The following is a 113,786-nucleotide window of genomic DNA, read 5'->3' as shown; positions in this document are numbered from 1 at the left end:
ACTTCCAGCGCTCGCGAAATTGCTCATATTGCCCCTCAGGCATCTGCACCAACACCGGAGACTCACGCGGATCCAGCCACTCGAACAACCGCGAAATATCCCCCTGATCCATCGCCGTACACCCCAACGTAGGCGAGTCAGGCCCCCGCCAGATATGGAAAAAAATGCACGAACCTGAACCCGAGGTCGCCGGCGTGTTGTGTTCGATGAAGATGCCTTTGCGATAACCATCCTCTTTGCGCATCTGCTCTGAACTGTTCCAGTCCTTGGCCATCGCTGCGCCCTCGACGAGCTCGTTGTAGTGCTCGGACTTGCTGTCATCCACGCATTCGGTGGTCGATGTCAGCGCGAGATAAGGCAGTTTTGTATCTCCCGTTGTGTCGTAACCAAACGCAGTCCCGAGTTTGAAGAGACCGGCAGGCGCTTTCCCGTCTCCTTCACGTTTGACCGGTCCTTCACCAGGTTCAACGTTGCCCAAACCCTTGCCCCAGGCCATCCCGTGCTTGCCGACGACCACTGCAAACCCGTCACCGACTTTTCGAAAGCTTCCCCCAACTCGCTCATAACGCTGGGCAGTGCCCTGAATGTCATCCCAGTTTTTTGTAGTGACCACAATCAGCTGGCGACTGGTGTCCAGCACTTCGCTCGCACTCAGCGGGGTGATGGGAAAATCCATAACGTTCTTCGGCGCTCCCTCACCACCAAAAGTGAAGTGCCACCACTCCTTCGAATACCCGGAAAATCCCTCTTTTTCCATGGCGCTGCTGAGTCGCTGACGGTTTTCCTTTGCGGTCGCGTTGATGGTCGGGTTGGCGGTATGCGCGCGCTCATCGAAGCAGTCGTAGCCGGTGCCCATATCGAGTGCGCCGTCGTGCCAGCGCTGGGCATAAGACGCGGTGCAATCGGCTTGTGGGGCCGAGGGTGTCCAGGTGTCGGCGGGCAGTGCCTTGGGGCCGGTCAGTGTCAAATCGACGGTTGAGCCTCTGGAGTGATTCGATACCCGCGCCACATAGCCCAGTCGCCAGAAGTCCTGCTTGTCCACGCGCGGGTAGAACTCGGCCTTGCGCGGGTCTCCCGGCTCAGTCGCGAAACGGCCCATATCGGCCACCGCACGGCTGGGTCGATAGCAGTCGAACACCTTCAGGCCGTAGCCTTGCTTTTGAAGTGCCTGTTGCACCCGGGCGAGGGCCTGGGCGGTGTCCAGCGACAGCAGGCACTCGGCAGCGGCGTAACCGTCGAGCGAATGTCCGGTGAAGTTGTGGGCGCTGGCGTAGCGGATGTCTTGCTCGATGGTGGGGTCAATCGTGCGCAGGTAGACCATGTGTTCTGGCCTTGGCTCGGCACTGGCGATGCCAGGAACAATCAGGCTCAGCAACAGCAGTGATCGCAGCCACGGGCGGCGGCGCGATTGAACCGGGAATGGCAGCGAGGAGGGCATACGAACCTTCAGGTTTAAGCGCATGAAGTTGTTGTCCGGAGAACACTTCAAACGGATCTTAAACCATGACTGCCAATTTCTGGCTGATTCATGTCTGGCATCAGGCATTACGCTGCAAAAACGAAGGCGCCCTCGATGCTATCGCGGGCGCCAGGTTAAGGTGGGGTCTTCAGGCCACCGGAATCATCGGGTCAGCCGCGGCCAGGGCGGTGGCGCGATCAGCTGCCGGCGGGTAGATCCACTGGGTGTTGATCTGCGTCTTGAGCTCCTTGGCTTCGTTCTTGACCAGTTTGAGCTGGCGATCCCAGCCTTCGGTGAACACCGCGCCCCAGGCACCCAGGTCAAGGCAGGTCACGTACTTCGGCTGACGGTAAGGGGTTGGCGCGACGCCCAGCAGATCCGCGGCAACGTTATTCCCGGCGTGACGGCCAAGGGCGATCGCATGCTGGCACGACATCGCGGCGAAGTTGCCAAGGTTGTCGGTCGCAGCATAGGCGACGTCGCCGGCGGCATAGACATGCTTCTGGCCCAACACTTTCAGGTTTTCGTCGACGTGCAGGCGCCCTTGTGGATCGCGATCGCTGGTCAGATGTTCGGTCAGCGGGCTGGCGCGGAAACCGACGGTCCAGATCACCGTTTGGGCCTCGATGTGACGGCCATCGGCGAGGGTAACGCCGTTGGCGTCCACCGCCGCAACACTGGCGTTGACGACCCATTCGACGCCCAGGTGTTCGGACGCTTCGATGATGGATGGACGAATCCCGTCACCCATCGTCGCGCCGATCTGCGGCGCACGGTCGACAATAATCACGCGCACGTCCTGATCGTCACCGAGTACGGCCCGCAGGCGTGCCGGCATCTCTGTGCCCGTCTCGATCCCGGTAAAGCCGCCACCGGCGACCACCACCGTGTTGCGGGCAACGCTGTACGGCCGGTCCTTCAGGGATTTGATGTGGTTTTCCAAACGCACGGCGGCTTCGATCTGGTCCACGTCGAAGGAGTGCTCGGCAAGGCCAGGTACTGCTTTCGGACGGGCCAACTGGCTGCCGGCCGCCAGCACCAGACGGTCGTAGCTCAACGCCCCCTCGCGACCCGCTTCATCGCGGTAGCTGACGGTCTTTGTCTGCTCGTCGATGCCCTCGGCCATGCCTTTGACGAAACGTATGCCCACCGAGTCGAACAGTGCGTCCAGCGGTGCGAACATCTTGTGCACGTCGACTTCGTAGAAGCGGGGGCGGATGCGCAATTCCGCCTGAGGGGCCAACAGGGTGATGTCCACGTCGTTACGGTCATGCATGTCCAGCAGACGCGCGGCGCTCAATGCACTCCATACACCACCGAACCCCGCGCCGATAACCAGAATTTGCTGTTTCATGATTTGTTCCTGAAAAGAAGTGGTCAATAGTCTTGAAGGTGTTCTTCAAGTTGGCGGGACGGCAGTCGTCCGCTGTGAGTGCATGGTATGGACGGATTCTGCCGGGCGCACTTCTACATCGGTTCAGCAAAGTCATACTTCAGTAGGCGAAAGATATACCAACGTATACCCCGCTAAAACTTAAGTGTTGAAGTCTCAGGGCAACTACGGGCATACCCACGTACAAGGGGCGTAACTATCAAGCACCCACCGGCCCGATCCATTTCGTCACCGTCGGCGCTTGCCACTGCTCAAGTGCATCGATCAGCGCCGCAGGGTCGGTGTTGAAGATCAGCATTTCGCTGTGTTCGGTCTTCATGAAACCTTCGCTCACCGCATGGTTGAGCAGGCTGCGTACGGGGTTGAAAAAGTCGCCGATGTTCAGGCAGGCAACGCCTTTGTGATGTTCACCCAACTGGGTTAGTGTCGCCGCTTCAAATAACTCCTCAAATGTCCCCAGGCCTCCCGGCAGTGCAATGAATGCATCTGCCGACTCGCTCATGCGCGTTTTGCGGGTGCGCATGTCTGGTGTTATTTCATGGCGAGTCAGTCCCGGATGAAGATGCCCGAGGTCGTACAGCAGGCGAGTGATGATGCCGACGACTTCACCGCCCTCGGCGAGCACGGTGTCAGCCATGACACCCATCAAACCCTTGTCGGTACCGCCATAGACCAGTTGCAGGCCGCGTTTGGCGATTTCCCGGCCCAAGGCTTGAGCGCCTTGAAGATAGTCGGGGTTGAAGCCGTAGTTGGAGCCAGAGAACACCGCAATGCTGCGAAGTGGGGAAGGTGTGGGCATTTTGATCGTCCCGCAGAGATAAATGTCGCCGAATCCTGCGTGCACTTGGACCGGTGAAAAAGAGCCAAGAACAGGCTATTTGAATGGGCCATCCGACCCGTTTACAGCAACTCGAGAATGCGTTTGCCCAGTTGTTCGGCACTGTCCTGCGACTGAATGTTGGCGAACCCAAGCAGCAGCCCGGAGCTCGCCGGGCCGCTGAAGCTCCAGTCCGACAAGGCTTCTGCGTAAATCCCCGCCTGTTGCAGGCGCTCGACCAGCCAACGATCGGATTGGGGTTCCGTCAGTCGCAGAACCAGGTGCATGCCGCCCGGCTGGGCATCTATGCGGATGTGTTCGCCCAAGGCTTTCTTGAGCCCGCGCACGGTGGCCTCCCGGCGTTCGCCGTAGAGCTTGCGCATGCGCTGAATATGCCGGGCGAAATGGCCCTCGGTCACAAACGTGGCGACGATGGCCTGGGTGAGCTCCGGACAACCGCCGAGGAACGTCTCGCTGACGTGTTCGAAGCGCTCGACCTGGGCTTCAGGAACCACCACGTAAGCCAGGCGGATGCCAGGAAACAACACCTTGCTGAACGTGCCGCAATAGAGCACCCGACCCTCGCGGTCCAGGCTTTTGAGTGCTGGCAGCGGGCGACTGATGTAACGGTACTCGCCGTCGTAATCGTCTTCGACGATCCAGGCGTGTTGCCGGCTCGCCCACTCCAGCAGCGCCAGGCGCCGTGGCAACGACAGCGACACGCACAGCGGACTTTGATGGGCCGGGGTGACGACGGCGGCACGCGCGCCTTTGTCCAGACCTTGCGCGACCTGCATGCCGTCCTGGTCGACCGGGACGGGGGCCACTTCGATTTGCAGATGCGCCAGCAATTGCCGGGTGGGCAGGTAGCCAGGGTCTTCAACCAGCACACGGTCCCCCGGTTTGAGGAGCGCGTGGGTGATCAGCGACAGAGAGTTGCGGTACCCCGAGGTAATGAACACCTGGGCGGGCGAGCAGGTAATGCCCCGGGCGACTTGCAGGTAGGTGGCGATCGCGATGCGCAACGATTCCAGGCCATAGACCGACGGATTGGCCATGTCCTGGATCTGCGTGGCGCGCACGCAGCGGGCGCCGATTTGCGCCCAGATTTTCCGGGGAAAGGCGTCAAGCGCGGGCAGGGCCATTTGAAAGGGCAGCACCTGCGCCTTGTGCCTGATTGCGCTGCTGCCGGCTGAGCTGAAGGTTCGCTCCGTGGGGGAAGAGGGCGCACTTGCCTTGATGCCTGGCGCCACGACCGTGCCCGCCTGGCCGCGGGCCTGAATATAGCCTTCGGCGGTCAGGAGTGAATACGCGGTGTCGACGGTGCCCCTGGCCAGTCCGAGTTCCTTGGCCAATGCCCGGGCCGCGGGAATCCGCTCTCCGGGGGCGAGCAAACCGTCAGCAATCGCACCGCGGAACCGCCAGTAGATCTGCCGATAGATCGGCTCGCTGGAGCTGGGGTCGAGCGGTGAAAAGCTGTTGATCTGATGGGCCATGGCCTCGCCGATATCCTGGTTATTTTGGATTCAGGAGATTCAGCCTGATGACAAGTCATCACTGCAAGGAAAAATGCGCGTGCAGTGCTTGATCTGCCTTGCTCCTGGCCTCGGCCACGACCTCCGGACCCAAGGCTGTGCCTTCAACAGAGAAGAACGTTAGTGCATGCAGTCCGATCATGCCCAGAACGGCTTTCAGATACGGCGTCAGAAAGTCCGGTTGGCGCGGGTTGACCCCGGTAAATCTGCCGCCCGAGGACACCGCGATAAAGACCGGACGATCGCGCAGCAGGCTGGTTTTACCTTGCGCGCCGACATTGAAGGTGCGGCGAACGCGAGCGATGTGATCGATCCAGACTTTCAGGGCCGCCGGTACGGTGAAGTTGTGCATGGGCGTTGCAATGACCACGACATCGGCACTGTCCAGTTCTTCAATCAGCTCGTCCGAGAGGGCGATGGAACCTTCCCGAGTGACATCTTCCGACGACTGTTGGGACTGTGCGTATTGCTCATCGACCTGCGCGATGGCATTACCCGCCACAACCCGGTTGATGACCGTTGCCGTTGCATCGTTCTTCAGCAGAAAACCAAGAATGTTGTTGGAAAGTCTGTAGCTCTCGGAAGCCTGGCCGCGAGGGCTGCAAGTGACGTGGAGGATTTTCATGATTCACCCGTTTATTAAATGGCGTGGTTGAGGGGAATCATTTTAGGAAGCCCATGACCCATACCAAAGATCCATGAACAGGCTTTTAAGCTGGGCCATGTTTGCTCGTGTGAGCCGTGCGCATGGCCCAGTACACAACACTATTCTTGGACCTTATCAAATAGACCAAGAGACAGCACGATGGCGTCCTCATCCAGCAAACAACAGGACTCATCATGAACACTCGTATCGACTACGCCAAAGCTTCTCCTGAAGGTTACAAGGCATTTGGCGGCGTGTACGTCTGCCTGCAAAACAGTGGTCTGTCACATGAACTGATCGACCTTGTTTACCTACGGGTATCGCAAATTAACGGCTGCGCCTTTTGCATCGACATGCATTCCCGCGACCTGCTCAAACTCGGCGTTGCCGTCGACAAACTGGTCCTCGTACCGGTATGGCACGACGCGGGTGATGTGTTCAGCCACCGCGAGCGCATCGCGTTGAGTTGGGCAGAAACAGTCACTCGCGTCGCTGAAACCGGCGTGCCCGATGCCGACTATGACGCCGCGGCTGCCGAGTTCGGCGACAAGGAACTGGCGGACCTGACGTATGCCATCGGTTTGATGAACGCCTTCAACCGATTCGGCGTGACGTTCCGTTCGAAACCGGCGGCTGCCAACAAGGCTTGAATCCCATCCTTCAACCGATCTCGCCGGGCCCTGGTGCCTGGCGGGTTCACCCTCGGAGCTATCACCATGGCATGGGCATTACTGGGTATCGCCGGCATTCTCGAAATCGCATTTGCCTTCTACATGAAAGGGTCTGAAGGTTTCACGCGATTAATTCCCGGGTTGATTGCCGCGGGGACCGGTTTATCGAGTGTCTTTCTGCTTTCACTTTCACTGAAATCACTGCCTGTAGGCACGGCCTACGCGGTCTGGACCGGCATCGGCGCGGCGGGCACCGCGATTCTGGGCATGGCGGTGCTGGGCGACGCCACGACGGCGCTGAGAATCGGCTGCATCGTGCTGATTCTGGCCGGCGTGATCGGGCTCAGACTGGTCTCGGGTAGCTGAGGCCGATGGCGGGTGTGAAGGGATCAACCACTAACGTGCAAAAGAGGCATTTTGCTGGCCCCGAAGCTTCAAAGTTGTCGCCAAAATCACTTCACTTTCAGGTGGTTAGGCGGAATGCAATTGCGAAGTGTATTTGTCACGATGATCTCGTTTGCCTTGGCCAGCGTTGCAGCCTCTGCCCAGGCCAGGGAATTGGTCTCAAATGATCGGTATATGTGCAGCTGGGGGGCGGGGACGGCGGCCAGGGCCCAGGAACTGAAGCTGGCCGGGGTCTCGCTGTATGCCGCCCGGCAGAAGTTACAGGCTTACAAATTCAGCAAGCCGTGGATGCGCATGATGGCGATGGGCATCACCGAGCAAACCTACGACAGCAAGTCGCGATTCAAGCCGGCGGATGTGCGGCAGAGTTTTTATGAGGAATGCGAGCGGTACAAGTTGGCGCGTAAGTGAAAACCTGATGCCAGTCAGTTAAGCGGAACCTATTGTGGGAGCGGGCTTGCTCGCGAAGGCGGCAGCACATCAACATTGATGTCCCCTGACACACCGCTTTCGCGAGCAAGCCCGCTCCCACAGGTTCTGCGGCGTAAATTAGATTTACATTTCACTTCAGGCACTGCGCGCCAGCCTTGGCCACTTGCGCATCCTGTTCGGCTTTAACGCCCGACACACCTACCGCGCCAATGATCTGTCCATCGACAATAATCGGCACTCCCCCCTCAAGCGAGGTCAGCAACGGCGCCGACAAAAACGCGGACCGTCCACCGTTGACCATCTCTTCATAACCCTTCGATTCACGCCGGCCAAGGGCCGAAGTGCGAGCCTTTTCTGTGGCGATGTAGGCGCCGATCGGTGCGCAACCGTCGAGGCGTTCCAGGGCCAGGGGATGGCCGCCGTCATCGACAACCACGATGGTCACGGCCCATTGATTGTTCTGCGCTTCACTGCGGGCGGCGTTGAGAATCCGGCTGACTTCGGTCTGGCTCAGTACGGCTTTGCTTTTCATGGGAATACTCCAGGGCTCGATGAGGGCAACGCGGCTTCGACCAGTTCGATCCAGTGCCGGACCGGGGTTCGGCCGGCACCGTCGAGGTGCGACTGACAGCCGATATTGGCCGTGACAATGACTTCGGGATGACCGCTTTCCAGCGCATTGAGTTTGTTGTCGCGCAGTTGTCGGGACAGCTCCGGCTGGGTCAGCGAATAAGTGCCCGCCGAGCCGCAACACAGATGACCGTCCGGAACGAACGTCAGGTTGAAACCCAGCCTCGTCAGCAGCGCTTCAACCGTACCGCCGAGTTTCTGTGCGTGCTGCAAGGTGCAGGGGCAATGGAACGCCAGGCGCTGATCGCTGTGGATGCCGAGGTTTTCCAGCGGCTCGTCGCGCAGCACTTCAACCAGGTCCCTGGCCAGTGCACTGACCTTTCGAGCCTTCTCGGCATACGCCGGATCGGTGCTGAGCAAGTGGCCGTAGTCTTTGATAAAGGCACCACAACCGCTGGCGGTTTGCACAATCGCCTCGGCGCCTTGTTCAATGCTCGGCCACCACGCATCGATATTGCGCCGCGCGCGATCGAGGCCGGCCGCCTGGGCGTCCAGGTGATAATCGACCGCGCCGCAACATCCGGCCTCGCGAGCCGGTTTAACGCTGATCCCCAATCGATCCAGGACCCGCGCAGTGGCCGCATTGGTATTCGGCGACAAACTCGGTTGCACGCAACCTTCGAGCATCAACACCTGCCGCGCGTGGTGGTCGGTCGGGCGTTTTTTGGCCGGATACACATGGCGCGGCAACTTGGCTCGCAGCGTATTGGGCAGCAGCGCACGGAACACCTGACCGCTACTGACCAGCGCCTTGAACAGCCCCGGATTGGGCACGACGCTGCGCAAGCCTTCACGCAGCAAGCGCTGGTCGAGCGAGCGCGGCACGGCTGCATCGACCACCGCGCGGCCGATGTCGAGCAGGTTGTGATAGTCGACGCCGGAGGGGCAGGTGGTTTCGCAATTACGGCAAGACAGGCAGCGATCCAGATGCTGTTGGGTCTTCTGGGTGACCTCGTTGCCTTCCAGCACTTGCTTGATCAGGTAGATGCGCCCGCGAGGCCCGTCCAGTTCATCGCCGAGCAATTGATAGGTCGGGCAGGTGGCATTGCAGAAACCGCAGTGCACGCAGGTGCGCAGGATGCTTTCGGCTTCTTCGGCGCGGGGCAGTTGGCGGGCCTGTTCGCTCAAGGTGGTCTGCATGGGTCAAAGCTCCGCGTACAGGCGACCGGGGTTGAAGATGCCCCGTGGATCGAGTTGGTCCTTCAAATTGCGGTGGTAGCGCATCAAGGCCTCGGGCAGCGGTTGGAACGGGCTGTCGATCAGGCCGTGGCTGTAGCAGGTCACATGCCCGCCGACTTCATCGACGACTTTTCGAATGAACGGCGCTTGCGCATCTGATTTGAGCCAGCGCTGGGCGCCGCCCCAGTCGATCATTTGCAGGCCGGGCAGGGAAAGCCTGGGGGTGTTGTGCGGGACGGACAGGCGCCAAAGTGGCTGGTCTTCATCAAAGAAACTCAACCGATGCTCATTGAGATCCGCCCAATACGAACCCTCCAGCAACTCGCCACCCAAGCGGTCATGCGCCGCTTTCACCGAGCCTTCGCCTCCTTCAAGGCGCAGGTGCAGGCGCTGACCGTCGTGGCACGCGGCGCTGATCGGCAGTGGTTGCTGGCCCCATTCGGCGAGGCGCAGCAAGGCGTGGTTGCTGTCCATTTCCAGGCTGATGCTCAAGCATTGCCGGGGTTTGGGCAGGACCTTGAGCGAGGCTTCGGTGATCACACCCAGCGAGCCATAACTGCCGGCCATCAAGCGCGACAGGTCGTAGCCGGCGACGTTTTTCATGACTTCGCCGCCGAAGCGCAGATGCTTGCCGTGGCCGGTGATGACCCGTGTCCCGAGGACGAAGTCCCTGACCGATCCTGACCAGGGGCGCCGTGGTCCCGACAGCCCGCTGGCAATCATGCCACCCACGGTGGCGCCGTCACCGAAGGAGGGCGGTTCGCACGGCAGCATCTGCTGCGCCGCGTTCAACACCTCGGCCAGTTCTGCCAACGGCGTGCCGCAGCGTGCGGTGATCACCAGTTCAGTCGGGTCGTAGCTGACGATGCCGCGATGGCTGCGCGTGTCGAGCACTTCACCCGCCACGATGCGGCCCAGGAACGCTTTGCTGTTGGAGCCCTGGATGCGCAATGGAGTGGCGTTTTGAAGGGCGAGGTTGACCTGTTCCAGCAGGCTGGCGCTGTCATCGATAGCGTGTTCGCTGCGCATCAGAAACGCTCCAGGTCCGGGAAGGGCAACTGACCCATGTGAACGTGCATCGCGCCGAACTCGGCGCAGCGGTGCAGCGTTGGAATGTTCTTGCCGGGGTTGAGCAAGCCGCCCGGATCGAACGCGGCTTTGACGGCATGGAACAGCGTCAGCTCATCGCTGTTGAACTGCGCGCACATCTGATTGATTTTCTCGCGACCGACGCCGTGTTCTCCGGTGATGCTGCCGCCGACTTTTACGCACAATTCGAGGATCTTGCCGCCCAGGGCTTCGGCGCGATCGAGTTCGCCGGGCTGGTTGGCATCGAACAGAATCAGCGGGTGCATGTTGCCGTCGCCAGCGTGGAAAACGTTGGCCACGCGCAGGTCGTATTCGGCCGACAGCGCGGCAATCGCCTGCAGCACGCCGGGCAGTTCGCGGCGCGGAATCGTCCCGTCCATGCAGTAATAGTCCGGTGAGAGTCGACCCACCGCCGGGAACGCGTTTTTGCGACCGGCCCAGAAGCGCACGCGTTCGGCCTCATCGCGGGCCTGGCGCACTTCGGTGGCGCCGGCCTGTTCCAGCACCTGGCGCACGCGGTCGCAGTCATCGTGAACGTCGGCTTCAACGCCATCGAGTTCGCACAGCAGAATGGCTTCGGCGTCGACCGGATACCCCGCGTGGATAAAGTCTTCGGCGGCGCGAATGGCCAGGTTGTCCATCATCTCCAGGCCACCGGGAATGATGCCGGCAGCAATAATATCGCCCACGGCGCGACCGGCTTTTTCCACGGAGTCGAACGCCGCCAGCAGCACCTTGGCGGTCTGCGGTTTGGGCAGCAGTTTGACCGTGACTTCGGTGATCACCCCCAGCATGCCTTCGGAACCGGTGAACAACGCCAGCAGATCAAAGCCCGGCGAGTCGAGCGCTTCGGAACCCAGGCTCAGGTGTTCGCCATCGACGGTGAGGATGTCGACCTTGAGCAGGTTGTGCACCGTCAGACCGTATTTCAGGCAATGCACGCCACCGGCGTTCTCGGCAACGTTGCCGCCGATGGAACAGGCGATCTGCGAGGAGGGGTCCGGCGCGTAGTACAAGCCAAAGGGTGCGGCCGCCTGGGAAATCGCCAGATTGCGCACGCCCGGCTGAACCCGTGCGGTACGGGCGGCAGGGTCGATGTGCAGAATGTTGTTGAAGCGCGCCATCACCAGCAGCACGCCTTTCTCCAGTGGTAACGCACCGCCGGACAATCCGGTGCCGGCGCCGCGAGCGACCACCGGGACGTGAAACTCATGACAGAGTTTAAGCAGGCCCTGGACTTCGTCGAGATGGCGCGGCAGCACCACCAGCATCGGCGTGGTGCGGTAAGCGGAAAGTCCGTCGCATTCGTACGGCTTGAGTTCTTCCTGTTGATGCAGGACTTCCAGGCCTGGCAAGCGAGCGTGCAGTGCCTGGAGCAGGGCCGCTCGGTCGACATCAGGCAGAACGCCGTCGACGCGTTCGTCGTAGAGGATGTTCATAGGCGGTTGACGACCCTCAGTTGTTTTTATTTGAGGTCTGTTTCCGGTCACAGCTAACTTGCATCATTGGCCCGGCGCGTCCTACTGTCCATGTGTTGTTTGACTGGTCGAACCAGTTCTTCTGGGGTTATTTCTTCGTTTCTGGAAAAAATAACCGGTTAAACAGGCAGTTAAGGTTGTATTCGAGCGTGAAGGGTTTTGCCGGCGAGGCTGGTCATACCAGTTGGAGGTTCGATGGACAGTGCGCAAGTGAGCCGTAATCCCCAAGTCGCAGACGTGGTCTGTGAGCGCATAGAACGGCTGATCGTGGACGGTGTACTCAAGACCGGGCAGTTGTTGCCTTCGGAGCGTCGCCTGACCGAAAAACTCGGCGTCTCGCGCACAGCGCTTCGCGAGGGGCTGAAGGTGTTGCGCGCCCGGGGGATCATCAAGACGGAGCAGGGCAAGGGATCGTTTGTCGCGGAGCTGTCGGGCCACGGTGCCACGTCGCCGCTGATGCACCTGTTCAGTTCACAACCGCGCACGCTTTACGATTTGTTCGAAGTCCGCAGCCTGCTGGAGGGCGAGTCCGCTCGCCTGGCTGCACTGCGCGGGACCGAAGCGGATTTTGTCCTCATCACCCGCAGCTATAAAGCCTTGCTCGATGCTCACACGCGATCGATGGAAGCGAGCGAGCATGCGCGACTCGATCATGCCTTTCACCTGGCGATCTGCGAGGCTTCGCACAACCCGGTGCTGGTGCAGACCTTGCGCTCGCTGACGGACTTGCTGCTCAACACCGTCTTCGCCTCGGTCAACAACCTCTACCACCGCGCACCGCAAAAACGTCAGATCGACCGACAGCACGCCCGACTTTACAACGCCGTCACCGGCCGCATGCCGGAGCAGGCGCGCAAGGCCGCCATTGCGCACATTCAGAGCATCTGCGAGAACCTGCGGGAAATTGAAAGCGAGGAGCAGCGCCTGGTCCGAGCCACGTTGCGCCTGGAAGGATGGGTGTGAGGCTGCCTGCCTTCGCCTGCTCCTCTATCTCCAACGGTTGAACACTCAGGGAACGACTTTGCCAAGCAGATTCTTCGGCCCGACGATCGCGGGCTTCTGGTCATAACCCAGCTCGGCCAGGAGCTTGCCTGTCGCGCGAACCAGGGCGTTGAACGTCGGACGCTGTTTCGATGAGCGCAGGATCTGGGCGAGCGCGTAGGTGAATGCGCCGTACGAAATAACACCGTGACGGTACTCGTAAGACAGCTGGGATTCGCCGCAGGCGTACATGAGGATCGGCAGGAAAGGGCCCTTGTGCTTATAAGCGGTGCGTCGTTTATCGTAGAGCTTATCGTCATAACCACGCACTGCGATGGCCTGGCCGACCCGCCGGATTCCGTCGCGATTGCTCACGGTGTTGGCCGCCTCAGCCTTCTGGGCACTATTGCGAGCCCGTTTCACCCAATCACGTTCCACCCACATTTGCAGCCCGGGCTCCCAACGTAGCGCACGATGGCGGATGTCATCCGGCGGCGTCAGTCCACGAGCGCGGTGTGCGCCGTCACGCGTCATGCCGCCTGAATGGCAGCAATCGAAAATCGTAATGAATTGCGTGTCGTACGGTAGCTGGATGTAGAGATCGCGGAAGTCGTTGTCGACGATGGCGCGTGCCGGCGTCCAGTCGAAGTCCCACGGGCACAGGCATTCATCGATGCGGTCGGCTTCGCCTGTGGCATTGGTATTGGGAATCTGCGCACCGTGTCCGGAATAGAAGAGCACCCGGCGATCACCGGCCTGGGCGTCGTCGAGTAGCCAATGCAGGCGATCGCGAATGCCTGCCGCAGTAGCGCGGTCATCGAGTACCACGCGGATATCGTCCGGCGAAAATTTCGACTCTTGCAACAATGAACTCATCAGGAAAACGTCATTGACGCAGCCTTCGAGCCGGTCTGAAGGGTTGGGGTAATTATTGATGCCGATCAGCAACGCCTTGTCCCGCGAGCGACGCACAGTGCGTGCCTTGGGGACCGCAATGCCCAGTGACTTGTCGACGGCGGCGAGCCGTTTGTCGAAGCTTTTCGTTTTGCCGGACTGCAACAGGGGGCCCCAGACATTGGTCACGGTCTCGGCATGACTGAGGTAGTAAGTCGCGTCATGATTGAGGACGTCGCCGGGCTTATCGAACGGCGTCATGACCTGGGTGAAGTTGGTATCACGCAAAAATAACGGTGCCGTAAAAACCTGATCGTGCTCGTTGTAGAGGTGGTACCACTTGCGCGCATCGTCGATGCCTTCGATGCGTCCGCCAAATGTCTCACGGACCGCCGGGTTGGCAATCTGCGAACCGAACGTGATCAGCACCCGATTCTGCATCAGGGAAGGATCCCGACGGAAAGCGTCGTAAGCGACCAGCGTACCCAGGCTGTGCGCACAGACGATGTCCGGTTGCGAATCGCTGATGACGCTGGCGAGGTCCTTGCGCAGGGTGGCCCGTAGCGCCTCGTCCGCCGACCACTGGGCCACCATGCCGGCCGTCCAGCGCAGGCGGTCGGGAAACTGCCCGATGCCGCGATTGCGGCGGAACACGTCACCCACTGAATGGATGACCGCGCTGGTCAGAAGGCGCAGCGTAGCCTCGGCGATGTCGGACGCCCCCAGACCACTGGAGGAAAAGCGCTCGTCGTATTGAAAATAATCCAGCTCGACGTTGGTACTCGGTGTAACGCGCGCGATGGCCGTGGTAATCGCCCGATGCCAGGACTCCTGAAAACTCTCGTCTGCCTCTTCGTGACCGATGCCATGTATACACAGAATTTTCATTTTCATTCCCTTGCAGTGAGGGCTGACTTGCCGGCGATGTTCAAGTGAATTTCTGAGTAAGGGACTATTAACGCCTGGCGTTTGGAGGGGGATATGTTGTTGGAATAAGTGCTGTCGCGTTGAGCATATTAGAGGAGTTAAATGAGTTCGAATTTTCCTTATGATGAATTGGAATGAAGGCGCCATTTTTAAGTTGGGCCAGTTGTTGCTGTTTTTTTTGTGTTAATAAGTTGTTGATTACTATCATTTAATATTGAGTAAAAAGGCGTTGGTTTCTGCAATTAAAGTGATTTATGGGAGGTGTATTTTCAGATTCAGAGTGGGTGTTATTAAACGCTGTTACGTCTGGTTTTTAAGTGTATTACTTGCGTTACAAATAAGTGTGCCACACATGAAACAGAAGAATCATTTTTGAAACAGTCAGATGCGAAGTGCCCGTGTAAAAATAAAAATCATGGATTGCAGGGATTCTCGAACGCTGCAGTTGCAACTTCCTGTGAAGAACCAAAGCAGTCCCCTCACGACAATAATGTGCAGCTAACGAGGTTCCTCGAGCTCACCGCCGATCCAGGACCTGGAAACGGCACGACTGTCGTAAAAACGACCTGTTTACGCTGAACGCGAACCCTGGTCACTTTTCTGTTGAACGAGTGTTCAGCTTCGACTATGTTCGTTCCACCTCCCCGGCTGGTAGCGCGGGCTTGCGTTTCTTCTTTTCGAACGAGGCACTGGCATGCGGTTTTCACCCTTTGTTGAGCGGATTTCAGGCGACGGCGTCGCCGCCTGGGATATTCACAATGCGGCCTTTGAAGCCCAGCGCCGTGGTGAGGATGTGATCATTCTCAGCGTCGGCGACCCGGATTTCCCCACCCCCGACTTCATCACCGATGCCGCGATTCATGCGCTGCGCGAAGGGGATACCCACTACACCGAAATTGCCGGCCGCCAGGCCTTGCGCGAAGCCATCGCCGCCCGATACAGCTTGCTGTTCGACCGCAAGGTGACGGCACCCAACGTGATCATCGCGGCGGGGGCACAGAACGCGCTGTTCATCACCTCGATGTGCCTGCTCAATAGCGGCGACGAAGTGATTGCCCTGGACCCGATGTACGTGACCTACGAGGCGACGCTCAAGGCGTCCGGCGCCACGCTGGTTCGGGTGCCGTGCTCCGCGGATTCAGGTTTCCGCCTCGATGCCGCCGTGTTGGCCAAGGCCATCACCCCGCGCACCCGGGCGCTGTTCTTCTCCAACCCGAATAACCCCACCGGCGTGGTGCTCAATCGCGAAGAGCTGCAAGCCATCGCCGACCTCGCCATCCAGCATGACTTGTGGGTCGTGGTGGACGAGGTCTATGAGAGCCTGACGTTCGAACGCGAGCACCTCAGCCTGGCGGCGTTGCCGGGCATGGCCGAGCGGTGTGTGGTGGTCGGCAGTCTGTCGAAATCCCACGCCATGACCGGCTGGCGCACCGGCTGGATCGTCGCCAATGAAGCCCTCGTGGCGCACGCCGAAACCCTGGTGTTGAGCATGCTTTACGGCTTGCCGGGGTTTGTCATGGAGGCCGCGCTCAAGGCGGTTCAGGCCCATGAGGACGTGACCCACGGCATGCGCGACATCTATCGCCGTCGTCGCGATCTGGTGGTGACCAGCCTGTCGGATTGCCCGGGGATTTCAGTGCTCAACCCCGATGCCGGCATGTTCGTACTGGTTGACGTGCGCGACACCGGCCTGACCTCTCTGGAATTCGCCTGGCGGCTGTTGCGCGAGGCACGCGTCTCGGTGCTGGACGCGGCGGCGTTCGGTGAGCCGGCCCAAGGTTTTGTGCGGCTTTCATTCACCCTGGGTGAAGAACGACTGGCCCAGGCCTGCCAGCGCATTCGCGATTTTGTCCTGGTGTTGAAAGGCGAAGCGCCACGCCCGGTGATCAGCCGTGTCACGTGCGAAGCGGCGGTTGAACCGGTCAAGGCCAAGACCATGATCGAGGTCGATGGCCTGCACAAACGCTTCGGCAATATCGAGGTGCTCAAAGGCGTTTCCCTGACGGCCCGCGAAGGCGATGTGATCTCGCTGATCGGTGCCAGCGGCTCGGGTAAAAGCACCTTGCTGCGCTGCATCAACATGCTCGAAGTGCCGGATCAGGGACGCATTCTGGTGGACGGCGAAAGCATTCACCTGAACTTCGACCGTCCCGGCGCACCGCTGGTCAAGGACGCCAAGCAACTGGTGCGTATCCGTTCGAGCCTGGGCATGGTGTTCCAGAACTTCAACCTCTGGCCCCATCGCACGGTGCTGGAAAACCTCATCGAGGCGCCGACCCAGGTCCTGCGTGAAAGCCGTGCGGAGGCCACTGAACGGGCCGAAGCCTTGCTCGAACGCGTGGGGCTGGCGGCCAAGCGCAACGAGTACCCGGCGTTTCTCTCCGGGGGACAACAGCAACGGGTGGCCATCGCCCGGGCCCTGGCCATGCGGCCCAAGGTCATGCTGTTCGATGAACCCACTTCGGCACTCGACCCGGAACTGGTCGGCGAAGTGCTTCGGGTGATCCGCTCCCTCGCGGAAGAAGGCCGGACCATGATCCTGGTGACTCATGAAATGGCGTTCGCCCGCGATGTCTCTTCCAAAGTCGCCTATCTGCACCAAGGGTTGATCGAGGAAGCCGGTACGCCGGACGAAGTGTTCGTACACCCACGCAGCGAGCGTTGCCGACAGTTCGTCAACGCTCATCAGACTCGCTAATAACATCATAAAAAGACGGGGCAAAATCATGGGAAATCGACGTTTGGCAAACTGGATGACGGGCGTGGCTTGCGTGTTGCTGGCTGGTATGAGCGCCGCGCAAGCCCAGCCGATCAGGTTCGCGGTCGCAGCGGAACCCTATCCGCCGTACACCGAGAAGCAGGCCAACGGTGAGTGGAAAGGCTTTGAGGTCGACCTGATCCACAAGCTGTGCAGCGAAATGAAAGCCGAGTGCGAGATCAAGGAAGTGGCGTGGGACGGGATCATCCCGTCGTTGCTGGCGAAAAAGATCGACGTGATTTTCTCTTCGATGTCGGTGACTGAAGAACGCGAAAAACAGATCGCCTTCAGCAAGGCGTATTACGACTCCGTGATTGCGATTGTCGGGCCGAAAGGCACGTCGGTGAAAAAGTACCCGGATGACCTCAAGGGCAAGATCATCGGTGTGCAGAACTCGACCGTGAGCGCCAGCTACCTCAAGCAGTACTACGAAAAAATCGCTGACGTGAAGTATTACGACACCCAGGACTCGGCCAACGCCGACCTGATTGCCGGGCGCATCGACCTGATGATGGCGGACGGCACGGCCATGGCGGCTTTCGTGCAGACGCCGGATGCCCGCAACAGCAACCTCGATTATCTGGGCGCCGTGCCGTATGACCCGATCTTCGGCAAAGGCGTGGGCGCTGGTCTGCGCAAGGACGATGCGGAACTCAAGGCCAGGCTCGACAAGGCCATCACCTCGTTACTGGCCAGCAAAGACTATGACGACCTGTCCCAACACTACTTCGGTACCAGCGTGAAACCTGCCTTCTGACCTGAACACAAAACCTGTGGGAGCGGGCTTGCTCGCGAAGGCGTCTTGTCAGTCAACATTGATGCTGAATGTTAGACCGCTTTCGCGAGCAAGCCCGCTCCCACAGGGATGTTGTGGTGTTTTCAAGGATCACGATTGGAGACTGAAATGCCAGCCATGTTCGAATTGATCAACTTCAGCGAAACAGGATGGGGCAGCGCGCTGTTGAAGGGTCTTTGGATGACCCTGCAAATATCGGCCGGAGCCTTCGTGGTCGGGCTGCTCATCGGTCTGGTGGTGGCCTGCCTGAAGCTTGGCGCGCCAAAGCCTATCGCGGCACTGATGCGCGGTTACACCACCTTGTTCCGCGCGATTCCGGAATTGTTGCTGATCCTGTTGCTGTACTACGTCGGCTCCATGCTCCTCAATTCGCTGATGGCCCAGATGGGTTACGGTGTCATGAATGTCAGCGGTCCGCTGGCCGCCATCGTGGTGCTGGGCCTGGTGCAGGGCGCCTACGCCTCGGAGATTTTCCGGGCGGCGATCCAGGCGATTCCCTTCGGCCAGATCGAAGCGGCGAGGGCATTCGGCCTGAGCGGTTTCGGCCTGTTCCGACGCGTCACGCTGCCGATCATGGCGCCGTACGCGATGGCCGGGATGGCCAACCTGTGGATCAACCTGATCAAGGACAGCGCCTTGATCAGTGTGGTCGGCACCAACGAGTTGTTGTACACCGCCAAGCAAGGGGCGGGTTCGACGCGTCATTACTTGTTGTTCTACCTCACGGCCGCGGCGATGTATTACGCGGTGACGTTGGTGTCCAACTACCTGTCTGGACGGCTCGAGCGACGTATTCGTCGCTGGATGCCTTTGGCTGAGTGACTGAAATGATTCCAGCGTGGATAGTTGAATACGCGGCGCTGTTGGGCCGGGGGCTGCAAACGACCATCACCATCCTGTTGATTTCCAGTGTGTTCGGTTTTGCGTTGGCGGTGCTGGTGGCGCTGGCGCGGATCTCGAAAAACAAGGTGATCGCCAGGGCCAGCCTGTTCTACACCAGCGTGTTGCGCGGTACGCCGTTGCTGATCCAGATCTACATTTTCTACTACGGGCTCGGCAGCCTGTTCGCGCAATTCCCGCTGATACGCGGCAGTTTTCTCTGGCCGTATTTGCGCGACGGATACTGGTACATCGTGTTCGCCCTGGTGTTGTCGGTAGGCGCATATGTCGGCGAAGTGATTCGCGGCGGTCTGTTGGCGGTGCCCAAAGGCGAGATGGAAGCGGCCTCGGCGTTTGGCATGACGCCGCGCCAGTCGCTGCTGCGGGTGCGCTTGCCTCGGGCGCTACGGTTGCTGTTGCCGACACTGGCCGGGGAGACCGTGATGTTGCTTAAATCCACAGCACTGGCCTCGACGATTGCTATTGTCGATCTGCTGGGCGCGGCCAACGTGGTGCGGGCGCAAACCCTGCAGGTCTATGAGCCGCTGTTGCTGGTGGCCGGGGTCTATGTGTGCCTGACGTTCCTGATCGAGGCGCTATTTGCCTTTGCCGAACGGCGCGGGACGCCCGTGCGCAGGTCGGTGTAATGAGCACGTCAGGGGTTGTCGACCGCTCGCTGCAGGGCATTGGCCTGTGCACGTTGGGGTACGCGTTCCTGGCGTTGCAGGACGCGGTCATCAAGTGGCTGGTGGCCGATTACTCGGTGGTCACCATTCTGTTCTGGCGCAGCCTGGTGGTGGTCGTTGCGTGTCTGTTGGCGGGGCGCCTGCGCGTGGTCCAGCGGGCCTGGCGTTCGCCGAGCCGACGCTTGCTGGTGGTGCGCGGTTTGTTGTCGATTGTCGCCTGGCTGCTGTATTACACGGCCGCCCGGGACCTGACGCTGGCGGAAATGACCACCCTGTATTTTTCAGCGCCGATCATGGTCACGGTGCTGGCGGCGGTGATTCTCAAAGAGCGCTCCAGCGGTTGGCAGTGGTTTTCCCTGATCATCGGTTTTGTCGGGGTCATCATCGCCTGTCGCCCCAGCAACATCGCCGATCCGTGGCCGATCGTGCTGACACTGCTGGCGGCGATGTGCTGGGCGTTCACTTACATCCAGTTGCGCCAGGTGGATGAACAGACGTCAGTGCTGGAGCAGATGCTGATCACCAACGTGGTGTTTGTGCTGTGCATGACGGTCGCGTTGCCCTGGACGCACACCCCGTCACCGACCCCGGCCTGGATGGGGATGCTGGCTGCCGGTCTGGTGGGCGGTATCGGCCAGTTCCTGCTGTTCGCCAGTTTTCGCCGAGCCACCGCCACCTTGCTGGCGCCGTTTGAATACACCGGGCTGATCTGGGCGTTCCTGCTGTCGAGTCTGATCTGGGGCACGCTGATGGACGTGTCGCTGATGATCGGTGCCGGGCTGATCGCGGTCAGCGGCACCCTGGCGATGATCTTCGGTCGTCATCCATCACAAGACGTCGTCGGCGCTGAATGCTCCGTGACGCAGCCCCTTTATCCAGCAACGACAGATGTGGAGGCCGTTGGCGGGGCTGAAGGTTTCGGGGTTCAGGCACCACTCGATCCAGAGTCCGTCGAGCATCGCCGATAAACCGATGGCGGCCAGACGCGTGTCGTGAATCACGAACCCTTCGCTGGCGGCCATGTCATCCAGCAACTGGCGCAGTAGATCGAGGTAGGCGCTGTAGCTTCTTTCGTGGGACTGGCTGACGTGTTCCGAGTGACGAATCAGGCTCCAGAACACCACCCAGGCGCCCAGCAACTGCGGGTCCATGACCCGAGGCGAAAAAGAGCCGCTGAGGAACGCGTCCATCTTTTCCGCGGGTGTGCCGGCCTGCTGGATTTCCTGGAGCAGGGCGGTGGTCAGTTCGCTGGCGATCTTCTGGTAGGTGTCGGCGATCAACGCGTCGATGCTGCCGAAATGGTGATTGAGCAGGCCGACAGAGACGCCCGCTTCGGTGGCAATGCGGCGCACGGAAATGCCGGCATGTCCGTCACGGACCAGGCAACGCAAGGTGGCGGCCACCAGCATTTCGCGGCGCTCATCGGGCTCTGCGCGACGGTTTTTCGGAGGGGGGGTGGTCACAAGGGAATCCTTGGGTGCAGTGCCAGGCTGGCGAGCTTAGTTGAACGTGCGTTCAATCTCCAGTGTCGGCAGCGATGCATCGGTTTTTAACGGTCATGACGGGGGAGGACAAGCAGATGGCGCGGGATATTTCGTTCGGTGTTCGCAACAACAATGGCGACGCGGTGCAAGTCGGCGCCTGGTACTTCGAGGGCGACGGCAGCGGGCCGACGGTGCATTTGCAGGCGGGGGTGCATGCCGACGAAATCGCCGGGATGCTGGTGCTGCATCTGTTGATGCAACGGCTTCAGGTCGCCGAGGCGGAGGGCCGGCTCAAGGGCCGTGTGACCGTGGTGCCGCAAGCCAATCCCCTGGGCATCGGGCAGTTTCGCCAAGGGCGGATTCTCGGTCGCTTTCACGACGCGACCGGGCATAACTTCAACCGCGCATTCGACCTTTCAGCCGCGATGGAACAACCCTCGACCAACGTCCAGGAATGGCAGAAAAAACTGGTGCAACTGGCGGCCACGGCGGATGTGATGCTCGACCTGCACACCGATGACGAAGCCTTGCCGTACCTCTACGTGCACCGCAGCTTCTGGCCCCGTGGCCGCGAGCTGGCAGCGGCGATGAAAATGGACGTGGCGATCATCTGGGAGGACGGCGGCGACGGCTCCTTCGAAGAAACCATCATTGCGCCCTGGTTGCGCGATGGCGTCACCGACCAGCGCATGGCCGCGACCCTGGAGTTGCGCGGGCAGGGCGATGTCAGCGATCGATTGGCCGAGCAGGATGCCGCAGGGCTGTACGCCTGGCTATGCAGTTACGGGGTCATCGACGAGGCGCTGTCACCCGGCGACTGGCCCGTCGAGGCGATGGAAATGGGCCAGATGGAAACCATCCTCGCACCGCAACCCGGGGTGCTGATCTTTGAAAAGGAACTGGGCGATTTCGTCGAGGAAGGGCAGCGCTTTGCACGGATTCTGCGCCGGCCCGGTGATCCGTCTTCCGAAGTGGTGCTGGTGGCCGAGCAAGCGGGGCGGATGGTCACACGTTACCGGGATCGATTGGTGTCGCAGGGCATGGTCGTGGCGAAATTCACCGGGAGCCGAGTGTCGCGTAACTGGAGTGGCGGGTTACTGGACCCGAACTAGGCGCAGAGCCATAGGCCATCCCCGCTGAACACACGCGGGGATGGCCTCCCCGCTAGTTTCCATCTGCCACTTTGCGTTCTATCTCGTCTATTTTTCGTTGGAGCGCGTCGGCTTCTTCCTCTTCGGGAAGCGTTGCTGGATCGACTTCTTCAGCTTCCCTGTCTTTCCGATCCCGTTCGATGTTACGGACACTGTCATCGTTGTTCATCGTGCGTACCTCCGTTGACCTACACATTGGATGCAGCACCTGGGAGGGAGTTCGAGATTTTTTCTTGCGGGTCAGCCGCGCACGCATTCCAGGCTGCGGGCTGTAAACTGTCTGAGCAAAAGGCATCGACCGCCTCTTTACCCCTTTAAGCAAGAGATCCTCCATGGCAAACCAAGACATCGCGTTTACTCCTGATCCTGACGTGGATTCCATCTCCTCCGACGTTACCGGCTTCGGCGGCATTCTCGTCTCCACCCAGATTCCCACCCGCGCCGACGGCAGCCTGGAACTGGGCGACATCACCCTGCAAAGCGAATGCACGTTGCAGGCGCTGAAGATCGCGCTAGAAGGCGCCGGCAGTTCCATGGACCGGGTTCTGCACCTGACCATCTACCTCACCGACATGGCCGACCGTGCCGCGTTCAACGAAGTGTACAAGCGCTTTTTCGCCAAGCCGTGGCCGGTTCGTGCCGCCGTCGGCGTGGCCGCTCTGGCAGTCGAAGGCATGCGCGTGGAAGTCACCGCGATGGCCGCCAAAGCCTGACGTTTCGGGTCAGGTGTGATGAAAATCCGCCTGACCCAATTTCAAAAACACCGACGCTTCATGCCTCTGCGCGACAACCCTTATCCCTCTACGAAAATTAGTTTCGCCTCGTTTGAAAATCACGCCTCGAAATGTTTTATGAGTTTCACAACCCATTCGACGTGACCCTTTCGAGGAGTACCGCATGACCCTGTCCTTCGGCTATTGGCTGCTGGTGTATGCCGCCATCGCCATCATTGCCCTGATCGTTCTGATCGCCCGTTACCGGCTTAATCCGTTCATTGTCATCACCCTGGTCTCCATCGGCCTCGCGCTGCTGGCCGGCATGCCGCCGTCCGGCGTGGTCGGCGCGTACGAGGCCGGAGTTGGCAAAACCCTGGGGCACATCGCGCTGGTGGTGGCGCTGGGCACGATGCTCGGCAAGATGATGGCCGAGTCCGGCGGCGCGGAGCAGGTGGCGCGCACCCTGATCGACCGGTTCGGCGAGAAGAACGCGCATTGGGCCATGGTGTGCATCGCCTTTCTGGTCGGGCTGCCGTTGTTCTTCGAGGTCGGTTTTGTATTGCTGGTGCCGATTGCCTTTACCGTGGCGCGGCGCGTGGGCGTGTCGATCCTGATGGTCGGCTTGCCGATGGTCGCCGGCCTCTCGGTGGTGCATGCGCTGGTGCCGCCGCACCCGGCGGCGATGCTGGCGGTGCAGGTGTATCAGGCGTCGGTGGGGCAGACCTTGCTCTATGCAATTCTGATTGGCATTCCGACCGCGATCATCGCCGGTCCCTTGTACGCCAAGTTCATCGTGCCGCGCATTCAACTGCCGGCGGAGAACCCGCTGGAGCGCCAGTTCCTCGACCGCGAACCGCGGGACAGTCTGCCGGGTTTCGGCATCACCATGGCGACCATCCTGTTGCCGGTGGTGCTGATGCTGATCGGCGGTTGGGCCAACCTGATCTCCACGCCGGGCAGCGGTTTCAACCAGTTCCTGTTGTTCATCGGCAACTCGGTGATCGCGCTGCTGCTGGCAACCCTGCTGAGCTTCTGGACCCTCGGCATCGCCCAGGGCTTCAGCCGCGAATCGATCCTCAAGTTCACCAACGAATGCCTGGCACCGACCGCCAGCATCACCTTGCTGGTCGGTGCCGGTGGCGGTTTGAACCGGATTCTGGTGGACGCTGGGGTGACCAACCAGATCGTCAGCCTCGCCGACGAATTTCACCTGTCACCGCTGATCATGGGTTGGCTGTTTGCTGCACTGATGAGGATCGCGACCGGTTCGGCCACCGTGGCGATGACCACCGCCTCGGGCATCGTGGCGCCGGTGGCCATTGGTCTGGGGTATCCGCATCCGGAACTGCTGGTGCTGGCGACGGGCGCGGGGTCAGTGATTTTTTCTCACGTCAACGACGGCGGCTTCTGGTTGATCAAGGAATACTTCAACATGACCGTTGCCCAGACTTTCAAGACCTGGACCGTGCTCGAGACCATTATTTCGGTGGTGGCTTTCGCGCTGACCGTGGGTCTTTCTTACCTGATCTGACCCGAATACCCGATCGCTGTCCTCAAGGCTCATGGTCACCCATGGAGCGCGTCATCGTGCGCGCCGCTGTTGGGTGCCAGCGGTGGATCGCGGTCGCATAAGAAATCAAAAAAACAAAAAATCACCCTGGAGCACCGTATGTTCAAGCGAGCAATCCCCACCGCACTCTTGTTGGCCACCGGTTCGATGTGCGCACAGGCCGCCGACTCTAAGGGTCACGGTTTTCTCGAAGACAGCAAAGCCAGCCTGTCGATGCGCACCTTGTATTTCAACAGCGACAATCGCGACGGCGCGGCCGAGCCTTCGAAAACCGAGGAGGCGGCGCAGGGTTTTGTGTTGCGCTACGAGTCCGGGTTTACCCAAGGCAAGGTCGGGTTCGGGGTCGATGCCCAGGCGTTGCTCGGCGTTACGCTGGACAGCGGCACCGGCCGACACAACGGCAGCGGGATGATCCCGACCGATGGCGACGGCGCGGCGGATACCTGGAGCAGCTTCGGCGCGACCGCGAAGATGCGCATTTCCAAAACCGAATTTCGCTACGGCACGCTGCTGCCGAAATTGCCGATCCTGATCTCGAACGATGCCCGGGTATTACCGCAATCGTTCACCGGTGCGCAGGTCACTTCGACCGACATCGATGGCTTGATGCTGACCAGCGGTGTGCTTGAACACGCGGTGGGTCGTGCCTCGACTGACCGTACTGGGCTGTCGGTGGCGGGCAGCACTCAGGACAGCAACAAGTTCTATTTCGCCGGGGGCGACTACAACGTCACCAAGGACTTGAAGGCGCAGTATTACTTTGCGCAGATGGAAGATTTCTACAACCAGAACTTCTTCGGTCTGACGCACGTTTTGCCAATTGACGGCAAAAGCTCCTTCACCACTGACTTGCGCTACTTCCGCACGACGTCGACGGGTGCCAACAGTTCGGCTGCAGGCAGGGCGCAAGGTTATCGGGTGTCGGGTTATACCGAGGACAACAACGGTGAGATCGACAACAACACCTGGGTGGCGATGGTGACCTATGCCAACAGTGGTCATGCGGTGTCGCTGGGGCACCAGCGGGTGGGGGATGGCAGCAACTTTGTCCAGCCAAACCAGGGCAGCCTGATCGATAAGGGGGCGGGTGGTGGTAGCGTTTATCTGCCTACGGACCGCATGATCCAGAGCTTTGCCCGGGCGGGGGAGGAGACGAATTTTGGGCAGTACAGCTATGACTTTGCGCCGTTGGGGGTGCCGGGGTTGAAGGCTACGATCGCGTATCTGAAGGGGACGGGGATCAAGGCGCAAAACGCGGGGGATCAGTCGGAGTGGGAGCGGGATATGACTCTCGATTATGTGTTGCAGTCGGGGTCGCTCAAGGGGCTTGGGTTTAGCTTGCGTAATGGCAAGTCGAATACGGATGCTGGGCGGAATGTGGATCAGAATCGGTTCATCATTAATTACACGCTTTCGTTGCTGTAACCATGGTTTGGTAGTTGACGAGGTCGGGGGCATATCCGTTTTTGTGGTAATGGCGGCTATGGGTTCCGCCCTTACGGCGGGTCACTTGGAAGAGCCTGCGCGGCCCGACGCCAAGTAACCAAACGCTTTCGCCCCTGACGTCCGGTGCCTCGCCCAGGCTCGCCATGCCCTCGCTCCGGTCCTGCTCCATGGGCCCGCCGCCATCGGCCATCCATGGCCGGGGGCGGCTACCGCGGCATCCTTGCCGCGGTGCCCACTGCGCAGAACCTCCACTCGGCCTCCCGACGGGGCAGATCAAGATCAAAAGCAAGATCAAAAGCCAAAGCCAAAGCCAAAGCCAAAGCGAGGCGGCCTGACGGCCGACCTGATGTGCGTCAAGGTCATCGGCAGTGAACACTCATGTCATGCCCGCCAAAAAATCCCTGTGGGAGCTAGCCTGCTAGCGATGGACGTCCAGACACCGCGTTCATTCAGACCGCACGCATAATCGTTAACGTCCATCGCTAGCCGGCCAGCTCCCACAGGGGGAATGCATACATCCGAGGAGCGAGGGCATGCCGAGCCACAGCGAGGCACCGAACGTCAGGGGCAAAAGCGCTTTGGTTACTTTCGCGCTTTTCGAAAGTGACCCGCCGTAAGGGCGGAACCAATACCCGCCGTGACCGAAATAACGGATATGCCCCCCACTCGGGATCACATCAAAACCGGTAGCCGACGAACTGAACACATCACTCATCATTCCATTGGAACTCCCAATCACCCCTCTTCGTCATCTGCAGTGAGGGAGCCTGGCACTCACTGCGAACTCCCGGAACGCTTGTTTAAAAAACAGAAGGCGAGGGACGACATGAATACTTCAGACAACACCACCGGGAGTCAGCCAGACCAGCCCAATTCCCCAGGGCCAGAGCCAGGCTATCAACACTTGAAGGAGGACGTAACGGAGGCACTTGAGGGCGCACGACAACAGGCAGACGCACAATTCGGCCAATACCGCGACACCGCAGCCGATCAAATCGAGGCATTGGCCAAGGGCGCGAAATCAGCCGTCTCCGAACTCGAAAGCAAAGACACCCTCGGCATGTCCGATTACCTGGCCGACATGGCGGACTCCATGAGTGGCCTGGCCGGAAACCTGCGCGGCAAAAGTGCCGAACAACTCCTACACGACGGCGCCGAACTGGCCCGCAGCAATCCTGGGCTGTTCATCGCCGGCAGCATTGCGCTGGGCTTCGGCCTGTCGCGATTCCTGAAGGCCGGCAGTTCCCCGGCGACAACATTCACCGATGCCGACAACCCCGCAGCCGGCCAGTCGATGCCTCCCTCAGGCGGCTTTGGTGCACAACGCCCCTATGAAACCTCCGTGACGCCACGCGCCGATCAAAGCCCGGGCATCACACCGGCGACATCGAGCGAACAAGACCAACCTTCGAACTTCGCAACGACCTCGACACCGGGCTCGACAACCTTCAATGGAGCACTGTGATGAACAGAGAAGAACCAGATTTTCCAGGCTCAAGACCGCTGCACGCGCCAGACCATGACGCTTCGGTCGTCGGGCTGTTACGCCAGTTATCCCGTGAAGTCCCCGCGCTGTTCACCAAGGAACTGGCGCTGGCCAAAGCCGAACTTCAAGCCAGTCTCACGACACTAAAAGCCGGTATTGCCGGGGTTGCGGGAGGTGCAATTGTCCTGTTGGCGGGGTTCATCGTTCTGTTGATGTCCGCGGTCTATGGCCTCAGCACCGTGATGGCGCCGTGGCTGGCGGCGCTGATTGTCGGCGTGGTGGTGATGATCGTCGGGTTCGCCATGCTGCAGTCCGGGAAAAAACAATTCGAGCCGTCCCACTTCAAGCCTGATCGCACGCTGGATGCCTTGAACAAAGACCAGGAAGCGCTGCGGAGGAAAGTCTCATGAACAGTGAATTCGACACCGAAGCGGCAAAAAGCCCTGAAGCCATCGAGCGTGAAATCGACGCGCAGCGGGCAAGTATCGGCAACATTGTCGATGCGCTGGAAAGCAAGTTCACCCCCGGCCAAATGTTCGATCAGGCGCTGACGTTGATGCAGAGCAACGGCACGACCTTCCTGAGCAATCTGGGGACCAGCGTTCGCAATAACCCGGTTCCCGCCGTGCTGACATCCGTTGGACTGCTGTGGTTGATGATGAGCCAGAATCGCCCGCCGTCACCCCGTCCAGGCTATCGCGTGGGCCCGGATCAGAACACCGTCGGAGAATGGGCCGATGGCCTGGCTGACGGCATCGACAGTGCGCGCGGCCATTTGCACCAGACGGCGGACGCGCTCAAGGACGGTTATCAAAGCGTCAAAGGCAAGGCCGCGCACCTGGGCGATAACCTGGGAGCTGCCACCGACAACATCAGCCATGTCGTGCATGACGCCAGTGACCGATTGGTGCGCAGCACTCAGGTGCTGGGCAATCAATTCAGTCAACTGCTGAAGGAACAACCGCTGATGGTCGCGGCGGCGGGCATTGCCTTGGGCGCCATGCTGGGCGCGGCATTGCCTTCGACAGCGACCGAGCAACGCTACCTGGGTAAGACCAGCGCCGGGCTGGCCGACAAGGTAAAGCGACAGGCAAGGGAAGGGTTCGAAGCCGTGCGCGATACCGTGACCAAAACTACCGATCACTCGGACGTAGAGACGAAACCTCAAGGGGAGTATCGCGCAGCTCCCGACACGCCAGCCGATCTGTCCCGAGGTTTGGGCACTTCGTAATCAGGCACTTTATAACGTGCAGCATAAACAGCGGGAGGTCTGACACAGGCCTCCCGTTTTTTCCGACTCTCAAGGACCGTCGAACGACGAAAACGCTCGTGCCTGCGGTGGAGATCTACAGGCAGACAAAAGTTTGAATCGATTGATTGAGCGCCGACGACTGGTGATAAAACCGCGCAAAAACACCTTTCAGGTGCCGCCTGTCGCGAGCGGCTAATCTTTTTAAAATTTTCTCAGGCACAACACCTTCAGATAACTGTGGGCGGCGCATTGGGGCATTCACCGAGTGAGTGTCCCTGTTGGCGTGGGTTTTGTGTGGCGTAGCGCTCCAACGGAAAACAGGTGTCCTTATGTCGGAACATTCTTCGCCCGCAAGAGCCCCATGGCGTGCCTGGTTTGACCCAGGAAAAAGCGGCCGTTGGCTAAGCATTCTGTTCTGGTCGACCCTGGTGGGGGTTACCGCTCTGCTGCTGGTCAGCGGCTACAGCGCCTTGACCGGGGCGGACAGGGTCAACCTGAAGTATGCATTTCTGGGCGGTGTCTCGGGTTTCGCCGCGACCGCGCTCGGCGCGGTGCTGGCCGTGGTCTTGCGCGACATTGCCGCACGGACCCAGGACATCATGCTGGGTTTCGCCGCCGGCATGATGCTCGCGGCCAGTTCTTTCTCACTCATCCTGCCGGGCATCGCGGCGGCGCAGGCTATTTGTTGCAACAAGCTGCTGGCGGCGTGTGTCGTGGTTCTGGGGTTGGGCCTGGGCGTGGCGCTGATGATCGGGCTGGACCGCTTTGTCCCCCATGAGCACCAGAAGATTGGCCGCAAAGGCCCGGAATCGCAGCGCATCAATCGGGTCTGGTTGTTCGTGTTGGCCATCACGCTGCATAACTTGCCGGAAGGCATGGCCATCGGCGTCAGTTTTGCCAATGGCGACATGAAGGTGGGTTTGCCATTAACCACGGCGATTGCCATCCAGGACATCCCCGAGGGATTGGCCGTTGCACTGGCGCTGCGAGTGACGGGGATTTCGACGTTGCGGGCGGCGATGATCGCGGTCGGTTCAGGGCTGATGGAGCCGTTGGGGGCGGTCGTGGGCCTCGGCATTTCCACGGGCTTCGCTTTGGGTTACCCGATTGCCCTGGGTCTGGCGGCGGGCGCGATGATCTTCGTCGTCTCCCATGAAGTGATTCCCGAGACACACCGTAACGGCCACGAAACCCCGGCGACACTGGGCCTGATGCTAGGGTTCGGGCTCATGATGTTTCTCGATACGGCGTTAGGCTAGGCTGGAATTCAAGGGCGTAAGGTGAGGGATGAAGCGATGAACAGACACCTGAAGTTCGGCATTGAAGAGGAATACTTCATCACCGACCTCGACACCCGGTGTATGGCCGAAAACCCTCCCGACGCTTCGATTGCGGCGTGCCAGACAGTGTTGGGCGAGTGTTTTGCCCATGAGATGTTCAAGGGACAAATCGAAGTCGCGTCCCCGATTTTCACCAGCGTCGCACAGGCAACCGAGTACTTGTTTTCAGCGCGTACAAGGCTGCGGCGAACGCTCGAAATGGACGGTCTGGGACTGCTCAGCGCCGGCAGCCACCCTTTGGCTGATTGGCGTCTGCAGCAGGCCACGGACCACCCGCACTTTCTTCAACTGTTTGAAGACTACCAGTGTGTGGCAAGGCGCAGCCTGCTGTCCGGCCTGCACGTGCATGTTGAAGTGCCCGGGCACGTGGATCGTATTCAGGTGATGAACGAAGTCTTGCCGTGGATGCCATTGTTGTTGGCGCTGAGCACGTCTTCACCGTTCTGGGACGGCGCCGACAGCGGCTTCATGAGCTACCGGCAGACCGCGTGTGATGAGTGGCCGCGCATGGGCATTCCGGAGTTCTTCGAAGATCAAGGCGCCTATGACGCCTACGTCGCGTTGCTGATCCGCACTGGCACGATCAAGCAGGCGGGCGATTGCTGGTGGGGGCTGCGGCCTGCCGCGAAATACCCGACGCTGGAGATGCGCATGACGGACGCCTGTCCGCGCCTGGATGACGTCTTGTGCATTGCCTCGTTGTTTCGATTGCTGGTGGCCCACGCTATCGATCAATCTCGACCGGGATCGAGTTATTCGCAAGCGTCGCAATGGATTCTCAAGGAAAACCGCTGGCGGGCGAAACGGTCCGGTATCCATGCCTCCTTCATCATGGAAGGTTACGACCGGCCGTTCTCTGCCGGGCAATGGCTGTTCAGGGCGCAACAGATTCTTGGCGACACGGCGCAGAAGATGGGTGTGGAGGAGGTGTTCGCCCAAGTCCGCCGGATTCTGCGGGACGGCACCAGTGCAGACCGGCAGCGGGACGTCTATGCGCGAGCCCTGCGTGGGGGAGAGGATGTGCACAGTGCTCTGTCGGACGTAGTGGGTCAGTTGCTGATGGAAACGTCGCAGGCACCGTGCACAAGTGAAATGGTGCTTACCTAAGACAATCTTCAGTCGAGCAAGCCCCTCTCCACAGGGGGCTTGCTTGGCTGAAGTCCAGCTCGCGGCTTTTTCAGCCCTGCAACGGCGGGGTCCGAGGCGGAACCAATCGCTTGGAACCAACCGACTCAAACGCCGCAGCAAACCGCAGCAACGCTGAATCGTCATAGGCGCGACCGGCAAAGGTCAGCCCGATTGGCATGCCGATATCGGGCATGACGCCCATCGGCACCGTCACCGTCGGAACCCCCAGATGCCGGATGGCAAGGTTGCCATTGGCGACCCACACACCATTGCTCCACGCGATGTCCGCCGACTGCAGATCGACATCGGCATTCGCCGGCCCGACGTCAGCCACGGTCGGGAACAGCACCGCATCAAGGTTCAGCCGATCCATCCAGTCTTCCAGGTCGATTCGACGTGTTTCTTCCAGTCCACGCAAACCGTTCGGCACCGTTGTAATCTGGTCCCACGGCGTGATGCCGCGCTCGGCCATCTTCACGTACTCGTCCATGCCAGCGGCAAGGTCGTCTTCGCGATTGGGCAGGGTGCCCGGGTCGTGGGGAAAAATCAGCGGCCCGTCGACGTCAGCCAGACGGTTCAGTTTCGGATCACCGTTGGCCCGCAGGAAATCATCGAACGCCCAGGCCGACAGGTCCCACAACTCATGGTGCAAAAACTCTTTGGACACCAGGCCACGGGTGAACACGGTCGGCGCGCCCGGACGATCACCTTCGCAATTGGAGACCAGCGGGAAATCGACCTCGATTACCTCGGCGCCAGCTGCTTCGAGCGCCTTGCGAGCCTCTTCCCACAGACCGATCACGCTAGGGCGAGTGTTGATTTTCTGCCCGGTCGGGCCACCGATGCCCGGTGCCTCGCTGGTGCCCGCTTCGGGGTCGGCGTTGATGTACATGCGTGGAACGCCAAAGCGTTTTCCGGCAAGCGCATCAGCCTTTACGGCCAGTTCGGCGTAGGACGCGGGGCGCACCGAAGCGACGCTCGGAATCGGCACCCACGGTTGCATCCGCCACAGATCGCCCCGAGTGTCGGGATCCTCCGCCACCACCACGTCGAGCACTTCGAGCAGGTCGGCCATGGTTCGGGCGTACGGCACGACCACGTCCATCGTCGGCGTCAGCGGCCAGTTGCCGCGCACCGAGATCACCCCGCGCGAAGGCGTGTAGGCGCACAAGCCATTGTTCGAGGCCGGACCGCGTCCGCTCGACCAGGTTTCTTCAGCGAGGCCGAATGCCGAGAAACTGGCGGCAGTGGCGGTCCCGGCGCCGTTCGAGGAGCCCGAGGCAAAAGGAGCCGTCAGGTAATCAGCGTTGTATGGGCTTTCGGCACGGCCATAGACCCCGCGCTGCATGCCGCCATTGGCCATCGGCGGCATATTGGTCTTGCCCAGGCAGATCGCCCCGGCGGCACGCAGTCGTTCGATGGTAAAGGCGTCGCGATAGGCAATCAGGTCCTTGAAGGCCGGACTTCCGGAAGCCGCAGTCAGGCCCTTCACCAGATAACTGTCCTTGGCCGTGTAGGGAATGCCATCCAGCGGACCGAGCGTCTGGCCCTTGGCCCGACGGGCATCGGACGCCTGCGCTTCCGTGAATGCCTCGGGATTGCGCACCACCACCGCGTTGAGCGCGGTCGGCGTGTCGGGGCCGTCGTAGGCGTCGATCCGGGCAAGATAGGCCTGGACCAGCTCAACCGCAGTGGTCTGGCCAGACTCCAGCGCCGCACGCAGTTGGGCGATGGAAACTTCGGTGACTTCGATCATGCTGTTGTCTCAAAATGGGTGTTCATATCGGTTTCTCGTTGCACGGCAATACGCGACAGGGTCTGGACTTGTAGCCTGGGCGTTCTATTTAGCACCAAGGCGGGCGCAGAAGGAAACGGTGAAACGGTTTAGGCGCTGTTTCGGGTCTGGCCGGGCACTGCCTGTTCCAGCCAGTCGAGGAACTCGCAAAAACCGCTTGAGCGCTTCACCCGCTTTGGATAGACCAGCGTGTAACGTCCGCCCGTGATGATGCGGCCCGCATGCACGCGGGTCAGTTGCCCGGTGAGCAATTCATCGCGGGTGAGCACGGCGTCGACAAGCGCGATGCCTTGACCACATTTCACGGCGACAATCGCCGACTCCAGCGTATCGAACGTCAAATGCGCGTTATCGGCCCCGGTTGAGCCCGGGTAATACTCTTCCCAGCGGCGCCAGTCCAGTCGATCCATGCTCGCGTCCACAAGGCGTCCGGTCCTGAGCACCTCTTCCGGGGTCGTCCCGGCCAGCAAGGCTGGCGAGCACACCGGAATCAGCTCCTCTTCCCACAACTCCAGCGCTTCGAAGTCGGGCCAGGTGGCGGTGCCGTAAGCGATCATGGCGTCGATCGATTCGAACGCGAAGTCGGGAAAGCGGTGATACACCGTGTCGACACTGACGGTCACTTCCGGGTGCAAGGCATAAAACGCCGTCAGCCGTGGAATCAGCCATCGCGCGGCCATGGTCGGGTGTGCGCGCAGGCTGACACTTCGTCCCACGGTGGCGAGCATGTGCGAGGCATCCGACAACAGGCCGATGACCTGCTCCGCCACCGGCACCAGCGACCGGCCTTCGGCGGTGAGCACGATTTTGCGCGTGTGCCGCTCGAACAGCCGGTTATCCAGACGTGTCTCCAGCTGCGCAATCTGCCGGCTCACCGCGCTCTGGCTCAGGTTGAGCTGCTCACCTGCCTTGCCAAAGTTGCCCGTCTTCGCAACCGTCAGGAAGGCCTGCAAAAGCTCGATGGATGGCAGTTGGCGGCTCATGTGTCTATGCGCTCCTCGCATGGGATTAATGCAGATACATCACTGTAACTTCGGATGTTCGAGGCACATTCTTAGCCGAAACAACAACACGGCGCTACGCGTCATTTTCAATCTGGCGGTCCTCCTGATGAACATTCCAGAAGCAGCATTTGCCACTGCGTCGACACCCCGGGACCTCCTGCCTCGTGAAGTCGACGTGGTCATCATCGGCGCCGGCCTGATGGGGTGTGCATGCGCGTACTACCTCAGCAAAGCGGGGGCCAAGGTTCTGGTCCTGGACAAAAGCACCATTGCCGGTCAGCAATCGTCGCGCGCCTGGGGCTTTGTGCGCCAGCAATCGCGAGACGAAGCCGAAGTGCCGATGATGCAAGCCAGCATCGAGATCTGGCGTTCGCTGGAACACGAACTCCAGACCGACCTGGGGTGGCGCAACGACGGCTGTCTGTTCGTCGCAGGCAATGAGGTCGAACGTGAGGGATACGAATCGTGGCTATCGGTCGCGCGCAGTTTTTCGCTCGACACCGTGATGCTGTCGCCGCGTGAGGTGGCCAAGAAACTGCCGGGTTACGCGGTCCCGCAACTGGGTGGTTTGTTCACCGCCAGCGACGGTCAGGCGGAGCCCACGCTGGTAGCTCGTGCGTTCGCAATGCGCGCCCGTGAACTGGGCGCACATATCGTCGAACAGTGCGGCGCCAAAGGCATCGATGTCGCTGCCGGCCAGGTCGTCGGCGTTGAAACTGAACGTGGCTACGTGAAGGCGAAAACGGTGGTGTGCGCCGCCGGGGTCACGACCTTCCGCCTGCTTAAGATGCTTGGCATCTCCCTGCCGCAGCAGCTGGTCAGGGGAACGGTGGCGCGGACCACGGCCGGCCCGACGCTGAGCGGCATTTCCACGATCGCCAACGGCGTGGGCTTCCGGCAAAGGCTGGATGGCAGCTTCAACATCGCCGACGACGCTCATGTCGACGTCGACATGACGCTCGGCCATCTGCGCGCGCTCCATTGGTATGCGCCATCGCTGTGGGCTCAGCGTAAATCGTTTCGCTTCAATCTGAACGGTGCGTGCCTGACCGATCTGCACCAGCGCCTGCCGTGGTCGCAAGCGTCGCGGCTCGGCGCGGGTATTCACCAACGCAATCCGCTTATCCACCCCAATGAAAAGGGGCTGGAAACCGCCATGCACGCGCTCAAAGCCGCATTCCCCGGGCAGGTGAATACACAGATCGCCGACCGATGGGCGGGCGCTATCGATGTCTTGCCGGACGGCATTCCTGTCATCGATGCGCAAACGTCGCCGCGCGGTTTGGCGGTGGCCACCGGATTCTGCGGCCACGGCTTTGCCATGGGCCCCATTGTGGGCAAGACCCTGGCTGACTGGATTCACTCTGGCAACCCGGGACTCGACATGCGCCAGCTGCGTCTGTCGCGCTTCGCCGAGGGCGACGTCAAGCCGCCGTCTTCGCTGTTCTAGTCCCTACCCACGCGCCTGACTTCGGGGGAAACACCGTGAAACGACCTCTCGCACCCAACCTCTACTACGATCCCGCCTCGGTGGCCGGCAAGGCACCGCCGATCAGCGACGAGACCGATATCCTCATCGTCGGTGCGGGCCCGGCGGGCCTCGCTGCCGCATTGACCGCCGCTGGCCATGGCCTGCGTGTGACCCTGGTGGACGAAAATCCGGTGCCCCTCGAAACCATGGGCGAGGAGGTGCCACTGCATTTCGGTGGCCGAATGGGCGCCGGGGTCGCTAACCGCAACAGCGTGCTGCAGTCACTGCTCGATGCCCGCCCGGAGATCGTCGAGGCGCTCGACGCCGGGGTCGACGTGCGGCTCGGCACGGCGGTCTGGGGCCTGTTTCCCCAGCAACGCACCACGGCGTGGATCGAGGGCGCCGTCGCCGGCCTCGCTGATGACCAAAACGCTTGGCTGCTGCGTTTCAAACAGGTGATCGTCGCCGCCGGAAGGCGGGACATGGGCCTGGCCTTCGACGGCTGGCATCGCCCCGGCGTGATGGGCGTAAGCGCTGCACATCGGTTGGCGACGGTTTACGAGGCGCTGGACTGCAAGCGCGCCGTGCTGGTCGGCAGCGATACGCAAGCGCTGGTGTCGGCCCACGCGCTGATCAGCAAAGGCGTGCAGATTGCCGCCATCATTGAACAGGCCGGGCGGGTGAGTGGCGATTCCACGCTACTTGGCCAGATGCTCGAGCAGGGCGCTCAGGTGTTGACGGGGCATGTGGTTCGCGAGGCGGCCGGAGATGCCTTTGGCGTCAAGCGGATTACCGCGGTGACTGTCGACGCTGCGGGTAGCCCCGTTGGCGGAGCGCTGACCGAGATCGAATGCGACACGGTGCTGTTAGGAGTGGCGGCCATCCCTGCGATCGAACTGATCGAGGCAGCAGGGTGCAGCACGTTATTTCAGGCTGACCGAGGCGGCCACGTCCCCGACACGGACTCGGCACAGCGCACGTCGTTGCCGTTTGTTCTGGTGGCGGGCGACTGCGCCGGCGTCTGGGCCTCGAAAAGCCTCGACGACACGATTTCCCGGCGCGAAGGCCGGATCGCCGCGCACACCGTGCTGGCTGCGTTGGGTGTGGACGTTGCGCAGAACGACAAAGCGTCGATGCCCGACGAGCCGGTCTGCGACGTTGCCGCCAATCGCGAAGCCTGGGTGCGCGCGTCCACCGTCCATGCACAGAACGAACCCTTCGTTTGCCTGTGCGAAGAGGTCACGGCCAGCGAAATCCTCGGCCAGCAACCGCCGCGCTATCTCGACTGGACACCTGCCGACGCGGCCTTGCAAAACACCATGGCAAACGACTCCCCCCACCCGGATGTGACCAAGCGTCTCACCCGCGCCTGCATGGGTCCCTGCCAGGGACGTCGTTGCCGCGAACAGGTGGCGGCCTTGCTCGGCATCGGCGCCGGTTTGAGCGTTGGCGAGATTGCGCTGGCCTCGTTTCGCCCGCCGGTCCGTCCGCTGTCACTGCACCAGATTGGCCAGATCGAGGAAGCGCCGTCGATGCATAACCGCTGGGATGCCTGGTTTGACATGCCGTCACAGTGGACGCCGTTCTGGCTGTGCACCGGACAGCAAACCGTGGCCAAGCGCCCGCAGGATGCCGTCGATCACATAAACCCTTCGCAGAACGAGGGCTGACACCATGCAGGCAGTCAAGAAATCATCCAACCGTGCATCTGTCGTCATCGTCGGTGGCGGTGTGACCGGACTGAGCGCCGCTTGGTGGCTGGCGCGCGATGGCGTCGATGTGCTGGTCCTCGACGCCCACCTGATTGGCTGGGGCGCCTCGGGCCGTAACGGCGGCGGGTGTTCGCATCACCACAGTCCGCTGTTTCTCGAAGAACAGCGACTGTGGCCGATGATGGACGAATTGCTGGGTTACCCCACCGAGTATCGCCCGGACCGCATCAGCATCGATCTCACCGAACACCAGTTGTCACTCGACAAAAAAGTCGTGGACGAAGCCAAGTATTATGGATTGCGCGCTGACCTCCTGGACCCTCAGGAGGTTCGGGAACTCGTGCCTTTCGCGGGCGATAACGTGTTGGCGGGCTACTACTACCATTTCGGCGGCCACGCCAATCCGCACCGCACCCTGCAGGCCTACGCATGGGCGCTGCAAAATCTCGGCGGCCGCGTTCTCGAACACACGCCCGTCATCGCCATCGAACGCCAAGGCGATCGTGTGACGGGCGTGCGCACGGCACAAGGCTTGATCGCCTGCGACCACCTGGTGATTGCCGCCGGCCCGCATACCGGTGAATTGGCGGCGCAACTGGGCGTAGACATTCCGCTGGTCACCGCCCGCGCCGAGATGATCGTGACCGAACCGTTGCCGTTACTGGCGGTGGGGGGTGTCGATGGCAATGGTTTGTATGGCCGGCAAACCCTGCGCGGCAACCTCGCGTATGGCGGCGGCCCGCATGAATGGGTCGAACTCGCCGATCTGCGCGGCACGCGTCCGCAGTCGACACCCCTGCAATGCAATATCGCCAAACGACTGGCCGAACTGTTCCCCAAAATCGCGCACAAACGGGTGATTCGCAGCTGGGCAGGATTCATTGAAAACACGCCGGATGGTCGCCCCGTCATCGATCGTCCGGCGGCGCTGGATAACGTCGCGGTCGCGACGATGTCCGGTGTCGGTTTCGGGCTCTCGCCGGCGAGCGGTCATGCCATTCGCGATCTGGTAATCGACGGTGAGTGCAGCTTCGCCGACCTGTCGACGTTCTCGCTCTCTCGTTTTGCCGCCCTCGAGCCGGATTGGCAAGCGATCCAGGGATGGCTGCCGTTGCCGGTACCCAGGGTTTAGAAAGGTTTTTTTGTACTGATGTTGAATCGTTTTGTTCGCAACCATCCTCCTGAAAAAAAGGATCGACCATGAAACGAATACTCCGCAATCTGGCTTTACTGGCCTCAATCGGCATGACGTTGAGTGCCTTAACGGCTCCGGCCAGCGCAGCAGACGACAAGCTGCGTTTCGGTGTGGCCGCCGAGCCGTATCCGCCGTTTCTGGTCAAGACACCCACCGGGCAATACACCGGTTTCGAGCCCGACCTGATCCGCGCGCTCTGCGAACAGATGAAAGCCGAGTGCGAGATCAAGGAAGTGGCCTGGGACGGCATCATCCCGGCCCTGCTCGCCAACAAGTTCGACGTGCTCTTCAACTCAATGGGCATCAGCCCTGAGCGGCAGAAAGTCATCGCCTTCTCGCGCCCTTACTACGAGACGACCGGGATTTTCGTTGCTGCGAAGGACGTCAACCTGACGCTGACACCGGAAGGCCTGGCCGGCAAATCCATCGGGGTGCAGGGCTCGACCACCAACGCCGAGTTCATCCGCACCGCTTACGGCAAAGCCTCGACCATCCGTATCTACACCACGCAGGAAGACTGCAACGCCGATCTGCTGGCAGGCCGTATCGATGTGATGTTCCTCGACAAGCTCGGCGACATCGATTTCCTGAAGTCCCAGGACGGGTTGGCGTATGAGGAGAAGGGCGTAGGCAGCGTCAAGATGGACCCTTTGCTCTATGGCCTGGGTATCGGCGCGGGCTTGCGCAAAAGTGACACTGCTCTCAAGGCGCGAATCGATCAGGCGCTCACTCAGCTGCATGCTTCGGGCAAGTACACGCAGATTTCGCAGAAGTACTTTCCGGTCGATCTCTGGCCACAATGAAGTCCGATTCGGGCCAAGCAGTGGGGGAGATTTGATCTAGCGTCCGGCCGCTGCATCGGCCAGTGCAGCGACCACCTGTTTTTCGATGTCCTTCTCATTCATGCCGCGACCGAAATGCTTGAGGTAGCGGCCCTGGCTGTCGAGCAGAAACAGGATCGTCGAGTGATCCATCATGTACTGGTCCGGTTTGTCCCCGGATGGCACTTTCTTGTAATACACGTGATAAGCGTCGGTGATGCGGACAATGTCTTGTGCCGAGCCGGTCAAGCCGACGAAGTCGCTGGCGAAGTAGCTCACGTACTCCTTGAGTTTTTTCGGCGTGTCACGCTCCGGGTCGATGGTCACGAAGATCGGCCGCACCGTGATGCCTTCCTGTTGTTGCAGTTGCCGACTGATACGGGCCATTTTCGCCAGATCAGTAGGGCAGATGGCCGGGCAGGTCATGAACCCGAAGTACAGCAATGCCGGCTGGCCAAAGCTGCGTTCGGTAACCCGCTGGCCATTCTGGTTGGTCAGTTGGAACGGCCCACCGATGTCGGTTCGGGTTGCCGCCATGACGCCGCTGGCCAACCCCATCAGCAACAGAAGGCCTGCCACGCGCAGCCTGTTCATCACTCAATACCCTCCCGAATAGGTCAGCGCCAGCCCGACCAGTTCGGACATCTGGCCATCCTGCTTTTGCGTGCCGGCTGACAACCCAAGCTTGAGCTGGCCGGTGATGTTGTAGGTCAGGCTCAGCTCGTTGAGGTAATCCTGCCGATCCGCACCCCCGGTGGATTCACGATGCTTGTCGGTGCGTGTCGCGCCCAGTGCCCAGTCACCGAAATCAAAGGTCAACGACGTGGTCAGGTAACGGGTGTCATTGCCTTTGATGCCCTCTTCATTGTCGACATCGGCGAATTCGATGAAGGGCACGATATCGAAGTAATGCCCCGCCAGCGTCGGCTCCAGGTCGGTGCTCGGCGAGTAGGCCCAGATATAGCGGGCGGAGGCGATCTTGATGGTTTCATCGTCTTCGCCAGGTGGATTGGCTTGCGTCTCGTCCTCGGCCTTTTTGTTGAACATGTAGCCGGCCTGCATTTCCAGATAGGGCACCGCCGGAATCGCCAGCCAGTTCACCGTCAGCGCATAGGAGTCGAGTTTGCCGGTGTTCGACGGGCCGCCATCGGAGCGCTGGAGCTTCTCACCATGGCGCAGGTAAGGCCTTCCGAGAAACGAATTGTCGGCGGTGTAGACACTGATGTTGGGTTCGATCATGCCCAGGCGCTGATCGAAAAACCGGTACGCCACCGTGCCGCCGAGCATGCCGTCCAGATCGTAAGTGGCGACGAAATCTTCGGTGTAGAGCCCGGGCGCCTGGTCCTGCGCACGACCGAACGGCACGTGGTACTTGCCAACCATGAACGCCGAGTTGGCGTTGTTCTGGTAATAGTTGAGGTCGTTGATCACCAGGCCCACGTCTTCGAAAAAGCGTTTCTGCCCGGGTTCCGGCCCCTGCACAGGATTGATCTCGGTGGAAAACTGGATCTGCTGATCGTGGCTGAAACGGAAGTAAAACGTGCTGTTGATGTCCGGGTAGGCATCCGAGCTGTTGCGATTGCCGCCCTGGGGCGAATCGGCATGCACATGGTCAAACTGAAAGGTCGCGTCGTAATCCATGCCGACGTTGGGGTATTGCCCGTCGTCGGCCAGCGTCGATTCAACGGCATACACCGATCCCACAAGTAAAACAGCCAAGCGATAGTTGCACATGGCATTGCCCCTTTACTTGATCAGCGGGCTGGACGCTTTCGGGTCCTGTCCGGTGTTGCGCAGGTAGGAGCACAACTGGTTGTTTTCACCGTACAGCCCGCCCAAGGGTTCGAGCTTGACCGCCTGCTCATAGTCCTCGGGCTTGACCACCTGGATCGCCTGCATCATGCCGCCGTCCTCGTGTTCGAGGATGTGGCAGTGGTAGACGAACTTGCCGAGGATCACCGGATCGCGAAACGGAATCCGCACGGTGATCGAACCCGTGGCGGGGATGAACACATTGTCCCGGTAGCCGCTGAACTGCACCGGTTTGCCGTTGAGTTCGGTGACCTGGAAATCCACCTGGTGAATATGGAATTGATGCAATTCCTGGGACGGATTGAACAGGCGCCACTCTTCCACATCGCCGAGCTTGACCGTGGTGTTGACCCGGTCCAGTTCGAAGCGGGTGCCGTTGATCAAGAACGCGTTGGAGTCGGTGTCCGAGTCCTGAAAAGCGAACTGACGCGTCTTGTTCACCGCGATCTTGCTGAAGTCCTCTGCCGGCGGATACGCACTGGTGATCTGCCGGGTCGCGACCCGCTCACCGCTGGAACGCAATACCGCCAGTTTGGCTTGCGGGTAATCATCGCCGGCCGGGCCGGTATTGCCGGAGCCCGTTTCAACTTCGTAGGAGCCTGCCGGTGGCCCGACCACCAACACACTGAACCGCGCCGACGGCCCGATCAGCACCTGATCCGCGTCGACCCGGCGCGTAACGGTATTGCCATCGCGGGACAACACCTGCACCGACTGACCGTTGATGCGAATCCGGAAATACTGGTTCGCCGCAATATTGATGAAGTGCCAGAGCTGGGTTTCACCGGGCTTGATGTCGATGATCGGCACTTCCTGGCCGTTGACCGTGCGGATCGACGGCGCGCTGGTGATGATCTCGCTGGCGACTTTGCCGGTCAGGGTTTTCTGGAAATTACGCAGCACCAGGACCTGTTCCTTGATGCCCTTGAGTTCGGGAAAAGGATCGAGCATGCCGTCGACGAGAATCGGTCCGGCAATCCCGGCGGATACCTGACGCTGGGAGCCACCATGGAAATGGCTGTGATACCAGTAGGCGCCCGGGCTGTGCTGGAGGGGCAGCTTGACGTTGTATTCGCCGACCTGATGAGGCTGGGTCACGCGAAAAATATTGTCACCCTCGTCCAGGGGGGATACCTGCATGCCGTGGAAATGCAGGTTGGTGATTTCGTCCATGCGGTTATCCAGGCGGATCGCCATGGTCCCGCCCGGTCGGGTCCGAATCAGCGGCGAATCGTAGTCGCCGTTGAACACCAGGGACACGTAACGCTCATTACCGACGTTGACCTGCTGTTCGGCCGCCGTCAGCGTGGCGTGGGTCACACCGCTGGCATCGTAGGTAAATTCGGGATTCTGGCGTAGCGGTGGGGACGCAGGCTCAGCGGAGTGCTGGGTCGCACAACCGGTCAATGCCAGCGCAACGACGCTTACGCAGCATGCAAAGGGGCGGACGCTGAAAGCTCTGGGCATGATCGCGACCTTCGATGGCTTGGCAAGGAACTGCGTGCGCAGTCCGCCTATGCGTTGCCGAAGGGTGATCAGAAGACACCACGCAAATGCGCAAGGCCATGTCCTGCGTGGCTTTGAGGGGGGTTGCGCGCAACTTTTAGCAGTTTAGAACAATTCTCGTTACGCGCAAGTTTTGGGATCCAAGGGGCAGCGTCCAGGCGATGAGCAGCACTTTTTGATAAGCATCAAAGGTGCTTTTTCTCTTCTTTATCTAGATGGCGATCATCTTTATGTCGCTCTTTATCCAACTCCTTGGCTTCTTTATCGATGTCTTTTCCGTCACGGTCGACATCTTTGTCGACATCACGAACGTCCTCTCTGACGTCTTTCGCAATGTCCCCTTCGGCACTCGCGATGCCCGTATGAACAATCAGACCGGCACCGAGCAGTGATGTAACGAGAATTGCTTTGAGGGATCGCATTTGATGGCTCCTTTTCGTCAACTCTGTCGTGTCAATCGGAGCTGAAAAAATAGGTGTTATCACCAGGTATTGCCAACCCGCTGGTCGCTTGTTCGACAGACTCGGTCAGCGCGCCGACTATCCGATTTTCCGGGTCGCAGAATGCTGATTTTTACTTCTGGGTTACGCTGAACCTGACCCACTGCGTGCCGCAGTAATCAGCACCTGCAATGATGAGGTGGCTCGATGATTTCCGAACGAAACACCACGCTGGATGACGACATCTGTGTCCATATATTCGCTTCATCCGGCGCGATGGTGGGCGTCTGTCTCACCGTTGTCGGGATTCTTCGGGTGGTGATCAACGTCCGCCAGGAGGACCTTATCGGGCAGAACCTGCTGGCGATCAACGCGATCGTCTATTTGACGACGTGCCTGATTGCCTATTGGGCGCTTCGGACGCGCAAGGCCAAGCGCAATTATCAATTGGAGCGAATTGCCGACGGCCTGTTTTTGCTCGGACTGACCTTGACCACTATCACGACGGGGTTCATTACGTTCGCCATGTCGACGGCTTGATGCAGACGGCACGGGCCTTCAAGCGTGGATTCAGAGGAGACGCAGCATGGACCGATTCACCGGAGGCTGCCTGTGCGGCAATGTCCGAGTCGAGGCGACAGGACGGCCCTACCGGGTCGGTCTCTGTCACTGTCTCGACTGCCGCAAGCATCACGGGGCCCTTTTTAATGCCTGCGCGATATTCCCCCAGGAGGCAGTGAAGATCGTGGGTGAAACCCGCGACTACGCCGGACGGCATTTTTGTCCTCGCTGCGGCTCTTCCGTTTTCGCACGTACCGCCGACGAAATCGAAGTGAACCTGGGATCCCTCGATGAGCCTGATCAACTGATGCCCACTTACGAGAGCTGGATCGTGCGGCGCGAATCCTGGTTGCCGGCGTTTGCGCTCATCAGACACTACCCGCACGATCGCGAGGGCACGGGGCGTTCTGAGGAGTAGCCATCAAGCCTTGACCCAGCGTTGACGGCTCCAGCTGCTCAATGAGTCGACGGCGAACACCAGCAGCAACATGGCCAGGATCACCGTACTGGCTTGAGCTTCCTGGAACAAACTGAGGCTGACATAGAGCATTTGCCCCAAGCCACCGGCCCCGACGAAGCCGAGCACACTGGCCATGCGGATGTTGTTTTCCCAGCGGTACAGGATGTACGCCAGCAGCTGCGGCAACAGGTTGGGGAGTGTGCCGTAACAGAATGCCCAAACGGCATTACCGCCTTGCAGGCGGATGGCTTCGGCGGGCTCTGGTGGGGTGTTTTCCAGTGCTTCGGCAAACAGCCGGCCGAGTACGCCAGTGGTGTGCAGGGCCAATGCCAGGGTGCCGGCGTTGGGGCCGAGTCCGGCGGCCAGGACCATCAACGCGGCCCATACCAGTTCCGGAACCGCGCGCAAGGCATTGAGTACCAGACGCGACGCACTCTGAAAAGGCCAGCCGAAACGCCCGGCCGCAGGCAATGCCAATAGCAGGCCGAATACCGCCGCGAGCAGGGTGCCAAGGGCGGACATGGCAATGGTTTCCAGGGCGCCGTGTCCGATGGCTTGCAGATGACCCGCGCTCAGGTCCGGGCTGAGAAAACGCTGCGCATAGGCCCCCATCTGTTTCAGGTTGCCGGCGGCACCGAGCTCGCCAAGGTCGATGTTCAAGTAGCTGAAAGAAGCGACGACCGCGATGCCTATTGCGAGGATCAGGGCCAGGTTGATCAGGCGATTCATGCCAGCCTCCAGCGCAGCAGGCGGCTGAGTTGATCGGCGAGCAGCACCAGTAAGAGAAACATCAGCAACAGACTGGCCACTTCACCACCGGCGAACATGCGCAACGACAGGTCCATTTGCTGACCCAGACCGCCAGCACCGACAAAGCCCATCACCACCGAGGCGCGGATCGCGCACTCCCAGCGGTACACCGTGTACGACATCAGCTCCGCCGCGACATTGGGCAAGATCCCGTAGCAAAACGCCGCAAGCCGACCGCTGCCTGAGCGCAGTAACGCGTGGGCTGGGCGCTGGTCCACCGATTCGAAAATTTCCGCATAGACCTTCCCCAGCATGCCGCTGTAGGTAATGGCAATGGCCAGCACCCCAGCGGTCGGGCCAAGGCCGACGGCGCGCACGAACAGCAAGGCCCAGACGATTTCCGGGACGCTGCGCAGGAAAATCAGCAAACCGCGTACCGGCCAACGCAGCAGTTGGCCGCCGAAGCTCGGGCGGCCGGCACGGGAGGCGGCCGACAGCGACAGGGCGCGACTGGCCAGCAGGCTGGCGGGGACGGCCAGCAGCAACGCCAGGGCCATGCCGGCCGTGGCGATGGCCAGGGTCTGCAGGGTGGCTTGCAACAGCAGATCGATGAACTCCGCATCATGAGCCGGCGGCCAGAAAGCCGAGACAAACCGGCCCATCTCACTCTGACTGTCACTCGCCACCAGGACGCTGAGGTCCAGTTCGCTGAAGTGGATGCCCGGCCACAACAGGGCGATTGCCAGAAGGCTGAGCAGCAAACGGGGCAGGGCGGCAGGATCGCGGGAAGCAGACGTCAGCATCGGGGGATCTGCACACTCAAGGACACTGGAGGCACCGGCGAGGATTGCAGTTGCTCGTTGGCGTAGAGCTTGTCGAGCAACTCGCGGTCGATGTCGCTGGCGGCAAGGTCGAACAGGATCTGCCCGTCACGCAGGCCGATGATCCGCGAAAAGTGCGCCAGGGCCAGCTCCACCGCGTGCAGGCTGGCGACCAGGGTGACGTTGTGTTCCCGGGCATGGCGGCACAGTACTGAAAGCGTGTGCTCGGCCAACACCGGGTCCATCGCCGATACCGGCTCATCGGCCAGCAACACCTCGGGCGCTTGATACAAGACGCGGGCAATGCCCACGCGCTGAAGTTGTCCGCCGGACAGTTGCTGGCATTGCGCGAACAACTTGTCGCCCAGGTCGAGCCTGGCCAACGCCGCGCGTGCGCCCGGAATGTCCAGCGGATGCAGCAGGTTCAGCAGGCTCTTGCCCAGGCCCCATTGCCCCAGTTTGCCGGCCAGCACCGCAGTGACTACACGTTGGCGCGGCGGCAGGGGCGGCGATTGATGGATCAGACCGATGCGCGCGCGCAAACGCTGTCGCTGTCGGGCAGACAGCTGCCACGCTTGCTCGCCGAGCACCTGCAGCTCGCCGTTGTCCGGTCGAAATGCGGTAGCCAGCAAGTTAAGCAGGCTCGACTTGCCGGCGCCGGACGGGCCGATGATGGCGACCTGTTCGCCTGCACCGATGTGCAAGCCCACGTCACGCAGCGCTTGGACGCCGTTGGCGTGGGTCAGGCTGGCCTGGGTCAGACGCAATGTCATTTCAGCAGTTCGGCGGCGCGTGCGGCTTCCTCGATGCCTTTGTAATTGTCAGGACTGGTTTCGATGAACCGGCTGGCGGCCTGCAAATCGAGAATTTCCTTGTCCTTCGGGTTCGCCGGATCGAGTGCGAGGAAGGCCGCCTTGATCTTCGCCGCCAGCGCCGGGTCGAGGGTACCGCGCACCGTCCAGTTGTAATCGAAGTAGGCCGGTGTAGTCGCAAACACTTTGACCTTGTTGGTGTCGACCTTGCCGGCGGCGACCAGTTTTTCCCACACGCTGGCGTTCAGCACCCCGGCGTCGACCTTGCCGGCCTGAACCCAGGCGACGGTGGCGTCATGGGCGCCGGAGTAGCCCACGCGGCTGAAGTAGGTTTCCGGCTTGATGCCGTCCTTCAACATGAAATAACGCGGCATGAGACTGCCCGACGTCGAGGATACCGAGCCGAAGGCAAAGGTCTTGCCCTTGAGATCGGCGAGGGATTTGACGTTCGGGTCGGCGGTGATGAATTTACTGGTGAACTGGGCATCCTGTTCGCGCTGTACCAGCGGAATCGCATTGCCGGTTTTCAGCCGCGCCTGCACGAATGTGAAACCGCCTAGCCAGGCCATGTCGATGCGGTCAGTGGCCAACGCCTCGACCACGGCCGGGTAGTCGCTCACCGGCACGAACTCAACCTTCATGCCCAGTTTTTGCTCCAGATAAGCACCAAGCGGCTTGAACTTGCGCAACAGTTCGGTCGGGGCTTCATCGGGAATCGCGCTGACTTTCAAGGTGTCGGCGGCTTGCGCCAACAAGCTGCCAAAAGACAGGGTAAAGCCGACGGCCAGGGCCAGGGTACGCTTGAGCATGGAAGCTCTCCGGTGAAATGAACGGAAGAATATCGATGTGCCCGGCACATGCTGATTGCTACGGGGCGCTTTGAGAGGGTAGACGAAGCGCAGCGATATTAACCGCTTTTGAGCTGATCAATATGTGTCGTGAGGGGGGCAATCGACCCGTAGCGCACGTTGACTGATGTTGTGATTGAGGGGGGAAGCTAGCAAGCCCAGCCTCCAGCCAGCCCCATTCGAAGCGTTTGTCAGGCAGGCAAGCAGTTTATATGCAACTGAATTGTACTTCCGCACCTGCATACGAAGAGTAGGGGTCATAAGGTTTTGCAGAGGAGCTTTGTACAGAAAGCTGCTTACCTTGTTTATTACAAAACGCAGCAGCCTCTTTTAGTATCTCTACCTTCACCGAGCTACCGTTATAGGCCATCGCGTCCTCCTTTTCATAAACGTAATTGCCTCCGCCAAGGTCAACGATGCCAGAGTTCGTCGCACAGCCAAACAATGCGAGCACAGCAACCGCAGGGATAACAATTCGCATATTTCTTCCTCAAAAAATTGAATGACCTAACTAAAAGTAGACGATAGATCTCGAGTGTTGTGTGCGGTATCGCTTTTTTTCCTCGCGTTATGTCGCGTGTCTGGCGTGATACTCAAACCGAACCAGGGGTTACGCATGGCAAGGCGCGGTTTTAGACAATCGACCGAAAACATTACGCATTAGCAGCGAGTCCAGGTTCTGCTTCTGGCCGATTTCTGCCTGTCAGCAGCTGGCAGGTGAACTCCATTGATCGGAAGTCAGAGAGCATCCGTCATCAAGCTATTTTCAATATTCCTCACCTTCATCGCCTTCAACACTGGCTGCGAGTGCTTTCGCAATTTCCTTGGCCTTTATGATTGCCGCATCGCTGTAGACGAAGGAAATCATCTCCCTGCGATAATCAAAGAGATACTGTTGTTGTGTTAGTAGAGACGTCCAAGTTGCTGAATTTTTCCCGCTGGAGACAATGGTTTCACCGGTGACGGGATTTCTGCGAGCCAACTCGTTTTCTAGCTTCATTGATGGATCACTTGCGCAAAGTGATTGCCATTCTTCAAGAGCTATTTCCATTGGTCTGACAATATGAAGTTCGTAGGTCGGTCGCAGATGGAGGTTCCAAGGGGAGGACTTAAGTCTGCTTGCGAGCAATGGCTCTGGGCCGTCGAGCTGGATTGTGCGAGGACTTGTTGCCTTGGCCCCGGACGGACGCAACACCCACATTCACAGTTGCGCCCATCAGCCTGTCCACCTCATGTCAGTCTGGCAATGGACCCGACAGGTAATGTCCGATCTATCTCCAGCGCACTGAGTTGTTCAATGATCCGGTCACACTCACTTTTCGGTGTTTCTCGGTCGGTGATGGAGTAGGGCTGGGCGTCGACCCACACCCTTATCTGCTCAAGCGAAGATGGCTCACAAGGGCCGCGGTGAAGCTGATGAAGAAGAAACCCTGCCTGGGTCCATTTGGGCATCAGTTCGAGGAGCGCCTGGCGTCGAGAGGGGGACAACGTTACCCAAAGTGTTTCGAGTTGATGGGTAAATGCCGATTCGATGATGCTCCAAGGTTGAGGGCGCAAGCCTTGGACGCCGGCTTCAAAGACGGGCCGGGACGGATCTGCGATCGCTGCGATAAGCAACGCAGGCCGGTCTTCCCCCTCGAGGATCAATACGAGCGAACGAACTGCGCCACTGTTTTGGCTTAGGGCTGCTCTCATCCAGCCTTCAGGGATACGCATGTTGAGGAATTGCGCCAACCCGAGTACACCGAGCCACCGAGCTTTTGTACTGGGTATCGCGCCAGCCAGATGCGCCTGAAGTACTGACAATGGGTCAACGTCATACTTTTTGGCTGCCCATAGCGCTGTCGACCTCGCCGCCGGCGATGGGTCCGTCAAAAAGTCTTTGATCAGTTGTGCACGGTCCTTTTGCAATCGGATCGCTTCCAGAAACGACAGTCTCCTGAGAATGCTGCTGTTGCTGCCGAGCCCGAAGGCGATGGCTCTTTGAGCCAATGTGTGCGGAAGCTCGATTGCCTTGCCAAGCGCTAACCGACGTACGCTGAAATCCGCGTGGTGAAGGCTCGTTATAAGAAACGCCTCCAGTTCATCTTCAACCTTTGTCTTGGTGATCACCCTGAAAAGCAACCGTGCGCAGCAGCCACGGCTCGCTTTGAAGGCTGTCATGCTTTGAACCAGGCATTCAGGTGTTGCCAGCAGCGCTTCAAGCTTATTGATCGTCACGCTGTGATCTTCGCGTCGGCGATGTTCAAGTGCAAGAATGGCGGGAGTTTGAGCGATCAACGACGCGGAATATGCTGGCGTTAAGTAGTCTTCGAAAGCACACCTGGCAGCCTCGCGAACCTGAGGTACCCAGTCGTTGAGCCGCACGATAATAGCCGCCAGACGTTCGGCCGACTGCGAAGACCTGACTGCCCGCAAGCCAGCCTCCCGGTCGAATCCATTCCATGACGTGACAAGCAACTTCCAATCACATGTGGTTGTAGTTTCTGGTGGATCGGGTGGGAGTAGGGTAACTGCGGTAAGAGATGTTTTTCCGGTGAGTTTTTGCAACCAACTTTTCCACATGAAGCTGACTATCCCTTAAGTCCGAACATTGGCATGAGCGTCAGTGTAACTGGCCGGCTGAATCCAGAGTTGCCAATCATCAAAATGCACAACACCGGCGCAAGGCCGGTGTTGTGCTTTCTTCGTATTGTAGATCTCGGGTAGCAGCGCCACCCGACCGGGTGCCTTAGAAACGGTACTTCGCCGAAGCGGTAATGCTGCGCGGTGCACCGTACGTCAGGGCGCCGTAGGCGTCGAAGATGTCGAAGTACTTCTCGTCGGTGACGTTATTGGCATTCAGCTGGCCCGAGAGGTTGTCGGTGAATTCGTAGCGAGCCATCAGGTTGACCAGGGCATAGGCATCCTGCTGGATCTTCTCGGAATTGCCGGCCGGGTTGACGGCATAGGTGTAGATCGAATCCTGCCAGTTAACCCCGCCGCCAATGGTCAGCTTGTTAAAAGCACCTGGCAGACGGTAGGTGGTAAAGGTGCGCAGCAACTTGGTCGGGTACAGCGTGTTGACGTCGTCGCCCTTGGCATCTTCGGCCGTGAACTGGGTGTAACCGGCCGATGCATTCCAGTCCGTTGCGAGTTCGCCGGAAACTTCCAGCTCGAAACCCTTGCTGGTCGCGCCTTCACTCGCCTCGTAGGCGAAGCCGCCAACCGGGTTTGAAGGATCGATCAGCGCGCCGGTGTTCTGGCCCAGATTGTCCTGCTTGATCTGGAAAATCGCAGCGGAAGCGTTCAAGCGGCCACCGAAGTATTCACCCTTGAGGCCCAACTCAGTGCTCTCGCCAACGATCGGTTCCAATGCCTGGCCACTGCGGTCGCGTACCGATTGCGGCAGGAAGATCTCCGTGTAGCTGGCATAAGCCGAGAGGTTGTCGGTGAGGTCGTAGACAATACCCGCATAAGGCGTCAGCTCATGATCGACATCGGTCTTGCTGACTTCCGAGAAAATGTCATCACTGGTCTTCTCGTACCAGCTTTCACGCGCGCCAAGGATCACTTTCAAATCGTCGGTCACGTTCAGGCGGGTTGCGGCGTACAGCCCTTTTTGGCGTGTCTCGCTGTAGCCGTAATCGGTCCTCGGGCCCCATACCGGCTCTGCGAAATTGCCGTTGTAGGCATCGAAATCGGCAACGCCGTCAAAGCCTGTCTGCGCGTCGAGCGAGTCGGCGTCGAACTTCTGCTTGCTGTCGACATAACCGAAGGCCAATTCGTGTTCACGACCGAGGAACGAGAACGGGCCATTGAAACGGATGCCGTAGTCGTCCTGGGTGGTCTCGGTCTTGTAGGTCGCCGGGAACGAAGACATGCCGGCGCTACCGTTCCTGCCTGGATTACCGGACAGGTACAGCAGGGAAGAGTCGCCGGTGCGCTCGCCACGGTTGTAGCTGAGGTTGACTTGCCAGTCGTTGGCAAAGGTGTGATCAAGATTGACGAAGTAGGTCTCGTAGGTCGTGTCCCACTTGCTCCATTTGGCGGAGGTTGACTTCGAGCGGCTCCAGTTGGTGCGGCTGCCGTCTGCGTACCAGACGGGCAGGCCGCCCCACATCGGCGAGTCGGCGTTGCTTTCTTGCCGGCTCAAGCCGAACCAGAGCGTGGTGTCGGGCGTCAGGTCGATATCCATCGTGCCGTAGAGGGTCTGGCGCTTGTTCGAGTTCATGTCGATCCACGTGTCGCCCTCGTTGGTTTCCCCGACCAGCCGCGCGCGAACAGTGCCTTCCTCATTCAGCGCCGTGGAGACGTCGGCCTCGACGCCATAGGTGTCCCATGTGCCGGCGCTCAGTTCTACAGACCCCTTCAGGTCTTTACTGTTGGCGCGCTTGCGCACCATGTTGATGGACGCGGACGGGTCGCCGGCACCGGTCATCAAGCCGTTGGCGCCGCGTACGACTTCAACGCGGTCATACATGGCCAGGCTGCTGAAAATTTCCCCCGAACTCCATGGCTGCTCATAAATGGTGGGCACGCCATCAATCATCAGCGAGTTGAGTTCAAAACCACGGGCGTTGAACTGCGCCCGGCTGGTCTCGTAGCGGTTGACCGACACACCGGTCGCATTGTTGACCACGTCGAGGATCGTATGCAGATCCTGGTCCTGAATGCGTTGCTGGGTGATGACGCTGACCGACTGCGGCGTCTCGCGCAGCGACATGCTTAACGGCGTGGCCGTGCGTGTAGCGTCAGTGGTGTATGAGTGGGTATCTTCGGTGATGGCGCTGCGTTCGCGAGTGGCAGTCTCCGTAATCGCGATAGGCGCCAGGGTCACAGCACTTCCAGTCTCGGTCTGCTCAGTCTGTTCCGCCGCCTGCACGGAGGGCGCAGTGATGGCGATACCGGCTGCCAGCATGTGCACTGCGAGAGCCAGGGGGCGCAGGGTCGAAGGCGAGCGCGGCGTCACGGAGTTTTGAATACGCAGAGAGAGGGGGGCGGTCATGCGAGCTCACATTTGATTTTGCTGTTATTGAGAATCCGTATCATACGCAAACACAATACGTTCTGGAATACGGTTTACTCTCATTTGAGATTATTTATCAAATGCGATATCCCACCTACTCTCGGACAGGGCTGCCGGATCCGTCAGTGGCTGGAAATGCTGGACGATGTGCGCAGGGATGTGACGGAGCGTGTGTTTCTGCTATCCCGTTGCGACGGATTCACCCTGCGCGAGAATCGCCACGCAACTGAACCCTGAACGGGCAGACTTGCCGCCTCTATCTGAATGCTTTGCGTAAATCATCAATGATCTGGTCGATTGACGGCCCTTGGGCTGCCGGCGGCTCCGGGCTCTCTCCAAACTCTCGCCAGATAAACAGCGTCAGTTCCGCTCCGTCAGTCAGTGACTGGGCGTTTTCGATGTTGGCGAATGTCTGCAAAAGCCTGTACCTGGCATCTTTCCAGAAAAGCTCCTCGACCCAGGCGTACACCGGGATGAAGTGAAAGTGGATGGGGTAGCCAGGGTCATGACCGAATCGACTGATGTAGAGCCACTTCGGCTTCAGCTGCATTTCAAGGGTTTTCTGGATGTTGGCCATCAGCCCACCCAACTCAGCCAGCGCACCGTCGGGGAGTTCAGCCAGCGAGTTGACATGAGTTTTCGACCCTAGCATCAGATAGCCGGGAAGCGCCGATGACAGGTGATGATTGAGAAGCCAATGTTCGGTTTCAAGAATGACGAATTGTGATGCTACTTCCATGTGCTGATGTCCATGATCATGGGGCACACAGAGTATCAAGGCGTCGGCTGTTGTGAAGGCCGAGGCTGTGTCCATGCGCTCTTCGCATCGGATTAATACCGATTCATCACTGTTCTTTCAAATGACCGGGGCACATTCTTTGCCGAACCCCGACGCCGTACTGCGCGTCTTTCTCAACCTGACGAAGAGCTATAAAAATGAGCGTATTCACTCACGTTACAGTCGGCACCAATGACTTGAGCAAGGCCCGCGGTTTCTACGACAACGTACTGGGCGAACTTGGCCAGAAACGTATTGCAGACCTCGGCGACAACGGTTCTATCTGGGGCGAGAACGCACCGGCTTTCTTCGTTCTGAAACCGGCGAACGGTGCACCTGCCAGCGTTGGCAATGGCGTGACCGTGAGTTTCGAGGCGCCGACCCGTGCGGCCATCGACGCGTTTCATGCCGCCGCATTGGCCGCTGGCGGCACCTGTGAAGGCCTCCCGGGACCGCGTGGCTGGGCGCCGAACGCCTACGCTGCGTATGCGCGTGATCTGGATGGCAACAAACTGGCTGCTTATTGTTTTAACCCTGTTTAAGCCTGTTTAACCCTGTCATGTTGTTCACCTAAGACAATCTTCAGTCGAGTAAAAACTGTGGCGAGGGGGCTCCTGTGGCGAGGGAGCTTGCTCCCGCTGGGATGCGCAGCAGCCCCAACAAGGCACCGCTGCCCAACCCAACATCAGCTACCCACTCACCACAGCCGACCGCAACTACTTGGGCAGATCAATTCTATCCAGCACCCGATTCGCCGTAATCTCCGCGACCATGATGCTGTTGGAAATACCCAGCAGGGCATAACGCGACTCACCCTCCAGATGATCCACCAACTGGTGCACCATCACGTCGACCGAGGCCAGCGTCTCGACCAGATAAACCGCCAATGTTTCGGCCGTGGCCTCCGGGTCCACGGAAAACAGGGTGCTGCGTGTTCGTGGAGTGGCTTTGATGTCGGCATTCGACGGGAAGTGAAAGTCGAGGGCGCGCTCGGCGGCCTCGTTGAGCTTCTTTGAATCGGGTTCATACGGGGAGACCGGATCAGTGTCCGGTGGGTTTGGCGTAACTTTGAACATGGCAAGACTCCTAGAGAAATGGAGCTGCCACCCTTCGCTGCGAAACGAAAATAGGTGGCAACTGTACGCGGGTTCGCAGACCAGGACTCTAGGAACCCGGCAGACCCTAAGGTCTCCCACGCACAGCCGCCATGACATGAATGACAGACCTGATGAAGCGTCTGCTCATGAGACGTAGACGTTGTGCGTCTAGAGATTACCCGGGCTGCGAAACCCGATCACTGATGGGCAGTGACGGGTATCAAGTTACCGAGGGGGCTCTAGGCGCACAAGCCGGCGGATTCTGGCGCAGCCGTAGGCAACGGCGCAAGGTTTTGTAGCTTTCAGGACGTAAACTCGAGGGTGTTTAAACAAGCACTCTCCAGCCTGTTTAATCAGTGAGCGCGCACGCCCTGAGGCGAGCTAATCAAGGTTCAATTCCGGCCAACGAAGCGACCCGCCGAACCTCTCATTGGTCAGGCAAAAGCCACGTATCCACCACCCGTCGATCCAGCTCCTCCCAATCCGCCATACCCAACACCCGCGTGGTGTTCAACCCGCGCAAATAACCGCGCAGCTGATTGGCGGTGGCACGCGCAAGCTCTGGGGCGGGTGCGATTTCGCTTAGCAGTACGGTTTCGTACTCGATCAAATAATCGGCCACCCGGTCACGGAAATCGGGCAGGACGGCGTCGCGGATCAGGTCAAACGTTCTCAAGGAAAGGCCTCATCAATCTTTTTTAAGTTGTTATTGAGTGTGTACCAGTCTGCGGGGCACGCAACTATTGCTGGAAGTAATAGTGACAATCAAGAAACGCAAGTTCTGCTTTGTCAGCAATCACCGGACAATCGCCCCCATCGAACACCGCCCGCGACGCAGACCCGTCGCGTGATGAACCGGAATTTTTTATTTTCAGGATGACATCCATGCGCCCTTTGTTTGTACCTGTCATGGCGTTTGCCTCTTTGTTGCTGGCCGGTTGCGCCTCTGCACCGAACGACCCGACGCTGACCTTGCAGACCCGCAAGACACCGGCCCAATACGCCGACTGCGTCGTGCCGAAATTGCAGGGCAGTGCGTTGAACCCGACCGTCACGCAGACCCAGCGCAGCTACCGGATCGTGGTGCCGAGCAAAGTCTCCGCCGACAACGTGCTGGAAGCCTACAAGACCGGCAGTGGCGGCAAAGTGTTTATCTACGAGCGGCAATTGCTGGCCTCGAATTTCCTGCCGTCGAGTTTTGGACGCGCCGCACAGGATTGCATCTGACCCGGCTTTAAACGTTTTTCAAGCGCTCCTTTGGTTGGCCGCAACCAACCAATTTTTTGCCCCGCACCGCGTTTCGGTTGCGGGGCTTTTTTTTGGTTCATCACGGATCGCCGGATTGATATCGCGCTGATAAAGGAAGGTTCCAGCACCACGAAAAAAGCCTGTTCTCAGGACGGAAAGCATCGTAGCTTACGCGCCATAAATATAAGGATGTCTGGAGAGCAGGGTGGGAGCTTATCGTCTGTTGTTGGCCGTTCTGGTGGCCGTGTCTCATATGGGCAAGACGTTCGCGGGGCTTAACCCTGGCGTGGTTGCCGTGATTTCCTTTCTGATCATCAGCGGCTTCGTAATGACCTCGCTCATCGAGCGCAACTACAAGGCGCCGGAGAAAATCGGCCTGTTCTACATGGACCGGGCCCTGAGGCTTTACCCTCAGTTCCTGTTCTACTTCCTGGCATCCTGCACCGTGATCTATTTCCTGCTGCCCGGCACACCCCAAGCCGCCGAGCTGACACTCAGGAACATCGCGCAGAGCCTCACCATGGTGCCCCTGGGTTTCTATATGTTCGGGTTCGCTGGATCGCTGGTCTTGCCGCCGGCCTGGTCGCTGGGGCTTGAGATGTGTTTTTACCTGGTGATTCCTTTCCTGATTATCTACAAGGCGAGGGGCGTCGCGTTTGCTTTGTCTGTCGCGGTTTTCATGACCGCCTGTCTTGGTTTCATCAACACCGATGTTTACGGCTATCGCCTGTTGCCGGGCGTCTTGTTCATGTTCCTGTGCGGCAGCTACCTGTACAAACCGCAGGCGAAGGGTCTGGCGATCGCTGCCGGCACCGCCGTGTTGGCTGCCTTGATGTTTGCGGCAATCGAAGCGGGACTGATTGAGCGTCGGCCGTTTAACGCGGAGGTGACGGCGGGCATCGCGTTAGGCATCCCGGCGGTGTACGTGCTGACGAAACTCAAGTTTCATCGGGTCGACGAGTTCCTCGGGGACATCAGCTACGGCGTGTTTTTGAATCACTTTGTGGTGATGTACGTCCTGCGCGCTTTCTGGCCCGTGGCCTACGACGCGCACATTGTTGCCGCCGTTCTGATCCTGTCGTTCGGGTTGAGCTGTGTGTCGTACTACTGCATCGAACGGCCGGCCCTGAATCTGCGTCACGCGCTTCGGGCGGGCGTGAGGTATGGCGTGGGTAAACCGCAAGGCGGCGAAACGGCGGCTTAGTGCGGGTGACTTCGTAGAGACCTGCTCCACCCTTTTGCATGAAATGATCACGCCAAGGTGCAAGCGCACCATACCCAGGTATGGTAGCTGGCGCGGTGCGTCGCGATGCAGACTCGGTTCCTGGGCGATCCGCTCCTCTCACGTCGAGAGAGCGGCTTTCGCTCAAGATTCCTTGAGCCAGGCAATCGGAGAACGACCATGACGACGCATCTGAACTTCCCCGCCGCAAAGGATGGAGCCCATCAGGAAAGCAGCGGTCTGCAGGAGTCAAACATAAGCTGGCACAGCACCTCACACCCCGGTGGATCGGGAGTCGAGGAGCTGGTTTCTTCGCGCTATGCACTGCGGGTCGGCGAGATTGACGTGCTGGTGATCAGCGATGGGGTGCTGCCTCTGCCAACGTCGACGATGTCCACCAATGTCGACCCGGCCGATCGCGCGGCCTGGTTCAAGGGTCAGTATCTGCCGCCGGACTCGCTCGATTGGCCACTGAACGTGCTGGTGTTGCGCAGCGGCGACCAGACCATACTCGTCGACGCTGGACTGGGAGGGCAGTTCCCCGGTTTTCCGCGGGCCGGAATGTTCCCCAAGCGGCTGGAAGCCGCCGGCATCGATCTGGCGTCCGTGACCGACGTGGTGATTACCCACATGCACATGGACCATATCGGCGGGTTGCTCGTCGACGCGGTGAAGAGCCGGCTGCGTGCGGACGTGCGGATCCACGTTTCAGCGACCGAGGTCGCGTTCTGGGCGTCACCCGACTTCTCCCTCACCACCATGCCGACGCCGGTGCCGGACGTCCTGCGCTCAACTGCCCAACAGTTCATGCAGGAATTCCACAGCAAGCTGCAAACGTTCGAAGACCAATATGAGGTGGCGCCGGGCGTGGTCGTCAAACTCACCGGCGGCCACACTCCGGGGCACAGCGTGGTTTACGTGAACTCCGGCGGTGAGCGCTTGACGTTCGCAGGCGACGCGCTGTTCCCGGTCGCCTTCGAGCACCCCGATTGGCACAACGGCTTCGAACATGACCCTGAGGAATCAGTCCGCGTCCGGGTGCGCCTGATGCAAGAAGCAGCGGCGAGCGGTGAGTTGTTTGTCGCCACACACTTGCCGTTTCCCTCCATTGGCCGAGTGGCCATCGACGGTGACGCCTTCCGCTGGGTAGCGGCTTTCTGGGACTACTGACTGCGTGTTGGGTCCGGACCTCCGTCCAGGTCAAGGCAGCCCGTTCGCGCGGGCTGTTCAGACCGGACGGAGGTTCCAGGCATTGCGGGCAAGCCATCGAGAAATGCCGCAATCTGCCGTGTACCGCGTAAGTGCACCGTAGGAATTTGCGGGCCTATGGCCAGGCGCACTGCCTCGATCCCTGGGCGGTAGCCACGATCGAAATTCCACACGAAGTTCAGAAAGGTCAGAAACGCACGATCGAGCTTCTCCGTGCAGCCTGCTGGCAGGTCAGCGCGAGGGCGGTTCATGACGCTGCGCAGGATCACCCGGGTTAAACAGGTCAGCCGCGACGTATCCAGCCAGATGATCAGGTCGGTACGGGGCAGTCGAAGGTCGAAGGTTCGACGCGCATAGTTGCCTTCACAAACCCAGGTATCCGCTGTGATTGATTCGCGGACCCGCGCGCGGAATTGCTCAGCATCGGGTTCGACCCAGTCGGGTTCCCAGAACAACGTATCCAGATGCACCACGGGCAAACCCAGGCGTTCGCCGAGGGCGCGGGCAAGGGTAGATTTGCCGCTGCCGGCGTTGCCCAGAATTACAATCCGTTGCATGAGGACTTCCTGTCGAGAAAAAAGCCGGCGATTGTGCAGGTTTTGGAGGGGCAGTTAAAGGCCGATCCCGCGCGCGACCGTACCCGGTTCAATTCAAGTCAGTTAACACGATCCCGAACAACCGCCTCACATGGCAACAGCCGATGGGCCTCGTCGAGTTCCGTGGCGTGATGCACGCCCCATTCGATCAGCGATTCCAGAATGGGCCGCAGGCTTTCGCCCAGCGGGGTCAGCAGGTATTCGATCCCCTGGCGATCCTCGGCACTGGGCTGCCGACTCACGAGCCCGTGTTCCTCAAGCGCTCGCAGCTGCTCGATCAACACTTTCTGTGAAACGCCGACAATGCGCTTCTCCAGATCACAGGTGCGTTGCGGTCCGTCCAGCAGCACATGGAGGATGACCCCCTTCCAGCGCCCGGAGAGCACCGCCAGCGTACGCTCGACCGGCAAACCCGGCAGTCTATTGATTGTCTTCATGTGCCACCACTGACTAAACGGTGTGTAGATGGGCGCGACTTACGAAAAGTACGCTTTCCTTCCGATCAAGTCCGACCCGAAGGAAGACCCATGATAGACCTGTTTGAATCCCGGTTCATTGGCTGCACCGTTGTGTTGAAGAACCGCATGGTCATGGCCCCCATGACCCGCACGCGCACGTCCGAGGGTGATGTCCCCAATGAATTGATGGCCGCCTACTACGGGCAGCGAGCCAGTGCCGGCCTGATCGTCACCGAGGCAACGGACATTGCGCCGTCCAGTAATGGCTATGCCATGACCCCCGGCATTTACACGCCAGCCCAACGGGAGGGCTGGCGTCTGGTGACCGATGAGGTTCACCGCAATGGCGGCACGATATTTGTGCAACTGTGGCACGTCGGCAGAATGGCCCATCCATCGCTCATGCCGAACGGCGAGGCACCTTGGGGGGTGACCGAGGAAAGGGCGGAATCGCAGGTGTTTGCCCACGGCCCTGACGGCAAGTTGGCCCATATCCCTGCGGGCAAGCCTCGGCGCATGAGGCCTGAGGAAGTGATGGCATTGGTCGATACTTTCACGCGAGGCTGCATCCACGCACGCGAGGCGGGATTTGACGGTGTCGAAATCCACGGCGCCAACGGCTATCTGTTCGAGCAGTTCATGAACTCGGTACTCAACACGCGCACCGATTTATATGGAGGCGCAAGCGTAGAAAACCGCACACGGTTCCTGCTGGAAGTTGTTGAAGCGGCGGTGCGTGAATTGGGCCCGGGGCGCGTGGGTGTGCGCCTGTCGCCGTTCGGCAAGTTCAACGGCATTCCGGCAGACCCTCGCACCGAGGAAACCTTGCTCTACGTTGCCGAGCGTTTGGGTCGTCTCGGCGTTGCCTATCTGCACCTGGTCTACGAGCTGATGCCTGAGGCGAACATGGAGGTGGCCGAGTTCAAATCGCACCACCTCGACCACGCGCTGCTGGCCAAGGTTCGGGCAGTGTTTCCTGGCGCAATCATCTGGTGCGGCGGATTCACTGATCGCCAAAGCGCTCAGGCTGCGCTTGATACCGGGTTGGTGGACTTGATCGCCTTCGGCAGACCCTACATCGCAAACCCGGATCTGGTTGAGCGTCTCAAGCACGGTTGGCTGTTAGACGAAGCGGACCGATCAACCTATTACACCCGATGCGGGGAGGTGGGTTATACGGACTTTCCTGCCTATTCCCTAGGTCGTGCTTCACGCCGGGTGGGCTGATAGCGGCGGTGGGGCGAGCGGGCGTTTGATAAGGGTGGTGCTGTGAATGCCTGCGATACGTGTGGTGAATCTCCGTATCAACGAGCTACCCAAAGCGGTGACCATGAGTGCGCGGCGCCGTCCCGAACATTTGTTCGAGAGACAATGTGACGTGGGCCGGGTTTGTTGGGCGTGCGGGGGGCGGCTTGATCATAGGTGGTGTGTTCATAGTCAGCTTTTGGCCGATTGTTGCTTTCGCGACGGGCTGCAACCCAAACCGGTCATTCGTGACGGGCAGAAAACGGCCAGGAGCAGTCTATCGGTTCCTTCGCGACACTAAACTGAAAATATTTTTGCCATAGCGACAGCTAATGGGCTTCAGGTATCCAAACTGATTGCTCAATATTCAAGGTTTAATTCGTTTTTCGACTAAGCTGAAAGCTTGGTGGACTTTGCCAATAAGAATGGAAGCACTCACGCCTACATGAGGTAGCGCAATGAGCAATTTACCGCCAGCCAGTCCGCAGTATCCTGAAGCACTTGCGCAAGTGATCGCCACACCCAAGTTCATGCGCTGGAGCAGATCAATTCCCAGTAGGTGGGCGCGCCATGGTCTGGTCGCCGTACTGCTGGGAATCAGCGTCTTTGCGGTGTGGTCTTCAGTGACCACTGGACGCCTGGGACAGGAGGCTATCGCTTCGAGCGTCCTGTCCGATCACTACACAGCGGCGGCGACGGCTGTCGCAGCCGCCGAGTCTCTGGAGCGTAAATATCGGCTGGACCCCAGCCCGAAGGTTCGTAGTAAGTTCAAGACTGTCGTAACGCAACTAACCAGTGCGCTTGAGCGTGTTCACCGCTTTGGATCGCCTCCAGACCATCTCCTCGTCGAGGATGTTCGCACGTCACTGACTCTTTACCTTGAAAGCGTCAACAAGTTGTTCGATGCCGTCGATCTTGGAGATGATGCCCGGGTGCACTGGATCGACAATGAGGAGGCCGATCCGCGGTTCGAAAAGATTGAAAGAGTCGTCCTGAAAGCGGCAGCCGACCGCCACAAAGAATCTATCCTGGCTCTGGAAAAACTGCGCACACGGGAGTCCTTCAACGCCAATAGCACTCCCATCGTTTTTATCGCCGGGCTGCTTCTCGTCGGATTGTTCGCCCAAGTGCTACAGCGCACACGGGTCGAGCTCGACAGTCAACGCAAGGATGCCCTACACGCGTCACTGCATGACAAGCTCACCGGACTGGCCAATCGAACGCTGCTGGCTGACCGTTTCGAGCAGGCATTGCGCCTGGGGCGCCGCCAAGGTTCCACCACAGCCCTGTTGCTGATCGACCTTGACCGGTTCAAGGAAGTCAACGACACCTTGGGGCACCACTACGGGGATCTTTTGCTCGACCAGATCGGCAAGCGGTTGATCAGTGAGGCACGGGAAATCGACACGGTCGCCCGCCTGGGAGGTGACGAGTTTGCCATTCTACTACCCACTGTCGAGGGCCTGGATGGTGCGCTGAAAGCAGCGCTACGGCTGCACACCGCGATCACCGCATCGTTCAAAATCGATGGGGTCGACCTTGATGTCGAAGCCAGCTTTGGAGTCGTGGTTTCGGGTCTGCACGGTGACGATCCTGCGACACTCATGCAGCGCGCCGACATCGCCATGTATGCCGCCAAAAAACAGGGCAAGGGCATACTTGCCTATGACCCCGGAGCGGATCGTCGCTCCCCGGAACGCCTGGCAATACTCGGCGAACTGCGGCGAGGTCTGGATCGAGGCGAATTGTTCCTGGAGTACCAGCCCAAGGTCAACCTGAGCACAGGAGAAGTCACTGGTGTAGAGGCGTTGGTGCGCTGGCAGCATCCGACGCGCGGCCGCGTGAATCCAGATGAGTTCATTCCGTTTGCCGAACACACCGGGATCATCGGCTCTCTTACTCAATACGTGCTGAACCTCGCGCTGTCTCAGGTGCGGGCCTGGGCCGACGCCGGAATATGGATACCGGTCGCGGTGAACATTTCGGCACGCAACCTGCTGGACGACAAGCTGGTGGCTCAGATCGTCGGCCTACTTGAACACCACAAACTGACCCCGAATATGCTCATGCTCGAAGTGACCGAGTCCGCCATCATGCTCGATTCCAATGCGGCTCGTGCCATTCTCACGCAGTTACATGCGCTGGGCATCCATATTGCCATCGATGATTTCGGCGTCGGTTACACCAGCCTGGCTCAGTTGAAGGACCTGCCCATCAGCGAACTCAAGATCGACAAATCCTTTGTACTGGCCATGCAAAACGATCAGGCCAACGAGCTCATTGTACGGAGCGTCGTCGATCTTGGTCACAATCTGGGCATGACGGTCATCGCCGAAGGTGTGGAAACGGCCGAGTTGCTTGATGCTCTGGGTGGTTACAACTGCGACATGGCCCAGGGATTTCACGTCTGCCGTCCGGTAAGCGCTGAGGCGTTTGTACGTTGGTATGTAGAACGAGAGCGCAAATAGCTCAACAAGCTTCTAACCGATTGGGAGCATACGACGACAACCGCTCGCATTGCCTGTTGAATGCTTCTGGCTGATATCGTTTCCAGCTGCATACTGCCGATCACTGTCCGCTGTTGGCTGATTTCTGCCTGTCGCGACTCACAGAAAGCGACCGAGGCTGTGCGAAAGCGTTTTAGAGCATATTGAAGGCTTGAAGGTCTTCTGCAATGGGATAATGCGGGTGAGAAAACATAAGTTTTTTGCATTGAGCTGGGGGGTAGCTGTCACTCTGGTGGTGGGGTTAGGGGCAAGCATTCTGGGTGCCTGGTTCCTCGAACGCATCAACGAACAGCAGGCTCAAGAAGCGATCGCCGCGGCCACCGAGGAAGCCGCAGAGTTGGTTTTAACTCGCCTCGATCTTTACCAATACGGGTTGCGTGGCGCTCGTGGAGCGGTGCAGATAGCGGGTGAGCATGGCATCAGCCGCGAGGTTTTTGGCCAATATCACCAAACACGCGACCTCGCCGCCGAGTTCCCCGGCGCCAGTGCTTTAGGCTTTATCAGACGAGTAGCGGAGCGTGATGAACGCGAGTTTCTCAATTACGCTCGGACCGATGGCAAAACTGATTTCTCCATTCGTCAACTCTCACCCCATTCAGGCGAGCGTTACGTTGTCCAGTATGTGGAACCTATTGAGGGTAACCAGGCTGCAATTGGCTTGGACATAGCTTCGGAAACGGCGCGGCGAGAGGCTGCCCAATCCTCGATACAGAGCGGTGTAGCACGGATAACCGGGCCCATCACTTTGATACAGAACACAGCGAAACCGCAGCAGTCTTTTCTGGTGTTGATGCCCATCTTTCGCGGCGGCGAGACTCCGGCGACCACTGTTGAACGAGAGACAGCAGCGTTTGGCTGGATCTATGTCGTGTTGCAGACAGAGCAGGTACTCAGAGGCCTGCGCATAGAAAACGAGACGGTGCATCTGCGATTGAGGGATATCACTGTCCCTGGGCAGGAGACGCTGTTTTATGAAAGCACCAACGACTCGGCTAGCCGTGAAACGCTGATGACCCATCAGTCGGAGCGCGAGGTATACGGGCGGCGATGGCAAATCGAACTCGGCGCGCATCCAATGTTCATCCAGCGCCTGCATCAGGTTTCACCAACAGTCATCCTGTTGCTTGGTGGTCTGCTCACTCTTCTACTGGCTACTCTGACGGGTGTCGCGAGTGTCAGCCGCCAACGCCGGCGGCAGATATTCGTCGAACAAGCAAGGCTTGCCACCATCGTCGAAAGCTCGGCCGATGGCATTATTGGAAAAACACTCGATGGCATCGTCACCAACTGGAACAAAGGTGCCGAGCACCTTTTTGGCTATACCGCCGAGGAGGCGGTGGGCCAGACGCTCGCTAGTCTGGTTATTCCTGAGGAGTTTGCAGCTGAGGAAGCCCATATCCTTGCGCGCATAAGGGCCGGGGAGAGTATCACTGGCTTTGATACCCAGCGCCGCCGCAAAGATGGCCGGCTAATTGATATCTCCGCCAGCATCTCACCCATTTATGGAGAGGGTGGTCGCGTCGTTGGAGCCTCCAAGACGCTGAGAGATATCTCGGCGAAAAAAGTAGCAGAAGCCCGAATTCTTGAACTCAATTCAAACCTGGAAGCGCAGGTTGCGCAGCGAACTTCCGAGTTGCGGCATCTCAATCTATTGTTAGGCAGCGTGCTGCGCTCGGCCACTGAGGTCTCGATCATCGCGACGGATCTCGATGGCGTTATCCGTGTGTTCAACAAAGGCGCCGAGCATTTGTTGGGTTATCACGCCGATGAGTTGCTGGGTCAGCACACACCTGAATCGATACATGTGCGAGAGGAACTCGCCGCTCGTAGCGTTGAACTGAGCGAAGAGTACGCTCAGACAATCAATGGTTTCCGTGTGTTTACCCATAAACCTGAGCTTGAAGGTGCGGAAACCCGGGAGTGGACTTACATACGTAAGGACGGCTCGCGGTTTCCTGTCACGCTGGTGGTCACCTCCATGCGTGATGACGACGGAAAATTGAGCGGCTATCTGGGCATCGCGGTTGACATCACCGAACGTAAAGCGGCGGAGAAGGAGTTGGCTGCGAGCCTGGAGACGACACAGAAACAACGTAGTGAGCTGATGGCGATTCATGATCAGTTGCTGATGGCTGCTGAAGTAGCCGAACTGGGCGTCTGGTCCTGGACGTTGGCGGACAATGCCTTGCAATGGAATGATCGGATGTTCGAGTTCTACGGTCAGCCACTGACATTGCGCAATAATGGTCTGGGTTATCAGCACTGGTATTCGCGAGTTCACCCCGACGATGTGGTGGCAGCGGCTGAAAAGCTGAGTGCCGCAGTCGAGGGGAAGGGGGTGTACGACACCATTTTCCGTGTCGTTCGCCCGGACGGCCAGATTCGCTTCATACAGGCAGGCGCGCAGGTCGAGCGTAGTCCCAGCGGTGCGGCTTTGCGTGTGACGGGTATTAATCGGGACATCACCTCCCAGCGCGAACTGGAGTCACATCTGCTGTACGCCAAGGAACAGGCCGATATCGCGAGTGCGGCCAAGTCCGCCTTCTTGGCCAACATGAGCCATGAAATACGCACGCCGATGAACGCCGTGTTGGGCATGTTGCAGTTAGTGCAGAACACTGACCTGAATGGTCGTCAACTCGACTATGTGACCAAAGCACAGTCCGCTGCGAAATCACTGCTGGGCTTGCTCAATGACATCCTCGATTACTCCAAGATTGAGGCCGGCAAGCTGCAACTCGATGTGCACCCATTCGAACTCGAATCGCTCATGCGTGACCTCTCCGTTGTGCTGGCCGGCAACCAGGGTCAGAAAGAAGTCGAGGTCATGTTCGACCTGGACTCCAATCTACCCAACGACCTGATAGGCGATAGCCTGCGACTGCAACAGGTGCTGATCAACTTGGCGGGTAACGCCCTCAAGTTCACCCTGGAAGGTCAGATCGTGGTCAGCGTTGAACAACTGATGCGCACGGAAAATTCTGTGAGATTGCGCATTGCAGTTTCTGATACAGGTATCGGTATCAACCCGGAGCAACTTCAGCGCATTTTTGAAGGATTTACTCAGGCCGAGGCTTCAACCACCCGCCGCTTTGGTGGCACCGGTCTGGGCCTGGTGATCTGTAAGCGGTTGGTCAGCTTGATGGGCGGTGAACTTCAGGTGGAGAGCCAGCAGGGTATGGGAAGCCGCTTCTGGTTCGATATCACCCTTGATGTTGAGCCGAGCTCGCTGCTGAGATCTGCCCCCCCTGTAGTCGATGTGTCCATACGGATACTGGTAGTGGACGACAACGCCATGGCGGGTGAGTTGCTGTTGCGAACCGTTCATGCATTAGGGTGGGAAGCCGACCTCGTGAGTGGTGGCACACAAGCAGTGAAATGGGTGAAAAACGCCCAGGCGAGAGGCGAGGCCTACGACGTGGTACTGATGGACTGGCGGATGTCCGATATGGATGGGCTGAGCGCTGCGCAATTGATCCATCAGCAGGGCAATGGCATACCTCCTCCATTGATCATTATGATTACCGCTTACGGCCGAGAAGTGTTGGCCGACGCATGCGAGTTGGGAGACGCTCCCTTCGTGGGGTTTCTCACCAAGCCTGTCACGCCTAAGCAGTTAGCCGACGCCGTTCAGCGAGCACTCAACGGCAAAGGCCTTGCGCAGTCACTCCCGTCCAAGTCATCAGTTGACAGGCTGCAGCGCCTGGCCGGGCTGCGGCTATTGGTGGTGGAAGACAACATGCTTAATCGGCAGGTTGCCGATGAGTTACTGACAGGAGAAGGTGCTCAAGTAACGTTGGCTGAAGGTGGTCTGGAAGGTGTGAGCAGGGTGTTGGCTGAGAAGGTGCCCTTCGACGCCGTGTTGATGGATATCCAGATGCCGGATATTGATGGCTTGGAGGCGACCCGTCGCATTCGATCGAGTCCACGTTTTGCAACGCTGCCGATCGTGGCGATGACCGCAAATGCCTCCAACACCGACCGTGAGACCTGTCTTGCTGCGGGGATGAATGAGCATGTCAGCAAGCCCATAGATCTGGAACAACTCGTCGCTACATTGCTTTTTCAAGTGGGCCTTGAGGATCGCAAGGCATCTCCAGGCTCGGGCCAAGTCAATACAGAACAAGGCGTGATCGATTCGCGTGCATCGATCATTAGTCGCTTTGGTGGTGACCTCGATTTGATCCGCAACGTGCTGCGTAACTTTGGCCCCGAGCTAGAAAAACTGCTTGGCCGGTTGCAGGATCAGATCCAGCGGCGAGACGCATCGGGGGCCATTTTCGTGCTCCATTCCATTAAAGGCAGCAGCGGCACCATGGGGGCCAAGGCGATGTCGCTACTGGCCGGCGACCTGGAGCAAAAACTACAATCCGCAGATGCAGGGTCTGTAGCGCGCATCTTTGCTGACGCAACATGGTTTGATGAGTTGAGCAGGTTACTGCAACAAAGCCTTGAGCAGATGAATGTCGACTTTGGTCAGAGCCCGAGCGCAAAGGGCTGTGTTGACTCCGAATTGATGGCGCTCACGCAATGGCGAGAATCCCTTGAGGAGATTTTGCTGTTGCTGGAAGCTGGCAACCTCCAAGCCATAGAGCTGGCAGACGCATTGGCGTCAAAAACGCCGCAATCCCTGCGCCCACAGTTCGACGAACTTGTTGTCATGGTGCAGTCGCTAGACTTTTGCGCTGCGATGCCGCTTGGTCGTGAACTTTTGAGATCTGCCTGATGGAACTATCGATGGAAACCTGGTTAGCACATCCCCATAACCGCCCGAAACTCCTCATTGTCGACGACCAACCGATTAATATCCGGGTACTCCATGAGTTGTTTCGTGAGGATTGTGATGTGTTCATGGCCGCCAGCGGTGAGCAGGCGATCACGGTAAGCCAGACCCTGCTACCCGATTTGATTCTGCTGGACGTGGTCATGGAGGGCGTGGACGGGCATGAAGTATGCCGTCGACTCAAGGCTGACTCTGCGACCCAGGACATCCCCATCATATTCATTACCGCACAGCAGCAGGAGTCGGATGAGGTACTAGGCCTGGAACTTGGCGCGGTGGACTTCATCAGCAAACCCTTCAATCCAATCATCGTCAAAGCCCGTGTGCGAACACACCTGGCCCTTAAACTACAGAGCGATCTGCTGCGTTCCATGGCATTAATGGATGGCCTTACTGGAGTGGCCAATCGACGCAAATTCGATGAGGACATCTCGGCGGATTGGCGCCAGTGCTTTCGAGAGCAAAAGCCGCTGTCGCTCATTATGGTGGATGTCGACTTTTTTAAACGCTACAACGACCGATACGGGCACCAGGCTGGAGATGGCTGCTTGCAATCCGTTGCCCAAGTGTTATTTGAAACGGTTAGACGCCCCTACGACTTGGTCGCTCGGTATGGTGGCGAAGAGTTTGCCTGTGTGCTGCCCAATACAGGTCTTTCTGGAGCGGTCGAAATTGCAGAAAAAATGCAAGAGCGTGTCCGGGCGCTGGGCATTGAACATTCGACTTCTGATGTAGATCGTGTGGTGACTATTTCTCTGGGCGTCGCAACATTGACGCCCTCTCGCGATCTTGAATTCCAGGCTTTGATAGAGGCTGCGGACAAGCAACTCTATGAAGCGAAGAAAGCTGGTAGGGCTCGGGTATGTTCATCTGCAATGTCATCCCGTTAAGGGTTTTTCCCTTTGCAGACTGCATTTTCGAATGGATCTCATGGGCTAGCGCTGAATCAGGAACTTGCGCCAATCGAAAACGCTAGGCGTTTCTCCGCGTACTCGCTCCAATCGTCGCGGTCACGCATCCGTGGCGGTCAGGCTGGCATCTGGTGGCAAGCGGTCGACCCGTAATGCATCAACGACCAGCGAAAATGCCTGGGAAGGTTGCCGGCGGCTGGGGTAGTACAGGTGAAAGCCGCCAAATGGTTCACACCAGTCTTCCAGCACCCGAACCAGGCGCCCTTGAGCCAGTTGTGAGGCAAACTCGTCCTCGGGCAGGTAAGCGATGCCCAGCCCGCTGGCCGCTGCATCGGCGATATGGGTAGTGGAGTTGAATACCAATTGGCCGGCTACCCGCACTTTCAGCTTTTTGCCCTGGCGCTCGAATTCCCACGCGTCCATGCCGTCATAAGTAGGGAAACGTATGTCGATGCAGCGATGTGTTGCCAGATCGCGAGGGTGTTCAGGGGCGGGGTTTTGGGCGAAGTAGCTTGGCGCTGCCACGACCGCCATTCGTATAGCCGGGCCGATGGGCACGGCAATCATGTCTTGGGCCACCGTGTCACTGAAGCGCACGCCGGCATCGAAGCGGTCGGCGACGATATCGCGAAAGCCATAGTTGATATCGAATTCCAGCTTGATATCCGGGTACATCTGCAGCAGTGGCGTTAGCTTGGGTAGCAGCGTGGTCTTGATGATGTTGTCACCGCAGGTGATCCGCACCGTGCCGGCCGGCTTGTCGCGCAGCTCGGTCAAAGCGTCTACTTCAGCCTCGATTTCATCGAAGCGATGGCCCACCGCTTCCAGCAGCCGCTCACCCGCCGTGGTCAGAGACACACTCCGAGTGGTGCGGGTAAGCAAGCGAATTTTTAGACGTGCTTCCAGGGCCGAAACCACCTGACTCACTGCCGATTGGGTCACCTCTAGTTGAACCGCCGCGCGGGTAAAGCTGCCCACGCGCGCCACGGTCACAAAGGCCAGCAGATCGTTGAAATTGTGTTTAGCCATAGCGATATCACTTGGGCGATTGATTAGCTGTGGTTATAACCGCATTAAGTATTCATTAGCTAATCAAAATCTCGTCATTCAGCAACAATAGCTGGCATGCCAGCCCCTCTTGCAAGAAGAGGGGCGAGCCCGGCGCTAATTGCCTGCGTCGCCGTTAGCTTTCCTCTGAAAAGGATGCTCCATGAAAAAACTTCTCGTAATGCTCGGGTTTCTGCTGAGTTCATTCACCGCGTTAGGAGCCGATATGTCCAACGGTGCAGATAATTTCTTCAAAAGTGACAAGGTGACCGTGCAAAAGGTCAGCTTCAAAAATCAGTACCAGCTCAATGTGGTGGGCAATCTGTTCATTCCTAAAGGTCTGGACAACGCCGCCCGTAGCCCGGCCATTATCGTTGGCCACCCGATGGGCGCGGTAAAGGAGCAAAGCTCCAACCTGTATGCGCAAAAACTCGCGGAACAGGGCTTCGTTACCCTGGCGCTGGATTTGTCGTTCTGGGGCGAAAGTGAAGGCATGCCACGCAATGCAGTGCTGCCGGACATGTACGCCGAGGACTTCAGTGCCGCCGTGGATTACCTGGGCACGCGGCCTTTTATCGACCGTCAGCGCATCGGCGTGCTGGGTATCTGTGGCAGCGGTAGCTTTGTGATCAGCGCGGCCAAGATCGACCCCCGCATGAAAGCCATCGCCACTGTCAGCATGTACGACATGGGCGCCGCCAACCGCAACGGTCTCAAGCATTCGCAAACCCTTGAGCAGCGCAAGCAGGTCATCGCAGCTGCGGCCGAGCAACGATATGTGGAATTCACGGGCGGCAAGATCGAATACACCGGCGGCACTGTGCAGGAGCTCGATGCCGACACCCACCCCATTCAGCGCGAGTTCTTTGACTTCTACCGCACCCCGCGTGGCGAATTCACCCCGACAAGCTCCACGCCGCAACAGACCACCCGCCCGACGCTGAGCAGCAACACCAAATTCATGAATTTCTACCCATTCTTAGATATCGAGAGTATTTCGCCCCGCCCGATGCTGTTTGTCGCAGGTGAAAACGCCCACTCCCGCGAGTTCAGCGAAGAGGCGTTCCGCCTGGCGGGTGAACCTAAAGAGTTGGTCATTGTGCCCAATGCCGGCCATGTCGATCTGTATGACCGGGTAGAGCTGATTCCTTTCGCCAAGCTGACCCAGTTCTTCCAGAGCAACCTGAAGTAACCGGCTGCCATCACCCTACCGAGGCTTATCAATCCAACCATGAACAACACATGCGCTGACACCCATTTGGGCGCCACCTCCGCCAGCGAAACAGGCACTCGTACTGCTCACTGGGGCGGCGTTTATGCGATGACATTGTGCGTGTTCGCGCTGATCGCATCGGAGTTCATGCCTGTCAGCCTGCTGACGCCATTGGCAGACGACCTGCACGTCAGTCAAGGCTTGGCAGGGCAGGGGCTTGCCATCTCTGGCGCGTTTGCAGTGTTGGCTAGCCTGTCCATCAGCTGGATCGCCGGCACCATCAATAGAAAGACGCTGCTTCTGGTGCTAACTGGCTTGATGGCGGTGTCGGGGACCGTTGTGGCACTTGCCCCGAACTACCTGATCTATATGGTTGGGCGTGCCCTGATTGGTGTGGTGATAGGCGGCTTCTGGTCGATGTCGGCAGCCACCGCGATGCGACTGGTTCCGGCCGCACAGGTGCCCAGGGCGCTGGCTGTTTTCAACAGCGGCAACGCTCTGGCGATGGTGGTGGCAGCGCCACTGGGCAGTTATCTGGGCTCCGTAATAGGTTGGCGCGGTGCATTTTTCTGCTTGGTTCCGGTGGCACTGATTGCCCTGGCCTGGCAATGGACAAGCCTGCCCAGTATGGCAACACAGGAACGTTCGCCAGGTGCCGGCAATGTTTTCAAACTGTTGAAAAATCGCACGGTGGCGCTGGGTATGGCCGCCAGCGGCCTGTTTTTCATGGGCCAGTTTGCACTGTTCACTTACCTGCGCCCGTTTCTGGAAACAGTAACTTTGGTTAACGTGCCAACCCTTTCTCTGTTGCTATTGACGATCGGCATAGCTGGCTTTTGTGGCACGACGATGATCGGCGGGGTGCTGAAACGCAGCCTCTACGGCACCCTGAGTACTACCTCACTGCTGATGGCCGCGATTGCTTTGGCACTGATTCCTGCTGGCACTTGGGTTCTCGCAGTGGCGGTGCTGCTGGGGCTCTGGGGATTTATTGCGACGGCAGCGCCCGTGGGCTGGTGGAGTTGGATTGCGCACGCCTTGCCACATCACGCCGAGGCGGGCGGTGGACTGATGGTGGCAATCGTGCAGTTGGCCATCGCGGTGGGTTCCACCGTGGGCGGCGTACTGTTTGACACTCTCGGCTACCAAAGCACTTTCATCGCCAGCGCAGCGCTGCTGATGCTAGCCGCCTTGATGACGTTTCTAACCTCACGTTCGCCTGTGCCGCACACCCGGTGACCATCCATTCGACGGACAAAGCAGTTGACTAGGGATGCAAAGCTAGTGCGACTCGAATTACTCAAGCGCTGTACGTCAGCCCCATACTTGAACTGAGACAGGAGTCTTCCATGAACCACTCTCGCGCCGCCTCAACACTGGCCGCACTGGCGTTTTTTACCGGCACTTACTTCGGGCCAGCCGTCGCGGCCGAGCAGAACCCGGCTCGCCAGCAAATCACTCGCGCGGGAGAGCAAGCCTCGATGTCAGGGTCTGCCGATTATTTCACTGGCCGTGTACGGGTTGACCCTTTGATTGTTGCCATGTCCGGTTGGGGGCGCTGGGCTTCGTAATCCTGGCCAGTTTCGCCAGGGCCCGGATAGCCAGCGCCAGTACCTCCCATGAACCGGAGAATCAAATAGTGAGTGAGCAGACTTTAACCGCCAAGCAATAGGCCATTGCCCCTATCGGCGCCAGCATGGCGGTCGGCGATATGGCCCGTTTGCACGACCCACCTTGCGGACCGGCGGCGTTGGCAAAGTACACCACGCCTGGAGGTATGAAGAGTAAATATCAAGTCGTTTAGGCGTGCGTTGATGCATTCTCTTTTGCTCGCAAAGCGCATTAGCAAATGAAGCCCAACCTGAAACAGCAGGCACAAAAACCCGGCAAGGCTGCTCCTCCTCACCGGGCTACACTCTGTTCCGATTCCTGATCCTGCTGCGGAGCCGTACATGAAAGTTGGTGTGATTTCCGATACCCACGGCTTGCTCCGCCCTGAAGCCCTCGCTGCCCTGGCGGGGTGTGAACGAATCATTCACGCGGGCGACATCGGCGACGCCGAAATACTCGATCAACTACGGGCTATCGCTCCCCTGTACGTCGTCCGCGGGAACAATGACCTGGACGCCCCGTGGGCAGAAAATATCCCCGACCTTCTTCGTTTCGATCTCGACGGATGGGAGACGCTGCTGGTGCATGACATTGCTGATGTCCCAGCCGTGCTTGAAGCGAGCATAAAGCTGGTAATCACCGGTCATTCGCACAAGCCACGGATAGAGTGGCGTGGCGAACAGCTTTACCTCAATCCCGGCAGCGCGGGACGGCGGCGCTTCAAGCTGCCGGTGACGCTGGCTTTGCTGGAGGTGCTCGAGACCTCGATAGAGCCGCGTCTGGTCTCGCTGCTGGAATGATTTTCGCGAACGCGCTGAAGCAATAATGGGACTGGCCATATTCGCAAAAAAAAGGCTCGTTAATAAAACGAGCCGTCGTTGTGAAGGTGCTATTTCAGATCTGCCTCACAGGTGATCCGCATCAATCACCGCCTTGGCGAACGCCTGCGGATCTTCCTGCGGCAGGTTGTGGCCGATGCCGCCGCTGATCAGCCGGAACTCGTATTTGCCGGTGAAGCGCTTGGCGTAGTCCTCAGGCTTAGGGTGCGGTGCGCCGTTGGCGTCGCCTTCAAGGGTAATGGTCGGCACGCTGATGGAGGGCGCGGTGGCCAGTTTCTGCTCGAGCGCCTCGTATTGGGGCTCGCCCTGGACCATGCCCAGACGCCAGCGGTAGTTGAAGACGGTGATCTCGACATGGTCCGGGTTGTCCAGCGCCTTGGCGCTGCGGTCAAAGGTGGCGTCGTCGAACGCCCATTTCGGCGAAGCCAGTTGCCAGATCAACTTGGCGAAGTCGTGGGTGTTTTTCTCGTACCCGGCGCGACCACGGTCAGTGGCAAAGTAAAACTGATACCACCACTGCAATTCAGCCTTGGGTGGCAGCGGGTTTTTACCGGCCGCCTGATTACCGATCAGATAGCCGCTGACCGACACCAGCGCCTTGACCCGTTCTGGCCACAGCGCCGAGACGATGCCGGCGGAACGCGCGCCCCAGTCGTAACCACCGAGCACGGCTTGCTTGATCTTCAGCGCATCCATGAAGTCGATGACATCGCTGGCCAGCGCGGCCGGTTGGCCATTGCGCAGGGTTTTATCGGACAGGAAATGCGTATCACCGTAGCCACGCGCATACGGCATCAATACGCGATAACCCTTCGCCGCAAGCAGCGGGGCGACTTCGTCATAGCTGTGAATGTCGTACGGCCAGCCGTGCAGGAGAATCACCACCGGCCCGTCGGCCGGGCCGGTTTCGGCGTAGGCCACGTTCAGCAGGCCTGCCTTGATGTGCTTCAGCGGGCCGAACGGAGAGGGTGTTGAATAAGTGGCGTCGGTCTTGATTGCGGCCGGTTGTGCGGCGGCGGGCGTTTGTGCGTGGGCCGTGCCGAGCGCGCCGAACAGGGCAAACGCCAGGATCGACGAACTGACCAAGCGGCGAGTGTTGCCGATGTTGTTTTGCATTGCCATCTTCATGGTGATGTCTCCGTTGCAAGCCGTTGGCAAGGGGTTCTGGCTGAGCCCCTTGAAACCTTGAATGCATTTCAACGCGGTGACGTATCTGGCCTGTGTCGAAGTGCAAGCCGGGTGAAAACTGATGTATCAAGAGGATAGCCAGACACACTGTCATACACAGCGGCGCAACAAAAAAAGCTGCGATTGGCTCATTCAACATTCGCAATATTGGCGACGAGCAACGCGAAGCGGTGATCGCCGCCTGTCCTCGCGATATCGATTTCGCCCATCAGATGATCGACGCGTTTTATCACGGGCTGCAGCACCGGCCCCAGAGTACCTTCGGGACTTTCAACGATGACTTCCTCGCCTGCAAGTATCCGGGTTTCCAGCGAGTGAATCTTTGCAGCGTCATCTTGGGCTCAAGTTGGGAGCGATGAGTTTCCACTCAACGCCGAAGATTCTTTGGCTGGGAGATGGCCGCGGATCGGTTCACACAATTGCTCAAACCCTGGTATTCCAGGCCACCGCGCATAGCGCCAGTCCGGCCACATTGAGGGTGACGGGATTGAAGGCATCCCTGAGCATGGACGGATTGACAATCGCGACATCCATCAGCAGACCCGCCAGTGCCGTCGAGGCAACGATCAGCGGCCAGGCAATGCGTGACGCGAGCAGTAGCCATAAAGCCAGGGCAATTTCCATGACCCCGGCGGCATAGGCAAACAACTCCACCTGATCGATGCCATGGGCTTGAATCATGGTCCGCTCGCCGGGACTCAGCCACAGCAGCTTGGGCACCAGACCGTGGTAGGCAAACATGAACGCCAGGCTTCCCCGGGCGATCCAGTGGGTGCGTTTCAAGGCGCTCACGTTGGCGTTTTCAAGAATCGACGTTCATGGTCGGGATTGGGCAACAGGCACGTGTCGTATTTTCCAAAGAGCCGATATCGATTCAGCGCAATACGATCGTAGGCCCAATCTCGCAGCCTGCGTGGACAGGCGCGCAACAGTAGTAATGGACGCCAAGCGCCGGGCAACCGGGCGATGACTTCGAAGACTGCATCCGAACGCACCCAATAATGCTGGTCGCGGATCACGGCCATGGTATCGAATTGATCCAGGGGTAAACCGGCCCACGCCAGCAGCGCCTGCCCCTCGGGCGATTGCACTGCCGCCAGGCGCACGCGTCGGTGGTGGTCGTGGCGGATCAAAAATCTTGCCCAGCCATTGCATAGCTTGCACACGCCGTCGAACAAGACCACCGTTTCGCCTGGCTGGAGGAACGGCGCGGGTGAGGGCCGGATTCTGGACGCTGGCATAGATATGAGGCCGAAGGGGGGTTGCCCCGGATCATACCCGCGAGTCAGGGCGAAAGTCTTTTCGGCTTGCCTGTCACATCAACCCATCAGCGTTGAGCCTGTGAAAGTGCGTCCCATCGGTCAAAACACCCCACAAGCAAAAACGCTGCTCTACTCTAATCAGCGCAACCCTCATCCAGTTCACTCTCGCTACCGAATAAAAAGGGGAAATGACCATGACCGAAAAATTGCGTGTTCTGTTCGTCTGCGCGAAAAATGATATTCGTTCATTGATGGCGGAAGCCCTTCTCAGGCATACCGACTCCGATCACTTTGAAGCGTTCAGCGCAGGTCTGGAGGGCAGCGAGGTCGACCCGCGCACACGCGATTCGCTCGACCATATCGGCATCGAGACAACCGGGTTGCGCAGCAAATCAATCGAAGAGTTTGAGGGGCAGGCGTTCGACTATGTCATCACCCTGTGTGACAAGTCATCCGCAGAAGCAGGCAGGATGTCGTTCCCCGGCGAGGTGATGACGTGGAACTTTGAGGACCCGGCAAGCAGTGAGAGGCACGAACCTTTTCGTCACGCGCTCCAGGAAATTCACGATCGCGTCAAAATGTTTGTCACTGTAAAGACTCGCCATTCAAGCGCAGAGGCTGGCGTTGCTCCACCGGACACTACTCAAGCCTGATCCGTCCCGCGAGCGTGGAAGCGGCAACCTCTATCGGGATTGCCGCTGCACGAAACGGGGTAGACAACTCCGTCTGTCCGGTCTCAATAAACCTGAGGCACGATGATTTCCGGTGGCGTCGGGTTGCGCGAATAGTCTTCCTGGCGCTCGCGTTCCGGTAACTGGATCACCGCCTGTTCCACCTCTTCATATGGCATCTGCTTGAGCAAGTGATTGATGCAGTTGAGCCGGGCTTTCTTCTTGTCATCAGCCTGCACCACCCACCACGGCGCTTCGGCGATGTGGGTGCGTTCGAGCATGATTTCCTTGGCCTTGGTGTAAGCCTCCCAGCGTCGACGGGACTCGAGGTCCATGGGGCTGAGTTTCCATTGTTTGAGCGGGTCATGAATACGGCTGAGAAAGCGCAGGTGCTGTTCCTGGTCGGAGATGGAGAACCAGTATTTGATCAACTGAATACCGGAGCGGGCGAGCATCCGTTCGAACTCCGGCACAGTGCGGAAAAACTCTTCATATTGATCGGCGTTGCAAAACCCCATGACCTGCTCGACACCCGCGCGGTTGTACCAGCTACGGTCAAACAGAACGATTTCACCCGCTGCCGGCAGGTGTGAAACGTAACGCTGGAAATACCATTGGGTGCGTTCGCGGTCATTCGGAGCGGGCAGGGCGGCGACCCGGCAGACCCGAGGATTGAGCCGTTGGGTGATGCGCTTGATCACCCCGCCTTTCCCCGCCGCATCGCGCCCTTCAAACAGAATCACCACTTTGTGCCCGGTCTTGACCACCCAGCTCTGCAACTTCACCAGTTCGCCTTGCAGGCGAAACAATTCGCTGAAGTAGCGTCGTCTTTCTTCCTTTTCGCTGTTGTCGCCGATGTGCTCCTCGAACAGCGAGTTGAGGTCGTATCCATCCTCCAGTAATTCCAGTTCCAGCTCTTCGTCACTGTGATCGAGCAGCTCGCGATGGATGCGTTGCACCAGGGTGTCATTGGTTAAAAGCATGGCTGGAACTCCGGACGACGGTGGAAGTGGCCATGCTAGGCCGGGGGATATGACGAAGAGGTGACGATGAGCGGGCGAGGCCCATATAGCGCGCTGTCATCTTGGTGTCACCCAAGGCATGGCAGGATCATCGCAAACCGTCTTGAATACCCAGCGCAACCCGCGCCCAAGGGCTGATGAATTTGCCAGGAATCGCCACCATGAAAGGAGATGCCCCTCTGTTTGCGGCCATTGACCTGGGCTCCAATGCGTTTCGCCTGATGATTGGGCAGTCGGTGAGACGCAACCAGCAGATCGTGATCCAGGAAGTCAAAACCCTGCGCGAGCCGGTCCGCTTGTCGGAAGGATTCCAGGGCGGCGCGCTGGATGAGTTGGCGCTGGATCGGGGATGGCAAGCGCTCGCGCGATTCGGCAAAAAACTGCGAGGCTTTGAAGCAGGACGGGTGCGGGCCGTGGCGACCAGCGCGGTGCGCGAAGCCGACAATGCCCAACTGTTTCTGACCAGTGCCGAGCGCCACCTGGGTTTTCGGATTGACGTGATCTCCGGGCATGAAGAAGCGCGACTGGTGTACGCCGGCGTTGCCCATACGATACCGAGCGCCGCGAGCATGCGACTCGTCGTGGACATTGGCGGTGGGTCCACCGAGTTGATTCTGGGGCAGGGCACCCAGCCCTTGTTGACCGAAAGTATTGCCATTGGCAGCGGCACTTTTGGCGCGCGTTACTTTCAGGGCGGGTGCATTACGGCTCAGGCCCTGCTGGAAGCCGAGCGTGTGGCCACTGTGCAGTTTGAAAAGATTGCACGACGTTATCGGGCATTGGGTTGGCAGCAGGCCATCGGCTCTTCAGGCACCGCGCGGATGCTCGCCAAAGTCCTCAAGGCCAACGGCTTGAATGACGACGGCCACAGCGGAATAACCTATGGCGGCCTGCTGCGCCTGTCGTTGCGCCTGCTTGAAGCGGGGCATGTCCACCAACTCAACCTGGCGGGCTTGCAACCCCATCGCCTGAGTACCTTGCCGGGCGGTCTGGTGGTCATGCTGGCCGCGTTCAAGGTATTTGGCATCGCGCAGATGACACCTTCGGAAGCGGGGTTGAGGCTCGGGGTGCTGCATGGGTTGATGGCCAGGCATTGACTGGATGCGGGGCGGCAGGCTTTACCTGGGCGCAAACCGTCAGTCAGCGAGACCCTGCGACAACGCAGTTCCTGTAGCAGCTGGCGAAGCCTGCGTTCGGCTGCGCAGCAGTCGTGAAGTCATGCGATGCGGTGTATCAGAATAACCGCGTGCAGGTTTACGACTGCTGCGCAGCCGAACGCAGGCTTCGCCAGCTGCTACGGATCGCGTAACGGCTTAACCGACGGGCATTAAGCAAAGGGGGCGGGGGTGTTCATGACCCTAAAATGGATAAGTAAAGGCGACTTCTTTTTCCACGCCGATGTTTAGAAGCCCCGATCAAGTCGGGGCTAACAGCTGAAGTGATTAGCCGCTATTTTGCGACTTTCATACTCGCTCTACCAGGTCGTGGCGTAACCGCTTTGACCACATCATCAATCACCGCCTTCCCCATTGCCGTTAAATAGTGCGCGGCCCACGAAAAACGGTCCGTTTCTCTGTCATAGGCGGCGTCTTTTGTTAGCGCCTTGGCCAGGAACAGTAAATCTGAAGCCATTGCCAATGCCGCGTCGACAGGAACGCCGGCGCTGACGTGGAACAGTGGGCGGTCGACGCAATAGATGCAGGGGGTGAAGCCAATGGTTTTTGCTTCTGTTGGTTGAGTCATTGATCACCTCCATAGACGCAAAGGTGAATAGGTGACGAACAGCACCGCGCAGAAGGCAGGTGGGTGAGAAGACGTATTTCGGACGGATTTATTTTGTTCATTATCAGTTCCCTTGATTGGAGGAACTGCCACTTAGCTGTCTCAAAAGCGTGGGTGGCAGCCGTGCGTGGTGTGAGACCCGGCAATCAAGGTAACCGGTAGGCCCGAAAGCCTTCCACGCACAGCCGCCATAAAACCTGATCGCTGACGAAAAAAAACGCCGCAATTGGTTCTGTGGCGCTTTGCGCCTTGATTGTCCCCCGGGGTCTCACGCCCGATCGCTGAATGTGCAGCGACGTCTGGAGAGTATCCCGACAAAGAGAGGACCAACAAGGCGGCAGCAAGGCAAAAAGAGCACAAAGCGTACCCCCTTACGCAGCTCTCGGATTTTGCCTACAACTCCGACATGTAGCCACTCAATATTCTGCAAAGAACACCGCCAGCGACGAAGACGGCCCGCGGCTCAACGAAGTGGCAGCGCTGGCTCCGGCGCAACGCACATGTCCAAGACCCAAACGGCAGACGAAAAAAAACCGCCTTTGCGGGGCGGTTCTTTTGTGAGCCTCAGTTTGCGGCTGGGGCTTGGTGCTTCTCACGGGAGACACTAGCGTGGGGGCATGATATTAAGCTTTGCTTATCCTTGCAACGTTGTTTTGCTTTGGTTGATTCACGCCATCTGAAGATAACGGCGTGGTGCTCGTGCGGTAGCTGGAATCTGACAGAAATAACGTTTTACAAAAACACTTAATCCCTTTGTCTTGGAACGTTAAAGATCAGCCATTGCGCTTGAGTTTCTAGGTTAATATGCCGGCGCTCACATGCTGGTGCGACTGATGGGGTTTGGCCGGTGACATAACAGTTTCACGCCCTCCGACACGGTTTTGCACCCGTGCCGGGATGATGGTTCGGAGGGAACTCAACCGGCCGCCTCATGGGAGATACTAGCGTGTCGTCCCTAAGGCACGCGTGATCCGGTAAGTGCGCTGGAGGTTTGGCCCCTACCTGGAGGCCAAAACGTATGAAGCTATTGCTGCGTACGCTGAGCCTCGTATGGAGATTGTTTAAGGCGTTTCGCTTTTACGAGTTCCTGCGAGACCACTTTGACGACCTGAAGTAACGGTCGTTGATGTGGGGAAAAGCCCGTTTCAGTTTCGGCTGATACGGGTTTTTTTTATTCAAAAAAACTGTCAAAAGTAGGATATTTCTCGTTTGCCTTTCAGGCACTTGTAGGGCACTTCGTCGCTATCCGTAGGAGCTATCCGAAGATCTTCCCGGCCACACCCCTCTCAAACCACATTCTGTGAACCCCCACCCCACGTTTCGCACCTTGAAGCCCCAGCCCGTCGGCCTAGGATGGGCCTCAGTGGTTGCACCGGACACTCGGCCTGCGTTACGCCATCGGCGCTGCCCATAACAATAAAAGACCCACCTTGCCTGGACAGGAGAAAAACTGATGAAACCCCTGATTGGACTTATGCTGGGCGATGTCACCGGCATTGGCCCTGAGTTGGTCGTCAAGCTATTGTCGACGCCAGAGGCACGTGAGCGGGCGGATGTGGTGATCATTGGGGACGAGCGTGTGCTCGAGCTCGGCATGCGTGACGCGGGTCAGCGCATCCCTTACCAGAAGATTGTGCACCTGCGCGAAGCCGACCATTCCCAGTCCGCCGTGCCCTTGATCGATTTACACAACGTGGACCCTGCGCTGTATGAGCGCGGCCTGGTCAACGCTGAGTCGGGTCGCCTGACCGGTGAAACCCTGAAAATCATGACCGACATGGCCCTGGCCGGCGAGCTGGATGGCATCTGCTTCGCGCCGCTCAACAAGGCCGGGCTGCATCGCGGCGGCTGGAAGTATCACGACGAACACCAGATGTTTGCGGCCTGGACCGAGCACGTCGGTTACTTCGGCGAAGTGAACATCATCCCGCAGTTCTCGACCTTCCGCGTGACCTCCCATGTGGCGCTGCGCAAAGCCGTCGACATGGTGCAACCGGACCGCATCGAAGGTGCGCTGCAACTGGCCCACGACACGTTGCGTGCATTGGGCAATAACGCGCCGCGGATCGGCGTTGCGGCACTCAATCCCCATGGCGGCGAGAACGGTCTGTTCGGTGACGAAGAGATCACGATCATTCGCCCGACGCTCGAAGCCTTGCGCCTCAAAGGCCTGGCTTGCGAAGGGCCGTTCCCGTCGGACACAGTGTTTATCAAGGCGCGCAACGGCGATTTCGACGCGGTGGTGATCATGTATCACGACCAGGGCCAGATCGCGACCAAGCTGCTGGGCTTCTCTTCCGGCGTGACCCTGACCGGTGGCCTCAAGACCGTTTACGCGACCCCGGCGCACGGCGTGGCGTACGACATCGTCGGCAAAGGCATCGCTGACGTTGGCGCCATGGCCGCTGCGTTCCGTGTCGCCGCCGACAACGCTGCCGCGCGCAAATCCAAACGCTAAGTGATCGAGAAAAGAATCGAGGCTGACACCATGTTCGAGAATTTCACCAAGACCATCACCAAAACCAGCGGTGCCGAGATTGTCACCGTCGTCGGTGGCGAAGGCCCGCCGTTGCTGTTGATGCACGGCAACCCGTTCAATCACCTGTCCTGGCACAAGATTGCGCCGCGCCTGGCCAGGGATTTCACCGTGGTCTGCACCGACTTGCGCGGTTACGGCGACAGCTCCAAACCGGAAGGCGGCGGCGATCATTCGGATTATTCCTTCCGCGCCATGGCCCAGGATCAGGTTGAAGTCATGCAGTCGCTGGGTTTCGAGCAGTTCTATGCCGCCGGTCACGACCGTGGCGCGCGGGTGCTGCATCGCATGTGCCTGGACCACGGCGACAAGGTGCTCAAGGCCGGTTTCGTCGACATGCTGCCGCAGCATTATTTGCTGAACAACGTGACGCGCCAGTGGGGCAAGTTTTCCTGGCACTGGTTCTTCATGACCCAGGACGCTCCGACCCCGGAACGAATGATGAACGCCGATCCGGAGTTCTTCATCCGCCGCAAGCTGTCGAAGACTGATCAAGGCACCAGTTTCTTCGGGCCCGAAGCGCTGGCCGACTACATCCGCTGCATCAGAAACCCGGCCACCACCCATGCCATGTGCGAAGACTACCGCGCGACCTTTGGCATCGACCTGGACATGGACACCGCCGATTTCGACGCTGGCCGCCGGATCGACAACCCGGCGCTGATTCTCTGGGGCGAAAAGGGCGGCGTTGGCCGCAACCATAACGCTGCGGAAATCTGGAGCCGCTACGCCTCCCACATCGTGCAGACCGCCACTGTGCCCTCGGGCCACTACCTGCAGGAAGAATGCCCGGACGAGACCTACGAGGTGTTGCACGGCTTCTTCAAGTAACGCAATGACAGGCGGTCCGGGATGACCGCCTGCCCACTAGAACTATAAAAAAAGGTGGAAAAAATGATTCCGACTACGCTTGCGCAAAAACGCAGGGCAACGCTGACGTTCGTGTTGCTGTGCATCATGGCTTTCATCATGTATGTGGACCGCACCAACCTGGCCGTCGCCGCACCGACGATCAGCAAGGAGCTGGGTTTCAGCAACACCAACCTGGGCTTGATGTTCTCCGCCTTCGCCATCGCTTACAGCTGCTTCATGATTCCCGGCGGCTGGTTCAGTGACCGTATCGGCTCGCGCAAGGCGATGTTGCTTTACGGCATTATCTGGTCGGCGGCGACCATTGCCACAGGGCTGGTCAGTGGTCTGGTGGTCCTGGTGATCGCACGCTTCGTGGTCGGCATCGGCGAAGCGCCGATCTACCCGACAGCCGCGCGCATGATCGCCCGCGCCATTCCCATCACCCAACGCGGCACGGCCCAGGGCATGATGCATGCGTCCGGACGCCTGGCCAACGCACTGGCACCGTTGATCGTAACGTTCATGATCATCCAGTTCTCGTGGCGCCTGACCTTCGTCATCCTCGGCGTAGTGACCCTGATCTACATGTTCATCATGTATTTCAGCCTGAGCGAATCGAAAAAACTGGTCGAAGCCACCGCCGCCATGCCGCTGCCGCCCGTGGCGGCCAAACCGGTCCACTGGCCGCAGATGTTGCGCAAAGTCTGGCCGGCGGCTGCCACCTGCTTTTGCCACGGTTGGGTGCTGTGGTTCTTCTTGAACTGGATACCGTCGTTCTTCACCCAGCGCTACGGCATGGACCTGACCCACACCGCGCTGTTTTCAACCTTCGTACTGCTGGGCGGGACCGTCGGCACCGCGGTTGGTGGCATGCTCTCGGACTGGCGCTTCAAGGTCACCGGCAACCGTCTGCGCTCACGTCGCGACTTGATCATCTTCGGCTTCCTGGCCTCGATCATCGGCCTGATTCCGCTGTTGTTCACCCACGACCTGATGATCTGCGCCTGTGGCCTGAGCTTCTCGTTCTTCTGCTCGGAACTGGCCGACTCGCCGCTCTGGGTCATCGGCACCGAGGTGTCCCATGAACACTCCGCCACCTCCAGCGCGTGCACCTTCACGGGCATGGCCCTGGCGGGCGCCGTGTCACCGGTGGTGATCGGTTGGTTGCTGGACATCACGGGGAACAACTGGGCGGTGGCGTTTGGTGCTTCGATCGCCGTGGTGCTGATGGGGCCGGTGCTGGCGATGTTTATCACGCTGGATGATGAACCTGCTCCAGAGCCTGTTTCATCTGCGCATTCGCAGGCAGCGGTTACCCAGAGCTGAGCCGCAACGTTTTTTACCCTCCCGAACCGAAAACCGCCGCCAACCAAGGGGCGGTAATCGCCTGATTGTGCGGTGTTCCGACAAATCCCCTCGCCACAGGGTGAGAGAGTTGTTTGGTTAGTGGCGCTCCGTTACGCGAGCCTGTTGCGCCACCCGGTTCCTTCCCGACCACTTCGCCTGATAGAGCTGCTGATCGGCGCGTTTGATCAGTGCGGTGGTATTGCTGTCCGATAACTCGGCCAACCCGATGCCGATACTCACCGTCACGTGCCCGACCGTGGCAAAGCTAGCCGCTGCAATCGCGGCGCGGATCTTCTCTGCAACAACCTCGGGGCTCTCCGGCTCCTCGATTTCCGGCAACAGCACCGCAAATTCCTCACCGCCGTAACGGGCCACGAAGTCCGTGGCGCGGGTGTTGTCCTGAATCAGTCGAGCAAGTTGGTGCAGCACTTCATCGCCGATCGCATGGCCGTGGGTGTCATTGATCTGTTTGAAGTGGTCAGCGTCGATGAACAGCAACGCAAAGGGTCGTCCGGTGCGTTGGAACAGCAGGTTGCACTCGTCCAGCTTTTCGTCGAATCGTCGCCGGTTGTACACGCCGGTCAGCGCGTCGTGGGTGGCCAGTTTCAACAGCTCGGCATTGGCCCGGGTGAGGGCGGCGGTGCGTTGCGCGACCGTGGCTTCCAGCGACGCATTGGCCTCCTGCAACTCGCGTTCCTTGCCGAGCAGGGACTGTGTCATGCCCTGGAGGGATTGGCCCAGTTGAGCAATTTCTCGCACCGAGTGGTCCTTGGGGAACGTCACGCCGGGTTGTTGGTTCTGTACCCGTTGGGCCGACTTTGCCAGCTGCTCGATCGGGCGACTGAGGTACAGCGCCAGGTAGTAGGCCACCAGGGCGAACACGATGGCGGCAATGACGCCCAGCACCAGCAACTTGTAAAACAGGATGCGTGCGGGCTGAAGCGCGATATCCAGTGGCTGCCGGACCGCGATGTACCACGTCAGTTCGGTGCTAGAAGGCGTGGGCACCGCGACAACGCTGGTCAGGTAACCATTGCCCACTGACCAGCCTGCGGTGTCAGAATGGTTTTCCCGAGCCTGCGGCATGTTCGGCACGTGTTGCCCCATGAGCGCTTCCGGGTAGAGTACTTGCCCGTTGTGGTCGACGATCAGCGCCTCCACTTCAGGCGTCATGTCCTTGCGCAGCACCGCCGCATCAACAATCCGCGTCACCCAGCTCCAGTGGGCATGCGCGCCCAGCACCCCGACCACTTGGCCCTCGGCATTGCGGATCGGCGCGGCGAAATCGATGAAGCGCAACGGCTCGCCGGTGGTGGTTCCCGGCAGCAGTTTGGCCAGCAAAACCGCTTCGTGCGGATCGCCGGTGTAGGCGCCGCGCATCCCGGCCTGAAACCACGGGCGCGCCTTGACCGATTGATTCACCAGCAGACCATTCACCGCTTGCCGCACACGCCCGTCGGCGTCTGCCACGCCCATCCACGCATACTCGGCGCGGGACTGCGAACGCAGCTCCATCGACGACAAGATATCCGGATCGTTGAGGTCGCCATCCTTGAACAACGGGGCGCGACTGAGCAAAGACACTTCGAGCTGACGTTCATGCAGTTGCGCGCCCAACAACTCGGCGGCGGACCTTGCCGTGCTCAACAACGCGTTGCCGCTGGCCTGCTTCATCTGCTCGGTGGCGATGTGGCCGACATAAAAACCCACGCTCACCAGCGTGAGCAGCGACAAGCCGGCAAACCAGAGTGTCAGGTGACTACGCAGACTGGCTTTGATCATGAGGGCCTGGCTGAAGTTTTTTGGGATCGCGGCATGGTATGCGCAATGAAGGGGTCGCTGCCAGTGGCGGCGCTTTCATGGCCCGGCCCGAACGACCTTTCTTCAAGGCAATTTCAACCCCCCCATCCGTCCCTCACAGCCCGTCGAATCGCCTCCAGCAACATCGCGAATGCCGGGTTGTCGTTGTTCTCGCGCCAGATCAAATGCAACTCGCTCTGCACCCCTTCGCCAAGGTCGATGTCGCGAAACACCACGTTCTTGAACACCACGCTGGTGGCGCAACGAGGTACCAGGGCCAGGCCCATTCCGGCGTTGACCAGGGCCAGGATGGTCAGCGACGAGCCGAGCCATTGCACGTATTCCGGAGCCACGCGGGCAGAGCGCAGCATACCGGTCAGCAGTTCGTTGAAGGGCGGGTAGGCGGCGTGGGAGTACATTAAGAACGGTTGTGCATCGAGGTCCTTGACCGACACGGTTGATGTGCTGGCCAACCGATGGTGACTGGGCACGGCCAGCACAAAGGGTTCGCGCACCAGGCACTCGGTGGCGTAGCCCGGCTCGAGCAATGGTGCGCGAACGATGCCCAAGTCGATACGCCGCGCACGCAGGGCTTCGTGCTGCTGGTAGGTGTTCATCTCCGACAGGTCGATTTTCACATGCGGCTGTTTGAGTCGCGCCTCGGCGATGACCTTGGGCAGAAACTCGTACACCGCGCTGCCGACGAAGCTGATGTTGACCGAGCCGATGTCGCCTTCGGCAAAACGCCGCGCCGTCACCGCAGCTTGCTGGGCGCGCTCCAGCAGGTTCTGCGCTTCGATGAAAAATGCCCGGCCGGCGGCGGTCAGCGCAACGCTGCGAGTGGTGCGGGTAAACAACTCGACACCCAAGTGATGCTCCAACAGTTGAATCTGTCGGCTAAGCGGCGGTTGCGTCATGTTCAGCCGTTCGGCAGCACGGCGGAAGTTGAGTTCGGTCGCCACCGTGGTGAAGCAACGCAGTTGAGTCAGTTCGAACATTGATCTAATCCAGGTATCAATCGAATGCCAAGTTAGATTAGACGGGATCAATGCCGGCGTCCATGATCGGCCTGTCCCTAAAAAAACAATGATCGGGAGTTGCCCCTTGAATACCCTCCAGAGTCCGCCGGACCCGACTGTGCTCGCCCGCGCAGCGGCCAAGGTCAAGCGCCATGTGCTGCCGCTGTTTGTGGTGATGTTCATCGTCAACTACATCGACCGGGTCAACATCGGCTTCGTGCGCAGCCACTTGGAAACCGACCTGGGCATTGGCGCAGCCGCCTATGGCCTGGGCGCCGGGTTGTTCTTCATCGGTTACGCCATCTTCGAAGTGCCCTCCAATCTGTTGCTGCAACGCTACGGTGCCCGCGCCTGGCTGACGCGCATTATGTTCACCTGGGGCGCAGCGGCCATGGCGATGGCGTTCGTGCGCGGCGAAACCAGTTTCTACGTCCTGCGTTTTATTCTCGGGGCGGCCGAAGCAGGTTTCTTTCCCGGCATCATTTACTACTTCACCCAATGGCTGCCGTCGAGCGAACGGGGCAAGGCCATGGCCATTTTCCTCAGCGGTTCGGCCATTGCCTCGGTGATTTCCGGTCCGGTGTCCGGCGCGCTGCTGAACGTCAGCGGTTTCAGCCTGCATGGCTGGCAATGGATGTTCCTGATTGAAGGCTTTGCCTCAATCGTGCTCTGCGGATTTGTCTGGTTCTGGTTGCAGTCCCATCCGCGTCAGGCGAACTGGTTGAGTGCCGAGGAGAAGGACGCTCTGGTAGGCGCCATCGCCCTGGAACAGCAGGCCCGCGAAGCCACGCAGACGGTCAAGCCGTCGATGTTCAAATTGCTCGCCGACAAGCAAATCGCGCTGTTCTGCTTCATCTATTTCTCCATCGCCCTGACCATCTACGGCGCCACATTCTGGCTGCCGAGCATGATCAAGAAAATGGGCAACCTCGGCGACTTCCAGGTCGGCCTGTTCAACTCGATTCCCTGGATCATCTCCATCATCGCGATGTATGGCTTCGCCGCCATGGCCAGCAAATGGAAACACCAGCAAGCCTGGGTTGCGTTAACGCTGGTGATCGCCGCGTTCGGCATGTTCATGTCCACCACCGGCGGGCCGGTCTTCGCCTTCGTCGCCATCTGCTTTGCCGCGATTGGTTTCAAAGCGGCGTCGGCGTTGTTCTGGCCGATTCCGCAAGGCTATCTGGATGCGCGCATTGCGGCGGCGGTGATTGCCTTGATCAACTCCATCGGCAACCTCGGCGGTTTTGTCGCCCCGACGGCGTTCGGCTTCCTGGAGCAGAAAACCGGTTCCATCGAAGGCGGCCTCTACGGTCTGGCGGCCACTTCATTGGTGGCGGCCGTGGTGATCTTTTTCGCTCGCACGGCACCGGAGGGCGATGCACGCAGTGTGCTGACCGCCACCCCCCAACAATCTCCAAGTCACCCCGCATTGAAACCTGAGCCAAAGGGAGCAGCCTCTTGAAAATCACCCGAGTCACCGTCACCCCAATCGCCTTCCGTGATCCGCCGCTGCTCAATGCCAGCGGGATTCATGAGCCCTTCGCCCTGCGCTCGATCATCGAGATCGAAAGCGATAACGGCTACATCGGTTTGGGTGAAAGCTATGGCGATGCCCCGGCGCTGTTGATCCAGCAGCAACTGCAACAGCAACTGATCGGCCTCGACCCGTTCAACCTCAATCAGCTGCGCCGCATCGTCCAGGCCACGGTGGCGGCGAACAAACCGGCGAACATTGCCGGCGCGGAACTTGCGCCCGGTTCCCACGCCAGCAAAGCGGTGAGCAACGCGTATTCGGCATTCGAAGTGGCGTTCCTGGATTTGCAGGCGCACTCGCTGAACGTGCCGTTGGTGGACCTGCTGGGCGGGGCGATCCGCGACGAAATTCCTTTCAGCGCCTATCTGTTTTTCAAGTACGCGCAGCATGTCGATTCACCCTATAAACCGGATAATTGGGGCGAAGCCCTGAACGAAGAGCAGATCGTCGCCCAGGCGCGGCGGATGATCGAGGCCAACGGTTTCAAGAGCATCAAGCTCAAGGCCGGCACGTTGCCGCCGGAGCACGAAGTGTCGTGCATCAAGGCACTGAAGAAGGCCTTTCCCGGTTACCCGTTGCGCATCGATCCGAACGGCAACTGGTCGCTGGAAACCTCGATTCGCATGGCCGAACTGCTCGGCGATGACCTGCAATATTACGAAGACCCGACGCCGGGCCTCGACGGCATGGCCGAGTTGCATAAACGCACCGGCCTGCCGCTGGCGACCAACATGGTGGTCACCGATTTCGACGAGTTCCGCCGCAGCGTGGCGTTGAACAGCGTGCAGATCGTCCTCGCCGACCACCACTACTGGGGCGGTCTGCGTGACACCCAGGCGTTGGCGAAAATGTGTGACACCTTCGGTCTTGGCGTGTCCATGCATTCCAACTCGCACTTGGGCATCAGCCTGATGGCGATGGCGCACGTGGCCGCCGCCGTGCCGAATCTGGATTACGCCTGCGACACGCATTACCCGTGGCAGGAGCCGGATGAAGAGGTGATCAAGGGCGGCAAGATTCCGATCATCGATGGCTGCGTGAAAATCACTCGGGCGCCGGGTTTGGGCCTGGAACTGGATCACGATCAGCTCGGCAAGCTGCATGACCAATACCTGACCTGCGGCATTCGCCAGCGCGATGACGTGAAGCAGATGCAGCGTTACAAGCCGGACTGGAAAGCGGTCAAGCCGCGTTTTTGATCAGATGCGCAGTGCCGCCCCGGGGACTGAAAAGCCCTTAGTCGGCCCGACCGCGCATCTCGGCCAGAATCCGCGCGGCATCTCGTGCCGGAGGCAAGCCGAAGACGCGGGCGTAGTCGCGGCTGAATTGGGTGGCGCTTTCATAACCGACATCGAAGGCGGCGCTGGTGACGCTTTTTGCGTTCGCCACCAACAGCGTTCGCGCCTGAAGCAGCCTTACGCGTTTTTGATACTGCAAGGGGCTGAGCGTAGTGACGGCCTTGAAATGGCGGTGGAACGCAGACACGCTCATCGATGCTTTCCTTGCCATTTCCTCGACCCGTAGCGGCTCGGCGAAGGCGCGGCGGATCCACTGGATGGCCAGGCTCACTCGGGCCATCGCCGTATCAGGCGCCGCAATTTCACGCAGCATCCAGCCGTGCGGTCCTTGCAAAACCCGATAGAGAATCTCCCGTTCGTAAACCGGGCTCAGCGCCGGGATGTCAGCCGGCCGGTCCATCAATCGCAGCATGCGCACCCAGGCATCCATCAATTCGGGCGTGACCGCGGCCACGGAAAAACCGGCCTCCTGTTCAGACGGTGCCGCAGGTTTTGGCAGGTCCGTCAGCAACGTCGCCAGAACGGCAGGGTCCAGCGTCAAGGCGACGGCGAGATACGGTTCGCCGGTTGTGGCCGGATGCACGCTGCCGACCGCCGGCAGTTCAATCGACATCACGAAATAGGTTGCCGGGTCATACCGCAACGTACGATCGCCGACGGTCATGGATTTACTGCCCTGCAGGATCAGGTTGATCATCGGCTCATAAACCGCCGCAAGCTGATGTTCGGGTATCGCACCCTGGACCATGGCCACGCGCGGAATCCCGGTCTCTGTACGCCTGTTTTCGGCCCTTGCGGCAAGAGCCCTGAGTTCATTCAGTTGATTTTCCATGGGGAGACATCTGACAGCAGGGGGATGCACGACGCAAGCAAAAAGCAGAAACAGGCAGGATTCGGGCAGGAACGGCTGCGCTTGCCATGTGTTCTATGGTTACCGTGGTGGCTCACCTGATTAACAGTGGAGCAAGCCATGAGCGTCATCGTCATCACCGGCGGCAGCCGAGGCATCGGCGCCAGCACCGCAATGCAATGTGCCCGGCGCGGAATGGGCGTCATCCTGACCTACAAGAGCAACCAGAAAGCGGCCGATTCGGTTGTTCAACGCATCAAGTCCGAGGGCGGCAAGGCTGTTGCCCTCGAACTGAATGTCAGCGATGCCGGAACGTTCGACGTGTTCGTCGATGCGGTACGGCAGGCGCTGCAATCGAGCTGGCAAGCCACGACCCTGAGCGGTCTGGTCAACAATGCCGGCCACGGTCTGTTCAATCCGATTGAGACGGTCACCGAGGCGCAGTTCGACGACCTCATGAACGTTCACCTCAAAGGTCCGTTCTTCCTGACCCAGGCATTGCTGCCGCTGATGGAGGAGGGCGCGAGCATCGTCAACCTGACCAGCGCGACGACGCGCGTGGTCACCCCAGGCGTGGCACCTTATGCCGCGTTCAAGGGTGGGCTGGAAGTGCTCACTCGTTACATGGCCAAGGAGTTTGGCGAGAGACGCATCCGTGCCAATGCCGTTTCGCCCGGTGCCATTCGCACCGAGCTGGGCGGCGGTTTGAGCGAAGAGTTCGAGACACTGCTGGCCTCGCAAACGGCGCTCGGTCGCGTCGGCGAACCGGACGACGTCGGTCGTGTGATCGCCACGCTGATGTCCGAAGAAAGCGGCTGGATCAACGCGCAGTCCATTGAAGTTTCCGGCGGTTACATCATCTGAATCAGCGAGGCACATTCCATGCTTGATCATGTTTTTATTTCGGTGAGCGACACTCAACGCTCCGTCAATTTCTATACCGCGGCGCTCACGCCGCTGGGTATCTCCCATCGGCTGGATTACGACGGCAAGGACGGCCCGCCGGGCCACCCGGACCTCAAGGGTTTCGGCGCGCAAGGCCGGGTGTTTTTCTGGGTGCGTGAAGGTGTGGTGGAGGCACGGGCTGCTCATGTCGGGTTCGTTGCGAACAGCCGGGATGAGGTCGATGCAGCCTATGCCGCTGCGATGGAGGCAGGCGCAACCGATAACGGCGCTCCGGGCGCACGGCTGCATTACGACCCGAACTACTACGCCGCTAACGTATTGGACCCGGATGGGTACAGCATCGAGTTTGTCTATAAAAACTGGCAGCACACGCAATGAGCAAACTGCTGATTTACGGCGCAACCGGGTACACCGGCCGGATGGTGGCGGCTCAGGCGAAGTCGGCGGGGCTGGACTTCGAGATCGCCGGACGCGACGCAACAAGGGTGGCGGCGCTGGCCCGGCAGCTGAGCGTGCCTTATCGCACCTTCGCGCCAGACGCTCAAACGGCGCAGGCACTGAGCGGCGTCACCGTCCTATTGAATTGCGCCGGCCCTTTTGTGCTGACGGCAGAGCCTTTGATGCGGGCCTGCATCGAGGCTGGGGTCGACTATCTCGACATCACCGCCGAGATCAATGTTTATCGACTGGCTGAGCGGCTGGGTGAGGAAGCCGGCGTGATGCTGTTGCCTGGCGTCGGCTGGGACGTTGTCCCCACGGACTGCCTTGCCATGCACATTGCCCGCCGCGTCGAACATCCGCAGTCGCTGCGGATCGCGCTGCAGGTCGCAGGCTCGATGTCGCGCGGATCGGCCAACAGCGTTGGCGAGATCATCGGTGCGGGTCTGATGGCACGGGTCGACGGCGTCATCGTTCCTGCGCCGGATGCGCAACCGCGTCACTTCGATTTCGGCGCCGGGCCTGTGCTCTGCGCGCCGCTGTCGTTCGGAGATCTTGTCACCGGTGGGCGCTCTACCGGCATCGCGAACATCGCCATGTTCGTCCATATCAGCGGAGAAGCGTTCCCCGAGGGCGACTTGTCACAGCTTCCCGATGGCCCCGGCGAGCAAGAGCGATTGTCTCACCGGGCTCGTGCGGTTGCCGAGGTGACGGGGGCAGACGGGCAGGTTGTGCGGTCGATGGTCGAGACGATCAACGGCTACTCCTACACACCGTTGGCCGCTGTGGAAGCAGCACGACGCGTGTTGGCCGGGGAGCGGCGTTCCGGGTTCGAAACGCCGGGTCGCCTGTTCGGAGTCGAATTTGCCGAGAGCATTGCCGGTACAGTGATTGTTGATCTTTAAGGCGGGTGCCGAAGGCACAGCAAACGCTCGATCTGCGCCAGCTCCCAGGTGCTGAGCAAGCTGACCGGGTCGGTGCCGTAACGTTGCCAATGGTTGAGTTCACCTTCTCGACCGTCCGGGCTTTGGCAACGTTGGCAATGCAGCAGGCGAGTGCCGTCGACACCGAGGCTCAGGCGCCAGCCTTCGATATCGACATGCACGTGGCCGGGCTCGGGTTGTTCGGCGAGGTGTATTAGAGGCCGGACTTCCAGCGCGGCGTCGCGCAACTGCTGGTAAACCTCGCGGTTGGTCAGGGGCGGCACAGGGTTCTCCGGTGAAATTGCCAGGGTGCACAGGATAGAGGCTGCGCTTGGCGCTGTCAGCGGAACCTCAAACTTCCTCGACTGCCTGCGGGCGCCGGGCAGGTTGACCTTCTTCTTCTCTAAGCTCACGGCTCATGTCGTTGCAGCTTTGCGACCAGTCCGTCAGCCACTGCGGCATCGGCGGCGATCGTTCCGCCAGGCCCAGCTCCCGGGCGAACTCACTGGGTGCGACCGTGCCTTTGCCTGCGCGAAACACGCCGCGCATCACCACCACGCCGACCACGCGTCCCTTGCTCACGAAACGGTGTTCCATAAAGCTCCACTTCTCGTCCCAGCCCAGCATCCGCGTGTGAATCTCGAATGCTTCGAACAGCTTCAGCTCACGACGGAATTTGCCCCAGGTATCGCCAACGATCGGTACCGCCTTATTGCGCAGCGCTACCCGGAATGCGCCGCTGCGCAGCACGTAGTCCATGCGACCCAGGTCGGCCAGGGTGAAATAACGGCCATTGGTCACGTGGCGGTTGAGGTCGAGGTCGAGCGGCCAGACGCGCAGGCGGATCACGGTAGTGGCCAAGGCGTCGACCGGCTTGCGCCACGGACGACGAAACAGCATGAGGAACAGTCGGAACCAGAGATTCATAAGTACGCCGATGATTGATTGACCGGTGCACTTTAGGCAGGAGGGATCAGGTAAGGTAGGTGCGCAAATGACTTTTTTCATGCGAAAAGCGCAATTGGATCATGTATGTACGTCTCTTTTTTACGGGTGGGCCAATTCGCCGCCAGCGCCACGAACCGGACACAGATGATTTGGGGCAGGGCATGAAGAAAGCCGCAGCACTCACCCTGGCCTTGGTGCTCACTGCCGGATTGTTCGGTGCCCCAGCACAAGCGGCCGGCGATGCTGAAGCGGGCGCGACACTGTTCAAACGGATATGCGGCGGCTGCCATCAGGTCGGGGAGTCGGCGCGAGGTTCGTTCGGGCCGCAACTCAATGGCATTTTTGGACGCCCGTCGGGCGGCACCACGGATTATCAATATTCCGACGCCATGAAATCAGCCGGCATCGTCTGGACTCGCGAAACACTGACTGCGTACCTTGAAGCGCCGAAGGAAGTGGTGCCCGGCACCCGCATGATTTTCTGGGGGCTCAGCGATCCGGAAAAGATCGACAACCTGTTGGCGTATCTTCAGACCTTTCAGCCGCAGTAGGACTTCCCGACGTTCGCCAAGGATGAAAATATCGATGCAACGAACCACCTCGCGATTGCTGTTAAGGCCACTTCGAACCGAAGAGGAAAAAGATCGGCATGCAACGTGTCGACGTGCTGGACGACGTACCGGGGCAGGCGCCGAGTCTTGTTTACAAGATCAGCCGGTCCTTGACGGGGGACTGATTTTTTTGCGCATGAGAAGCCCGGCTGATTGGGTCGGGCTTTCATTGAGCACAACGGTGAAGCGATGTTGACTTCGATGTGTCAGGGGTAGACTCTTGGTTTCGATGATTTTCAGAGCGTTAACTTGAATGTTTTTTCTGAATATAAACCCCATCGTTGTTTGATCTGGTCGTTGTTCATGGGTTTGTACTTACATGATGTAGGTGCAATCAATCAATGGAAGTGATGTTGCTCACTTTCGGGAGGCAAGGATGCACGACAACGTAACTTCTCTATCTTCAATTCATTGTTTTATTCGTCATCTTTACGAGCGACTTTGCTCGAGTGATTTCCCAATAACAATGCCTTTATTGCTCAGCTGCATATATGAGGGGGCTGTTGCACCTTATGTAACTACCCGCTTGCCTGCTGTGTGACGTGCACTTTCAGTATTCGATAACCCGCCCTGATAGTTTGCAACGCGCGCAGCGGGATAGGCATCAGCATCAAATAATAAAACGGAGTCATCATGGCAAATCCTTATCGCGAACTGCTCACAACCCCAGGCGTCATGGGGTTAGTGATCGCGAGCTCCATTGCCCGTTTGCCCCAGGCAATGATCGGTATCGGCATCATTATCATGTTGGTGCAGCAGACCGGTCTTTATTGGCTGGCCGGTTCGGTCGCGGGCACTTTTACATTAGCGAACGCGCTGTTCGGCCCGCAAGTATCGAAACTCGTTGATCAGCGGGGGCAACGTCGGGTTTTGCCGCTTATGACGGCCTTCAGTGTTGGCATGTTGCTGGCGCTGATACTGGCGGTGTATATGAGGGCTCCGTCTTTTCTGCTTTTTATTCTTGCGGCACTGGCGGGCACGATGCCAAGTATGCCCGCCATGATAAGAGCGCGCTGGTCACAACTGTTCCGTGGCAAGCCGCAATTACATACAGCCTTTTCCCTGGACACAGTTATCACTGAGTTGGCCTTTATTATCGGCCCACCCCTGGCCATTGGTTTGAGCACCCGTTTCTTCGCCGAAGCCGGACCGCTGGTTGCTGTCTTGCTGCTGGTCATCGGCGTGACGGCTTTTCTTTTGCAGCGGCAGACAGAACCTAAGGTGGTCGTGGGCAGCAGGAAGAACGCAGGCTCGGCGTTGCTGATCCCCGGCCTTCGCACCATCGTCCTCGCGCTGATGGCGATGGGTGTGATGGGCGGATCAATCGATGTGGCTGTGGTGGCCTTCGCCAACGCGCAAGACTGGCCAGCGTCTGCCAGTTTCATCCTGGCCGCCTATGCGCTCGGCTCCCTGATCGCAGGCCTGACGTTCGGCGCGTTAAGGTTTTCCTTGCCGATTGAAAAGCAGTTCTTCGTTGGGGTACTGGTCACGGCCGTCACCGGCGTGCTGCCGATTTTCTCACCGGACGTCTACATCCTTTCGGGGATGCTGTTTGTGGCAGGCATGTCATTTGCCCCGACGATGGTCGTCGTCATGAACCTCGGTACGATCATTGTTCCGCCGTCCCGTATCACCGAAGGACTGACGTGGATGTCGACTGGCATCAGTATCGGCGTAGCACTCGGTGGCGTAGCCGCGGGTCTGGTCATTGATGTTTACGGCGCGCGGGCAGGGTTCGGTGTCGCCATTGTCGCGGGGATCTTCATGGTGGTGGTCGTGCTTCTGGGGCTGCCTGAACTTCGCGCCTCGTCAGCGGTTTGCGCCGAGCCCGGCTTCCAGTCATCAGCCAGCTAGAATGATCATTCACTCCCCAATGTTGGAGAACCAGAATGGTCAGCAAAAACACGATTTGCCTCTGGTACGACGGCGCCGCGCTGGAGGCCGCGACGTTCTATGCCAAGACGTTTCCCGATAGCGCGGTGGGCACCATCCTTCGCGCGCCTGACGACTATCCGGCGGGCAAGCAGGGCGATGTGTTGACGGTCGAGTTCACGGTGATGGGCATTCCCTGTCTCGGCCTGAACGGAGGCTCGGGGGTCAAGCACAACGAGGCGTTCTCGTTCCAGGTGGCCACCGACGACCAGGCCGAGACGGACCGTTTGTGGAATGCGATTGTCGGAAACGGCGGCCGGGAAAACGTCTGCGGCTGGTGCCAGGACAAATGGGGACTGTCGTGGCAGATCACGCCGCGTGTCCTGACGGAGGCCATCAACCATCCTGATCCAGCGGCGGCCAAGCGCGCGTTCAACGCCATGATGCAGATGGGGAAAATCGACGTCGCGGCGATTGAAGCGGCTGTCAGGGGTTAACCCGGCCTGACGTTATCGCGCCAATTGCTCCACCAGTTCAGGCGTCACGTAGTGCGGCCCGTCGAACAGGTACAGCGGGTAACCGTCATAGGCCGCCAATTGCGGCTTGAGCTCGGCGACGGTCGCGGAGCGGAATCCACCACCGAAGTTGGGCCGGAAGGCTTCGACGATGATGCGCACCCGGTCTTTGCCCAGGCGCTGGCGCAAGGCGTCGGCGTAGGTCCTGGCGACCGGTGCGGTGCGGGCGTAGACACCGACGCCGTCCTGGAAGAACACGCCAATGTCACTCGGCAGCCACTGCTTGAGCCATTCGGCTGTGGCGACGGGGCCGATGTTGGCGCCGTCATAGACGCTGATCCATAGCGGTCGCGGTAACTTGGCGAGCAGGGCGGGCAGTTCCTTGGCGCGGGTCCAGCTGGGGTCGACTTCGGCGGGGAAATACCAGCCGGTGACGTGCAAGGGCGTCGGCAATTTGGCGATGCGTTCCGAGACCGCCGCCAGTTGCTCGATGTTGTCCCGTGAGCGGTTTTCGCTGAAATAGCCGGCCAGTCCGAGGATGACGTCTTGCGCCCAAGGGGCCTTGGCGATGCGTGCCCAATCGGGCAGGACCGGTACGCTGGGCAGGCCGGTACCGGCAACGAATGCCTGATCGTCGACGACGGTCCACTGCACCAGCAGCTCACGGGCCCCCAGTTTTTCCCAGTGGCCGTTGATGCCGACGGTCTTGTTGTCCGGCTGCCAGACGATGCCGACGATCCCTGGGGTCTGGGCCTTTTTGTCCGTCACGTAAAGCACGCCGGTCCCGGTGCCGAGAATGACGGCAAACAACAGACCCACAACGGTCGCACGACTGGCGGTGTAACCAAGAATGTTCACGGAAGGGCCTTGTTGATGCGCTGATGCCATTGGCTCAGTGAGGTGACGCCTTTGGCGTTCCAGTGGGCGGCGGCATCGGGGCCTAAGTGGAATTGGCCCTCGTTGAATTGCCAGACGATCACTTGTGGCTTGTGTTGGGCGAAATCCGCAGACTCCAGGTATTGCAGCAGCGTAGCCCACGGGCCGACATCGCCAGGATTCCACGTCAGTGCGACGGGACGGTCCAGGGCATTGGAAAGCTTTTGCGTAAAGCCCAGGTAAGGCTGGACGAAGCTGTTGCCGATCACCTGAACCGGCGCCGGTGCGTCATCGATCAGCAAGTCGTTTTGTGCCTGATGGCGAACGGTGTAGATGTCGCGGCCAATCGACTTACGCTTGATGGCCGGCAGAAAATTGCTCGCCAGATCACCGAACGCGCGTCGGTCGAACCACTCGCCCAGCGCCGCGCCACCGCCGGGTTCGCCTTGCAGACGGTAACGCTCGGTAATCAGTTGCGCCGTGGCGTCGGCGCTGTTTTCCGCGCTCCAGGCTGTCCAGTGGTAGTCGGCGCGGTAAAACGCGGTCTGTTTGCCCTGTTCGGTGCGTTGCAGGACGGGCTTGATGTTCAGCGTGGTCAGGCCTGCCTGGGTCAGGTCGCTCTGCAAGTGCTCGTAACGCTGCATCACGGCCGGGCTCAAGGACTGATTGGCGGGCAGGCGCGCGGCATAAAACGGCGCCTTCATTGGCACCACCAATATGACCAGCCCGATGTGTTCGGCTTGCAGTTGCTGCTGGAGCTGTTTCACCAGCGCAATGTTGCGGGCCGTGCCGGCGTTATCGACCTTGCTCAAGCTTTCCCAGGCCGGGAACAGCCAGCCACCTTCGCCAGTGATGACCGCCGAGGCCGCTTGAACGCCGGTGCCCGACAGGCTCAACAACAGACCGGCGATCATGGCCGGGATCGGCAAGCGAGATTTCAATGGAAAGATCATGGCGCGGTCTGGTCGACAAGGCCGATCAGGCGTGGAGCCTGGCGGGAGCCGACCAGGAACAGGCTGTAACGATCGCCGGCCTTGAAGGGCGCCAGCTTGAACGGCAGGCTGTTGTTCTGCTCGCAATTGGCAACCAGCGTCGCCTGCACCGGATTGATCGTGCGCTGGGCCTGGCCGTTGAACGGCACCTGATTGAACACAGGGGCATGGTTAGCCAGTTTGACCCCGGCCTTTTCGCAACCGTTGGCCAGGTTGTAGATATTGAGTTCGGCGCGCAGGTCTTTGCCGCGCAGCGGTGGATCGATGATCAGGCGGGGTGTCCGTGCCGGGTCGCTGTCGAGTATCAGTGTGACCCATGCACCTTTCGATGTGCTCAGGCCCTGTATCTCGCGACCGTTGACGGTCACTTGCAGCGGCTGTCGCGAGTCCACGACCTGAAAAGGACTGGCCACTGTGGCCTGGGCGGAAAGGGCGAAATTCGCGCCCTGGCCCACCTGGACCTGCATGGCGGTGTCGGAGGGATTGACCACCCGCACCCAGGCGGAACCCTCGGGCAGTTTTGGCGCGTACAGCTGGGCAATTTCAGGGGCGGCGTTTGCCCACGTCGGGATCAGGCCAAGTCCCAGCCACAAACAGAATCGAATGTTCATGCAAGTCCTCAGTAGGAATAAGTCAGGCGACCGAAGACACCTTGGGCGCGATCATCGCCCAGCACCTTGACGCGGTACTGCAGGGAGAAGTCGACATAGGAACGGGGCGCGTTGTAGGCATCTTCGCGGAACCAGTAGCGGACGTTGTTGCCGACGCCGATGCCGCCAGCCTTGCCGGACGATGAATCCGATTTGCCGTCGGAGTCGGTCCCGCTGTTCATCTTCGAGTCGTAATCGAACGCGGCCACCACGTGGGGGAACGTCACCCAGCGCGAGCCTGCGCCGCCGATGGCGTAGCTGCGGCCGACCTGCCATTCGCTGTTGAAATAGTCCCGCGAGTCGTTGACGTAATGTCCTGCCTCGGCGAACAACTGCGAGGTCCACCAGCTGGAGGCATCGACCCGCAGATCGGTCCCGACGCTTGCGCCATAGCCCAGGCGCAGCAGCCAGTCACCGTCGACGTCCGATGATCCCAAGGGGAAAGTGCGCTCGACGGCGGCCATCACGTTCAGCGACGTGAAGGGTTTGACCCGCACACCCACGGCGCCTTGCAGCGCATCGAAACCGGTGTCCGAATCGCTGTTTTTGCTCCACAGCGTGTCAGTGACGCGTCCGTAGAGTTCAACAAACCGCGCGTTGCGGTAGCCCAAAGGACGCCAGGACAACTCGGTGCTGTTTTGCAGGCTGTCATTGCTACTACTGCCGCCGCTCGGGGCTGAACTCAAGCCGCTGCTGGTACTGTTGCCGCGATAACTGGTGGTGTTGGTCAACCCCCAGGTGCGCGACACATCGGCCACGGCGCGACGGGTGTCGAACAGCTGCTGCGCAGGCATGTCCAGTTCACCGGCAGTGTTGGCGTCGATGACGCGCTTGAAGTAGCTGACGGCTTGCTCGTCCTCGCTGACCCGCATGGCGTTGTAGGCCGCATCCTGAGTGGCTGTCGGCGTGAGTCGGGTGTCGGCGTCGGCCTTGCGGAACGACGCGTGGGCGCCGTCATCGTCGCCGGCCTGGACCGACAAGTAAGCGATTTGCAGGTCGCTCATCGACTCCAGTTCGCCGGTGTCCCGCGCTTGTTGCAGCCGTTCGCGAGCGGTTCGGCGCTGGCCGATGGCGCTATACAAACTGGCTTCTTCGTAAGCGGGCAGGTTGCCCAGCGCCAAGGCCTGGGTAAAGTCCTTGCGCGCCCCGGCATCGTCACCCGCTTGCTGGCGCAGACGGCCACGTTGGGCCAGCAGCCGAGCGTCATCGCCGGTGAGCTTGAGGCCCTCATTGGCTGCCGTGATGGCTTCCGGCATTCGTTTCTGGTCACTCAGGGCGCTGACGAGCAGGCGCCGGTACGCCGGATTCTGAGGCGCACGGGCAATGGCTTCATTTGCCAGGACGACCGCCGAGGCGGGGTCCTTGCTGGCGAGGGCCGCGTAGGCCTGGCCGGCCTTGTCGGTTCCGCCGTCGCGCTGGTTGCCCGGCCAGATATCGCAGACCAGGCCGAAGGCCGTTTCCTGACAGTTCAACGCCGGTGCCGGAAACTGGGCGACAGCGTTCGAGCCGTTGTTTTTCTGTCGCAGCGCCATTCTGGCGGCCGTGCGTCGGCGGGCCACTTCGCCGCCTTCATCGTCGGTCAAAGGTTGCAACTGGTCGAGCGCCCGCTGAGGCTCGCCATGGGCCAGCGCAGCGTCGGCGGCGAAGAAACGGATGTCGCGGGTTTCCGCTTCCAGCAGACCATCGATGGCCAAGGCGTGCTTCAGATCCGCTTCGGCCGCTGCTGTTTTGCCCTGACGATCCAGGGCGTAGCTGCGCAGAATCCACGGTGCGATTTCGCCATCGTCCTGCGCCAGTGCGCCGGACGCGGCCAGCTCGGCCCCTCGGTAATCCTTGGCCGCGAGCAGGGCGCTGATCAGCAGTTGCTGATTGGCGCCGATCTCCGGCGCCCAGGCGACGGCTTTTCGGGCCTGATCCACGGCCAACGGCACTTGGCCTTGCTCCAGGGCGCGATAACCCTCGACCGCCAGCGGCGCCGCCAATTGCCGACGAATCGCTTCGCGGCGCATCAGCAACGTATCGTCGTCCGGGAACACGGCCAGTGCCTGGGTGGTGGCCTGATCTGCTTCCTGCAAATGCTGTTGGCGCTGTAACGACTCGATCAGCAGCAGTCGATAATCCATGCGCTTGGGTGCTTGAGCGATGGCTTTGCGTGACGCCTGTGCCGCTGCGCTGAAATCATCGCGATCATAGGCTTTGAACGCCTGGGCGGCGGCGCCGAAACCGGGCGCCTGACGCGACTGCGGGTAGCGTTTGGGATGATCGCGCAGGTCCTTGTCCCTTTGAGCCAGCACGATCAGCGTATTCAAACGGGTGATGTCGGCGCGCTGACGCAACGCTTCACGAGCCTTGGCGATGGCCAGGTCGTAGTCTTTGCGCTCGTAGGCGCTGTAGGCCTCGTTGGCGGTGACGTAGGCCGGGCCGGTCAGCGGCAATGGCAGCGTCTCGGCATGCGCCAGCGCCGGTATCAGGCTCAGCCCCGTGGCCATGAGGGTCAACAAGGGGCGGTTCATGTCGCAAGCTCCGCAGGGTAGTGGCTGTGCTGACGGGCCACGGCCTTTTCGATGGTGGCGCGGGGCAGCACGCCGCTGTCGACCAGATAGTCGCCGATGCGTCCGTGACGCTGCGGGCGGTACTGCAACATGGTGCGGTTGAACACATCGCGATCCAGCAGACCCATTTCAATCAACAGATCACCCAGCAGTGGCGCGCGGGCGTCCGGTACGGACTGGCCTTCGCGCACGTTCAACAGGCGCAACTGCGCGACGATTTCGCTTTCCCGGGCAATCAGCTGCACCGGTTCGCTGCCCAGCACTTCGCTGACTTGTTGCAGGCCTTCGGCCGGCAACGGACTGGCCACGGCCAGTTGTGCTCGGCCGTCGGCATTCAAACCCACCGGCACCACACGCCAGCGCAGCGCGAACTCATCGTCCAGGGTCAGGGTCGACGCCTGTGCCTTGTGGGCCACATCGAACACCCGCGGCAGGTCGTTCTGGAAAGCGATGGCTTCGGCCAGCGTCTCGTCGTCCAGCCAGCCATTGCTGAGCAAGATCCGCCCCAAGGGCATGTGCCGGGTTTTCTGTTCGGCGAGGGCGCTTTGCAGGTCGGTTTCGTTGATCGCCTGCCAGGACAGCAACACGCTGCCCAGCTTGCGCGGTGCGGCAGCGACCAGATCGGTGGAGGGGAAGTCGTGCATGGTCTTGTCCCACACCAGTTTGCGATTCATCACCTTGCCGACCAGGAACATGCGCCAGGCCCGTGACGCGGCCATGAAGTTGACGAAGTTGCCCACCACCATGCGCGGGATCGACAGCAAACCGTGCTGCCAGCCGTACAGCACGGTGGTGAAATAACAGCGATGGGCGATGCGCCAGGCCAGCGCGATACCGTTGGCCAGCAGCAGGTAGTAGATGAATCCGTTGGTTTCGAACGGCGTCGGGAAACTCACGTCCCACAGGCCACTCTGGCGCAGGATGATCAGGCCCAGCAGCTGCACCAGAATCACGTAGGCGATGATGCTGACGAACGCCGTCACTACGCCTTTGCGGTCACGAAACAGCAAATAGCGGTTGGCCAGCGAGCCGTTCCAGCCCATTTGCTCCCAGCCTTGCAGGCCGATGCCCAGTGTCCAGCGGGCTTTCTGGCGAAACGCCGTGCGAAAGGTATCGGGAAAGAATTCGCGCACGCACAACGGCATCTTCAGGGTCGATTCGTAAGGCTTGCGAAACCAGGATTTGCGCAGCACGCGAAACTGCACCGGGAAACGCACAAAGATCGCGTTCATGCCGACCTTGGCCAGGCGTGCGCCAACGTCGTAGTCCTCGGTGAGGCTGTCGGTGTTGAACGGCTGGTTCTGGGTTTCCCCGGCCAGTACGCGCAGGGCTCGGTGGGAGAAACAGGTGCCGACCCCGGCAGACGGTACCGTGTCAGTCATGCTTTCACGCACCACCAGATCCTTGCCATGCCATTCGGCAAATTCGTCCATGTAGGTGCCGGCCACCCATTCGTACCAGTTGCGCTCCAGCGACACCACGGGCAACTGGATCATGTCCTTGCGCGGCAGCAAGTAGTTGAACAGACGCAATTCCATTGGGTGCAGCACGTCTTCGCTGTCGTGCAACACCACGCCAGCAAAGGTCATGCCGTGGGTTTTCTCGTGCAGGAAGATCGCCTGGATCACCCAATTCAGGCAGTCGGCCTTGCAGGTCGGCCCGGCATGCGGGACTTCCACGCGATGCAGCTGCTTGTAGCGCCGACGCATGCGTTCGACTTCATCGATGGTGCGCTGGTCGTTGATGTAGGTGCCGACGAAAACCACATAGTTCTGGTAATCGAGGGTCGACACCATGTTCTCGATCATCGGCGCGATGACGTCATATTCCAGCCAGGCCGGGACCATGATTGCCAGCGGCTGTTCATCCCGGGCCATCAGCTGCTCGGCGGTCAGCGGCCGGTATTTTCGGTCCGCAGTGAACTTGCGAAACAGGCGGCGAGACCAGTACCACAGGTCGATGAACAGGTCATCCAGGCTGGAGATCAGGATCAGCACCGCGACCACGATGGTCGAGAACTCCAGGAAGCTGTAGTAGTGGGCCAGCCAATAGGGCCAATAAAGCGACGTCATCGAAGGGTTCCGTTACTGGCGATTGCGACGGGCGTTACGGCCAGCCAGCAACAGGATGAGGACCAACAGGATGCCACCCGGAATCAGCCACAACAGCGACGGCGTACGCCAGGCGTCCAGGCCCTTGGGTTCTTCGTTGTCGATCAATTGGCTGCCGTTTGGATCCTGGGTGTCGAAGGTGGTCAGTGCACCGTTGTCACCGAGGATGGCCACGTCGCCGCGGGTCAGCAGAATCTGTTTGGCGAAGCGTGGTGCGTCACTGCCCAGGGCGCGATAGACCAGGCCGTGCTGGCCGCCGGCATCCACCACTTGCAACGTGGCCAGGTGGTTGAGGGGATGCACGTCAAGCAATACTTGATCCTTGTGATTGATGCGCAGGCGCCCTTGCTCATCGACTTGCACCGACTCCTTGCTGTCCTTGATCGGCAGCTCGAAGGCGAGGAAGGCCTTGTCCAGCGTGACCGAGGCTTTCGGGTCGGTGACGACCTTCAGTTGCGCCCGCAGCGGCGAGACACCCGCAGCGTCAGCAACCGAAATCACCTGCGGCAAGCTGCTTGCCGGGTGCTCGAGGTAAGCCCGCGGCACGAGGATTTGCGTGTCTTCGGCAAAGCGCGCGGCCATGCCGGAGAAGTCATTACCCAAGGCGGTTTTTTCCAGCACGATGTGGCTGGTCGGCAGCACCGACACCGGGAAGGCTTGCGGCGTTTCCAGGCAGCGATCACTCACTGGCTGACGCTGGAACGATACGCGCAGCACGTTGGTCGCGCCCACGGCGTAACGCGGGATGCGCGCTTCGATGCGTTGCTTTTCACCATTGGCCACCAGCTGCTGCGCGCCAATCAGGTAATCATTGAGAAACAGCGAGGCCACCGGCGCAGTGTCCGAAGCGCCGGGTGCCGCAGACACGTCGACCACAGCCTTCACCGGCAAGCGACCGTCGTAGGCCACGCTGCCCAGAGGGAACGACGTGCTCCAGTCGGACTTGGCCAGCACGTCGATAGCGCCGGAATTGCCGCCCAGGCGTGACAGGGCGACACGGCCGTCGGTGCTCAAGGGCATCTGCGCTTCGCTGATGGTCAATTGGCGGCTGCGTGCCAGTTTGTTCCAGGCGGTGCTGAACAAGGCCAGCGCCTTGCCGGTGGCATGCGGCGCGATCATCAGGACCGGACGCGTGCCCACCAGGGCCAGGCGCACATTGTCTGTGCCCTCGGCGGCAAGGCCGGCATTGATATGTTTCTCACGCCATTGCGTGAACGCGTTGGCCGCCGTGGCATCGAGGCCCTGGATCTGGCTTTGCAGCGCGTCGAGGGATTCATTGACCGCTTGCAGCAGTTGCGGGTCGTTGACCGCCAGATCCGCCTGGACGTTCGGCGTCTGGCCCAATACCAGCAATGCGCCGATTTCCGCCGGGTTCGCCAACGTGTGCGGACCTTTGCCGTTGAGGCTGGCGAACGCTGGAATACCTTGCAGTTCGGCCGGAATGCGCAGGCCGCTCAGGTCAACGCTGTCTTGTACGGCAGGGAAGGGCAGGATTTGACTGCGCTTGCCAATCCGCTCCAGTGCCACGCCCAGACGCCACGCCGAATCGTAGCTTTCAGCGGATAAGGTGCCGGGTGCGACCATGATCCCCGGTTTGCCTGGTAACGCTGTCCACGCTGCACCGACGTCCCGTAGCTGACTGGCGTCGTAGCTGTAAGTCAGGCGGGTATCCGGTTCGATGCGCAAGACGTTGCCGATGGCGCGTTCGTCTTCGCACAGTACACGGGACACGATCGACGACCAGGCGATGCCCAGGCGCACCGAGCCGCTGTCCCGGGCTTTCTTGTCCACGCCCAGCGTGGCGCTGGCGTCACCCTGAGGTTCGCTGAGGCCTTCGGCGCGCACCGGATAACCGTCCAGCGACAGCAGCAGCGTGTTGCGGCCGCCTTCGCCATTCAGGTAACTGGCGTCGAAATTCAACGTGGCATCCGTCAGCGGTACGCCCGCCGGCACCGGCAGATACAGTTCGCGGCGGGCATCGGTGGAACCGAGGATGATCGGTGCGTCGATCCCCAGATCGCTCAAGCGCACCTCACGCTCTTGTCGGGTGTCGGCGTTGAGCCGGTTGATCGCCTGGGTGAGCGGGCTGTCCGCGGCCAAGGCAAAGGTCGGCATGAGCGCGAGCAGGCTCACGCCACAGGCAAGGGCGCTGAGCGCACCCGTATGGATGGCAACGGAAGACTTCATTCAGGTAGATCTCGAGCTGATAAGGGGAGGAGCGGTTTGGTTTATCGAGAGGTAAAAGCCGGGTACTGCTTCTCGGGCACAGACTGCGCTGACGGGTAGTGCAGGAACTTGGGCAAGGGCTGGCCGGCGACGATGAAATCATCCACCGGGCGGCCCATCAGGGCATCGACGATGCGCGCACTGGCCTTGCCATCGCCGTAAGGGTTGGCCGCCTGGGAGCAACGACGCCACAGCAGATCGTCATCGAACAGTGCATTGACGCCGGCGATGATCGAGTCCGGTGAGGTGCCGACCAGGCGCACAGTGCCCGCCGCGACAGCTTCCGGGCGCTCGGTCACGTCCCGCATGACCAGTACCGGCTTGCCCAGAGACGGCGCTTCTTCCTGCACGCCACCGGAATCGGTGAGGATCACATGGGCCCGTTGCATCAGGCGCACGAAGGCCAGGTAGTCCAGCGGCTGGATGAGGTGCACGTTGGGCAGATCGCCCAGGTGCTCGGTGACCGGGCCCATGACGTTCGGGTTCAGGTGCACCGGATAAACGATCTGGATATCCGTGCGCCGGGCCAGATGGCTCAGGGCCTTGCAGATATCCAGGAAGCCTTCGCCGAAATTTTCCCGACGATGCCCGGTCACCAGCAGCACCTTGCGGCCGGCCTGCAGGAACGAGAACTGTTGGTCCAGGCTGGCACGCAGGCCGGCGTCCTGCTCGATGCGCCGTGCGGTCATCTGCAACGCGTCGATCACCGTGTTGCCGGTGACGAAGGTGCGACCCTGCAGGCGTTCGTCGAGCAGGTTCTGGCGCGACTCATGGGTCGGCGCAAACAGCATGTCCGAACCCAGGTCGATGCAGCGTCGGTTCATCTCTTCCGGCCACGGGCTGTAGATATCACCGGTGCGCAGCCCGGCTTCTACATGGCCGACCGGGATGCGTCGATGGAACGCCGCCATCGCGGCGACCATGGCCGAGGTGGTGTCGCCATGCACCAGCACCCGGTCCGGGCAGGTCATTTCAAGCACCGGGTCGATCGCACCGTAAAGCGCCGCCGTCAGGGAGTTGAGCGTTTGGTGCGGCGTCATGACGTCGAGGGTGTAATCGGCCTTGAGGTCGAACAGATCCAGCACCTGTTTCAACATGCTTTGATGTTGGCCGGTAATGCAAATCTGCGAATCAATGCCGGGTTCCGCAGCGAGGGCTTTGACCAACGGCGCCATCTTGATGGCTTCCGGGCGGGTACCGAAGATCGAAAGGATTTTAATCCTTGAATGATGGCGAGCGATGATGCCTTCCTCGCGCAGTTCGAGTGCGCAGCACAATGCAGGCCCAAGTTTTATTGAGACTTGGGCAGGCTGTGTTATCTGAATTTTGATTAATACCGGGAGATCAGCGTGGGCGCTGATGATCACTTCATGTGAGAGGGTGTATCGCCTGTAAACCCGGAAGCGGCGGGATTATTAGCATCGAAGAGCAATGTTTTAAAGAGTTATATGAGGTTATTTATTTAATAAATTAGTTTGAAACTTTTGTAATTATGGTCTGTCTTTTTAGGGTTTTGTGTTTTTCCAGGGGTTTTGTTTTGGTTGTTATTCGCATCTTAAATTGTTGATTTTAAAAGGTTTTATTATTCTGTGTCCGTTCGTCGGTATGGATGAATTATTGATTGGTTATAACGGTCGCGATCGATGGTATTAACGGTGTGGTTTTTTGAAGTGTCAGCCACTTAAATGACGCCTGAATAATGTCACGATACACTGGATATTCTTTTTGAACTAATAAAGTTTCTTGTAAAGGTACTGTCGCGTAATAGTAGTGGGCAGAGTGTTCTATCGTGAAATGTAAACTCTGCCGACGTACCTGGCTGCTCATAGTGGCCAACTGTCGCGCACCCATTCATGTCGTAAGTGTGAGTGTCTGGCTCGTCGCCTCCAGGCTACTCAGCAGCCATTCGATGAAGCTTCGCGCCAATGGATTGTTCTCGCTGTCGCGGTGGGTCAGCAAGGCCCAGTTCGGACCGCGAATGGTGTCCTCCACCAAGGGTTGCAGCAGTCCGCTGTCCCGCGCTGGTCGACTCAGCAATTGGCTGACCAGCGCGATGCCGAGCCCCGCGCACGCCGCGTCCAGCAGCAGGCCGGGGTCGGAGAAATTCAGCCCCTGATCTTTCTGGCCGACATCAATGCCAGCCTCCACGGCCCAGTGACTCCAATCCATTTCCCGTTCGCCGTGAAGGGTGGTGCGCTGCTCGACGGGCACCGCCAACAGGTCCGGGTGGCAGGCCGGGTAGAGGCGGTCGGCGTGCAGCACCTTGAAGCTGCACTCAGCCTGGGAGCTGATGTCGTCGCGCACCGCGAGGTCGATGGTTTGGGTGGTCATGTCCGGGACTTCATCGGTGCTGAAAATCCACAGGTCGACTTCCGGATGCTGCCGACGAAAATCCCCCAGGCGTGGCAACAACCAATGACGGGCGAAAGTCGGTGTGGTGTTGAGCACGAGTTGATTGGGCTTCTGGTATTGCCCGAGGCGGCGAATGCCGACCGCCAGTTGCTGCAATAACGCCTGGGTTGTGCTCAGCAAATCATGCCCGGCATCAGTCAGGCTGACGCTGCGTCCACTGCGAAAAAACAACGGCTGCTCAAGGTACGCCTCAAGCGTGCGGATCTGCTGGCTGATGGCCGACTGGGTCAGGTGCAACTCGTCGGCAGCCTTGTGAAAGCTACCGAGGCGGGCAGCGGCTTCAAAGCCTCGAAGGGTGCTGAGCGGAGGCCAGTGCTTGAGCATATTGATAAGTTCCTCTAATCACTTTTCTACAAAATCCATCGTTTGTTGGCCTTGTTTTACGGCCGTAGCATGCATGCCAAGACCGCGAAGGCAGTTTTCATTGAACACAATGACTTAACTCAAGGGTGCTTGTCATGCAGCAGAACGAATGTCAAAACAGTGGCTGGTGGATGCCGGCGGAATGGGTGAAACACGCCGCGACCTGGATGGTCTGGCCGCACAACCAGGCACTCTGGGAATCGGGCTGGCGTGTCACCTTGCCATTGGTGCAGGAAGATTTCGCCCGGGTGGCCAACGCTATCGCCCGCTTCGAACCGGTGAAAATGGTGGTTGACCCGTCGGCTGTCGCGAGTGCCCAAGCATTGTGCGGACCCAACATCGAACTGATCGAGTTGGCCGTGAATGACAGCTGGTGCAGGGACTCCGGCCCGAGCTTCGTTTGCCATCCGCAACACGGCCTGGCCGGTGTGAGCTGGCGCTTCAACGCCTGGGGTGGCAAGTCGCTGCATAACCTGGACGAAAGCCTGGCGCGTCGCGCACTCAATCGCCTCGGCGTGCCGTGTTTCGGCACCCCGTTGAGTAACGAAGGCGGTGCGATTCATGTCGACGGCGAGGGCACGCTGATCACCACCGAGTCAGTGTTGCTCAACCCCAATCGCAACCCGGGCATGACCAAGGCCGAGATCGAGGAGATTTTCACCCGTCTGCTCGGCGTGAAAAAAACCATCTGGCTGCCGGGTGATCCTGACTACGTGACCGGTGACATGACTGACGGCCACGTCGATGGCGTCTGTGCCTTTGCGCGCCCCGGCGTGTTGCTGGTAGACGCCACCCACGACAAGCAGTCGGTGTATGCCGAGGTTGCACGGGAAAACCGTCGCGCGCTGGAACTGGCCACCGATGCCCGCGGGCGCAAGTTCGAGCTGATCGAGCTTTATGAAGCCACCGAGGCCGTGGACACCGAAGCCGAAGTGTTCTGCGCCTCGTACACCAATTTCTACATCGCCAACAACGCGATCATCATGCCGGCCTATGGCATCGACGCCGACAACGCGGCGGCCGAAGTATTGGCTCAGGCGTTCCCGGGACGCGAGGTGGTGCCTGTGCGGATCAATCACCTGGCCCATGGCGGCGGCGGGGTGCATTGCATTACCCAGCAACAGCCTGCCTGGCCAGTGCAGGGGTGATGCCATGACTCAGTTGACGATTGCCACCACCCAGATGCCGTGCACCTGGGACCTGCCGAAGAACCTCGATCAGGCCGAGCAGTTAGTTCGTGAGGCGGCGGCGAAAGGCGCCCAGGTCATCCTGCTGCAGGAGCTGTTTGCCACGCCGTATTTCTGCATCGAGCAAAGCCATAAACATTTGGAATTGGCCGAAGAATATCGATACAGCGGTGTACTTAAACGCTTTGCCGCGTTGGCCAAGGAATTGGGCGTCGTGCTGCCACTGAGCTGGTTCGAAAAGGCCGGCAATGCCTACTTCAATTCCCTGAGCGTGGCCGATGCCGACGGGCGCTTGCTGGGGGTGTACCGCAAGACCCACATCCCCAACGCCATCGGTTACCAGGAGAAGGAATACTTCAGCCCCGGCGACACTGGTTTCCGTGTCTGGGACACGGCGTTCGGGCGCCTCGGTGTAGGCATCTGTTGGGATCAGTGGTTCCCCGAGACTGCACGCTGCCTGGCGTTAATGGGCGCCGAAGTCTTGCTGTTTCCCACCGCCATCGGTTCTGAACCGGGCTGCGAAACCCTGGATTCCCGTGACCATTGGCAGATGACCATGCGCGGGCATGCCGCCGCAAACATCCTGCCGGTGATGGCAGCCAATCGCGTCGGCCGTGAAGTGGCGACCACCGATCCGGACTTGCAGATGAGTTTTTACGGCTCGTCGTTTATCAGCAACCACAAGGGCAAGTTGCTCGCCGAGGTCGACCGTGACAGCACCGGCGTGCTGGTGCACAGCCTGGACCTGGCCGCCATCCGCGAAGAACGCCTGAGCTGGGGCATCTACCGCGACCGTCGCCCGGACATGTACGGGGCGTTATTGAGTCAGGACGGTCGTCACCCTCATGCACGCTGGAACACTCAAGGAGTCTGACATGCGCATTCCCCACAAGCTGTTGCTCGGTGCCTTGGGATTGGCGATCGCCTCGTCGTCGCTGCATGCCGAAGAGAAAACCCTGAGGCTGTACAACTGGGCCGATTACTTTGCCGAAGACACGTTGGCCAAATTCACCGCCGAAACCGGGATCAAGGTGATTTACGACGTCATGGATGGCAGCGAAACGCTGGAAGCCAAAATGCTGGCCGGCAACAGCGGTTATGACCTGATTTTCCCCGGCGACACCGTCGCTGAACGCTTGATGCGCGCCGGCAGTCTGTTGCCGCTGGATCGCTCAAAACTCACCGCTGTTGACGACATCGAACCCGGTTTGCAGAAGCTGCGCCGGCAGTACGAAACGTCGAGCAAAGCCACCGTCCCTTACACCTGGGGCACCATCGGCGTGACCTACAATGATGAGCAGATCAAACAGCGTTCGCCGGACGCCCCGGTCAACAGCCTCGACATGCTGTTCAAACCGGAACTGGCCGGAAAATTTGCCGACTGCGGCATCTCGATGATCGACTCGCCGGACGAAGTGCTGGCAGTGGTGCTCAATTATCTGGGGCGTGAGCCACGCAGCGCCAAGCCTGAAGACCTGGCGGCAGCGAGTGATTTGTTGATGAAACTGCGACCGTACATTCGCAAGTTCCAGTCGCAACCGGTGACCGATCTGGTAAACGGCAACCTGTGCCTGTCCCTCGGTTACAGCGGCGACATGACCCAGGCACAACGGACCTCGGACAGTGCCGGCAAACACACCCGGTTCGAGTACCGCGTTCCCCGCGAAGGCACGACGGTGTGGATGGACACCATGGCGATTCCAGTGGACGCCAAACACCCGGAGTACGCCTACGCCTTCATTAACTTCGTCATGCGCCCGCAGAACATGGCGGCCATCAGCAACTTCACCGGCTACCCGACTTCCAACGCCAAGGCCCGGCCGGACGTCGATGCGACGATGCGCAACAACCCGGATATCTACCTCGATGAAGCCACGTATGCGCGGCTGATTCCGGGCAAGGACATTCCCCAATCCGACATGCGCGCGCGGATGCGCACCTGGACCAAGTTCAAGACGGCCACTGCAAAATGAGTGCTTCACACAAGGATCCACACATGCCGACGCGTCGGGATTTCATCAAACAAGTCTCGGTCATTGCCGGCCTCGGCGCCGCGGCCTCCATCGGCTTCAGCTTTGCACCCGTGCACGCGGCGAGCCAAGGCCACTGGCGCATGCCGGATGAGGGCGACCGACACGAGCGCGCCTTCATCGCGTTCGGTGCACAAAAAGCCATCTGGGAAGATTTCACGCCTCATGTGCAAGTGACCATGGGTTTGATCGCCCGCACCATCGCCCGTTACGAACCGGTCACCGTGTTCTGCCGCCAGCGCGAACGGAGCCTGGCCGAACAACACTGCGGTACGAGCAACATCACCTACGTCACCACCGAACTCGACGACATCTGGATGCGCGATATCGGCGCCAATTTCGTCATCGACGGCGAAGGCGGGCTCGGCGCGGTGGATTTCAACTTCAATGGCTGGGGCAACAAGCAGCAACATGACAAGGATGCGCAACTGGCCGCATTGGTGGCTGAGGCTGCGGATGCCCGTTACCTGCGCAGCGAACTGGTGGGCGAGGGCGGTGGCATCGAAGTGGATGGCCACGGCACGGGGATCATGACCGAAAGCAGCTGGATCAACCGCAACCGCAACCCCGACTGGAGCAAAGCCGAGGTTGAAGAGGAACTGAAAGACCGTTTGGGTTTGCGCAAAATCATCTGGCTGCCGGGCATCAAAGGCAAAGACATCACCGATGCTCATGTCGATTTTTACGCGCGTTTCGTCAAGCCCGGCGTGGTGATCGCCAATCTCGACAACGACCCCGATTCATACGACCGGAAAGTCACGTTGGCGCATTTGGACATTCTCAAAAACGCCACCGATGCCGACGGCCGCAAGCTGCAGGTGCATACCCTGTCGCCACCGCTCAATCCGCGCAAAAGCCAGTTCAACCGCGGCAACCCGGACTTTGCAGCGGGTTACATCAACTACTTCCTGGTGAATGGCGCGGTCATTGCGCCCGAGTTTGGTGACAAGGTGGCGGATGGGAAAGCGTTCGAGCTGTTGTCGCAGCTGTACCCGGAGCGGGAGGTGGTGCAGCTGAATATCGACGCCGTCGCGGCGGGTGGCGGGGGGATTCACTGTGTGACCAGTCATCAGCCGGTGGCTTGATCGGGAGGGAGGCGAAAGGCCTTCGCCGACTCTCTCGGAGCGTCACACCTTGAGTAAACGTTTCACCTCGTCCAGCGCAGGCGCATAGGCCCCGGCATGGCGGCAGGATATCGACGCGCATGCTGCTGAAAACTGCAGACGCTCCCTTGGCCCGGCCATTCCCAGCAAGTCCGCCGCCAGCCAACCGGCCATGCAAGCGTCGCCTGCCCCCACCGTATCCGCGACGTCCACCGCAATCGCGGGCTGCTCGTAAACATTGTCCGGGGTGTGCAGAACCATGCCTTGCTCACCACGGGTGAACAGGATCTGCGCGTGCGGATTAAGCGCGCGCAGCTCATCCATGGCCCGGCTTTCGGTGAGCCCTGGATAGAGTTGCTGAAGGTCTTCGTCCGACAGCTTGATCAGGTCGGCGAGGGCGGTCATCGTCGGGAAGGTCTGCGTTCGATAATGGCTGTCCATCAAGTTGCGCCAGTTCGGATCGAAGCTGATCCGTTTTCCTGCCTCTTTAGCTCGCTTGGCCAGATTGACTAACTGGTCTGCCAGCGGCTGGCGGACCAGGCTGATGCAGCTGAAATGGCAGATTTCAGCGTGCGTGACCCAGCCGTCCGGCAGCCGCTGCGCATCGAAAAACAGATCGGCGTCGCCGGCAAAAAAGTACCGTGGTGGACGGCTCGAAGGGACGATGGCCACCAGCGGATCGCGGTCTGCACGTTGTAGAAACCGTAGGTCCAGACCTGCCGTAGCCGATTGCCGGACGATTTCATCGCCCAGTGAATCCGTGCTCACCGAGCCTGCGAACGCGGTGTTGACGCCCAGGCGACTCAGCGCTCGGGCGACGTTCCATGGCGCACCGCCCGGATAACCCGCCCACTGCCCGGGAAGGCCCTGGACAAGGTCGGTCAGGGCTTCGCCAAATA

General features: G+C 59.7%; 103 protein-coding genes and 1 pseudogene (2 of these 104 only partly in view). 53 read left to right on the top strand and 51 right to left on the bottom strand.

The annotated features are described in order from the left end of the window. From ACA072_RS17890 to ACA072_RS17870, 5 genes are all read right to left on the bottom strand, one after another. Positions 1-1,462 carry the 5' portion of a M15 family metallopeptidase gene (locus tag ACA072_RS17890; RefSeq protein WP_497619516.1) on the bottom strand. It extends 14 nt beyond the left edge of the window, so only the first 1,462 of its 1,476 coding nucleotides appear in the window; the start codon lies at positions 1,460-1,462; its stop codon lies off the left edge, out of view. Between the two features lie 145 nt (positions 1,463-1,607). Continuing rightward, positions 1,608-2,813: an NAD(P)/FAD-dependent oxidoreductase gene (locus ACA072_RS17885; RefSeq protein WP_497619514.1), complete on the bottom strand. Its 1,206-nt coding sequence runs from the start codon at positions 2,811-2,813 to the stop codon at positions 1,608-1,610. A 238-nt stretch (positions 2,814-3,051) separates the two neighbouring features. Next, complete coding sequence (locus ACA072_RS17880) at positions 3,052-3,651, bottom strand: LOG family protein (RefSeq protein WP_497619512.1); 600 nt, start codon at positions 3,649-3,651, stop codon at positions 3,052-3,054. Between the two features lie 101 nt (positions 3,652-3,752). Beyond that, on the bottom strand, positions 3,753-5,165 hold the full coding sequence (gene pdxR, locus ACA072_RS17875; RefSeq protein WP_497619510.1) for a MocR-like pyridoxine biosynthesis transcription factor PdxR: 1,413 nt from the start codon (positions 5,163-5,165) through the stop codon (positions 3,753-3,755). A 58-nt stretch (positions 5,166-5,223) separates the two neighbouring features. Continuing rightward, positions 5,224-5,829, bottom strand: coding sequence for an FMN-dependent NADH-azoreductase (locus ACA072_RS17870; RefSeq protein WP_497619508.1), 606 nt, complete (start codon positions 5,827-5,829; stop codon positions 5,224-5,226). Positions 5,830-6,044: 215 nt separating this feature from the next. Here ACA072_RS17870 and ACA072_RS17865 point away from each other — a divergent pair, with 215 nt between their 5' ends. The 3 genes from ACA072_RS17865 to ACA072_RS17855 all read left to right on the top strand — a co-directional run bounded on the left by ACA072_RS17865 (position 6,045) and on the right by ACA072_RS17855 (position 7,337). Then, entirely contained in the window at positions 6,045-6,500 is a 456-nt protein-coding gene (locus ACA072_RS17865; RefSeq protein ID WP_497619506.1) for a carboxymuconolactone decarboxylase family protein, read from the top strand. A gap of 66 nt (positions 6,501-6,566) precedes the next feature. Further along, the gene (locus tag ACA072_RS17860) at positions 6,567-6,887 is read left to right on the top strand and encodes a DMT family transporter (protein ID WP_497619504.1); all 321 of its coding nucleotides are present in this window, start codon (positions 6,567-6,569) and stop codon (positions 6,885-6,887) included. 114 nt (positions 6,888-7,001) lie between these two features. After that, positions 7,002-7,337: a hypothetical protein gene (locus ACA072_RS17855; protein WP_497619502.1), complete on the top strand. Its 336-nt coding sequence runs from the start codon at positions 7,002-7,004 to the stop codon at positions 7,335-7,337. A gap of 151 nt (positions 7,338-7,488) precedes the next feature. Here ACA072_RS17855 and ACA072_RS17850 read toward each other — a convergent pair whose 3' ends face one another. From ACA072_RS17850 to glcD, 4 genes are read right to left on the bottom strand one after another with little or no spacing between them, the layout of a single operon-like run. After that, positions 7,489-7,890 (bottom strand): heme-binding protein, encoded by a 402-nt coding sequence (locus ACA072_RS17850; RefSeq protein WP_497619500.1) that lies wholly within the window; start codon positions 7,888-7,890, stop codon positions 7,489-7,491. After that, positions 7,887-9,128 (bottom strand): glycolate oxidase subunit GlcF, encoded by a 1,242-nt coding sequence (gene glcF / locus ACA072_RS17845; RefSeq protein WP_497619498.1) that lies wholly within the window; start codon positions 9,126-9,128, stop codon positions 7,887-7,889. The genes ACA072_RS17850 and glcF overlap by 4 nt, the downstream gene beginning before the upstream one ends. Before the next feature lie 3 nt (positions 9,129-9,131). Continuing rightward, positions 9,132-10,196 carry a glycolate oxidase subunit GlcE gene (gene glcE / locus ACA072_RS17840; RefSeq protein WP_497619496.1) on the bottom strand — a complete coding sequence of 355 codons (1,065 nt, stop codon included), beginning with the start codon at positions 10,194-10,196 and terminating at the stop codon, positions 9,132-9,134. Then, entirely contained in the window at positions 10,196-11,695 is a 1,500-nt protein-coding gene (gene glcD, locus ACA072_RS17835; protein WP_497619494.1) for a glycolate oxidase subunit GlcD, read from the bottom strand. The genes glcE and glcD overlap by 1 nt, the downstream gene beginning before the upstream one ends. A gap of 234 nt (positions 11,696-11,929) precedes the next feature. Between glcD and glcC the strand changes: the two genes are divergently transcribed. Continuing rightward, positions 11,930-12,697, top strand: a complete 768-nt coding sequence (gene glcC, locus ACA072_RS17830; protein ID WP_497619492.1) for a transcriptional regulator GlcC — start codon at positions 11,930-11,932, stop codon at positions 12,695-12,697. Between the two features lie 45 nt (positions 12,698-12,742). Here the strand turns inward: glcC and ACA072_RS17825 are convergent, their stop codons facing one another. Next, the gene (locus tag ACA072_RS17825) at positions 12,743-14,497 is read right to left on the bottom strand and encodes a caspase family protein (protein WP_497619490.1); all 1,755 of its coding nucleotides are present in this window, start codon (positions 14,495-14,497) and stop codon (positions 12,743-12,745) included. 733 nt (positions 14,498-15,230) lie between these two features. Between ACA072_RS17825 and ACA072_RS17820 the strand changes: the two genes are divergently transcribed. The 5 genes from ACA072_RS17820 to ACA072_RS17800 all read left to right on the top strand — a co-directional run bounded on the left by ACA072_RS17820 (position 15,231) and on the right by ACA072_RS17800 (position 20,623). Next, positions 15,231-17,234, top strand: coding sequence for an aminotransferase class I/II-fold pyridoxal phosphate-dependent enzyme (locus ACA072_RS17820; RefSeq protein WP_497619487.1), 2,004 nt, complete (start codon positions 15,231-15,233; stop codon positions 17,232-17,234). Positions 17,235-17,262: 28 nt separating this feature from the next. Next, the gene (locus ACA072_RS17815) at positions 17,263-18,051 is read left to right on the top strand and encodes a transporter substrate-binding domain-containing protein (RefSeq protein WP_497619485.1); all 789 of its coding nucleotides are present in this window, start codon (positions 17,263-17,265) and stop codon (positions 18,049-18,051) included. Positions 18,052-18,198: 147 nt separating this feature from the next. Then, the gene (locus ACA072_RS17810) at positions 18,199-18,912 is read left to right on the top strand and encodes an ABC transporter permease (protein WP_462027742.1); all 714 of its coding nucleotides are present in this window, start codon (positions 18,199-18,201) and stop codon (positions 18,910-18,912) included. A gap of 5 nt (positions 18,913-18,917) precedes the next feature. After that, complete coding sequence (locus ACA072_RS17805) at positions 18,918-19,616, top strand: ABC transporter permease (RefSeq protein WP_497625009.1); 699 nt, start codon at positions 18,918-18,920, stop codon at positions 19,614-19,616. Beyond that, positions 19,616-20,623, top strand: coding sequence for a DMT family transporter (locus tag ACA072_RS17800; RefSeq protein ID WP_497619483.1), 1,008 nt, complete (start codon positions 19,616-19,618; stop codon positions 20,621-20,623). Before ACA072_RS17805 ends, ACA072_RS17800 begins: the two co-directional genes overlap by 1 nt. Here the strand turns inward: ACA072_RS17800 and ACA072_RS17795 are convergent. Then, positions 20,579-21,064: pseudogene (locus ACA072_RS17795) on the bottom strand (TetR family transcriptional regulator C-terminal domain-containing protein); the annotation flags it as partial. The gene ACA072_RS17800 and the pseudogene ACA072_RS17795 overlap by 45 nt on opposite strands. Positions 21,065-21,234: 170 nt before the next feature. Between ACA072_RS17795 and ACA072_RS17790 the strand changes: the two are divergent. Continuing rightward, complete coding sequence (locus ACA072_RS17790) at positions 21,235-22,251, top strand: M14 family metallopeptidase (protein WP_497619481.1); 1,017 nt, start codon at positions 21,235-21,237, stop codon at positions 22,249-22,251. A gap of 52 nt (positions 22,252-22,303) precedes the next feature. Here ACA072_RS17790 and ACA072_RS17785 read toward each other — a convergent pair whose 3' ends face one another. Continuing rightward, complete coding sequence (locus ACA072_RS17785) at positions 22,304-22,639, bottom strand: hypothetical protein (RefSeq protein ID WP_497619479.1); 336 nt, start codon at positions 22,637-22,639, stop codon at positions 22,304-22,306. Here ACA072_RS17785 and ACA072_RS17780 point away from each other — a divergent pair. From ACA072_RS17780 to ACA072_RS17745, 8 genes are all read left to right on the top strand, one after another. Beyond that, positions 22,623-23,003, top strand: a complete 381-nt coding sequence (locus ACA072_RS17780) for a RidA family protein (RefSeq protein WP_497619477.1) — start codon at positions 22,623-22,625, stop codon at positions 23,001-23,003. The genes ACA072_RS17785 and ACA072_RS17780 overlap by 17 nt on opposite strands. A gap of 184 nt (positions 23,004-23,187) precedes the next feature. Beyond that, positions 23,188-24,537 carry a GntT/GntP/DsdX family permease gene (locus ACA072_RS17775; protein ID WP_497619475.1) on the top strand — a complete coding sequence of 450 codons (1,350 nt, stop codon included), beginning with the start codon at positions 23,188-23,190 and terminating at the stop codon, positions 24,535-24,537. 138 nt (positions 24,538-24,675) lie between these two features. Beyond that, the gene (locus tag ACA072_RS17770) at positions 24,676-26,001 is read left to right on the top strand and encodes an OprD family porin (RefSeq protein ID WP_497619473.1); all 1,326 of its coding nucleotides are present in this window, start codon (positions 24,676-24,678) and stop codon (positions 25,999-26,001) included. A gap of 847 nt (positions 26,002-26,848) precedes the next feature. After that, positions 26,849-27,487, top strand: a complete 639-nt coding sequence (locus ACA072_RS17765) for a hypothetical protein (protein WP_497619471.1) — start codon at positions 26,849-26,851, stop codon at positions 27,485-27,487. Then, positions 27,487-27,918 (top strand): phage holin family protein, encoded by a 432-nt coding sequence (locus ACA072_RS17760; RefSeq protein WP_497619469.1) that lies wholly within the window; start codon positions 27,487-27,489, stop codon positions 27,916-27,918. The genes ACA072_RS17765 and ACA072_RS17760 overlap by 1 nt, the downstream gene beginning before the upstream one ends. Then, complete coding sequence (locus tag ACA072_RS17755; RefSeq protein ID WP_497619467.1) at positions 27,915-28,739, top strand: DUF3618 domain-containing protein; 825 nt, start codon at positions 27,915-27,917, stop codon at positions 28,737-28,739. The genes ACA072_RS17760 and ACA072_RS17755 overlap by 4 nt, the downstream gene beginning before the upstream one ends. A 350-nt stretch (positions 28,740-29,089) precedes the next feature. Further along, positions 29,090-30,019, top strand: a complete 930-nt coding sequence (locus ACA072_RS17750; RefSeq protein WP_497619465.1) for a ZIP family metal transporter — start codon at positions 29,090-29,092, stop codon at positions 30,017-30,019. A gap of 36 nt (positions 30,020-30,055) precedes the next feature. Beyond that, a complete protein-coding gene (locus ACA072_RS17745) occupies positions 30,056-31,207 on the top strand; it encodes a carboxylate-amine ligase (protein WP_497619463.1) in 1,152 nt (383 codons plus the stop codon). A gap of 70 nt (positions 31,208-31,277) precedes the next feature. Here the strand turns inward: ACA072_RS17745 and ACA072_RS17740 are convergent, their stop codons facing one another. Both ACA072_RS17740 and ACA072_RS17735 read right to left on the bottom strand, forming a co-directional pair. Continuing rightward, entirely contained in the window at positions 31,278-32,984 is a 1,707-nt protein-coding gene (locus tag ACA072_RS17740) for an amidase (protein WP_497619461.1), read from the bottom strand. A gap of 128 nt (positions 32,985-33,112) precedes the next feature. Beyond that, entirely contained in the window at positions 33,113-34,006 is an 894-nt protein-coding gene (locus tag ACA072_RS17735; RefSeq protein ID WP_497619459.1) for a LysR substrate-binding domain-containing protein, read from the bottom strand. Positions 34,007-34,133: 127 nt separating this feature from the next. On the opposite strand from ACA072_RS17735, the gene ACA072_RS17730 reads away from it, so the two are divergent. The 4 genes from ACA072_RS17730 (at position 34,134) to ACA072_RS17715 (ending at position 39,208) form a co-directional block, all read left to right on the top strand. Then, positions 34,134-35,477, top strand: coding sequence for an NAD(P)/FAD-dependent oxidoreductase (locus ACA072_RS17730; protein WP_497619457.1), 1,344 nt, complete (start codon positions 34,134-34,136; stop codon positions 35,475-35,477). 35 nt (positions 35,478-35,512) lie between these two features. Then, positions 35,513-37,168, top strand: a complete 1,656-nt coding sequence (locus tag ACA072_RS17725) for an FAD-dependent oxidoreductase (protein WP_497619456.1) — start codon at positions 35,513-35,515, stop codon at positions 37,166-37,168. 4 nt (positions 37,169-37,172) lie between these two features. Next, positions 37,173-38,342, top strand: coding sequence for an NAD(P)/FAD-dependent oxidoreductase (locus ACA072_RS17720; RefSeq protein WP_497619454.1), 1,170 nt, complete (start codon positions 37,173-37,175; stop codon positions 38,340-38,342). A gap of 68 nt (positions 38,343-38,410) precedes the next feature. Next, a complete protein-coding gene (locus ACA072_RS17715; protein WP_497619452.1) occupies positions 38,411-39,208 on the top strand; it encodes a transporter substrate-binding domain-containing protein in 798 nt (265 codons plus the stop codon). Positions 39,209-39,244: 36 nt separating this feature from the next. On the opposite strand, the gene ACA072_RS17710 is transcribed toward ACA072_RS17715, so the two are convergent. The 4 genes from ACA072_RS17710 to ACA072_RS17695 form a co-directional block, all read right to left on the bottom strand. Next, a complete protein-coding gene (locus tag ACA072_RS17710; protein WP_497619450.1) occupies positions 39,245-39,820 on the bottom strand; it encodes an SCO family protein in 576 nt (191 codons plus the stop codon). A gap of 3 nt (positions 39,821-39,823) precedes the next feature. Beyond that, positions 39,824-40,960 (bottom strand): hypothetical protein, encoded by a 1,137-nt coding sequence (locus tag ACA072_RS17705; RefSeq protein WP_497619448.1) that lies wholly within the window; start codon positions 40,958-40,960, stop codon positions 39,824-39,826. Positions 40,961-40,972: 12 nt separating this feature from the next. Beyond that, on the bottom strand, positions 40,973-42,505 hold the full coding sequence (locus ACA072_RS17700) for a multicopper oxidase family protein (protein ID WP_497619446.1): 1,533 nt from the start codon (positions 42,503-42,505) through the stop codon (positions 40,973-40,975). 224 nt (positions 42,506-42,729) lie between these two features. Next, the gene (locus ACA072_RS17695; RefSeq protein WP_497619444.1) at positions 42,730-42,966 is read right to left on the bottom strand and encodes a hypothetical protein; all 237 of its coding nucleotides are present in this window, start codon (positions 42,964-42,966) and stop codon (positions 42,730-42,732) included. A 225-nt stretch (positions 42,967-43,191) separates the two neighbouring features. On the opposite strand from ACA072_RS17695, the gene ACA072_RS17690 reads away from it, so the two are divergent. Together ACA072_RS17690 and ACA072_RS17685 are read left to right on the top strand one after the other, a co-directional pair. Further along, positions 43,192-43,524, top strand: a complete 333-nt coding sequence (locus ACA072_RS17690; RefSeq protein ID WP_438661435.1) for a hypothetical protein — start codon at positions 43,192-43,194, stop codon at positions 43,522-43,524. A gap of 46 nt (positions 43,525-43,570) precedes the next feature. Further along, positions 43,571-43,963, top strand: a complete 393-nt coding sequence (locus tag ACA072_RS17685; protein ID WP_497619442.1) for a GFA family protein — start codon at positions 43,571-43,573, stop codon at positions 43,961-43,963. Between the two features lie 3 nt (positions 43,964-43,966). Here ACA072_RS17685 and phnE read toward each other — a convergent pair whose 3' ends face one another. The 9 genes from phnE to ACA072_RS17640 form a co-directional block, all read right to left on the bottom strand. After that, complete coding sequence (gene phnE / locus ACA072_RS17680; RefSeq protein ID WP_497619440.1) at positions 43,967-44,734, bottom strand: phosphonate ABC transporter, permease protein PhnE; 768 nt, start codon at positions 44,732-44,734, stop codon at positions 43,967-43,969. Beyond that, positions 44,731-45,558: a PhnE/PtxC family ABC transporter permease gene (locus tag ACA072_RS17675; RefSeq protein ID WP_497619438.1), complete on the bottom strand. Its 828-nt coding sequence runs from the start codon at positions 45,556-45,558 to the stop codon at positions 44,731-44,733. The genes phnE and ACA072_RS17675 overlap by 4 nt, the downstream gene beginning before the upstream one ends. Beyond that, positions 45,552-46,349: a phosphonate ABC transporter ATP-binding protein gene (locus ACA072_RS17670; protein ID WP_497619436.1), complete on the bottom strand. Its 798-nt coding sequence runs from the start codon at positions 46,347-46,349 to the stop codon at positions 45,552-45,554. Before ACA072_RS17670 ends, ACA072_RS17675 begins: the two co-directional genes overlap by 7 nt. Continuing rightward, positions 46,346-47,197 carry a putative selenate ABC transporter substrate-binding protein gene (locus tag ACA072_RS17665; RefSeq protein WP_497619434.1) on the bottom strand — a complete coding sequence of 284 codons (852 nt, stop codon included), beginning with the start codon at positions 47,195-47,197 and terminating at the stop codon, positions 46,346-46,348. The genes ACA072_RS17670 and ACA072_RS17665 overlap by 4 nt, the downstream gene beginning before the upstream one ends. A 247-nt stretch (positions 47,198-47,444) precedes the next feature. Next, a complete protein-coding gene (locus tag ACA072_RS17660) occupies positions 47,445-47,717 on the bottom strand; it encodes a hypothetical protein (protein WP_497619432.1) in 273 nt (90 codons plus the stop codon). A 285-nt stretch (positions 47,718-48,002) separates the two neighbouring features. Continuing rightward, positions 48,003-48,437, bottom strand: a complete 435-nt coding sequence (locus tag ACA072_RS17655; RefSeq protein ID WP_497619430.1) for a hypothetical protein — start codon at positions 48,435-48,437, stop codon at positions 48,003-48,005. A 29-nt stretch (positions 48,438-48,466) separates the two neighbouring features. Continuing rightward, positions 48,467-49,786 (bottom strand): hypothetical protein, encoded by a 1,320-nt coding sequence (locus ACA072_RS17650; protein WP_497619428.1) that lies wholly within the window; start codon positions 49,784-49,786, stop codon positions 48,467-48,469. Between the two features lie 181 nt (positions 49,787-49,967). Beyond that, a complete protein-coding gene (locus ACA072_RS17645) occupies positions 49,968-52,223 on the bottom strand; it encodes a TonB-dependent siderophore receptor (RefSeq protein ID WP_497619426.1) in 2,256 nt (751 codons plus the stop codon). 277 nt (positions 52,224-52,500) lie between these two features. Next, positions 52,501-52,983 carry an HIT family protein gene (locus ACA072_RS17640; RefSeq protein ID WP_497619424.1) on the bottom strand — a complete coding sequence of 161 codons (483 nt, stop codon included), beginning with the start codon at positions 52,981-52,983 and terminating at the stop codon, positions 52,501-52,503. Between the two features lie 197 nt (positions 52,984-53,180). Between ACA072_RS17640 and ACA072_RS17635 the strand changes: the two genes are divergently transcribed. After that, on the top strand, positions 53,181-53,564 hold the full coding sequence (locus ACA072_RS17635; RefSeq protein WP_131063055.1) for a VOC family protein: 384 nt from the start codon (positions 53,181-53,183) through the stop codon (positions 53,562-53,564). 174 nt (positions 53,565-53,738) lie between these two features. On the opposite strand, the gene ACA072_RS17630 is transcribed toward ACA072_RS17635, so the two are convergent. After that, complete coding sequence (locus ACA072_RS17630; protein WP_497619422.1) at positions 53,739-54,098, bottom strand: DUF6124 family protein; 360 nt, start codon at positions 54,096-54,098, stop codon at positions 53,739-53,741. 448 nt (positions 54,099-54,546) lie between these two features. Further along, complete coding sequence (locus ACA072_RS17625) at positions 54,547-54,795, bottom strand: hypothetical protein (RefSeq protein WP_497619420.1); 249 nt, start codon at positions 54,793-54,795, stop codon at positions 54,547-54,549. 209 nt (positions 54,796-55,004) lie between these two features. Here ACA072_RS17625 and ACA072_RS17620 point away from each other — a divergent pair, with 209 nt between their 5' ends. The 3 genes from ACA072_RS17620 to ACA072_RS17610 all read left to right on the top strand — a co-directional run bounded on the left by ACA072_RS17620 (position 55,005) and on the right by ACA072_RS17610 (position 57,759). Continuing rightward, a complete protein-coding gene (locus ACA072_RS17620; RefSeq protein ID WP_497619418.1) occupies positions 55,005-55,346 on the top strand; it encodes a hypothetical protein in 342 nt (113 codons plus the stop codon). Between the two features lie 226 nt (positions 55,347-55,572). After that, complete coding sequence (locus ACA072_RS17615) at positions 55,573-56,571, top strand: acyltransferase family protein (RefSeq protein ID WP_497619416.1); 999 nt, start codon at positions 55,573-55,575, stop codon at positions 56,569-56,571. A 198-nt stretch (positions 56,572-56,769) separates the two neighbouring features. Beyond that, positions 56,770-57,759, top strand: a complete 990-nt coding sequence (locus ACA072_RS17610) for an MBL fold metallo-hydrolase (protein ID WP_497619414.1) — start codon at positions 56,770-56,772, stop codon at positions 57,757-57,759. On the opposite strand, the gene ACA072_RS17605 is transcribed toward ACA072_RS17610, so the two are convergent. Together ACA072_RS17605 and ACA072_RS17600 are read right to left on the bottom strand one after the other, a co-directional pair. Further along, entirely contained in the window at positions 57,753-58,355 is a 603-nt protein-coding gene (locus tag ACA072_RS17605; protein ID WP_497619412.1) for a P-loop NTPase family protein, read from the bottom strand. The two genes, ACA072_RS17610 and ACA072_RS17605, sit on opposite strands and share 7 nt — an antisense overlap. A 98-nt stretch (positions 58,356-58,453) precedes the next feature. Further along, positions 58,454-58,831 carry a winged helix-turn-helix transcriptional regulator gene (locus tag ACA072_RS17600; RefSeq protein WP_497619411.1) on the bottom strand — a complete coding sequence of 126 codons (378 nt, stop codon included), beginning with the start codon at positions 58,829-58,831 and terminating at the stop codon, positions 58,454-58,456. Between the two features lie 90 nt (positions 58,832-58,921). On the opposite strand from ACA072_RS17600, the gene ACA072_RS17595 reads away from it, so the two are divergent. From ACA072_RS17595 to ACA072_RS17580, 4 genes are all read left to right on the top strand, one after another. Continuing rightward, a complete protein-coding gene (locus ACA072_RS17595) occupies positions 58,922-60,079 on the top strand; it encodes an alkene reductase (protein WP_497619409.1) in 1,158 nt (385 codons plus the stop codon). A 476-nt stretch (positions 60,080-60,555) separates the two neighbouring features. Further along, positions 60,556-62,565: a putative bifunctional diguanylate cyclase/phosphodiesterase gene (locus ACA072_RS17590; RefSeq protein ID WP_497619407.1), complete on the top strand. Its 2,010-nt coding sequence runs from the start codon at positions 60,556-60,558 to the stop codon at positions 62,563-62,565. Between the two features lie 214 nt (positions 62,566-62,779). Next, positions 62,780-67,330, top strand: a complete 4,551-nt coding sequence (locus ACA072_RS17585; RefSeq protein ID WP_497619405.1) for a PAS domain-containing hybrid sensor histidine kinase/response regulator — start codon at positions 62,780-62,782, stop codon at positions 67,328-67,330. After that, positions 67,330-68,277, top strand: coding sequence for a diguanylate cyclase (locus tag ACA072_RS17580; protein WP_497619403.1), 948 nt, complete (start codon positions 67,330-67,332; stop codon positions 68,275-68,277). Before ACA072_RS17585 ends, ACA072_RS17580 begins: the two co-directional genes overlap by 1 nt. Positions 68,278-68,397: 120 nt before the next feature. Here the strand turns inward: ACA072_RS17580 and ACA072_RS17575 are convergent, their stop codons facing one another. Further along, positions 68,398-69,327: a LysR family transcriptional regulator gene (locus tag ACA072_RS17575; protein ID WP_497619401.1), complete on the bottom strand. Its 930-nt coding sequence runs from the start codon at positions 69,325-69,327 to the stop codon at positions 68,398-68,400. A gap of 181 nt (positions 69,328-69,508) precedes the next feature. Between ACA072_RS17575 and ACA072_RS17570 the strand changes: the two genes are divergently transcribed. From ACA072_RS17570 to ACA072_RS17555, 4 genes are all read left to right on the top strand, one after another. Then, a complete protein-coding gene (locus tag ACA072_RS17570; RefSeq protein ID WP_497619400.1) occupies positions 69,509-70,537 on the top strand; it encodes an alpha/beta hydrolase in 1,029 nt (342 codons plus the stop codon). A 39-nt stretch (positions 70,538-70,576) separates the two neighbouring features. Beyond that, the gene (locus ACA072_RS17565) at positions 70,577-71,797 is read left to right on the top strand and encodes an MFS transporter (protein WP_497619399.1); all 1,221 of its coding nucleotides are present in this window, start codon (positions 70,577-70,579) and stop codon (positions 71,795-71,797) included. Positions 71,798-71,907: 110 nt separating this feature from the next. After that, positions 71,908-72,129, top strand: a complete 222-nt coding sequence (locus ACA072_RS17560) for a hypothetical protein (RefSeq protein ID WP_497619398.1) — start codon at positions 71,908-71,910, stop codon at positions 72,127-72,129. Positions 72,130-72,510: 381 nt separating this feature from the next. Continuing rightward, entirely contained in the window at positions 72,511-72,969 is a 459-nt protein-coding gene (locus ACA072_RS17555) for a metallophosphoesterase family protein (RefSeq protein ID WP_497619396.1), read from the top strand. Positions 72,970-73,074: 105 nt separating this feature from the next. On the opposite strand, the gene ACA072_RS17550 is transcribed toward ACA072_RS17555, so the two are convergent. The 3 genes from ACA072_RS17550 to ACA072_RS17540 form a co-directional block, all read right to left on the bottom strand. Beyond that, the gene (locus tag ACA072_RS17550; RefSeq protein WP_497619394.1) at positions 73,075-74,136 is read right to left on the bottom strand and encodes an alpha/beta fold hydrolase; all 1,062 of its coding nucleotides are present in this window, start codon (positions 74,134-74,136) and stop codon (positions 73,075-73,077) included. Positions 74,137-74,619: 483 nt separating this feature from the next. Further along, complete coding sequence (locus tag ACA072_RS17545; protein ID WP_497619393.1) at positions 74,620-74,988, bottom strand: DoxX-like family protein; 369 nt, start codon at positions 74,986-74,988, stop codon at positions 74,620-74,622. Next, positions 74,985-75,437 (bottom strand): thiol-disulfide oxidoreductase DCC family protein, encoded by a 453-nt coding sequence (locus tag ACA072_RS17540; RefSeq protein ID WP_497619391.1) that lies wholly within the window; start codon positions 75,435-75,437, stop codon positions 74,985-74,987. The genes ACA072_RS17545 and ACA072_RS17540 overlap by 4 nt, the downstream gene beginning before the upstream one ends. 215 nt (positions 75,438-75,652) lie before the next feature. Between ACA072_RS17540 and ACA072_RS17535 the strand changes: the two genes are divergently transcribed. Beyond that, a complete protein-coding gene (locus ACA072_RS17535; protein ID WP_497619389.1) occupies positions 75,653-76,111 on the top strand; it encodes an arsenate reductase ArsC in 459 nt (152 codons plus the stop codon). Between the two features lie 83 nt (positions 76,112-76,194). Here the strand turns inward: ACA072_RS17535 and ppk2 are convergent, their stop codons facing one another. Continuing rightward, positions 76,195-77,112 (bottom strand): polyphosphate kinase 2, encoded by a 918-nt coding sequence (ppk2, locus tag ACA072_RS17530; RefSeq protein WP_497619387.1) that lies wholly within the window; start codon positions 77,110-77,112, stop codon positions 76,195-76,197. A gap of 200 nt (positions 77,113-77,312) precedes the next feature. Between ppk2 and ACA072_RS17525 the strand changes: the two genes are divergently transcribed. Further along, positions 77,313-78,248 carry a Ppx/GppA phosphatase family protein gene (locus tag ACA072_RS17525; RefSeq protein WP_497619385.1) on the top strand — a complete coding sequence of 312 codons (936 nt, stop codon included), beginning with the start codon at positions 77,313-77,315 and terminating at the stop codon, positions 78,246-78,248. Between the two features lie 352 nt (positions 78,249-78,600). Here ACA072_RS17525 and ACA072_RS17520 read toward each other — a convergent pair whose 3' ends face one another. Then, positions 78,601-78,894 (bottom strand): DUF3077 domain-containing protein, encoded by a 294-nt coding sequence (locus tag ACA072_RS17520; protein WP_497619383.1) that lies wholly within the window; start codon positions 78,892-78,894, stop codon positions 78,601-78,603. 1,492 nt (positions 78,895-80,386) lie between these two features. Here ACA072_RS17520 and ACA072_RS17515 point away from each other — a divergent pair. From ACA072_RS17515 to ACA072_RS17505, 3 genes are all read left to right on the top strand, one after another. Next, complete coding sequence (locus ACA072_RS17515; RefSeq protein WP_497619382.1) at positions 80,387-81,391, top strand: PdxA family dehydrogenase; 1,005 nt, start codon at positions 80,387-80,389, stop codon at positions 81,389-81,391. 30 nt (positions 81,392-81,421) lie between these two features. Beyond that, positions 81,422-82,300, top strand: a complete 879-nt coding sequence (locus tag ACA072_RS17510) for an alpha/beta fold hydrolase (protein WP_497619380.1) — start codon at positions 81,422-81,424, stop codon at positions 82,298-82,300. A gap of 63 nt (positions 82,301-82,363) precedes the next feature. Further along, on the top strand, positions 82,364-83,647 hold the full coding sequence (locus ACA072_RS17505; RefSeq protein ID WP_497619378.1) for an MFS transporter: 1,284 nt from the start codon (positions 82,364-82,366) through the stop codon (positions 83,645-83,647). A 117-nt stretch (positions 83,648-83,764) separates the two neighbouring features. Here the strand turns inward: ACA072_RS17505 and ACA072_RS17500 are convergent, their stop codons facing one another. Both ACA072_RS17500 and ACA072_RS17495 read right to left on the bottom strand, forming a co-directional pair. Continuing rightward, positions 83,765-85,450, bottom strand: coding sequence for a sensor domain-containing diguanylate cyclase (locus ACA072_RS17500; RefSeq protein WP_497619376.1), 1,686 nt, complete (start codon positions 85,448-85,450; stop codon positions 83,765-83,767). A 113-nt stretch (positions 85,451-85,563) separates the two neighbouring features. Beyond that, positions 85,564-86,466, bottom strand: a complete 903-nt coding sequence (locus ACA072_RS17495; protein WP_497619374.1) for a LysR family transcriptional regulator — start codon at positions 86,464-86,466, stop codon at positions 85,564-85,566. 106 nt (positions 86,467-86,572) lie between these two features. Here ACA072_RS17495 and ACA072_RS17490 point away from each other — a divergent pair, with 106 nt between their 5' ends. Both ACA072_RS17490 and ACA072_RS17485 read left to right on the top strand, forming a co-directional pair. Then, positions 86,573-87,952 carry an MFS transporter gene (locus tag ACA072_RS17490; RefSeq protein WP_497619372.1) on the top strand — a complete coding sequence of 460 codons (1,380 nt, stop codon included), beginning with the start codon at positions 86,573-86,575 and terminating at the stop codon, positions 87,950-87,952. Further along, a complete protein-coding gene (locus tag ACA072_RS17485) occupies positions 87,949-89,223 on the top strand; it encodes a glucarate dehydratase family protein (protein WP_497619370.1) in 1,275 nt (424 codons plus the stop codon). Before ACA072_RS17490 ends, ACA072_RS17485 begins: the two co-directional genes overlap by 4 nt. Positions 89,224-89,260: 37 nt before the next feature. On the opposite strand, the gene ACA072_RS17480 is transcribed toward ACA072_RS17485, so the two are convergent. Then, positions 89,261-90,154: an AraC family transcriptional regulator gene (locus tag ACA072_RS17480; RefSeq protein ID WP_497619368.1), complete on the bottom strand. Its 894-nt coding sequence runs from the start codon at positions 90,152-90,154 to the stop codon at positions 89,261-89,263. Positions 90,155-90,292: 138 nt separating this feature from the next. On the opposite strand from ACA072_RS17480, the gene ACA072_RS17475 reads away from it, so the two are divergent. From ACA072_RS17475 to ACA072_RS17465, 3 genes are read left to right on the top strand one after another with little or no spacing between them, the layout of a single operon-like run. After that, entirely contained in the window at positions 90,293-91,036 is a 744-nt protein-coding gene (locus ACA072_RS17475) for an SDR family NAD(P)-dependent oxidoreductase (RefSeq protein WP_497619366.1), read from the top strand. An 18-nt stretch (positions 91,037-91,054) separates the two neighbouring features. Next, complete coding sequence (locus ACA072_RS17470) at positions 91,055-91,456, top strand: VOC family protein (RefSeq protein WP_497619364.1); 402 nt, start codon at positions 91,055-91,057, stop codon at positions 91,454-91,456. Beyond that, entirely contained in the window at positions 91,453-92,421 is a 969-nt protein-coding gene (locus ACA072_RS17465; RefSeq protein ID WP_497619362.1) for a saccharopine dehydrogenase family protein, read from the top strand. Before ACA072_RS17470 ends, ACA072_RS17465 begins: the two co-directional genes overlap by 4 nt. On the opposite strand, the gene ACA072_RS17460 is transcribed toward ACA072_RS17465, so the two are convergent. Both ACA072_RS17460 and ACA072_RS17455 read right to left on the bottom strand, forming a co-directional pair. Beyond that, positions 92,418-92,723: a DUF7693 family protein gene (locus ACA072_RS17460; RefSeq protein WP_497619360.1), complete on the bottom strand. Its 306-nt coding sequence runs from the start codon at positions 92,721-92,723 to the stop codon at positions 92,418-92,420. The two genes, ACA072_RS17465 and ACA072_RS17460, sit on opposite strands and share 4 nt — an antisense overlap. A gap of 67 nt (positions 92,724-92,790) precedes the next feature. After that, a complete protein-coding gene (locus ACA072_RS17455; protein ID WP_497619358.1) occupies positions 92,791-93,366 on the bottom strand; it encodes a thioesterase family protein in 576 nt (191 codons plus the stop codon). A gap of 182 nt (positions 93,367-93,548) precedes the next feature. Here ACA072_RS17455 and ACA072_RS17450 point away from each other — a divergent pair, with 182 nt between their 5' ends. The 3 genes from ACA072_RS17450 (at position 93,549) to ACA072_RS17440 (ending at position 96,367) form a co-directional block, all read left to right on the top strand. Next, positions 93,549-93,938 (top strand): c-type cytochrome, encoded by a 390-nt coding sequence (locus ACA072_RS17450; protein ID WP_497619356.1) that lies wholly within the window; start codon positions 93,549-93,551, stop codon positions 93,936-93,938. Between the two features lie 693 nt (positions 93,939-94,631). Further along, positions 94,632-95,852, top strand: a complete 1,221-nt coding sequence (locus ACA072_RS17445; protein WP_497619354.1) for an MFS transporter — start codon at positions 94,632-94,634, stop codon at positions 95,850-95,852. Between the two features lie 35 nt (positions 95,853-95,887). After that, a complete protein-coding gene (locus ACA072_RS17440; protein ID WP_497619353.1) occupies positions 95,888-96,367 on the top strand; it encodes a VOC family protein in 480 nt (159 codons plus the stop codon). Positions 96,368-96,379: 12 nt separating this feature from the next. Here the strand turns inward: ACA072_RS17440 and ACA072_RS17435 are convergent, their stop codons facing one another. The 8 genes from ACA072_RS17435 to ACA072_RS17400 all read right to left on the bottom strand — a co-directional run bounded on the left by ACA072_RS17435 (position 96,380) and on the right by ACA072_RS17400 (position 108,528). After that, positions 96,380-97,243 (bottom strand): alpha-amylase family protein, encoded by an 864-nt coding sequence (locus ACA072_RS17435; protein ID WP_497619352.1) that lies wholly within the window; start codon positions 97,241-97,243, stop codon positions 96,380-96,382. Then, positions 97,240-98,214 carry an alginate O-acetyltransferase AlgX-related protein gene (locus ACA072_RS17430; RefSeq protein WP_497619350.1) on the bottom strand — a complete coding sequence of 325 codons (975 nt, stop codon included), beginning with the start codon at positions 98,212-98,214 and terminating at the stop codon, positions 97,240-97,242. Before ACA072_RS17430 ends, ACA072_RS17435 begins: the two co-directional genes overlap by 4 nt. Next, positions 98,211-98,864: an alginate O-acetyltransferase AlgF gene (locus ACA072_RS17425; protein ID WP_497619349.1), complete on the bottom strand. Its 654-nt coding sequence runs from the start codon at positions 98,862-98,864 to the stop codon at positions 98,211-98,213. The genes ACA072_RS17430 and ACA072_RS17425 overlap by 4 nt, the downstream gene beginning before the upstream one ends. A gap of 8 nt (positions 98,865-98,872) precedes the next feature. Beyond that, the gene (locus ACA072_RS17420; protein WP_497619348.1) at positions 98,873-101,416 is read right to left on the bottom strand and encodes a bacteriophage N4 adsorption protein A; all 2,544 of its coding nucleotides are present in this window, start codon (positions 101,414-101,416) and stop codon (positions 98,873-98,875) included. Further along, positions 101,413-103,527: a glycosyl transferase family protein gene (locus ACA072_RS17415; RefSeq protein WP_497619347.1), complete on the bottom strand. Its 2,115-nt coding sequence runs from the start codon at positions 103,525-103,527 to the stop codon at positions 101,413-101,415. The genes ACA072_RS17420 and ACA072_RS17415 overlap by 4 nt, the downstream gene beginning before the upstream one ends. A 12-nt stretch (positions 103,528-103,539) precedes the next feature. Beyond that, entirely contained in the window at positions 103,540-105,753 is a 2,214-nt protein-coding gene (locus ACA072_RS17410; RefSeq protein ID WP_497619345.1) for a hypothetical protein, read from the bottom strand. A 41-nt stretch (positions 105,754-105,794) separates the two neighbouring features. Next, positions 105,795-107,033, bottom strand: coding sequence for a non-hydrolyzing UDP-N-acetylglucosamine 2-epimerase (gene wecB / locus ACA072_RS17405; protein ID WP_497625008.1), 1,239 nt, complete (start codon positions 107,031-107,033; stop codon positions 105,795-105,797). A 610-nt stretch (positions 107,034-107,643) separates the two neighbouring features. Beyond that, positions 107,644-108,528: a LysR substrate-binding domain-containing protein gene (locus ACA072_RS17400; RefSeq protein ID WP_497619343.1), complete on the bottom strand. Its 885-nt coding sequence runs from the start codon at positions 108,526-108,528 to the stop codon at positions 107,644-107,646. A 134-nt stretch (positions 108,529-108,662) separates the two neighbouring features. Between ACA072_RS17400 and ACA072_RS17395 the strand changes: the two genes are divergently transcribed. The 4 genes from ACA072_RS17395 to ACA072_RS17380 are packed head-to-tail and all read left to right on the top strand — an operon-like array spanning position 108,663 to position 112,869. Then, the gene (locus ACA072_RS17395; protein ID WP_497619341.1) at positions 108,663-109,715 is read left to right on the top strand and encodes an agmatine deiminase family protein; all 1,053 of its coding nucleotides are present in this window, start codon (positions 108,663-108,665) and stop codon (positions 109,713-109,715) included. Positions 109,716-109,719: 4 nt separating this feature from the next. Then, entirely contained in the window at positions 109,720-110,628 is a 909-nt protein-coding gene (gene aguB / locus ACA072_RS17390) for an N-carbamoylputrescine amidase (RefSeq protein WP_497619339.1), read from the top strand. Between the two features lies 1 nt (position 110,629). Continuing rightward, on the top strand, positions 110,630-111,727 hold the full coding sequence (locus tag ACA072_RS17385; RefSeq protein ID WP_497619337.1) for an extracellular solute-binding protein: 1,098 nt from the start codon (positions 110,630-110,632) through the stop codon (positions 111,725-111,727). A 23-nt stretch (positions 111,728-111,750) separates the two neighbouring features. Next, a complete protein-coding gene (locus tag ACA072_RS17380) occupies positions 111,751-112,869 on the top strand; it encodes an agmatine deiminase family protein (protein WP_497619335.1) in 1,119 nt (372 codons plus the stop codon). A 42-nt stretch (positions 112,870-112,911) separates the two neighbouring features. Here the strand turns inward: ACA072_RS17380 and ACA072_RS17375 are convergent, their stop codons facing one another. Beyond that, positions 112,912-113,786: the 3' portion of a carbohydrate kinase family protein gene (locus tag ACA072_RS17375; RefSeq protein WP_497625007.1), read on the bottom strand. The gene runs 22 nt beyond the window's last position; the window shows 875 of its 897 coding nt (coding positions 23-897); its start codon lies off the right edge, out of view; the stop codon is at positions 112,912-112,914.

It is taken from the genome of Pseudomonas sp. LBUM1656 (genome assembly GCF_059716065.1).
The sequence above is the reverse complement of the archived record's forward strand: the minus strand, read 5'-3'. Positions and strand labels throughout refer to the sequence as shown.

What these genes read in the sequence shown, in the direction of transcription:
- ACA072_RS17885 (WP_497619514.1), bottom strand. Translation starts at nt 2,813, where the DNA reads ATGAAACAGCAAATTCTGGTTATCGGCGCGGGGTTCGGTGGTGTATGG.
- ACA072_RS17880 (WP_497619512.1), bottom strand. Translation starts at nt 3,651, where the DNA reads ATGCCCACACCTTCCCCACTTCGCAGCATTGCGGTGTTCTCTGGCTCC.
- pdxR (WP_497619510.1), bottom strand. Translation starts at nt 5,165, where the DNA reads ATGGCCCATCAGATCAACAGCTTTTCACCGCTCGACCCCAGCTCCAGC.
- ACA072_RS17870 (WP_497619508.1), bottom strand. Translation starts at nt 5,829, where the DNA reads ATGAAAATCCTCCACGTCACTTGCAGCCCTCGCGGCCAGGCTTCCGAG.
- ACA072_RS17865 (WP_497619506.1), top strand. Translation starts at nt 6,045, where the DNA reads ATGAACACTCGTATCGACTACGCCAAAGCTTCTCCTGAAGGTTACAAG.
- ACA072_RS17860 (WP_497619504.1), top strand. Translation starts at nt 6,567, where the DNA reads ATGGCATGGGCATTACTGGGTATCGCCGGCATTCTCGAAATCGCATTT.
- ACA072_RS17855 (WP_497619502.1), top strand. Translation starts at nt 7,002, where the DNA reads ATGCAATTGCGAAGTGTATTTGTCACGATGATCTCGTTTGCCTTGGCC.
- ACA072_RS17850 (WP_497619500.1), bottom strand. Translation starts at nt 7,890, where the DNA reads ATGAAAAGCAAAGCCGTACTGAGCCAGACCGAAGTCAGCCGGATTCTC.
- glcF (WP_497619498.1), bottom strand. Translation starts at nt 9,128, where the DNA reads ATGCAGACCACCTTGAGCGAACAGGCCCGCCAACTGCCCCGCGCCGAA.
- glcE (WP_497619496.1), bottom strand. Translation starts at nt 10,196, where the DNA reads ATGCGCAGCGAACACGCTATCGATGACAGCGCCAGCCTGCTGGAACAG.
- glcD (WP_497619494.1), bottom strand. Translation starts at nt 11,695, where the DNA reads ATGAACATCCTCTACGACGAACGCGTCGACGGCGTTCTGCCTGATGTC.
- glcC (WP_497619492.1), top strand. Translation starts at nt 11,930, where the DNA reads ATGGACAGTGCGCAAGTGAGCCGTAATCCCCAAGTCGCAGACGTGGTC.
- ACA072_RS17825 (WP_497619490.1), bottom strand. Translation starts at nt 14,497, where the DNA reads ATGAAAATTCTGTGTATACATGGCATCGGTCACGAAGAGGCAGACGAG.
- ACA072_RS17820 (WP_497619487.1), top strand. Translation starts at nt 15,231, where the DNA reads ATGCGGTTTTCACCCTTTGTTGAGCGGATTTCAGGCGACGGCGTCGCC.
- ACA072_RS17815 (WP_497619485.1), top strand. Translation starts at nt 17,263, where the DNA reads ATGGGAAATCGACGTTTGGCAAACTGGATGACGGGCGTGGCTTGCGTG.
- ACA072_RS17810 (WP_462027742.1), top strand. Translation starts at nt 18,199, where the DNA reads ATGCCAGCCATGTTCGAATTGATCAACTTCAGCGAAACAGGATGGGGC.
- ACA072_RS17805 (WP_497625009.1), top strand. Translation starts at nt 18,918, where the DNA reads ATGATTCCAGCGTGGATAGTTGAATACGCGGCGCTGTTGGGCCGGGGG.
- ACA072_RS17800 (WP_497619483.1), top strand. Translation starts at nt 19,616, where the DNA reads ATGAGCACGTCAGGGGTTGTCGACCGCTCGCTGCAGGGCATTGGCCTG.
- ACA072_RS17790 (WP_497619481.1), top strand. Translation starts at nt 21,235, where the DNA reads ATGGCGCGGGATATTTCGTTCGGTGTTCGCAACAACAATGGCGACGCG.
- ACA072_RS17780 (WP_497619477.1), top strand. Translation starts at nt 22,623, where the DNA reads ATGGCAAACCAAGACATCGCGTTTACTCCTGATCCTGACGTGGATTCC.
- ACA072_RS17785 (WP_497619479.1), bottom strand. Translation starts at nt 22,639, where the DNA reads ATGTCTTGGTTTGCCATGGAGGATCTCTTGCTTAAAGGGGTAAAGAGG.
- ACA072_RS17775 (WP_497619475.1), top strand. Translation starts at nt 23,188, where the DNA reads ATGACCCTGTCCTTCGGCTATTGGCTGCTGGTGTATGCCGCCATCGCC.
- ACA072_RS17770 (WP_497619473.1), top strand. Translation starts at nt 24,676, where the DNA reads ATGTTCAAGCGAGCAATCCCCACCGCACTCTTGTTGGCCACCGGTTCG.
- ACA072_RS17765 (WP_497619471.1), top strand. Translation starts at nt 26,849, where the DNA reads ATGAATACTTCAGACAACACCACCGGGAGTCAGCCAGACCAGCCCAAT.
- ACA072_RS17760 (WP_497619469.1), top strand. Translation starts at nt 27,487, where the DNA reads ATGAACAGAGAAGAACCAGATTTTCCAGGCTCAAGACCGCTGCACGCG.
- ACA072_RS17755 (WP_497619467.1), top strand. Translation starts at nt 27,915, where the DNA reads ATGAACAGTGAATTCGACACCGAAGCGGCAAAAAGCCCTGAAGCCATC.
- ACA072_RS17750 (WP_497619465.1), top strand. Translation starts at nt 29,090, where the DNA reads ATGTCGGAACATTCTTCGCCCGCAAGAGCCCCATGGCGTGCCTGGTTT.
- ACA072_RS17745 (WP_497619463.1), top strand. Translation starts at nt 30,056, where the DNA reads ATGAACAGACACCTGAAGTTCGGCATTGAAGAGGAATACTTCATCACC.
- ACA072_RS17740 (WP_497619461.1), bottom strand. Translation starts at nt 32,984, where the DNA reads ATGATCGAAGTCACCGAAGTTTCCATCGCCCAACTGCGTGCGGCGCTG.
- ACA072_RS17735 (WP_497619459.1), bottom strand. Translation starts at nt 34,006, where the DNA reads ATGAGCCGCCAACTGCCATCCATCGAGCTTTTGCAGGCCTTCCTGACG.
- ACA072_RS17730 (WP_497619457.1), top strand. Translation starts at nt 34,134, where the DNA reads ATGAACATTCCAGAAGCAGCATTTGCCACTGCGTCGACACCCCGGGAC.
- ACA072_RS17720 (WP_497619454.1), top strand. Translation starts at nt 37,173, where the DNA reads ATGCAGGCAGTCAAGAAATCATCCAACCGTGCATCTGTCGTCATCGTC.
- ACA072_RS17715 (WP_497619452.1), top strand. Translation starts at nt 38,411, where the DNA reads ATGAAACGAATACTCCGCAATCTGGCTTTACTGGCCTCAATCGGCATG.
- ACA072_RS17710 (WP_497619450.1), bottom strand. Translation starts at nt 39,820, where the DNA reads ATGAACAGGCTGCGCGTGGCAGGCCTTCTGTTGCTGATGGGGTTGGCC.
- ACA072_RS17705 (WP_497619448.1), bottom strand. Translation starts at nt 40,960, where the DNA reads ATGTGCAACTATCGCTTGGCTGTTTTACTTGTGGGATCGGTGTATGCC.
- ACA072_RS17700 (WP_497619446.1), bottom strand. Translation starts at nt 42,505, where the DNA reads ATGCCCAGAGCTTTCAGCGTCCGCCCCTTTGCATGCTGCGTAAGCGTC.
- ACA072_RS17695 (WP_497619444.1), bottom strand. Translation starts at nt 42,966, where the DNA reads ATGCGATCCCTCAAAGCAATTCTCGTTACATCACTGCTCGGTGCCGGT.
- ACA072_RS17690 (WP_438661435.1), top strand. Translation starts at nt 43,192, where the DNA reads ATGATTTCCGAACGAAACACCACGCTGGATGACGACATCTGTGTCCAT.
- ACA072_RS17685 (WP_497619442.1), top strand. Translation starts at nt 43,571, where the DNA reads ATGGACCGATTCACCGGAGGCTGCCTGTGCGGCAATGTCCGAGTCGAG.
- phnE (WP_497619440.1), bottom strand. Translation starts at nt 44,734, where the DNA reads ATGAATCGCCTGATCAACCTGGCCCTGATCCTCGCAATAGGCATCGCG.
- ACA072_RS17675 (WP_497619438.1), bottom strand. Translation starts at nt 45,558, where the DNA reads ATGCTGACGTCTGCTTCCCGCGATCCTGCCGCCCTGCCCCGTTTGCTG.
- ACA072_RS17670 (WP_497619436.1), bottom strand. Translation starts at nt 46,349, where the DNA reads ATGACATTGCGTCTGACCCAGGCCAGCCTGACCCACGCCAACGGCGTC.
- ACA072_RS17665 (WP_497619434.1), bottom strand. Translation starts at nt 47,197, where the DNA reads ATGCTCAAGCGTACCCTGGCCCTGGCCGTCGGCTTTACCCTGTCTTTT.
- ACA072_RS17660 (WP_497619432.1), bottom strand. Translation starts at nt 47,717, where the DNA reads ATGCGAATTGTTATCCCTGCGGTTGCTGTGCTCGCATTGTTTGGCTGT.
- ACA072_RS17655 (WP_497619430.1), bottom strand. Translation starts at nt 48,437, where the DNA reads ATGTGGGTGTTGCGTCCGTCCGGGGCCAAGGCAACAAGTCCTCGCACA.
- ACA072_RS17645 (WP_497619426.1), bottom strand. Translation starts at nt 52,223, where the DNA reads ATGACCGCCCCCCTCTCTCTGCGTATTCAAAACTCCGTGACGCCGCGC.
- ACA072_RS17640 (WP_497619424.1), bottom strand. Translation starts at nt 52,983, where the DNA reads ATGGAAGTAGCATCACAATTCGTCATTCTTGAAACCGAACATTGGCTT.
- ACA072_RS17635 (WP_131063055.1), top strand. Translation starts at nt 53,181, where the DNA reads ATGAGCGTATTCACTCACGTTACAGTCGGCACCAATGACTTGAGCAAG.
- ACA072_RS17630 (WP_497619422.1), bottom strand. Translation starts at nt 54,098, where the DNA reads ATGTTCAAAGTTACGCCAAACCCACCGGACACTGATCCGGTCTCCCCG.
- ACA072_RS17620 (WP_497619418.1), top strand. Translation starts at nt 55,005, where the DNA reads ATGCGCCCTTTGTTTGTACCTGTCATGGCGTTTGCCTCTTTGTTGCTG.
- ACA072_RS17610 (WP_497619414.1), top strand. Translation starts at nt 56,770, where the DNA reads ATGACGACGCATCTGAACTTCCCCGCCGCAAAGGATGGAGCCCATCAG.
- ACA072_RS17605 (WP_497619412.1), bottom strand. Translation starts at nt 58,355, where the DNA reads ATGCAACGGATTGTAATTCTGGGCAACGCCGGCAGCGGCAAATCTACC.
- ACA072_RS17600 (WP_497619411.1), bottom strand. Translation starts at nt 58,831, where the DNA reads ATGAAGACAATCAATAGACTGCCGGGTTTGCCGGTCGAGCGTACGCTG.
- ACA072_RS17595 (WP_497619409.1), top strand. Translation starts at nt 58,922, where the DNA reads ATGATAGACCTGTTTGAATCCCGGTTCATTGGCTGCACCGTTGTGTTG.
- ACA072_RS17590 (WP_497619407.1), top strand. Translation starts at nt 60,556, where the DNA reads ATGAGCAATTTACCGCCAGCCAGTCCGCAGTATCCTGAAGCACTTGCG.
- ACA072_RS17585 (WP_497619405.1), top strand. Translation starts at nt 62,780, where the DNA reads ATGCGGGTGAGAAAACATAAGTTTTTTGCATTGAGCTGGGGGGTAGCT.
- ACA072_RS17580 (WP_497619403.1), top strand. Translation starts at nt 67,330, where the DNA reads ATGGAACTATCGATGGAAACCTGGTTAGCACATCCCCATAACCGCCCG.
- ACA072_RS17575 (WP_497619401.1), bottom strand. Translation starts at nt 69,327, where the DNA reads ATGGCTAAACACAATTTCAACGATCTGCTGGCCTTTGTGACCGTGGCG.
- ACA072_RS17570 (WP_497619400.1), top strand. Translation starts at nt 69,509, where the DNA reads ATGAAAAAACTTCTCGTAATGCTCGGGTTTCTGCTGAGTTCATTCACC.
- ACA072_RS17565 (WP_497619399.1), top strand. Translation starts at nt 70,577, where the DNA reads ATGAACAACACATGCGCTGACACCCATTTGGGCGCCACCTCCGCCAGC.
- ACA072_RS17560 (WP_497619398.1), top strand. Translation starts at nt 71,908, where the DNA reads ATGAACCACTCTCGCGCCGCCTCAACACTGGCCGCACTGGCGTTTTTT.
- ACA072_RS17555 (WP_497619396.1), top strand. Translation starts at nt 72,511, where the DNA reads ATGAAAGTTGGTGTGATTTCCGATACCCACGGCTTGCTCCGCCCTGAA.
- ACA072_RS17550 (WP_497619394.1), bottom strand. Translation starts at nt 74,136, where the DNA reads ATGAAGATGGCAATGCAAAACAACATCGGCAACACTCGCCGCTTGGTC.
- ACA072_RS17540 (WP_497619391.1), bottom strand. Translation starts at nt 75,437, where the DNA reads ATGCCAGCGTCCAGAATCCGGCCCTCACCCGCGCCGTTCCTCCAGCCA.
- ACA072_RS17535 (WP_497619389.1), top strand. Translation starts at nt 75,653, where the DNA reads ATGACCGAAAAATTGCGTGTTCTGTTCGTCTGCGCGAAAAATGATATT.
- ppk2 (WP_497619387.1), bottom strand. Translation starts at nt 77,112, where the DNA reads ATGCTTTTAACCAATGACACCCTGGTGCAACGCATCCATCGCGAGCTG.
- ACA072_RS17525 (WP_497619385.1), top strand. Translation starts at nt 77,313, where the DNA reads ATGAAAGGAGATGCCCCTCTGTTTGCGGCCATTGACCTGGGCTCCAAT.
- ACA072_RS17520 (WP_497619383.1), bottom strand. Translation starts at nt 78,894, where the DNA reads ATGACTCAACCAACAGAAGCAAAAACCATTGGCTTCACCCCCTGCATC.
- ACA072_RS17515 (WP_497619382.1), top strand. Translation starts at nt 80,387, where the DNA reads ATGAAACCCCTGATTGGACTTATGCTGGGCGATGTCACCGGCATTGGC.
- ACA072_RS17510 (WP_497619380.1), top strand. Translation starts at nt 81,422, where the DNA reads ATGTTCGAGAATTTCACCAAGACCATCACCAAAACCAGCGGTGCCGAG.
- ACA072_RS17505 (WP_497619378.1), top strand. Translation starts at nt 82,364, where the DNA reads ATGATTCCGACTACGCTTGCGCAAAAACGCAGGGCAACGCTGACGTTC.
- ACA072_RS17500 (WP_497619376.1), bottom strand. Translation starts at nt 85,450, where the DNA reads ATGATCAAAGCCAGTCTGCGTAGTCACCTGACACTCTGGTTTGCCGGC.
- ACA072_RS17495 (WP_497619374.1), bottom strand. Translation starts at nt 86,466, where the DNA reads ATGTTCGAACTGACTCAACTGCGTTGCTTCACCACGGTGGCGACCGAA.
- ACA072_RS17480 (WP_497619368.1), bottom strand. Translation starts at nt 90,154, where the DNA reads ATGGAAAATCAACTGAATGAACTCAGGGCTCTTGCCGCAAGGGCCGAA.
- ACA072_RS17475 (WP_497619366.1), top strand. Translation starts at nt 90,293, where the DNA reads ATGAGCGTCATCGTCATCACCGGCGGCAGCCGAGGCATCGGCGCCAGC.
- ACA072_RS17470 (WP_497619364.1), top strand. Translation starts at nt 91,055, where the DNA reads ATGCTTGATCATGTTTTTATTTCGGTGAGCGACACTCAACGCTCCGTC.
- ACA072_RS17465 (WP_497619362.1), top strand. Translation starts at nt 91,453, where the DNA reads ATGAGCAAACTGCTGATTTACGGCGCAACCGGGTACACCGGCCGGATG.
- ACA072_RS17455 (WP_497619358.1), bottom strand. Translation starts at nt 93,366, where the DNA reads ATGAATCTCTGGTTCCGACTGTTCCTCATGCTGTTTCGTCGTCCGTGG.
- ACA072_RS17450 (WP_497619356.1), top strand. Translation starts at nt 93,549, where the DNA reads ATGAAGAAAGCCGCAGCACTCACCCTGGCCTTGGTGCTCACTGCCGGA.
- ACA072_RS17445 (WP_497619354.1), top strand. Translation starts at nt 94,632, where the DNA reads ATGGCAAATCCTTATCGCGAACTGCTCACAACCCCAGGCGTCATGGGG.
- ACA072_RS17440 (WP_497619353.1), top strand. Translation starts at nt 95,888, where the DNA reads ATGGTCAGCAAAAACACGATTTGCCTCTGGTACGACGGCGCCGCGCTG.
- ACA072_RS17430 (WP_497619350.1), bottom strand. Translation starts at nt 98,214, where the DNA reads ATGATCTTTCCATTGAAATCTCGCTTGCCGATCCCGGCCATGATCGCC.
- ACA072_RS17425 (WP_497619349.1), bottom strand. Translation starts at nt 98,864, where the DNA reads ATGAACATTCGATTCTGTTTGTGGCTGGGACTTGGCCTGATCCCGACG.
- ACA072_RS17420 (WP_497619348.1), bottom strand. Translation starts at nt 101,416, where the DNA reads ATGAACCGCCCCTTGTTGACCCTCATGGCCACGGGGCTGAGCCTGATA.
- ACA072_RS17415 (WP_497619347.1), bottom strand. Translation starts at nt 103,527, where the DNA reads ATGACGTCGCTTTATTGGCCCTATTGGCTGGCCCACTACTACAGCTTC.
- ACA072_RS17410 (WP_497619345.1), bottom strand. Translation starts at nt 105,753, where the DNA reads ATGAAGTCTTCCGTTGCCATCCATACGGGTGCGCTCAGCGCCCTTGCC.
- ACA072_RS17400 (WP_497619343.1), bottom strand. Translation starts at nt 108,528, where the DNA reads ATGCTCAAGCACTGGCCTCCGCTCAGCACCCTTCGAGGCTTTGAAGCC.
- ACA072_RS17395 (WP_497619341.1), top strand. Translation starts at nt 108,663, where the DNA reads ATGCAGCAGAACGAATGTCAAAACAGTGGCTGGTGGATGCCGGCGGAA.
- aguB (WP_497619339.1), top strand. Translation starts at nt 109,720, where the DNA reads ATGACTCAGTTGACGATTGCCACCACCCAGATGCCGTGCACCTGGGAC.
- ACA072_RS17385 (WP_497619337.1), top strand. Translation starts at nt 110,630, where the DNA reads ATGCGCATTCCCCACAAGCTGTTGCTCGGTGCCTTGGGATTGGCGATC.
- ACA072_RS17380 (WP_497619335.1), top strand. Translation starts at nt 111,751, where the DNA reads ATGCCGACGCGTCGGGATTTCATCAAACAAGTCTCGGTCATTGCCGGC.